This window comes from Marivivens niveibacter, from assembly GCF_002150005.2.
In the GTDB taxonomy this organism is placed as follows: Bacteria; Pseudomonadota; Alphaproteobacteria; order Rhodobacterales; family Rhodobacteraceae; genus Marivivens; species Marivivens niveibacter.
Window position 1 is genome coordinate 1 of the sequence record NZ_MSPP01000007.1, and the last position, 83,847, is coordinate 83,847.

General features: G+C 53.9%; 88 protein-coding genes and 4 tRNA genes. 53 read left to right on the forward strand and 39 right to left on the reverse strand.

Annotated elements, in window-relative coordinates:
• Positions 1-335: 335 nt before the first annotated feature.
• Entirely contained in the window at positions 336-878 is a 543-nt protein-coding gene (locus tag BVC71_RS15300; protein WP_133064552.1) for a PepSY domain-containing protein, read from the reverse strand.
• A 157-nt stretch (positions 879-1,035) separates the two neighbouring features.
• Here BVC71_RS15300 and BVC71_RS14400 point away from each other — a divergent pair, with 157 nt between their 5' ends.
• Positions 1,036-1,617 carry a helix-turn-helix transcriptional regulator gene (locus BVC71_RS14400; protein ID WP_086452404.1) on the forward strand — a complete coding sequence of 194 codons (582 nt, stop codon included), beginning with the start codon at positions 1,036-1,038 and terminating at the stop codon, positions 1,615-1,617.
• A 15-nt stretch (positions 1,618-1,632) separates the two neighbouring features.
• Positions 1,633-2,685 (forward strand): NAD(P)-dependent alcohol dehydrogenase, encoded by a 1,053-nt coding sequence (locus tag BVC71_RS14405; protein ID WP_086452405.1) that lies wholly within the window; start codon positions 1,633-1,635, stop codon positions 2,683-2,685.
• 52 nt (positions 2,686-2,737) lie between these two features.
• Here BVC71_RS14405 and BVC71_RS14410 read toward each other — a convergent pair whose 3' ends face one another.
• The gene (locus BVC71_RS14410) at positions 2,738-3,064 is read right to left on the reverse strand and encodes a phage holin family protein (RefSeq protein ID WP_086452406.1); all 327 of its coding nucleotides are present in this window, start codon (positions 3,062-3,064) and stop codon (positions 2,738-2,740) included.
• Positions 3,065-3,069: 5 nt separating this feature from the next.
• Entirely contained in the window at positions 3,070-3,393 is a 324-nt protein-coding gene (locus BVC71_RS14415) for an ElaB/YgaM/YqjD family protein (protein ID WP_165767790.1), read from the reverse strand.
• 165 nt (positions 3,394-3,558) lie between these two features.
• On the opposite strand from BVC71_RS14415, the gene BVC71_RS14420 reads away from it, so the two are divergent.
• Together BVC71_RS14420 and BVC71_RS14425 are read left to right on the forward strand one after the other, a co-directional pair.
• Positions 3,559-3,732, forward strand: a complete 174-nt coding sequence (locus BVC71_RS14420) for a DUF1328 domain-containing protein (RefSeq protein WP_086452408.1) — start codon at positions 3,559-3,561, stop codon at positions 3,730-3,732.
• Positions 3,733-3,776: 44 nt separating this feature from the next.
• Entirely contained in the window at positions 3,777-4,259 is a 483-nt protein-coding gene (locus BVC71_RS14425; protein WP_086452409.1) for a Dps family protein, read from the forward strand.
• Positions 4,260-4,313: 54 nt separating this feature from the next.
• Here BVC71_RS14425 and BVC71_RS14430 read toward each other — a convergent pair whose 3' ends face one another.
• The gene (locus BVC71_RS14430) at positions 4,314-5,126 is read right to left on the reverse strand and encodes a response regulator (protein ID WP_086452410.1); all 813 of its coding nucleotides are present in this window, start codon (positions 5,124-5,126) and stop codon (positions 4,314-4,316) included.
• Positions 5,127-5,229: 103 nt separating this feature from the next.
• On the opposite strand from BVC71_RS14430, the gene BVC71_RS14435 reads away from it, so the two are divergent.
• The 4 genes from BVC71_RS14435 to BVC71_RS14450 are packed head-to-tail and all read left to right on the forward strand — an operon-like array spanning position 5,230 to position 9,211.
• Positions 5,230-5,382: a NepR family anti-sigma factor gene (locus tag BVC71_RS14435; RefSeq protein WP_095531952.1), complete on the forward strand. Its 153-nt coding sequence runs from the start codon at positions 5,230-5,232 to the stop codon at positions 5,380-5,382.
• Between the two features lies 1 nt (position 5,383).
• Complete coding sequence (locus tag BVC71_RS14440; RefSeq protein WP_086452476.1) at positions 5,384-5,950, forward strand: RNA polymerase sigma factor; 567 nt, start codon at positions 5,384-5,386, stop codon at positions 5,948-5,950.
• Positions 5,947-7,689, forward strand: coding sequence for a sensor histidine kinase (locus BVC71_RS14445; protein ID WP_086452411.1), 1,743 nt, complete (start codon positions 5,947-5,949; stop codon positions 7,687-7,689). Before BVC71_RS14440 ends, BVC71_RS14445 begins: the two co-directional genes overlap by 4 nt.
• The gene (locus tag BVC71_RS14450) at positions 7,658-9,211 is read left to right on the forward strand and encodes a phospholipase D family protein (protein WP_086452412.1); all 1,554 of its coding nucleotides are present in this window, start codon (positions 7,658-7,660) and stop codon (positions 9,209-9,211) included. The genes BVC71_RS14445 and BVC71_RS14450 overlap by 32 nt, the downstream gene beginning before the upstream one ends.
• Positions 9,212-9,214: 3 nt before the next feature.
• Here the strand turns inward: BVC71_RS14450 and BVC71_RS14455 are convergent, their stop codons facing one another.
• The 3 genes from BVC71_RS14455 to mepK all read right to left on the reverse strand — a co-directional run bounded on the left by BVC71_RS14455 (position 9,215) and on the right by mepK (position 11,611).
• Entirely contained in the window at positions 9,215-10,321 is a 1,107-nt protein-coding gene (locus tag BVC71_RS14455) for a methyl-accepting chemotaxis protein (RefSeq protein ID WP_133064554.1), read from the reverse strand.
• A gap of 93 nt (positions 10,322-10,414) precedes the next feature.
• On the reverse strand, positions 10,415-10,792 hold the full coding sequence (locus BVC71_RS14460; protein WP_086452414.1) for a helix-turn-helix domain-containing protein: 378 nt from the start codon (positions 10,790-10,792) through the stop codon (positions 10,415-10,417).
• Positions 10,793-11,044: 252 nt separating this feature from the next.
• Positions 11,045-11,611: a peptidoglycan L,D-endopeptidase MepK gene (gene mepK / locus BVC71_RS14465; protein ID WP_086452415.1), complete on the reverse strand. Its 567-nt coding sequence runs from the start codon at positions 11,609-11,611 to the stop codon at positions 11,045-11,047.
• Positions 11,612-11,933: 322 nt separating this feature from the next.
• On the opposite strand from mepK, the gene BVC71_RS14470 reads away from it, so the two are divergent.
• From BVC71_RS14470 to BVC71_RS14485, 4 genes are read left to right on the forward strand one after another with little or no spacing between them, the layout of a single operon-like run.
• Positions 11,934-13,532 carry a L,D-transpeptidase family protein gene (locus BVC71_RS14470; protein ID WP_240516875.1) on the forward strand — a complete coding sequence of 533 codons (1,599 nt, stop codon included), beginning with the start codon at positions 11,934-11,936 and terminating at the stop codon, positions 13,530-13,532.
• Between the two features lie 29 nt (positions 13,533-13,561).
• Positions 13,562-14,659 carry a UDP-3-O-(3-hydroxymyristoyl)glucosamine N-acyltransferase gene (locus BVC71_RS14475; RefSeq protein WP_086452416.1) on the forward strand — a complete coding sequence of 366 codons (1,098 nt, stop codon included), beginning with the start codon at positions 13,562-13,564 and terminating at the stop codon, positions 14,657-14,659.
• 53 nt (positions 14,660-14,712) lie between these two features.
• Entirely contained in the window at positions 14,713-14,970 is a 258-nt protein-coding gene (locus BVC71_RS14480) for an acyl carrier protein (protein ID WP_086452417.1), read from the forward strand.
• 6 nt (positions 14,971-14,976) lie between these two features.
• Positions 14,977-16,188: a beta-ketoacyl-[acyl-carrier-protein] synthase family protein gene (locus BVC71_RS14485; RefSeq protein ID WP_086452418.1), complete on the forward strand. Its 1,212-nt coding sequence runs from the start codon at positions 14,977-14,979 to the stop codon at positions 16,186-16,188.
• A gap of 33 nt (positions 16,189-16,221) precedes the next feature.
• Here the strand turns inward: BVC71_RS14485 and BVC71_RS14490 are convergent, their stop codons facing one another.
• Positions 16,222-16,794, reverse strand: a complete 573-nt coding sequence (locus BVC71_RS14490) for an invasion associated locus B family protein (protein ID WP_165767791.1) — start codon at positions 16,792-16,794, stop codon at positions 16,222-16,224.
• Positions 16,795-17,206: 412 nt separating this feature from the next.
• Here BVC71_RS14490 and BVC71_RS14495 point away from each other — a divergent pair, with 412 nt between their 5' ends.
• The gene (locus BVC71_RS14495; RefSeq protein ID WP_086452420.1) at positions 17,207-18,754 is read left to right on the forward strand and encodes a helicase HerA-like domain-containing protein; all 1,548 of its coding nucleotides are present in this window, start codon (positions 17,207-17,209) and stop codon (positions 18,752-18,754) included.
• Here BVC71_RS14495 and BVC71_RS14500 read toward each other — a convergent pair whose 3' ends face one another.
• Genes BVC71_RS14500 through BVC71_RS15480 form a run of 4 tightly spaced genes read right to left on the reverse strand, consistent with a single transcriptional unit; the run spans position 18,755 to position 22,703 of the window.
• A complete protein-coding gene (locus BVC71_RS14500) occupies positions 18,755-20,047 on the reverse strand; it encodes an HlyC/CorC family transporter (RefSeq protein ID WP_086452421.1) in 1,293 nt (430 codons plus the stop codon). It abuts the gene before it with no gap.
• A gap of 23 nt (positions 20,048-20,070) precedes the next feature.
• Positions 20,071-20,985 carry a site-specific tyrosine recombinase XerD gene (locus BVC71_RS14505; protein ID WP_086452478.1) on the reverse strand — a complete coding sequence of 305 codons (915 nt, stop codon included), beginning with the start codon at positions 20,983-20,985 and terminating at the stop codon, positions 20,071-20,073.
• Between the two features lie 14 nt (positions 20,986-20,999).
• Positions 21,000-22,544, reverse strand: coding sequence for a hypothetical protein (locus BVC71_RS14510; RefSeq protein ID WP_086452422.1), 1,545 nt, complete (start codon positions 22,542-22,544; stop codon positions 21,000-21,002).
• A 3-nt stretch (positions 22,545-22,547) separates the two neighbouring features.
• On the reverse strand, positions 22,548-22,703 hold the full coding sequence (locus BVC71_RS15480) for a hypothetical protein (protein ID WP_165767789.1): 156 nt from the start codon (positions 22,701-22,703) through the stop codon (positions 22,548-22,550).
• Positions 22,704-22,802: 99 nt separating this feature from the next.
• On the opposite strand from BVC71_RS15480, the gene BVC71_RS14520 reads away from it, so the two are divergent.
• Both BVC71_RS14520 and aroB read left to right on the forward strand, forming a co-directional pair.
• The gene (locus BVC71_RS14520; protein ID WP_086452423.1) at positions 22,803-23,405 is read left to right on the forward strand and encodes a shikimate kinase; all 603 of its coding nucleotides are present in this window, start codon (positions 22,803-22,805) and stop codon (positions 23,403-23,405) included.
• Positions 23,402-24,508 carry a 3-dehydroquinate synthase gene (gene aroB / locus BVC71_RS14525; RefSeq protein WP_086452424.1) on the forward strand — a complete coding sequence of 369 codons (1,107 nt, stop codon included), beginning with the start codon at positions 23,402-23,404 and terminating at the stop codon, positions 24,506-24,508. Before BVC71_RS14520 ends, aroB begins: the two co-directional genes overlap by 4 nt.
• A 51-nt stretch (positions 24,509-24,559) precedes the next feature.
• Here the strand turns inward: aroB and ssb are convergent, their stop codons facing one another.
• Positions 24,560-25,072 (reverse strand): single-stranded DNA-binding protein, encoded by a 513-nt coding sequence (gene ssb / locus BVC71_RS14530; protein WP_086452425.1) that lies wholly within the window; start codon positions 25,070-25,072, stop codon positions 24,560-24,562.
• Positions 25,073-25,272: 200 nt separating this feature from the next.
• Here ssb and BVC71_RS14535 point away from each other — a divergent pair, with 200 nt between their 5' ends.
• Positions 25,273-25,860 carry a lytic transglycosylase domain-containing protein gene (locus BVC71_RS14535; RefSeq protein WP_086452426.1) on the forward strand — a complete coding sequence of 196 codons (588 nt, stop codon included), beginning with the start codon at positions 25,273-25,275 and terminating at the stop codon, positions 25,858-25,860.
• Here the strand turns inward: BVC71_RS14535 and BVC71_RS14540 are convergent.
• Both BVC71_RS14540 and miaA read right to left on the reverse strand, forming a co-directional pair.
• Entirely contained in the window at positions 25,857-26,669 is an 813-nt protein-coding gene (locus BVC71_RS14540; RefSeq protein WP_086452427.1) for an AraC family transcriptional regulator, read from the reverse strand. The two genes, BVC71_RS14535 and BVC71_RS14540, sit on opposite strands and share 4 nt — an antisense overlap.
• Positions 26,670-26,738: 69 nt before the next feature.
• Positions 26,739-27,602 (reverse strand): tRNA (adenosine(37)-N6)-dimethylallyltransferase MiaA, encoded by an 864-nt coding sequence (gene miaA / locus BVC71_RS14545; protein ID WP_240516876.1) that lies wholly within the window; start codon positions 27,600-27,602, stop codon positions 26,739-26,741.
• 116 nt (positions 27,603-27,718) lie between these two features.
• Here miaA and pyrH point away from each other — a divergent pair, with 116 nt between their 5' ends.
• From pyrH to lpxB, 13 genes are all read left to right on the forward strand, one after another.
• Positions 27,719-28,444 (forward strand): UMP kinase, encoded by a 726-nt coding sequence (pyrH, locus tag BVC71_RS14550; RefSeq protein ID WP_086452429.1) that lies wholly within the window; start codon positions 27,719-27,721, stop codon positions 28,442-28,444.
• Between the two features lie 115 nt (positions 28,445-28,559).
• Complete coding sequence (gene frr / locus BVC71_RS14555; RefSeq protein WP_086452430.1) at positions 28,560-29,123, forward strand: ribosome recycling factor; 564 nt, start codon at positions 28,560-28,562, stop codon at positions 29,121-29,123.
• A 28-nt stretch (positions 29,124-29,151) separates the two neighbouring features.
• Complete coding sequence (gene uppS, locus BVC71_RS14560; RefSeq protein WP_086452431.1) at positions 29,152-29,883, forward strand: polyprenyl diphosphate synthase; 732 nt, start codon at positions 29,152-29,154, stop codon at positions 29,881-29,883.
• Between the two features lies 1 nt (position 29,884).
• Positions 29,885-30,688 (forward strand): phosphatidate cytidylyltransferase, encoded by an 804-nt coding sequence (locus BVC71_RS14565; protein WP_240516877.1) that lies wholly within the window; start codon positions 29,885-29,887, stop codon positions 30,686-30,688.
• On the forward strand, positions 30,688-31,857 hold the full coding sequence (gene dxr / locus BVC71_RS14570) for a 1-deoxy-D-xylulose-5-phosphate reductoisomerase (RefSeq protein WP_086452432.1): 1,170 nt from the start codon (positions 30,688-30,690) through the stop codon (positions 31,855-31,857). Before BVC71_RS14565 ends, dxr begins: the two co-directional genes overlap by 1 nt.
• Before the next feature lies 1 nt (position 31,858).
• A complete protein-coding gene (gene rseP, locus BVC71_RS14575; protein WP_086452433.1) occupies positions 31,859-33,172 on the forward strand; it encodes an RIP metalloprotease RseP in 1,314 nt (437 codons plus the stop codon).
• 70 nt (positions 33,173-33,242) lie between these two features.
• Positions 33,243-33,374: a hypothetical protein gene (locus tag BVC71_RS15615; RefSeq protein WP_276268490.1), complete on the forward strand. Its 132-nt coding sequence runs from the start codon at positions 33,243-33,245 to the stop codon at positions 33,372-33,374.
• Between the two features lie 101 nt (positions 33,375-33,475).
• Complete coding sequence (gene bamA / locus BVC71_RS14580) at positions 33,476-35,842, forward strand: outer membrane protein assembly factor BamA (RefSeq protein ID WP_240516878.1); 2,367 nt, start codon at positions 33,476-33,478, stop codon at positions 35,840-35,842.
• Positions 35,842-36,396, forward strand: coding sequence for an OmpH/Skp family outer membrane protein (locus BVC71_RS14585; RefSeq protein WP_086452434.1), 555 nt, complete (start codon positions 35,842-35,844; stop codon positions 36,394-36,396). The genes bamA and BVC71_RS14585 overlap by 1 nt, the downstream gene beginning before the upstream one ends.
• Before the next feature lie 66 nt (positions 36,397-36,462).
• Entirely contained in the window at positions 36,463-36,930 is a 468-nt protein-coding gene (gene fabZ, locus BVC71_RS14590) for a 3-hydroxyacyl-ACP dehydratase FabZ (RefSeq protein WP_086452435.1), read from the forward strand.
• The gene (lpxA, locus tag BVC71_RS14595) at positions 36,927-37,712 is read left to right on the forward strand and encodes an acyl-ACP--UDP-N-acetylglucosamine O-acyltransferase (RefSeq protein ID WP_086452436.1); all 786 of its coding nucleotides are present in this window, start codon (positions 36,927-36,929) and stop codon (positions 37,710-37,712) included. Before fabZ ends, lpxA begins: the two co-directional genes overlap by 4 nt.
• Positions 37,712-38,593: an LpxI family protein gene (locus tag BVC71_RS14600; RefSeq protein ID WP_086452437.1), complete on the forward strand. Its 882-nt coding sequence runs from the start codon at positions 37,712-37,714 to the stop codon at positions 38,591-38,593. Before lpxA ends, BVC71_RS14600 begins: the two co-directional genes overlap by 1 nt.
• A complete protein-coding gene (gene lpxB, locus BVC71_RS14605; protein ID WP_240516879.1) occupies positions 38,590-39,729 on the forward strand; it encodes a lipid-A-disaccharide synthase in 1,140 nt (379 codons plus the stop codon). The genes BVC71_RS14600 and lpxB overlap by 4 nt, the downstream gene beginning before the upstream one ends.
• Here the strand turns inward: lpxB and hisI are convergent.
• Positions 39,726-40,085, reverse strand: a complete 360-nt coding sequence (hisI, locus tag BVC71_RS14610; protein ID WP_086452439.1) for a phosphoribosyl-AMP cyclohydrolase — start codon at positions 40,083-40,085, stop codon at positions 39,726-39,728. The two genes, lpxB and hisI, sit on opposite strands and share 4 nt — an antisense overlap.
• 68 nt (positions 40,086-40,153) lie before the next feature.
• On the opposite strand from hisI, the gene BVC71_RS14615 reads away from it, so the two are divergent.
• Positions 40,154-40,594: an iron-sulfur cluster assembly scaffold protein gene (locus BVC71_RS14615; protein ID WP_086452482.1), complete on the forward strand. Its 441-nt coding sequence runs from the start codon at positions 40,154-40,156 to the stop codon at positions 40,592-40,594.
• 57 nt (positions 40,595-40,651) lie between these two features.
• Positions 40,652-42,082, forward strand: a complete 1,431-nt coding sequence (locus BVC71_RS14620) for a methyl-accepting chemotaxis protein (RefSeq protein ID WP_086452440.1) — start codon at positions 40,652-40,654, stop codon at positions 42,080-42,082.
• A gap of 180 nt (positions 42,083-42,262) precedes the next feature.
• Here the strand turns inward: BVC71_RS14620 and BVC71_RS15620 are convergent, their stop codons facing one another.
• The 5 genes from BVC71_RS15620 to sciP form a co-directional block, all read right to left on the reverse strand.
• Positions 42,263-42,385, reverse strand: a complete 123-nt coding sequence (locus tag BVC71_RS15620) for a hypothetical protein (RefSeq protein ID WP_276268497.1) — start codon at positions 42,383-42,385, stop codon at positions 42,263-42,265.
• A 108-nt stretch (positions 42,386-42,493) separates the two neighbouring features.
• Entirely contained in the window at positions 42,494-44,584 is a 2,091-nt protein-coding gene (recG, locus tag BVC71_RS14625; RefSeq protein ID WP_086452441.1) for an ATP-dependent DNA helicase RecG, read from the reverse strand.
• Positions 44,581-46,845 (reverse strand): NAD-dependent DNA ligase LigA, encoded by a 2,265-nt coding sequence (gene ligA, locus BVC71_RS14630; RefSeq protein WP_086452483.1) that lies wholly within the window; start codon positions 46,843-46,845, stop codon positions 44,581-44,583. The genes recG and ligA overlap by 4 nt, the downstream gene beginning before the upstream one ends.
• Before the next feature lie 87 nt (positions 46,846-46,932).
• Positions 46,933-47,646, reverse strand: coding sequence for a response regulator transcription factor CtrA (gene ctrA, locus BVC71_RS14635; protein ID WP_086452442.1), 714 nt, complete (start codon positions 47,644-47,646; stop codon positions 46,933-46,935).
• Between the two features lie 90 nt (positions 47,647-47,736).
• Positions 47,737-48,015 (reverse strand): CtrA inhibitor SciP, encoded by a 279-nt coding sequence (sciP, locus tag BVC71_RS14640; protein ID WP_086452443.1) that lies wholly within the window; start codon positions 48,013-48,015, stop codon positions 47,737-47,739.
• A gap of 136 nt (positions 48,016-48,151) precedes the next feature.
• On the opposite strand from sciP, the gene mnmA reads away from it, so the two are divergent.
• The gene (gene mnmA / locus BVC71_RS14645; RefSeq protein WP_086452444.1) at positions 48,152-49,291 is read left to right on the forward strand and encodes a tRNA 2-thiouridine(34) synthase MnmA; all 1,140 of its coding nucleotides are present in this window, start codon (positions 48,152-48,154) and stop codon (positions 49,289-49,291) included.
• On the opposite strand, the gene gluQRS is transcribed toward mnmA, so the two are convergent.
• From gluQRS to gyrA, 5 genes are all read right to left on the reverse strand, one after another.
• Positions 49,288-50,169, reverse strand: a complete 882-nt coding sequence (gluQRS, locus tag BVC71_RS14650; RefSeq protein WP_086452445.1) for a tRNA glutamyl-Q(34) synthetase GluQRS — start codon at positions 50,167-50,169, stop codon at positions 49,288-49,290. The two genes, mnmA and gluQRS, sit on opposite strands and share 4 nt — an antisense overlap.
• Positions 50,169-51,512: a methylenetetrahydrofolate--tRNA-(uracil(54)-C(5))-methyltransferase (FADH(2)-oxidizing) TrmFO gene (gene trmFO, locus BVC71_RS14655; protein WP_086452446.1), complete on the reverse strand. Its 1,344-nt coding sequence runs from the start codon at positions 51,510-51,512 to the stop codon at positions 50,169-50,171. The genes gluQRS and trmFO overlap by 1 nt, the downstream gene beginning before the upstream one ends.
• A 132-nt stretch (positions 51,513-51,644) precedes the next feature.
• On the reverse strand, positions 51,645-51,869 hold the full coding sequence (locus BVC71_RS14660; protein ID WP_133064555.1) for a hypothetical protein: 225 nt from the start codon (positions 51,867-51,869) through the stop codon (positions 51,645-51,647).
• A gap of 262 nt (positions 51,870-52,131) precedes the next feature.
• Entirely contained in the window at positions 52,132-52,962 is an 831-nt protein-coding gene (locus tag BVC71_RS14665; protein ID WP_086452448.1) for a LysR family transcriptional regulator, read from the reverse strand.
• Between the two features lie 213 nt (positions 52,963-53,175).
• On the reverse strand, positions 53,176-55,917 hold the full coding sequence (gene gyrA / locus BVC71_RS14670) for a DNA gyrase subunit A (protein WP_086452449.1): 2,742 nt from the start codon (positions 55,915-55,917) through the stop codon (positions 53,176-53,178).
• A gap of 199 nt (positions 55,918-56,116) precedes the next feature.
• On the opposite strand from gyrA, the gene BVC71_RS14675 reads away from it, so the two are divergent.
• On the forward strand, positions 56,117-56,863 hold the full coding sequence (locus tag BVC71_RS14675) for a helix-turn-helix transcriptional regulator (RefSeq protein WP_086452450.1): 747 nt from the start codon (positions 56,117-56,119) through the stop codon (positions 56,861-56,863).
• Between the two features lie 61 nt (positions 56,864-56,924).
• Here BVC71_RS14675 and BVC71_RS15390 read toward each other — a convergent pair whose 3' ends face one another.
• Positions 56,925-57,125 carry a hypothetical protein gene (locus BVC71_RS15390; protein WP_133064556.1) on the reverse strand — a complete coding sequence of 67 codons (201 nt, stop codon included), beginning with the start codon at positions 57,123-57,125 and terminating at the stop codon, positions 56,925-56,927.
• A 56-nt stretch (positions 57,126-57,181) separates the two neighbouring features.
• Between BVC71_RS15390 and kdsA the strand changes: the two genes are divergently transcribed.
• Positions 57,182-58,000, forward strand: a complete 819-nt coding sequence (gene kdsA, locus BVC71_RS14680; RefSeq protein ID WP_086452451.1) for a 3-deoxy-8-phosphooctulonate synthase — start codon at positions 57,182-57,184, stop codon at positions 57,998-58,000.
• Between the two features lie 79 nt (positions 58,001-58,079).
• On the opposite strand, the gene BVC71_RS14685 is transcribed toward kdsA, so the two are convergent.
• The 6 genes from BVC71_RS14685 to cysG are packed head-to-tail and all read right to left on the reverse strand — an operon-like array spanning position 58,080 to position 63,480.
• Entirely contained in the window at positions 58,080-58,919 is an 840-nt protein-coding gene (locus BVC71_RS14685; protein WP_086452452.1) for a ferredoxin--NADP reductase, read from the reverse strand.
• Between the two features lie 55 nt (positions 58,920-58,974).
• Positions 58,975-59,376, reverse strand: coding sequence for a DUF934 domain-containing protein (locus BVC71_RS14690; RefSeq protein ID WP_086452453.1), 402 nt, complete (start codon positions 59,374-59,376; stop codon positions 58,975-58,977).
• A 12-nt stretch (positions 59,377-59,388) separates the two neighbouring features.
• Positions 59,389-60,120, reverse strand: coding sequence for a phosphoadenylyl-sulfate reductase (locus BVC71_RS14695; RefSeq protein ID WP_086452454.1), 732 nt, complete (start codon positions 60,118-60,120; stop codon positions 59,389-59,391).
• Positions 60,107-61,780 carry a nitrite/sulfite reductase gene (locus tag BVC71_RS14700; RefSeq protein WP_086452455.1) on the reverse strand — a complete coding sequence of 558 codons (1,674 nt, stop codon included), beginning with the start codon at positions 61,778-61,780 and terminating at the stop codon, positions 60,107-60,109. The genes BVC71_RS14695 and BVC71_RS14700 overlap by 14 nt, the downstream gene beginning before the upstream one ends.
• A 3-nt stretch (positions 61,781-61,783) precedes the next feature.
• On the reverse strand, positions 61,784-62,083 hold the full coding sequence (locus BVC71_RS14705; RefSeq protein ID WP_086452456.1) for a DUF2849 domain-containing protein: 300 nt from the start codon (positions 62,081-62,083) through the stop codon (positions 61,784-61,786).
• Positions 62,080-63,480, reverse strand: coding sequence for a siroheme synthase CysG (cysG, locus tag BVC71_RS14710; RefSeq protein ID WP_086452457.1), 1,401 nt, complete (start codon positions 63,478-63,480; stop codon positions 62,080-62,082). The genes BVC71_RS14705 and cysG overlap by 4 nt, the downstream gene beginning before the upstream one ends.
• 134 nt (positions 63,481-63,614) lie before the next feature.
• Between cysG and BVC71_RS14715 the strand changes: the two genes are divergently transcribed.
• Positions 63,615-64,076, forward strand: coding sequence for an Lrp/AsnC family transcriptional regulator (locus BVC71_RS14715; RefSeq protein ID WP_086452484.1), 462 nt, complete (start codon positions 63,615-63,617; stop codon positions 64,074-64,076).
• 2 nt (positions 64,077-64,078) lie between these two features.
• On the opposite strand, the gene BVC71_RS14720 is transcribed toward BVC71_RS14715, so the two are convergent.
• A complete protein-coding gene (locus BVC71_RS14720; protein WP_086452458.1) occupies positions 64,079-65,245 on the reverse strand; it encodes a cytochrome P450 in 1,167 nt (388 codons plus the stop codon).
• A 57-nt stretch (positions 65,246-65,302) separates the two neighbouring features.
• On the opposite strand from BVC71_RS14720, the gene BVC71_RS14725 reads away from it, so the two are divergent.
• The 5 genes from BVC71_RS14725 (at position 65,303) to BVC71_RS14745 (ending at position 71,723) form a co-directional block, all read left to right on the forward strand.
• The gene (locus tag BVC71_RS14725; protein WP_086452485.1) at positions 65,303-67,039 is read left to right on the forward strand and encodes a sensor histidine kinase; all 1,737 of its coding nucleotides are present in this window, start codon (positions 65,303-65,305) and stop codon (positions 67,037-67,039) included.
• Entirely contained in the window at positions 67,036-68,268 is a 1,233-nt protein-coding gene (locus tag BVC71_RS14730) for a sigma-54-dependent transcriptional regulator (RefSeq protein WP_086452459.1), read from the forward strand. The genes BVC71_RS14725 and BVC71_RS14730 overlap by 4 nt, the downstream gene beginning before the upstream one ends.
• Before the next feature lie 228 nt (positions 68,269-68,496).
• On the forward strand, positions 68,497-69,513 hold the full coding sequence (locus tag BVC71_RS14735; RefSeq protein ID WP_086452460.1) for a DctP family TRAP transporter solute-binding subunit: 1,017 nt from the start codon (positions 68,497-68,499) through the stop codon (positions 69,511-69,513).
• A gap of 94 nt (positions 69,514-69,607) precedes the next feature.
• Entirely contained in the window at positions 69,608-70,288 is a 681-nt protein-coding gene (locus tag BVC71_RS14740) for a TRAP transporter small permease (RefSeq protein WP_086452461.1), read from the forward strand.
• A 4-nt stretch (positions 70,289-70,292) separates the two neighbouring features.
• Positions 70,293-71,723, forward strand: coding sequence for a TRAP transporter large permease (locus BVC71_RS14745; protein WP_086452462.1), 1,431 nt, complete (start codon positions 70,293-70,295; stop codon positions 71,721-71,723).
• A 70-nt stretch (positions 71,724-71,793) separates the two neighbouring features.
• On the opposite strand, the gene tpiA is transcribed toward BVC71_RS14745, so the two are convergent.
• From tpiA to BVC71_RS14765, 4 genes are all read right to left on the reverse strand, one after another.
• Entirely contained in the window at positions 71,794-72,540 is a 747-nt protein-coding gene (gene tpiA / locus BVC71_RS14750; RefSeq protein WP_086452463.1) for a triose-phosphate isomerase, read from the reverse strand.
• 88 nt (positions 72,541-72,628) lie between these two features.
• Positions 72,629-72,946, reverse strand: coding sequence for a TfoX/Sxy family protein (locus BVC71_RS14755; RefSeq protein ID WP_086452464.1), 318 nt, complete (start codon positions 72,944-72,946; stop codon positions 72,629-72,631).
• Complete coding sequence (locus BVC71_RS14760) at positions 72,943-73,308, reverse strand: HesB/IscA family protein (RefSeq protein WP_086452465.1); 366 nt, start codon at positions 73,306-73,308, stop codon at positions 72,943-72,945. Before BVC71_RS14760 ends, BVC71_RS14755 begins: the two co-directional genes overlap by 4 nt.
• A 55-nt stretch (positions 73,309-73,363) precedes the next feature.
• Positions 73,364-73,726: an SUF system Fe-S cluster assembly protein gene (locus BVC71_RS14765; protein ID WP_086452466.1), complete on the reverse strand. Its 363-nt coding sequence runs from the start codon at positions 73,724-73,726 to the stop codon at positions 73,364-73,366.
• Positions 73,727-73,903: 177 nt separating this feature from the next.
• On the opposite strand from BVC71_RS14765, the gene BVC71_RS14770 reads away from it, so the two are divergent.
• The 11 genes from BVC71_RS14770 to BVC71_RS14820 all read left to right on the forward strand — a co-directional run bounded on the left by BVC71_RS14770 (position 73,904) and on the right by BVC71_RS14820 (position 81,506).
• Complete coding sequence (locus tag BVC71_RS14770; protein ID WP_086452467.1) at positions 73,904-74,431, forward strand: hypothetical protein; 528 nt, start codon at positions 73,904-73,906, stop codon at positions 74,429-74,431.
• Positions 74,428-74,931, forward strand: coding sequence for a hypothetical protein (locus BVC71_RS14775; RefSeq protein ID WP_086452468.1), 504 nt, complete (start codon positions 74,428-74,430; stop codon positions 74,929-74,931). The genes BVC71_RS14770 and BVC71_RS14775 overlap by 4 nt, the downstream gene beginning before the upstream one ends.
• 59 nt (positions 74,932-74,990) lie before the next feature.
• Positions 74,991-76,118 (forward strand): tRNA guanosine(34) transglycosylase Tgt, encoded by a 1,128-nt coding sequence (tgt, locus tag BVC71_RS14780; protein ID WP_086452469.1) that lies wholly within the window; start codon positions 74,991-74,993, stop codon positions 76,116-76,118.
• A gap of 190 nt (positions 76,119-76,308) precedes the next feature.
• Positions 76,309-78,717, forward strand: a complete 2,409-nt coding sequence (gene lon, locus BVC71_RS14785) for an endopeptidase La (RefSeq protein ID WP_086452470.1) — start codon at positions 76,309-76,311, stop codon at positions 78,715-78,717.
• A 151-nt stretch (positions 78,718-78,868) separates the two neighbouring features.
• Positions 78,869-79,261, forward strand: coding sequence for an HU family DNA-binding protein (locus BVC71_RS14790; protein ID WP_086452471.1), 393 nt, complete (start codon positions 78,869-78,871; stop codon positions 79,259-79,261).
• Positions 79,262-79,279: 18 nt separating this feature from the next.
• Positions 79,280-79,355 (forward strand) — tRNA-Val (locus BVC71_RS14795).
• Between the two features lie 55 nt (positions 79,356-79,410).
• Entirely contained in the window at positions 79,411-79,980 is a 570-nt protein-coding gene (locus tag BVC71_RS14800) for a histidine phosphatase family protein (protein WP_240516881.1), read from the forward strand.
• 57 nt (positions 79,981-80,037) lie between these two features.
• Positions 80,038-80,113 (forward strand) — tRNA-Val (locus tag BVC71_RS14805).
• 104 nt (positions 80,114-80,217) lie between these two features.
• Positions 80,218-81,111, forward strand: a complete 894-nt coding sequence (locus tag BVC71_RS14810; protein WP_086452472.1) for an SPFH domain-containing protein — start codon at positions 80,218-80,220, stop codon at positions 81,109-81,111.
• Positions 81,108-81,377 (forward strand): NfeD family protein, encoded by a 270-nt coding sequence (locus BVC71_RS14815; protein ID WP_086452473.1) that lies wholly within the window; start codon positions 81,108-81,110, stop codon positions 81,375-81,377. Before BVC71_RS14810 ends, BVC71_RS14815 begins: the two co-directional genes overlap by 4 nt.
• Before the next feature lie 53 nt (positions 81,378-81,430).
• Positions 81,431-81,506: transfer RNA gene (locus BVC71_RS14820), tRNA-Ile, on the forward strand.
• Positions 81,507-81,518: 12 nt separating this feature from the next.
• Here the strand turns inward: BVC71_RS14820 and BVC71_RS14825 are convergent.
• Complete coding sequence (locus BVC71_RS14825; RefSeq protein ID WP_086452474.1) at positions 81,519-82,817, reverse strand: ATP-binding protein; 1,299 nt, start codon at positions 82,815-82,817, stop codon at positions 81,519-81,521.
• A gap of 43 nt (positions 82,818-82,860) precedes the next feature.
• On the opposite strand from BVC71_RS14825, the gene BVC71_RS14830 reads away from it, so the two are divergent.
• Entirely contained in the window at positions 82,861-83,712 is an 852-nt protein-coding gene (locus tag BVC71_RS14830; protein ID WP_086452475.1) for an MBL fold metallo-hydrolase, read from the forward strand.
• A 59-nt stretch (positions 83,713-83,771) separates the two neighbouring features.
• A tRNA-Asn gene (locus BVC71_RS14835) sits at positions 83,772-83,846 on the forward strand.
• Position 83,847: the final 1 nt, after the last annotated feature.

Here is an 83,847-nt window from a genome sequence, read left to right on the forward strand (position 1 = left end):
GTGGGAGAGTAAGTCACCGCCAGACCTAGTAAAAACCAATAAATCTCTCTAAAACGATGAAAAATACCCCAGCCAGTGATAATGCAACTCTCGTTCACGCTTGTAGTGTTAATTTGCTGTCGCGGTTTTTCATGACACGGCCCTTCTGCTAGCGTGCGCCCGGTATGCGTGAGCCGGGTACTACCGTTCCTAACAACTGACTTAGTCACAACTATAACTTTGTGCCGCTGTGGTGATAAAAGCACCGCTACGGAAATCGAAGCGGTGCCTTTTTGGGGTGTGTTTATTAAGTCATACGATCCAGGTTTGCGCAGCTTGACGCCTGATACTGCCTATCAATCATCGTCATCGTCATCGTCATCGTCATCGTCATCGTCATCGTCATCGTCATCGTCATCGTCATCGTCATCGTCGTGGTCAGATGAGCCGTCATGATCATCTTCAATGGCGCTATCGTCGTCCTCTTCGCTATGAGACGTCTCATACAGATCATCATCTAGATCATCTTCATCGTAATCCTCTGAGTGTTCAGTTTCATACAGATCGTCGTCGTCATCATCGTCGGAATCTAGGTAGCCGGTCGCGGTGCTTGTCTGGCTCATCTCTTCGATTTCGTTGATACGGTCGAACGACGATCCATCGTCATCCTGTTCGACACGGGATGATATAACGTTGCCAGCGCTGTCTAAATACAGAGTGATTTCGCTGCCAGTTGGGCTATAGCCCTCGATTTCGGTACGGCCATTAGAGGTGCTGACACTGAAATGTGTATACCCTTGTGCGAAGAGAGTATCGATTTGGCTTTGTACATAGTCCTGCGCATGGGCAAGGCTGGTCGTCATCGACAAAAACAGGGCGGTCGTGGCTATCTTTTTCAACTTACTGGTCCTTTACGCTTTGTGCCGTGTTTTGCGGCATTCTGGTGCGAATGTGCATATTTGGTGCCATTGTTGAAATATGAAAAGGGTATAGGCTGCGGACTGCGAGCCATCTTAACTATGGTTTAGGGGCAATTGGCAGCCATTACGGGGAGCGATGTTCATCGTTAAGGGAGAAGTTATGGGCCGATCTTTGTTTGAAAATGCGCGCTTTGCACGACTTATTTTCTGGGGAATGGTGGTGTCTGCCTTGTTTTTCAGCTGGGACGTGATCGTAGATTTTCGCGCACATTTGGTCGAGCAACGTGCCTACAGTGGTTCGGATTTGGGTCATTTGATCTTTGAATTGGTTGCCGTGATAGTTCTTGTGTTTGGGATGGTTTTACTATCGTTCTATATTAGCGATTTACGTGGACGGAACGCTCAACAGGCCGAAGTCCTGCATAGTTTGCGCCATGACTTCGACAAACATGTGCAGTTGCAGTTCCGAAACTGGGCTTTAACGCCATCAGAATTGGATATTGCGCTACTCTTGATGCGCGGCGTGGCGACCAAAGATATCGCAGAATTGCGAAACAGCAGTGTTGGTACCGTGAAGGTGCATTCCCACAACGTTTTTCGTAAGGCTGGAGTGTCATCGCGTGTTGAACTTATGGCGTATTTTCTAGATGAATTCATGGATGTCGGCATGCAACGCGGTAGCGAAGACGATAACGCGCGCGATGCGGCCAGGGGTTAAATACGGAATAAACCAATGAAATCTCTTGTCCTCGAACGCAAAGGCGAATTGTCTTTGCGGGATTTCCCAGCCATTTCCAAAGCCGAAGAAACACTGGGACCGCGTGATGTGCGGATCAAGCTGCACACGGTCGGGATTTGCGGGTCAGACGTGCATTATTATACTCATGGGCGCATTGGACCCTTTGTTGTCAACGAACCGATGGTTCTAGGGCACGAAGCCGCCGGGACAGTGATCGAAGTTGGGCAAGAGGTAACCCATCTGTCAGTTGGTGATCGTGTTTGTATGGAACCAGGCATTCCTGACCCAAATTCTAAAGCAGCGCGTTTGGGAATGTATAACATTGATCCAGCTGTACGTTTCTGGGCGACGCCGCCCATTCACGGCATTTTGCGCCCTACCTGTGTGCATCCAGCTGATTTCACGTTCAAATTGCCGGACAATGTATCCTTTGCCGAAGGGGCGATGATCGAGCCTTTGGCGGTTGGTGTACATGCGGCGACCAAAGCGCGGGTAAAACCAGGTGATGTTGCTGTTGTTATGGGGGCAGGGCCGATCGGTTTGGTCACGGCTTTGGCTGCGATCGCGGCGGGCTGTGCGCGTGTCTTTGTATCCGACATCGCACAAACGAAATTGGATATTGCAGCGTCGTTGTCGCCTGCAATCGTTCCGGTCAACGTGATGAATGACAATTTGGTCGACACGGTTCACCAGCACACGGAAGGTTGGGGTGCGGATATCGTATTCGAGGCAACAGGTTCCCCCAAAGCCGCCGCGCAGGTTTTTGAACCTTTAGCGCCCGGCGGGTGTGTTGTGATGATTGGCGGTCAGCCTGATCCCATTTCATACGATGCCGGGGCGGCTATGATCCGCGAGGCACGTGTGGAAAATATCTTCCGTTATGCGCATGTGTTCCCACGCTGTGTCGGGATGATCAGCTCTGGTGCAATTGATGTTAAGCCGTTGATCACACGGACCTTTGGGTTCGATGAAAGTATCGCGGCCTTTGATTTGGCGGCTTCTGCGCCGCCGTCTGACGTCAAAATGCAGATCGTGATTGATGAATAAAAAAAGAGCGCTTTGATCGAAATAATCAAAGCGCTCTTGTCTTTTTTGAAAATTACTTGCGATGGCGGACGGTAGACCCAGCCGCAAATCCATTTATGAAACTTTCCACCACGGCGCCGTAATTGGCGGTTTGAGGCGGTGTCGATGGGCGTGCGTGCGGCTTTTTATGAAAGGCAAAAGCTAGAACAATTAGCCCGATGCCTGTGTACACGCTGCCGATGATCAGCGCTGCGGTGAATGGATCAGCCGAGATCGAAATCGCGATCCAAGCGGCTACGGTCAGGAATGCAACGCCGAAAGCCATGATTAATCCACCCAGCAGACCAAGCGCTGAACGCTTGGCTGTTTGGGCCGCCGAATGTTTAAGTGCGCTGATCATAACCGTTACCGGCGGCCTGCGAACATGCCAACCAAGAAGCCAACGCCAGCTGCGATGCCAACGGCTGCTGCCGGGTTTTCACGCACGGTTGTTTCTGCCTGTTCCGCTGCCTTTTTTGCGGTGACTTGGGCATCGTGCATAGCTGCTTGGCCTTTCATTTTTAGGATTTCGGCGCCTGCGGATGCTGCGGCGGACAGGTTGTCCTTTTTCTCAATGCCTAGGTCTTTCACCGTGCTGGTTAGGATAGCGATGTCCGATTTAAGCGTCGCGATTTGTGCATGTAGATCGTCAATGGTTTCGTCTTTGGTTGATGCAGCTGTACGTGCCATTTCAAACTCCAATAATTTGATCACTTGTTGCAGACACAACGTACGACTGTGATTTTGGTTCCAAAGTTTTTGCAATTTTTTCCTGGAACATTTTTTACGCCTATCGCGTTTTAACTCATGAAAGCGCCAGCGCGGCGCATGGTAAAAATTATATAGGAGGCTCATATGTTAGGTTGGGCATTAACATTTCTAGTTGTAGCGTTGATCGCTGCGGTCTTTGGATTCAGTGGTCTGGCTTCGGCATCTGCTGGTATCGCACAAATCCTGTTCGTGATTTTCTTGATCCTGTTTGTTGTGGCAATGATTGCACGTGCCGTACGTGGAAACCCGCCCGTCTAAAACTGGCCTTTCCACAAACAGAAGATCAATAAAGAGGCGTAATCATGAATATTCAAACGAAAAAATCCGATTTACACACAGGCATTAAGGACGAAGAGTCCGTCGCTGGCGCGCTTGCCAGTGTGCTGTCTGATACGTACCGATTGCTTATTAAAACGCATGTGTATCACTGGAACGTCGAAGGTCCGACATTCTATTCAATCCACCAATTGACCGAAGATCAGTACCAAGATCTGTTCGAGGCAACCGACGAAATTGCGGAACGCATTCGCGCTTTGGGCGAAAAAACGCCATCCAAAATTTCTGGCATTACAGATGGTTCTGTGATTGGCGAAACCGTTGATCCAACCGATGCCGAGGCGTTGGTGAGTGACCTTGCGAAAGATCACGAACGTATCGCGCACCGGTTCCACGCTTTGATCAAATTGTCAGGGCATCAGGGCGATCCTGTCACCGAAGATATGGCAACCGCGCGGTCTGCTTTCCACGAAAAGGCCGCTTGGATGTTGCGGGCGATCGTTTCGTAAACGGTCAGTCCCTAGAAATAGCCCCGCCGCATAATCTGCGGCGGGGCTATTATTTTATGCATGCAAAGTTTCAGTGCTGGAGAAGAACATCGCTTGGCTGACTGCCGATCGAACTTGTTCTTCAGAATAGGGTTTGGTGATGACGAACGCGGGTTCGGGACGTTCTCCTGTCAACAGACGCTCTGGGAAGGCGGTGATAAAGATAACTGGAATATCACCTGCCGCTTTCAAGATGTCGTTAACAGCATCGATGCCGGACGACCCATCCGCCAACTGAATATCAGACAAAATCAGATCAGGGCGTTCTGCTCCAGCCAATGCCGTCGCTTCGGAATGGGTACGCGCAACGCCCGTAACGGCGTGGCCCATGTCTGCGATGATATCCTGGATATCCATTGCGATGATCGCTTCGTCTTCGATCACCATGATGCGGCCAGTGATGCTGTCTTCCATTTCGCGGTGGGCGATATCGATCAGGCTGTTGGCCTCTTCGGTGCTGATTTCCATGATTAGCGCGATATCGTCTGCGGAAAAATCTTCTACAGTGTTTAGCAGCAACGCCTCACGTGTGTTCGTTGTCAGTTTTGCCATGTGAGACTGTGCGCGTTTCGCGATGCCTTCTTCGGTATCATCAATTGGCGCGCCAGAGCTGTTCCAAATGGTGTGGAAGGTGCGGAACAAAGCCACTTTGTGATCCAGACCCATTTCGAACACCGAACGATCTGTTAGCAAAGCTTCTAGGGTTGCGGCTGCGTATGCGTCACCGGATTTCTGGCTGCCCGTCAATGCACGAGCGTAGCGGCGTAGATAAGGCAGTAGATTTGCAACAGTAACGGACAGGGAATTTGCGTCAGATGCGATCGTCATTAAATGTGACCCTTTTCATTTTTCTATGGAACAAACGCAGATGTTGCGAGTTGGTTCCATGAGAAGTGTAATTTTTTGGTCCCGATAATAAATAGGAAACAGGATGGATTCCAAAAAGCCAAAGTCCAACCTTGAGCAGCAGATCGACGAAAACCTCAAGAAAGTCTATCGCAAGACAGTCGAGGAAGACGTGCCGGATCGTTTCATGGACTTATTAGCGCAGCTAAAGCAGCAGGAAACGCAAGATGGCAAATGATATGTCGACTGCAGATCCTCGGGACGCGGTGATCGAACATTTGCCCGCAATGCGCGCCTTTGCCATGAGTCTTACCCGCAATTCGGCTCAGGCCGATGATCTGGTTCAAGACTCGATTGTTAAGGCATGGAAGAATTTCGACAAATTCCAAGAGGGCACCAACCTGCGGGCTTGGTTGTTTACCATTCTGCGCAACACATTTTATTCGGGTCGCCGGAAATCCAAACGCGAAGTTGCTGACGTCGATGGCGTCATGGCTGCGACTTTGTCGGAAAAACCTAGCCACGATGGTCGTTTGGCGATGGCGGATTTCGAAAAATGTTTCGCTCAGTTGCCTGACGAACAGCGCGAGGCGTTGATGTTGGTGGGGGCTTCGGGCTTTTCTTATGAGGAAGCCGCAGAGACCTGTAAGGTCGCCGTCGGCACAATCAAAAGCCGTGTTAACCGTGGCCGCGCGCGTTTGGCTGAATTGATGGATATTGGTGAAAACGACAGCTTGGATATGACAGATGCTGCAACGTCAGCAGTCGTATCTTCTAGCCAGATGCCTAGAAAGTCTATTGCTTGATTACCAAACTAAAGACGACCAGTCAGTCGTTGACGTTTCGTATTGCCATTTTGCTGGCGATTACGTTGCTACCGATTGGATTGATTTCCTTAATCCAGACGCACCAATTGTTGGATGCGGCAGATCGGCGTGCGGAAAGTAGCCTTGTCGCGCTGACAGCGGATGCCGCTGCGGGCGAAGAGGCTTATATCAGAACAGCGTTCGGTGCCGCGCAGGCCATTGCGGGTAGCATCCCAACCTATCGCGAAAGCGGTTGGGACTGCCAAGAACCGCTATCTAATTTCTTGCGTCTTTCGAACGCCTTTTCTTTTGCTGGATACATCAGCGCCGAGGGCGTGGTAACTTGCGCATCTGGCGGGCAGGGGATGGATGTATCGACCCTGAAACTGGTCGGCGAAATGCGTGACGATCCCCAAGAGCGCGTGGCGATCGTTATGGAAGCGCCGATCAGCATGACATCGGTGATTGTGGTCGCTGTACCTGTTTTTGTGAACGGCATTTATGACGGCTACGTTGGGGTATCTTTGCCGCACCGGTCCATGTTCAACGCACTACAAGAAGAAGACCCCGAACGCCCAGTCGAGTTGCTGACGTTCAACGCCGCTGGCGAGGTTTTAACCTCTGACGCTGGTTGGGATAACGTCGAAGGTTTTTTGCCCGCTGGTCGTGATCTGGTAGATTTGATTAATCAGGGTGAACAGTCATTTATCGGCTCTAACCAAAACGGTGACTCACGCGTTTTTGCGGTGGTTCCGATTGTGGATGGTACAGTTTACGCATTAGGCAGCTGGGGCCACGCGCGCCGCGCCGCCATTGTCGAAGGTTTGAATGTTACTGGGTCGATCCTGTTTCCGATCGCAATGTGGCTGGCCAGTGTGGGCGTCGCTTTCTTTGCTGTTCAACGAATGGTCATCCGTCCAACCCGTAATTTGCGGGCCCGTATGCTGTATTTCATGCGGTCGCGGAAAATTTCGCCGCCAAGGTACGAAAGCGCGACACCGTTGGAATTGCGCGAAATGGAAGACACTTGGGCGCGGCTTGCCGAAAATGTTCTGCATGACGAAGCCGAATTGCATAACATGATCCATGAAAAAACGGTTCTGCTGCGCGAGGTCCATCACCGCGTTAAAAATAACCTTCAGTTGATCGCGTCGATCCTGAATATGAAGATGCGGAAAACGAAATCGACCGAAGTCCGTAAGGCGCTAAGCAATGTGCAACTACGGGTGATGAATATCGCGCGTGTGCATCAGAAACTGTATGAAACGTCGACCGAAGAACGTGTTCGTGCGGACGAACTACTAAAGACGATTGTTAGTCAAACCATCGGGTCATTCGAACAAGACGTCGAAGGCGTGTCCGTTGAGCAAAGCTATGATCCTATCGTGGTGTACCCCGATCAGGCTGTACCGCTAACTTTGGCCACGTCAGAGTTGGTGACCAATGCCATGAAATATGTGGGTCGTCCTGAGGGCCAGGGTCCATGGCTCGTTGTGAAACTTGAAAAAATTGATGATTCAAACGGATGTATTACGATTTCGAACTCAACAGGTGAAATTGTTTCACCCGATGCTGGGTTGGCGACAACCAATTTGGGCCATCAATTGATCAATGCGTTTGTTATGCAGATGAACGGCAAGATCGAAGAAAATAAAAGTGATGACGAATTTTCTGTGACAATCAGGTTCCCGATTGCGGAATTTGACGATGCAGATCCAATCACTAATTGGGATGCCTGATGTGGTTGCCGAAGTCGAGGTCCTGATCAGCGCCGAAGATGCCTATCCTGCCTTAGAACGGAAATTTCTGCAGGCGCAGTCCGATATCGTGATGGGGTTTCGTGTATTTGATCCCCGCACCAAACTGCGCTCTGCCGAAGCGAGGGCGATTGGTGAAACTTGGGTGGATTTGCTGGTTCATGTTCTGCAGCGCGGTGTGAAAATTACGCTGTACCTGTCAGATTTTGATCCTGTTGCAGCAACTGAACTGCATGGTGCCACGTGGCGATCTGTACGGATTTTATGCGGTGTGCGCGAAATAGCCGGTGATGAGGCTGCCGAACTGATTGTATATCCAGTCATACACCCTGCACGGCTGGGGTGGGTTCCGCGCCTTTTGCTGCGTCCGTTCGTGTCGGCCAAAATTCGCAAACTTCAGCAAAAATTTGCATCAGGCACGGGGCGTAAAAGACGCGCTTTGGCCCGTATTCCAGGGGTGCGAACCGTTGTGAATACTGCCAGCATCGCCCAAGTTCCGAACTATCCCGCGACACATCACCAGAAAACCGCGGTGATTGACGGCCGTTGGGTTTATATCGGTGGGCTGGATTTGGATGAACGGCGGTTCGATAGCTGGTCCCATGATCGTCCATCTCAGCAGACGTGGCATGATGTGCAGGTGATGATCGATGATCCTGCTATTGCTGCGCAGGCAGCCGATCACCTGTCTAGTTTCGTATCTGTCGTCTGCGGGCAATCGGATCCAGTGCAGACACCTGATATTTTGCGCACGCTATCGCGGCGGCGCAGTCGACGGCAATTGTTCGCGATTGGCCCAGAAACTGTTTTGTCGGATATCGCAGATCGTCATATTGCTGAAATCAGCGTCGCAAGTGGTCTGATTTATCTGGAAACTCAGTTTTTTCGGGACAAACGCATCGCGCAGGCTTTGGCCAATCGTGCCGTGGAACAGCCAGATCTAAACCTTGTTCTTGTGTTACCCGCAGCGCCCGAAACCGTAGCTTTCGAAGATGATCCGAAACTGGATGGGCGGTACGGCGATTATTTGCAAATTCAGTGTCTTAGAAAAATACGAAAGGCATTTGGCGAACGGTTACTTGTTGTTTCACCCGTTCAACGCCGGCTGCCTGCGCAATCGGATCATGGCGCGCAGCGTGCGACACTACATGAGGCGCCCGTGATCTATGTGCATTCAAAAGTGTCCGTTTTTGGCGATCGCGCTGCGATTGTGTCGTCGGCCAATTTAAACGGCCGGTCGATGCGGTGGGATACTGAAACAGGTGTGGTTCTGAATGAATCTGCACATCTTAAAACGCTGAAAAATGCGCTGTGGTCGCATTGGTGGCCCAACGATCCGGCATTTGAAAATGGCGATGCGGGGTTTGATGAATGGTGTCGCGCGGTCGAGGAAAACGTGAAAACCCCGCCGAATAAACGACAGGGTTTTCTGGTTCCGTATGATCAGGGCGCCGCGCAAGCGATGGCGATACCGATGCCGGGCATGCCCGAAGAAATGGTTTAACGATTAGGCAAACCGATATTGGCCTAGGCGTTCCAATAGGGCGTCGCTGAACTTTTGCATGTTTGTTGTTGTTTCGGTCAGCTCTTCGGATTGATTGCGATTGTCGCGCATCAATTTTTCGATCGATCCCATCGCATGATTAATCTGGTCAACCGCACGGGTCTGTTCGGTGCTGGCCACGGTGATTTCGTTGATTTTTAGCGCAACTTCACCGATGCCAGTGCTGATCTGTTCAAAGGTTTCTTGGGTCTGTGCGGCTGTGCCCACACCGGTTTCAACCTGCTGACGCGCGGTTTCGATCAGACGCGACGTTTCGCCAGCTGCTTTGGATGAACGGGCGGCTAGGTTGCGAACCTCCTGGGCGACGACGGCGAAGCCGCGACCATGTTGACCTGCGCGGGCAGCCTCTACTGCGGCGTTCAGCGCAAGCAGGTTGGTTTGGAACGCAATTTCGTCAATCACTTTGATGATCTGAATGATTTCGCGGGACGAGCTGTCGATTTCATCCATTGCAGACACCATGTTGGCGACCTGGGCATGGCCGTCGCGCGAAATGTCCGCGGTTTTGCGGGCCATGTCATTTGCAATGCTGGCCGACTGCGCATTGGCGCGAACCATAGTTGCGGTTTCTTCGACGGATGCGGACAGCTCCTCAACTGTCGAAGATTGCATTTCGGTGTTTTCGGATACCTTTTTCACGCCGTAGGATACGGTCGAGGTCGCGCTTTCCACGCATTCAGCATCGTTGCGAATAGCTGCCAGTGTGCGGCCCAGTTCGGACAGGAAAGAACCGGCTGATTGCGATGCCTTGTCTTGCCCTTTGGGGCGCAGCGTCAGGTTTTTAGAATTCGCGACGTCGTTCAGCAGGTTGGATAGCTGCTGTAGTGGGGCCGTTTGATTGCGGTAATAGAACAGCGGGATACCCATTGAAATAATACCCGCAGCCAACAGCGCCAGAAACACTGACACGGTTGATGGGTTTTCAGGGCTAATGCCGGAGATCGTCATTTGGTAGATCGCCGTCAGTGCAACAACCAATACTGCGTTTACGGCTGCGATCACGGCAACGCATTGACGCGCCAAAGTTTGCGAGAGTTTGGTTGGTTTCATAAAATCGCCTTTGCGTTTCCAACGTTTCACCTGAATGTAGAAACGGCAGGGCGAAATTAAATTTAGAGACTGAAAGGATAGCCCGCGAGGTTTTTATTCGCTGTGGTCCGCATGTGACACCGCATCGTCCGATGTTTGCGCGATTGACTGCGCCAAACGGCACAGAGTTTCCTTTACCGTAGGGTCTTCGATTTTCGCCAAAGCGAATAGAATACGCGACGCGGTGGTATCGATTTCTTTGGTTTCGTCATCGTTTTCGATGCCATCAAAGAAGTATCCGGGCGCAACATCCAGTGCCTGAGAGATTTCGTACAGGCGCGAAGCAGACACGCGGTTTTGGCCCGCTTCGTATTTCTGAAGCTGTTGAAAGGAACAGCCAATGTGATCCGCCAATGCCGATTGGGTCAGGCCACGCATCAGGCGCGCGGTACGGATTTTTTGAGCGACAAAATTGTCGATTGGGTGTGCCATTCGGATACCTACCTATCTTATGGGGTAGGTTTCTCTTGGGCGTGACTAATTTTCAATGCTGGAAATGGGATTTTTTTCACAAAATGGTCGTATAGACACGAAAAACACCGCCAATTTTAGCGTGATGTTTTGGGGCGTATAGCACCATAGTTGCGGCGCTAACATAGCTGCAATTTTAAGGAAAGTGGTAACTGACCATACAGAATCAGTTGGTGCCGCGGCGCAGGGACAGATGCACCGCGGCTGTATTAGTTAGCCATTCCAGGTCCGAACAGCGCCACAGTCCATGTGGACAAAGTTGGAACCTGGATAGCGACCGACGCCGCCGGCGCTGCACGATTGTGCCGCGCGCGAGATTTGGTTGACCGAACGGTTGGATAGACGCAGGTCAGCAGCCTGACCGCGCATGTGCAACGAATTGCGTGCAACACCCGATGACCGCGAACGCAGCATGTTGTTGGTTGCAGGCGAACGATAGCCCGACAGCAGCATGTATGGTTCGTTTACATCCAGCAGATTGTGGGTCGCAGCAATGATGTCGATCGTGCGGGTATCAATGTCCACCGTCTGGCCGTTACGCCAGTCACGCATGAAATGATTTACCTGCTGAAGGGATTCACCGATGTATTCGCCTTCGATCCAATAGATCATGTCCAGCTTTTCACCAGTACGACCAGAATACATTTGAATGCGGCGAATGTCGCCTGCACCACGTAGAAAACCTGTCGCGTTCGAAAATGTCGGCGCGGCTGTGACTGCTGTAGCTGCAAAAGCCTTAAGCAATCCGCGGCGCGAAAAAGCGTTGGTCTTGTTCGTCATTTATGCGTCTGTCCCGTCGCATCGTCAGCTTGGCAGTGCCGACTGTGTTGTCATCTCATCCCCAGATGCACGGGTTTTAAAGCACAAACTTTTTTGTGAACCAACCTAAGATTACTGCATTTTTGTTAGACTAGGGGGAAATCGGCGGGATTTTGCGCAAATTTGAACCATCAGGTGACCTAGGGGCATGAAAAAAGGGATGCGGGCAGGCAACAAAGTGGGTGTTAACCGCGTTATACTTCAATATGGCAGTGGAAATCGTGCTGGCAGGCGCGGTAATTTAGCCGAAAAATATGTGTATGATTTATCAAAGGTGACGATTGTGATTCATCGTTCGATTTTCAGGTTGGCTGCGGTATCGTCGATTTGTGTGGCTGGTATGATAGCTACGCCAACCGTTGCCGAAGTGACGGCATTTAAACAGGCGGTCGCTGAAACAGCAGCCTTGGACGATGATCTGGCGGCCTTCTATCGCGCCAATGAATTCCAAAGCATTTGGACGGGGTCGGATGAACTGGCCCAATCGCGCCGCAACGCACTGCTGTCGGCGCTGTCGACGGTCGAAATGCATGGATTGCCAGCGGACCGTTACGATGTCTCGGGCATGATGGCCCGTTTGCAGGCCGCGCAGACAGCATACGATCAAGGCGCGATGGAGGTCGAACTAAGTCGTGCATTGATCAGCTACGCGTCAGATGTTGGGCGGGGCTTGTTAAACCCATCCGCTGTGATTGACGAAATCAAACGCGGCCGCCCTGAATTTGATGGTGCCGCTGTTCTGGCAGAGTTTTCGCAGTCAAACCCAGTTGAATTCTTGCGCGGCCTTGCCCCGCAATCCGCCGAATACGCGCGTCTGATGCGCGCAAAACTGCAGCTAGAGGCGCAAATCGCCGCTGGCGGGTGGGGCGATGTGGTTGCATCGTCGAATACGCTGCGCCCGGGTGATACGGGGAATGCGATTGTTCAACTGCGTAATCGTCTGATCCGCATGGGATATTTGCCGCGCACGATGACGGCTGAATATGACGGTGCGATGCAGGCGGCGGTTCTGCAATTCCAACAAAAGCACGGGCTGAACGCAGATGGCGTTGCTGGGCCCAGTACAATTGAACAGGTCAATGTATCCGCCCGTGATCGTTTGGAATCCGTGATTGTTGCGATGGAACGCGAACGTTGGCTGGGCGTTGATCGTGGGGAACGCCACGTTTGGGTCAATCAGGCGGATTTCACTGCTCAGATCATTGATAATGACATCGTTACTTTTGAAACGCGGTCTGTGATTGGTGCGTTGTCCAGTGATCGGCAATCGCCAGAATTCTCTGACGTCATGGAATTTATGGTGATCAATCCCAGCTGGTACGTCCCGCGTTCGATCATTGTGAACGAATATTTGCCTCAGTTGCAGGCAAACGCGGGGGCTGTAGGGCATTTGCAAGTGATTGCGTCCAACGGTCAAGTTGTGTCGCGCAATCAGGACTTTAGTCAGTACACGTCAAGCAGCTTTCCATATTCGATGAAACAGCCTCCTGGTCCGCGAAACGCGCTGGGATCGGTTAAGTTCATGTTCCCAAATCGCTACAACATCTACCTGCATGACACACCAGCGCAGAACCTGTTCAGCCGCGAAGTTCGTGCATTCAGCCATGGCTGCATCCGTTTGGATGATCCCCATGATTTTGCATATGCGCTGTTGGCGGTTCAGACAGACGATCCCGTAGGGTATTTCCAATCGCGTCTGCGTTCGGGCCAAGAGACCCGCGTTGACCTGCAAACGCCAGTTCCTGTGCATTTGGATTATCGGACCGCGTACAGCAATGCGGATGGCTCAATGGAATACCGACGTGACGTTTACGGGCGTGACGCACGGATTTGGTCCGCTTTGCAACGCGAAGGGGTGGAGATTGCCAGCGTGAGCGGTTAAATCCTTTGGAAACAAAAAGGATTACCCTCATGGGATATTCGGTACGGCAAATTGCCGAGGCTTTGGATGCAGAAGCGTTTGGTGATCTTTCCCTGACAATTACGTCGGCTGCGGAACCTGCAACCGCCAAGGCAACAGATTTAGCTTTGGCGCTGGGCCCAAGCTATGCCGCTGCAATTCCACAAGGCGACGCAAAAGTTGCGGTTGTTTGGCCTGGCTGCGATTGGCAGAGCTATGGTCTAGAGGCCGCAATCGTTGCGCCGCGTGGGCGGCTCGCTATGGCGCATTTGACCCAACTGCTGGATACCGATTTCGACATCTCTAATGGTGTGCATCCGTCTGCTGTGATCGAACCTGGGGCGTCGATCGGTGAAAACGTATCAGTCGGTCCGTTTTCATTTATTGCTGCTGGCGCTGTGATTGGTGACGGGACCCGGATCGCTTCGCATGTCTCTGTCGGTCCTGACACGAAAATTGGCGATGGCTGTGTGTTGTTAGATGGTGTCCGCATTATGCGTCGGTCGCGTTTGGGTGACCGCGTGGTAATCCACCCCAATTCGGTTATCGGCGCAGATGGGTTTAGCTGGGTAACGCGCACGCCGTCGAATTTCGAACGCATGGGCAAAGGCGTCAAAGAAATGCGCCTTGATGCGCCAGAGGACGCAAAACAGCACCGCATTCATTCGCTGGGTGGTGTCGTAATTGGCAATGATGTTGAAATCGGGGCTTTGACGGCTGTTGATGCAGGCACCATCCGCGCCACGCAGGTGGGCGATGGCTGCAAAATGGATAATCTGGTTCAGGTTGGTCATAACGTCATTCTGGGGCGTGACTGCGTTCTGGCGGCAAAGGTCGCAATTGCGGGATCAACCGTTGTTGGGGATCGGGTCATGCTGGGTGGCCGTTCGGCTGTGCGTGACAATCTGACGATCGGTCAAGACGCGGTCATTACGGGCGCATCGGTCGTGCTATCGGACGTTCCAAAAGGCGCCATTATGATGGGTCATCCAGCGCGTGAACGTCACGAAGAGTTCCAGACAATGAAGGAACTACGCCGTTTGCCGCGTTTGCGCCAAATGATTTCAGACCTTCAAAAATCGGTTTCAAAAACCAGTCATAATGACTAAATCTTTGGCACAGTCGTTTGGGGTTGGGCCGATCGGAATAGGCGGGACGCAGTATGGATATCAAAGAAAAAGTCATTGAAATCATTGCAGAGCAGGCGGTTCTGGAACCGTCCGATGTGTCGATGGACAACACGCTAGAGGATTTGGGCATTGATAGCATGGCATTGGTCGAAAGCATTTTCGCAATTGAAGAAGCCTTTGATATTTCTGTACCGTTCAATGCCAATGACCCGACTGAAAGTGATTTTGATATTTCATCAGTGGCGTCGATTGTGGATGCGGTCGAAAACTTGGTTAAGGCCAAGGTATAATTTCAGATGTATCGCGTCGTAATCACAGGTGCCGGCACGATTAACGCGCTGGGCCATGACGTCCCGCAAACCTTTGAAGCGTTCCGCGAAGGTCGCTGCGGGATTGGACCGCTGGATATTCGCGATGTTGATCGTCTGGCCGTAAAAATCGGCGGGCAGGTCCGCGGATATGACGAAGCTGATCATTTCAATCGCCAGCAGATTTCGCTCTACGACCGCTTTACCCAATTTACGCTATTGGCGGCTCGTCAGGCGATGGCACAATCGGGCATCGAATTTAGCGGCGAGCTTGCCGATCGGTCTGGCGTTGTTCTGGGAACATCTGGCGGTGGTCTGACGACGCAGGATGAAAATTACCGCGCCGTCTATGAAGAAGGTAAAAACCGTGTTCACCCGTTTATCGTACCCAAACTGATGAACAACGCGGCAACCAGCCATGTGTCGATGGAATTTAACCTACGTGGCCCATCATTCACTGTGGCGACGGCCTGTGCATCATCGAACCACGCGATGGGCATGGCTTTCCAGATGATCCGGTCGGGCATGGCGCGGGCCATGTTAACGGGCGGGTCGGAATCCATGCTGGTTTTCGGGGGCGTCAAAGCATGGGAAGGACTGCGCGTCATGTCCAAAGACGCCTGCCGCCCATTCAGTGCCACACGTAACGGTATGGTGCAGGGCGAAGGTGCAGGTGTATTCGTGTTCGAAGAATACGAACACGCCAAAGCGCGCGGCGCGAATATTCTGGCCGAAGTTATCGGGTTTTCGATGTCCTCTGACGCGTCAGATATCGTCATGCCGTCGAAACAGGGGGCAAATCGGGCCATCGTCGGTGCAATGCGCGATGCGCAGATCAATCCATCCGAGGTTGGTTATATCAACGCTCATGGCACAGGTACGGCTGCAAATGACAAAACGGAATCGGCGGCGGTTGCTGATGCCTTTGGCAGTCACGCCGACAAACTGATGATGTCGTCGACGAAATCCATGCACGGGCATTTGATTGGTGGTACGGGTGCTGTCGAATTGTTGGCCTGTATCATGGCGCTAAAGGATGGGGTGATTGCCCCGACAATCGGATACGAAGAACCCGATCCTGAATGTGCGCTGGATGTCGTGCCGAACGAAGCGCGAGAGGCGGATGTCGATGTCGTGCTTTCTAACGCCTTTGCGTTTGGTGGGTTAAACGCGGTTTTGGCCCTACGCAAAGTCCCATAAAAAAGCCGCCCAATGGGCGGCTTTCTTTTTTGATCATTCGGTGGGCGGGTCAGCTTGTTCAAAGCTGCGGGTAAAACCGCTTAGTGACATATCCAGCATGACTTCGGCGCCTTCGGACACTTCGGCCTGAACAATGCGCACTTTGGCAACAGAACCAGCCTTGAATGCGGCCAGATCTTCGTCGGTGAAACCCATGCGGCTGATACAGCCCTCGGGGCCGCAGAATTCAATTGGGTAACGGCGGGTTTGACCATCATCGACGGTGATGCTGATGCCTTCGGCCAATAGGGTCATCAATGGCACCATGACAGTCGCCGCTGCGGCCGCTGGATGCTCTTCTGGCATTGGGAATAGGTTGACCTCTGCCACCGCTTGACCTGTTTCATCGGTCAGCAGTTGGTACATCTGGCACGGGTCGTCGCCGCCTTCGGTTTTCAGGCACCGTAGGTCCCAATCGCCGATGGTTTCAGCCTGATAGACCTGACCAACGGCTGGGCCTTCGGTGCTGCCCATGTTGACCTCGGGCGCAGAGGTATCTTGTGCGTAGCTGGCACCAGCGGATAGGACCAGCGCGGCTACCGCGTAGGGTTTCAAAGTCTGGAACATTAGGTTTCCTGTCTTCATTTCTTTGGCAATCGGCCTATCACAATTCGCATGGGACTGTCAGGTCGCATTTATGTGACTGTCGGCGGGATTGTGCCCATATCCGTTACATTAACAATGCTGCCTAAAAGTATACGTTGAAAGAGAAAAGGGACCGCAAAGCGATCCCTTTTCCCATCTCTCCCTGTCGGACTTGGCCGACTATTTGGCCAGACGCTACGAAATGGTTCGGGGGTCGTCAACAGGGAAAATACATCTTTTGTGAGACAGGCAAAAAAAACCGCACCCGAAGGCGCGGCAAGTCAAACAGGGAGGAAAAAATATCAAGCATTCAGCACTTTACGCCCGACAAATTCACACTAGCGGGAAACGGTTAAGAATGTATTTTAGCGGCGTGACTAGTCAGGGGGCCTCTATGTCGGACGGAATTTTTATCGGTGGTGGTGGGACTGGGTATGCAGAGCCGCAGACCCTATTATTTGAATACGCAAACCGCCACGGATTGATCGCAGGTGCGACGGGCACTGGTAAAACTGTGACCTTGCAAATCCTGGCCGAAGGGTTCGCCGCAGCGGGCGTTCCTGTGTTTTTGTCTGACGTCAAAGGCGACCTGTCTGGCCTTGCCGCCAGCGGATCGGTCGATTTCAAATTGCATGACGCGTTTATGAAACGCGCTGAAACCATCGGGCTGGATCTGCAGTACGACAAATTCCCTGTGACGTTCTGGGACCTGTACGGCGAACAGGGCCACCCTGTGCGCACCACGGTCGCGGAAATGGGGCCGCTGCTGTTGGCCCGCATGTTGGAATTGACCGACGTTCAAGAGGGCGTTTTGAACATCGCGTTTCGCGTCGCAGACGAAGACGGGCTGCCGCTGCTGGATCTAAAAGACCTGCAAGCGTTGTTGGTCTGGGTTGGTAAAAACGCGGGCGATCTGTCGCTGCGCTATGGCAACATCGCGTCGTCGTCTATTGGTGCGATCCAGCGTCAGTTGCTGGTGCTGGAAAATCAGGGCGCGGCGCAGTTCTTTGGCGAACCAGCGCTGGCCTTGTCTGATATGATGGCGGTTGATGCGGACGGGCGCGGACAGATCAACATTCTGGCGGCTGACAAACTGATGCATTCGCCGCGCCTGTATGCGGTTTTTCTGCTCTGGCTGCTGTCTGAATTGTTCGAAGAACTGTCCGAAGTCGGCAACCCCGATAAACCGAAATTCGTATTCTTCTTTGACGAAGCGCACCTGCTATTCGACGATGCGCCAAAGGCGTTGGTGGACAAGGTAGAACAGGTTGCCCGTTTGATCCGTTCCAAGGGCGTGGGCGTCTATTTCATCACCCAAAACCCCGCCGACGTCCCGGAGGATGTTCTGGGCCAATTAGGTAACCGTGTGCAACATGCGCTACGTGCCTTTACCGCCAAAGATCAAAAGGCATTGCGCCAAGCCGCGGAAAACTATCGCCTGAACCCCGATTTTGATATCGCTGATGCCATTACCGAGGTTGGCACAGGCGAAGCGGTCACATCCATGCTGGAACGCAAGGGTATCCCAGGGATCGCGCAGCGCACGTTAATCCGTCCGCCTGCGTCGCAGCTGGGCCCGATCACGGTGGCCGAACGTCAGGCGCTAATGGATGCGTCGCCGCTGGGGGCGAAATACGACACGACCGTAGATCGTGAATCTGCCTTTGAAATGCTGCGCGCGCGCGCCGATAAGGCCGCGAAAGAAGCTGAAGAAGCCGAAGCCAAAGCAGAAGCCGCAGAAGAAGAAGCACCACGCGAATTCCAGAATGCGCGCCGTTGGGATGGTGGCTCTACCAAACGTAGGACATCCAAGCGCGTAACCTCCAGCCGTCAAAAGACAGTGGGGCAAGCAATGACCCAAGCGCTGGTCAAAGAATTAGGCGGCACCACAGGGCGCCGCATCGTGCGCGGCATCTTGGGCGGTTTGTTCAAATCCCGCTGATTAGGCCAGCGGGCGCACCTTGATCTTGGTCAGGCGGTTTTGTTCCTTGCCGGTCACTTCGAACCGGAACCCATGGAAACTGAACACCTGACCTTCGACCGGGATCATCTGCGCTTCGTGAATGACAAGGCCGGCTAACGTGTTGGCCTCGTCATCGGGCATTTGCCAATCGCGCGCGCGGTTCAGGTCGCGGATCGTCATGGCGCCGTCTACGATATAAGCTCCATCGCCGGTCGGCTGGATCATATCGTCTTCGGGTTCATCGAATTCGTCGGAGATTTCGCCGACGATTTCTTCAAGAATGTCCTCTAGGGTAATCAGACCTTGCAGCCCGCCATATTCATCGACCACCAGTGCGAAATGCGTTTTGCGATGCAAGAATTTGCGCATCTGATCGTCCAGAGTGGTAGTTTCTGGGATGAAATACGGCTCCATCGCGACGGACAGAATATCAAACCGCGCCATTTCGGCGGTATCCATCTGGCCGTCTTCTAGCATTTTGTGCATGGCACGCAGCAGATCTTTGGAATGCAGGACGCCGACGATGTTTTCCTGATCGTCTTTGTATAGGGGTAGGCGGGTATGTGCGCTGTCCAGAACACGAGTCAGCAGTTCGCCAACGGGCAATGACGCATCCAGCATTTCAATACCGGAGCGGTGGGTCATGACTTCTTCTACAAAACGGTCAGATAGGTCCAGTGCCCCCAAAATACGGTCGCGGTCTTCTTTTTCGACAACACCTTCGGAATGGCCTAGTTGTAGCGCGCCTGCGATTTCTTCGCGGACGGCCAAAACGTTGCTGTCTGGATCGATCGGTACGCCACAGATGCGCAACACCAATCGTACCAATACCTGCACGGCAGCAACGACAGGCGAAAAGATTAGAATGACCACCTTAATCGGGGCGGCTACGCGGGCTGCGACCGTTTCCGAATTGGTGATGGCATAGGTTTTCGGCAGAACCTCTGCAAAGATCAAAACCAACAGCGTCATTGCCAAGGTCGCGAGAGCAACACCGTTTTGTCCGAAAACTTTGGTCAGCAGCGCTGTGGCCAGCGATGTCGCGAGAATGTTGACAACGTTATTGCCCAGTAGGATCGACCCGATCAGGCGTTCGTTGTCTTCGGTCACGTCCAGCGCGGTTTCAGCGCCTTTCGATCCTTTGTCAGCGGCAGAACGCAATTTGCCGCGGCTGGCAGCCGTCAAAGCCGTTTCAGACCCTGAAAAGAAAGCAGAAAAAACCAGCAAAAATGCAATCGCAGCAGCGGTCATCCAAAAGGCGGCGTCAATCATCAGTGTCGTCCAAAGGGTCGTTATTATTCGTTTTCGGCCAACGGGTGGTGGGTTAGCACCAGCTCTTTTAGCCGTTCATCAAGGATATGGGTATAAATTTCGGTCGTTGCCAGATCAGCGTGGCCCAACATCGTCTGAATGGCACGTAAATCGGCCCCGCCAGCCAATAGGTGCGTTGCAAAGGCGTGGCGCATCGTGTGCGGGGTAACAGCATCAGGCGATACGCCAGCCGCCACAGCGATTTCTTTGATCAGGCCGAAAAAACGGTGACGGGTGAGGTGGCCCAGTTTTCCCCGCGATGGAAACAGGAATTTCGATGGCGGTATGCCTTTGCGTTTGGCTAACTCTTCGGCGCTGTCGCGTTCTGCCAGCCAATCGATCAGCGCGATACGCGCAGCATCAGATAGGGGCACCATGCGTTCTTTACCGCCCTTGCCGCGTACCAAAATCATCTGGGGGTTTCCACGCGCGGCAGCCACGGGCAAGCTGACCAATTCGGTCACGCGCATGCCTGTCGCGTATAAGATTTCCATCAGGCAGGTGTTGCGCGTTGTATCCCGCCCCGTGGTGCGTGCCGCAGAGAGCAGCCTGTCCACATCATCAACATGCAGTGATTTCGGCAATTTTTTCGCTTTGCCGGGGCCTTTGATCTGAACAGCGGGATTGTCGGTGCGCCAGCCTTCTTCGAATGCGAAACGATACAATTGTTTGATGGCCGAAAGGCGACGTGCGCGGGTCGAAATGGCCAGACCTTCGGCTTCGCAATCGATCAAATAGCCTTCGATTTGATCGCGCTGGGCTGTTGCAAAATGAAGGTCGCGATAGGCGAGCCATCCAATGAAATCGTTCAGATCGCGGGCATAAGCCAATTGCGTATTGGTCGCGGCATCCAATTCGGCGGCCTGAGCTTCCAGAAAACTTTGAACCCAATAGGTCATTGGACGGTCTGCGGTCACAGCGCTCTCTCTAACAGAATATACTGGATCGCGGCACGTCTGGCTGTGTCTTCTAATCCAACGGCGCGCAGAGTGATCAGTGCATCGGTTATCTGGCTGCTGTCGCCATCAATGCCGCGATCGATCAACTGGATTGCGTTTAGCAAGGCTTCGCCCAGTTTCTGATCCGACAGAAGGTTTGTGATTTTATCGGGGATCGCCGCGTTGCCAGCGAAGGCATTATAAACAACCGTTTCGCGTACCGTTTCTGCCAAAACATCCGACACATCACCGCGCGCAACGGCGATCAGGAACGCATCGTTGGTCGTGGTGGGGATGTAGTCAATCGCGGCTTGTTCATATTGGGATGATAGCAGCGCGATGTGAAATGCCGTTTGTCCTATTTCACCAGTTAATGGCAGCGCCATGAGGTCATCTGCAAAGAGCCGCGCGAATGGCACTTCGATCCGTGCAAATTGCGCAGCGGCCCACGCGGCGGGCAGTGTGGCAGCAACCGATGTCGGGTCTTTGGCGCGTATCGCCGTGTCGAACCGCTGGAATGCCTCGGCACGGTCCCAGATCCCGCCGGATGCAGCAGGGCGACGTGCGTTATATTGGGACCGCAGAACGTTATCATCCACGGCTCCATATCGCGCCAACCGTTCGGCGGCTTCTAATTGGCTGCGCCAGCTTGCAACATCACGCAAATCGGCATGGGCAAAGGCTCGGGGCAATTGAGCAGTTGTTAATGGTTCACCGATGGCTTCGAACAGGCGGAATTTCAGCGGGGTGACAGGATCAGGGATCGGCAATGCCGTGGCGCTATCGTCCATGTCGACATCAAGGAACCGCAAAAGCAGGTTCACCTCGTCTGCATCCAGATCGCCCAAAGCCATACCGGTATTCAGGATCAAAGCCGCTGTGTCCCAATCTCTGCCACGTGCGATGCAGAATACACGGACGGCATAGGTGGCCGATAGATCGGGCGCCTCTTGCAGCATTTTACATGCTGGGGCTTCGGTGCCTGTCAGTAGGGAAATGTCGAACCAACGGCGAAACAGCGCAGGCTCTACAGGGTCGGCAGCCTCTAACAGCGCTTGGGCCTGCTCCAACGCACCGATGTCCAACAGTTTGTCGACGCGCGCCATAAACAGCGCGCCATCATTGCCGGCGTCCAGCGGTGGTTTGGCTTCGGCTAGGGCCAGCATGATCAAAAGTTCCTGCACCGCAGGGAGCGATTCCGTCGGCGCACCCGCCATCAGCGTCGTGAGATCCGATTCGTGGCTGTAAGACCAAAGCGTCTGCGGCAACCCAGTGACCGAAGAGGGCAATAAACCGACCACGTCAGGGGATGCGCTATCTAATGGACTAACGGTCACTTCGGCAGCGGCCGCGCCGTTGGGTTGGTTCGGGTCAGTGACGCCGTTATCCAGTGGAATACCAACCTGAATTGGGTTCACAGATTGCGACAGCCAATCAATGGCTGAAAGTGGCGCATTCGTTTGCGCAGCGGCCTGACCAGCCAATAAAACAAAGGAAATCGCGTACCTAACAGGCGTCATGGATCACTCGATACTAAAGGTCACTGGCGCTGTTACAGTTTCGGAAGGCGCTGCAAAATCGGCAGGGAAAATAATGGGGCCGACATAGGCGTAAACAACCAATGCAATGGCTGCCAAGACCGCAAGGACGATTAGGATTTTTAGAATTCGCCACAACATTATTTTGCCTTTCTTGCCTCAGACGCCTCATGGGCTTTGCACCCTTGGCTGTCTTTATATATGCCCTTGCTGGCAATATCACGCCATTCGGGACGAAAAATGACAACTCGGCAACCGACAGCCGATTTCGAGGCAAGTTCAGAGAGCCTACCGAAATTCCAACTAAAGCGCACGGTTGTGTTGGTTGGAATGATGGGGTCGGGCAAAAGCGCCATCGGCAAAGCCTTGGCCGAACGTCTGGACGTGCCGTTTCTGGATTCGGATGCCGAAATCGAACGGGCCGCCAACACAACCATTCCAGAAATCTTTGCCCGTGACGGCGAGGATTTTTTCCGCCGTCGTGAAAGTGAAGTGATCAAACGTCTATTGTCTGGTCCAGCATGTATTTTGTCGACCGGCGGCGGGGCATTTATGGCTGAACGGAACCGTTCCGCAATCACCAACCAAGGCGTGTCTGTTTGGTTAAAGGCGTCGTTGGATACGCTGTGGGAGCGTGTGCGTCATAAAAATTCGCGTCCGTTGCTACGGACCGCTAATCCCAAACAAACTTTGTCCGATTTGCTGGACCAACGGACGCCTGTGTATTCGTTGGCAAACCTGACGGTCGAAACGCAGTTGAAAAACAGCATCGACAAAACGACAGACGGCGTGATCGAGGCACTGCTAACGCGTCCCGACGTGCTAGAGGAAATTACAGAATGAATACCGTCCATGTAGGCCTAGAAGGCCGCGAATACGATGTCGTTATTGGCCCCGATCTGTTGCAGTCGGCTGGGGCGCGTATCGCGCCAATGCTGCGCGTGCCGCGCGTGGCGATCGTTACCGATGACAACGTATCTGGCATTCATCTGGCAACATTACAGGCGTCACTGGATGCTGCTGGCATCGCGCATGATGCGCTGGTGCTACCTGCGGGTGAGTCCACCAAACGTTGGCCCGAATTGATCCGCACGGTTGAATGGTTGCTGGAACAAAAGGTTGAACGCACGGGGCTGGTTATTGCGCTGGGCGGCGGCGTTATCGGTGATTTGGTCGGCTTTGCCGCAGCCATTTTGCGCCGCGGCGTTCGGTTTGTGCAAATTCCGACCTCTTTGCTGGCTCAGGTAGACAGCTCTGTCGGCGGGAAGACCGGAATTAACACGGACCACGGCAAAAATTTGGTGGGATCGTTCCATCAGCCGTCGCTGGTTTTGGCCGATACGTCTGTATTATCCACGCTGACCAAACGCGATTTTCTGGCAGGTTACGGCGAGGTCGTGAAATATGGCCTGCTGGGTGATGCAGAATTTTTCGACTGGTTGGAAACCAACGCGCCGCGCATGGCTGCAGGGGATATGGACGCCCGCGTGCACGCCGTGACCCGTTCGGTTCAGATGAAGGCCGAAATCGTGCTGCGCGATGAAACCGAACAGGGGGATCGCGCGCTGCTCAACCTAGGCCACACGTTCTGTCACGCGCTGGAAAAGGCGACGGGCTATTCCGACCGTTTGCTCCACGGCGAAGGCGTTGCGATCGGCTGCGCGCTGGCGTTCGAAACTTCGGCCCGTTTGGGGCTATGTTCGCAAGAGGACCCAAGCCGCGTTCGCGCCCACCTGCGCGATATTGGCATGAAAACGGATGTGACCGATATTCCGGGGGATCTGCCTGACGCCGATGCACTGCTGGACCTTATGGGGCAAGATAAAAAGGTGATTGACGGTAAACTGCGGTTCATTCTGGCCCGCGGGATTGGTCAGTCCTTTGTCACCTCTGATGTGCCGCGCGATGTCGTGCATGGCGTATTGGTCGACGCGCTGCGCGGCTAAGCCGATCAGATAGGCAAAAAGAAAGGGCAGCGTTTGCTGCCCTTATTTGTTTTAGAACGGGATTTCGTCGTCCATGTTCGAACCGCCGCCCGATGGCGCGCCGCCACCCGATGGGCCGTTGTCATAGCCGCCGCCATAACCGCCGCCCGATGGACCGTTGTCGTAACCACCACCGTAGTTACCGCCGCCGCCACCTTGGCCGCCGCCGTCACCACGACCGCCCAGCAGGGTCAGGTTGCCTGTGTATGGGCGTAGAACGACTTCGGTGCTGTAACGATCTTGGCCGTTCTGGTCCTGCCATTTGCGGGTTTCCAGCTGGCCTTCGATGTACACGGTCGAACCTTTGCGCAGGTATTGTTCTGCGATGCGGCCGACGGCTTCGTTAAAGATGGCGACCGAATGCCATTCGGTACGTTCACGGCGTTCGCCTGTGTTGCGGTCTTTCCATGTTTCGGATGTCGCAATGCGCAGGTTTACAACCTTGCCGCCGTTGCTAAAGCTGCGGACCTCTGGATCGCGGCCCAAATTGCCGATCAGAATGACTTTGTTCACGGATCCGGCCATGCGGCATCTCCCTCGAATCTGAATGTTATTTGCAGGAGGTTACATCACCCTGCGTTTCGTATTGAAACCCAAATATCGGCTTTCGGATAGGAATCCAATGCATAGGGGCGGCAAACCTTTGCCTATCCACAGGTATTGTTTGGTGATTTGGTAAAGTCGGTTGTAGATTCCGCCCGTTATAACAAATCGCGGTATATTGGATGCTGAACCCACGAATTTGGATCATCGCATTGGCAGGGATGACTGTCGGCGCATTGCCAGTTGCAGCGGATACCGTTTCAACGTCGTCTCGCATGGCGTTGTTCCAAAGTCAGCTAAACGTTCTAGATGGCCGTGCGTCCGAACAGTATTCAAGCTCCACGCGGTTAAATCCGGAACGCGATACTGCAAGCGGAGCCTCTGCGCCGCAATACATCGGCAATTATAACGGACCCTATCTAGCGACGGCCAAGCAAATGGCGCGTAGATACGCAATTCCCGAAGGTTTGTTTTTGCGTCTAGTTCAGCAAGAAAGCGGTTGGAACCCATCGGCCCGTAGCCATAAAGGCGCGATTGGTTTGGCCCAGTTGATGCCAGGAACTGCTGCTTTGTTGGGGGTGAACCCCAATAATCCGACCGAAAACCTAGAAGGCGGGGCGCGATATTTGCGCCAGCAGTTCGACCGATTTGGGCGTTGGGATTTGGCGCTGGCGGCCTATAACGCAGGACCAGAGGCTGTAAGCCGCTACAACGGTATCCCGCCGTATCGCGAAACCCAGAACTATGTACGGGTGATCTGGGGTAGTTAAACGGCGTACATCTTGCGGAATGCAGATGGGGTTTGCCCCGTTTCCGATTGAAAGCTACGCGTAAAATAAGCCGCCGAAGAAAACCCTAAATCCTGAGCGATTGTTTTCACAGGCGTTTTGGTGCTGCGCAGGCGTTCACGGGCATCAAATAGGATGCGGTCATGTAAAATGGCTAATGCAGAACGTCCGCAGGTTTGATTGCAGCAGCGGGTTAGGTGTGTTGGTGTGACACCCAATTCCGCTGCAAATTCTGCAACGCCTTTGCCCGATGCGAAATCACGTTCCACTAAATCGGTATAAGCGGCGACCAACCGCGCTTGTGATGTACGCGCACGGGCGTGCGTTTCGACGGGGGGGTGTTCTTCGATCTGGCGTTCAAAAAAGACAGACAGAATACCCAGCATATATAGCGCAGCACGATTGTGCCCGCCGCGAGTAGAGTTCAATTCGCGTTCCAGCGCATCAAATTGGCCAGCAATTTCATTTTGCGCATGAACGTCCCGTAGGCGCAGGTGAACGGGCATATCAGGCCAATCCGACTGAACAGCGCTGGGGATCGATAGCATGTGACCGAACACCATGGGGCCGACTTCATATCCGTACATCGTGTTCGGCGGAATATAGACCAAATTGTTTGGGCCATAGCCGCTGGTTAACCCAGCCACTGTGATCCGTCCCTGACCTTTGGTGAAATAGATCAAGCGAGCAGTCGAATGGCTCCGCATGGCTTCGGTCTGCCAACGGTTCTGTGCGTTCTTTGCCTGTATAGAGGACAGGGCCAAACGGTTTTGATCTGATGGTACGTCCATAATATGCCTATCGATGTTCGATAAGTGAAAGACGTTAGCCTATTTGCGATTCGAATCAAGTCTCAGGACTTAGGGGCGGTGAACTGGCGTCCAGTCGCGCATGCTTTTGCGGAACCAAGTGCGCTGCCGTTTGGCATACTGACGGCTTGCAATCACGGCGGCCTCGATCGCGTCTGGTAGTTCCATGCGGCCCTGAAGATAAGCGATCATTTCAGGTGCGCCGATCGCTTTGGATGACAGGCGGGCAGGGTCCCAATCATCTAACATGCTGCGCGCCTCATCCAGCGCACCCGCATCGATCATCAGGTCAAAGCGCTGGGCGATCCGGCTATTCAGCCAATCCACATCTGTATGCATCACCAATGGCACAGCGTCAGCAATTGGCAACAATGGGGGCGGGGTGTCGTCTTGCCAATCGGCAATGGATCGGCCCGTGGCGCGTAAAACCTCCCATGCGCGTTGAACGCGGGCGCGGTTTTGCACATCAATGCGGGCGCGGGTTTTGTCGTCTAGATCCTCTAACAGATGGTCCAGCTCTATCTGATCGGCTTCTTCGCGGATTTCTGGCGGGGTCAAAGGAATGTCAGCCAACCCTTCGGTCAACGCTTTGAAATACAATCCCGTGCCGCCAACAATGATCGGGCGCTGGGCACCCGTGAGGTAGGGCGCAACATCGCGCAGCCAGTTCCCAGTGGAATAATATGCATCATATGGCACATGTCCGTATAACGCATGATCTGCGCGTCCTAGGTCATGATCATCGGGGCGGGCGGTTAAGATTCGCCATCCGTCAAACACCTGTAGCGCGTCCGCATTGACGATTATGCCGCCCCGCGCCTCGGCGATTTGCAAAGCCAATTCCGATTTGCCGGACGCTGTGGGGCCAGCGATCAATACAGGGCGGTCATCAGGGATAGCGCTAAAATCGATCACAGTTGCTTTCTTTCTTTTTGCGTCTTGGGGCAAAAATTCCGGTTTCCCACCATTGCACATTTGCCCCTTTTGGCGCATTTTCTCGGAAATTTACAGACCAATGCGAGGACGCCCCCATGAGCGAGACCAAAGACGTAAAGTTTAACCGGGTCATGCTCAAGATATCAGGCGAGGCGCTGATGGGTGACACCCAATTCGGTCTGCATCCGCCCACCGTTGAACGTATCGCCAAAGAGGTGAAAGCTGTTCACGACATGGGCGTTGAAATCTGTCTGGTGATCGGTGGCGGCAACATTTTCCGCGGTCTGTCCGGATCGGCGCAGGGTATGGAACGTACCACTGCCGACTACATGGGTATGTTGGCGACAGTGATGAATGCGCTGGCTATGCAGGGCGCGTTGGAATCGCTGGGCGTTTACACCCGCGTTATTTCGGCGATCCCAATGGATCAGGTTTGTGAACCATACATCCGCCGCCGCGCTGTACGCCATTTGGAAAAGAAACGCGTTTGTATCTTTGCGGCGGGTACGGGTAACCCGTATTTCACTACCGACACCGCTGCTGCGCTGCGTGCGACCGAAATGCAATGCGAAGCGATCTTTATGGGCAAACAAGTTGATGGCATCTACGACAGCGATCCGAAAACCAACCCAGACGCAAAACGCTATGAAGACATTTCCTATGACGAAGTGCTGCGCGCGAACCTCAAAGTCGCCGATGCATCCGCGATTGCATTGTGCCGTGATAACAAAATGCCGCTGATTGTGTTCAACCTGAATGATCCCGGCGGTTTCAAGGGCGTCATGGCCGGTCAAGGCACCTACACCACCGTTCACACCTAACGTATGGGCTGGGCCTGAAAAGGCACAGCTTTGCGCATTCGACCAAACATGAGTTGTGGCGCTGGGCGCCATGGCTTAAGTAGTCATCCAAACTTGCAAGCGACGAGACTGACACATGTCCGATGAATTCGAACTGGATACCGACGACCTGACACGCCGTATGGAAGGCGCAATTGCCGCACTACGCTCTGAATTCGCATCTTTGCGGACCGGCCGTGGCTCTGCCTCTATGCTGGATCCGATCATGGTTGATGCATATGGCCAACCAACCCCACTGAACCAAGTCGGCACTGTTAACGTGCCTGAGCCGCGCATGGTTACCGTAAACGTGTGGGACAAAAGCATGGTCGGCAAAGTGGAAAAAGCGATCCGCGAATCCGGTCTGGGTATTAACCCACAGCTGAACGGCACAATTATCATGCTGCCGATCCCGGAGCTGAACGAAGAGCGCCGCCGCGAACTGGGCAAAGTAGCTGGCCAATACGCGGAACACGCCCGCGTTGCGATCCGCAACTTGCGCCGCGACGGCATGGATCAGGTGAAAAAAGCCAAAGGTGACGGCCTGTCCGAAGACGATCAAAAATTCTGGGAAGGCGAAGTTCAATTGCTGACCGACCAATTTATTAAAAAGATCGATGATCAGCTTGAGACAAAACAAGCTGAAATCATGCAGGTCTAAGTACCGAGTATTGCCATTGGGGGCGTGTATGACTGACAAAAAATCTGAAGACGCGCCCTCTGGCCCCAGACATGTGGCCATCATCATGGATGGGAATGGCCGCTGGGCCCAGAAACGCGGTCGCCCGCGTTTGTTCGGCCATCAGGCGGGTGCCCGCCGTGTCCGCGAAATCGTTGAGGCTTGCCCCGAAAACGGGGTGAAATATCTGACGATTTTTGCCTTTTCCACGGAAAACTGGAAACGGACCCAGACCGAAGTTGCTGGTCTGATGACGTTGTTCCGTCGTTACATCCAGAAAGAGGCGCACGACCTGCACAAAGCAGGCGTTCGCGTGCGTTTCATTGGTGACCGGATCAAATTAGACGACAAACTGGTGTGTCTGATGGATGATCTGGAACTGCTGACGTCGGGCAATGACAAATGTCACCTGACCATCGCGATCAACTATGGTGGTCGTGATGAGGTCACCCGCGCGGCAAAACGTATGGCCTATGAGGTTGAGCAGGGCCGTCTGCGTCACGAAGATGTGGATGCGGAAACCCTGTCCAAATTCTTAGACACCCATGTGTTGCCTGACCCCGATCTAGTGATCCGCACCAGCGGCGAGGCCCGCATTTCTAATTTCCTGCTGTGGCAGTCGGCTTATTCCGAATACGAATTTGTAGATACGCTATGGCCTGATTTCACCGCCGAAGAATTCGGCAAGGTGGTCGGAAAATACGGAACACGTGACCGCCGCTTTGGCGGAGTGAAAGCATAACGTGCGCGAAAAGATTAAAGACAAATGGCGTGACCTTGGGCCGCGCGTGGTATCGGGTTTGGCGCTTGCGGCGATTGGCGGCACAGCGTTCGTGCTGGGCGGCTTGGTCTTTTTGCTGTTCATTGCCATCTGTGCAGGTCTGATGGTGTGGGAAACGTCCCGCATGGCAGCGCCAGAAAAAACAAACCAAAACAAAATCTTGGGCGTCATAGCTGGCGTTGCTGTTTTCGCGGCAATCGTGCTGCCGATGTCCGCCGAAGGTCTGGTTTTTATCGCGGTTGCTGCCGCGGTTTACCTTAACGCAACGCGCGATCGTGTTTGGCTGTCGCTATATGCTTTGCTGGTGATGGTCGCTTGGGGCACCATGTGGTTCCTTCGCGAAGTGTCATTCGCCTATTCGGTTTGGCTGATTTGTGTTGTCGTCGCATCGGACGTTTTGGGCTATTTTGCGGGTCGCACGCTGGGCGGGCCGAAATTTTGGCCAGCGATCAGCCCCAAAAAGACATGGAGCGGCACAGTCGCAGGTTGGATCGGTGCAGCCCTTATCGGGTTTTGGTTTGCCAAAGGCGGCGTAGATAACGCATTGGCGCTAGCGATCACGTCGGTCTTTATGGCCTTTGCCGGCCAGATGGGTGACATCGTGGAAAGTGCGCTAAAGCGTCGGGCAGGGGTCAAAGACAGCTCTAACCTAATCCCTGGTCATGGTGGGCTTTTGGACCGCTTTGACGCGTTGATGTTTGCAGCTATCATCATGGGCGGATTTTTGGCGGCCGTTGCGCCGTTCGTATCGGCCAAAGGGCACTGATGAAACGGATTTCGATTTTCGGCGCGACTGGCAGCATTGGCCAAAGCACGATTGACCTGATTAAACGCGATCAGGCGAATTACGACGTTGTGGCGTTGACCGGTGGTCGCAATATCGCGCAGCTGGCCGATGATGCGAAATGTCTAAATGCGCAGATCGCCGTTACTTGTTACGATGATGAACTGCCCGCATTGCGCGATGCATTAGCGGGCACTGGCATTGAATGTGCCGCAGGTACGCAGGCTGTCATTGATGCCGCAGATCGTCCTGTTGATTGGGTGATGTCATCGATTGTTGGTGCGGCAGGTCTGACCCCTGGTTTGAACGCGCTGAAACAGGGTGCGACCTTGGCGCTGGCAAACAAAGAATCTTTGGTCACCGCTGGTCCGCTGCTGATGCAAACAGCGCGCGATCATAACGCTACAATCCTACCCGTCGACAGTGAACACTCTGCCGTTTTTCAGGGCCTTGTAGGCGAAGATCAAGCTGCCGTTGAACGCGTGATTATCACAGCATCAGGCGGGGCGTTCCGTGATTGGCCGTTGGCCGATCTGGCAGGGGCAACGGTTGAACAAGCTAGTGCGCACCCCAATTGGGACATGGGCCAACGGATTACCATTGATAGTGCGTCGATGTTTAATAAAGCGTTGGAAGTTATTGAGGCAAAAGAATTCTTTGGCTTCATCCCTTCGCAGATCGAAGTTGTCATTCACCCCGAAAGCCTGATCCACGCGATGGTTGGTTTTCACGACGGCGCGCTGATGGCTCATGTTGGTGCGCCTGACATGCGGCACGCGATTGGCTATGCGCTGCATTGGCCCGATCGCAAACACCTGCCTGTCGACCGTTTGGATTTCAGCAAAATCAGTCAGATGACGTTCCGTGCGCCGGACGCAGACCGTTACCCTGCGCTGCCGTTAGCGTGGCGCGTGATGGAAACAGGTGGTTTGTCTGGTGCGGTATTCAACGCCGCCAAAGAACGCGCGCTTGACGGGTTTATTGATAGCCAGATCGGTTTTTTGGATATGGCGCGGGTTGTTGAAAAAACGCTGGACCGTGTCGATATCGGAACAGACGGGCGTAATGCGCCTGCGGATTTGGATACCATCATGGCAGCGGACGCAGAAGCGCGCGCCAAAGCGACAGAAATAATGAAGGCAGTGGTCTAAGATGTCAGAATTTTTGCCCTTTTTCGGCAGCGCAGGTTTCACCATTCTGGCATTCGTGATCGCCCTGTCGATCATCGTCGCGATCCATGAATACGGGCATTACATCGTCGGGCGTTGGTGCGGAATCGGCGCCGAGGTGTTTTCGCTGGGCTTTGGTCCTGTACTGATTTCGCGAACCGATAAACGCGGCACCCGTTGGCAGATCGCTGCGATCCCGTTGGGCGGCTACGTCAAATTTCTGGGCGATGCCAATGCTGCATCGGTGGGCGGCACCGCTGGTGGGCGCAACACGATGCTGGGCGCACCCGTTTGGGCACGCGCGGCAACTGTGGCCGCTGGACCATTTTTCAATTTCATCCTGACTTTGGTGATTTTCACCGGCCTTGGTCTATGGGCGGGTAAAGCGACCGACCCTTTGACATTGCGCAGCGTTCCTGACCTGCCGCCATCTTATGTGCAGGAATTGGAAGTCGGCGATCAGATCATCGCGGTAGAAGATATCGACGCACGCTCTGTGGCGCAATTTGCGGCGGCATTGGATCAACTGCCCATCCAGCAATCGCTGACCTACACGGTTGTGCGCGCTGACGTTCAAATGCAGGTGCAGGGGCCTTATCCGAACACGACCGCCGTTCTGTCCGTCACTCATGATAGCGCCGCCGATAAAGCGGGCGTGCAAGAAGGAGACGTGATCACCGCGATCAATGGTCAGAATGTGTATGCATTTCCGCAAATGGTGGACATCGTAAGCGCATCAAACGGTGATACGCTGGCGTTGGATATCTGGCGGAACGGCGAAATCGTTCAGTTGGAAGTCACCCCCCGCCGTACAGATTTGCCAACTGCCGATGGTGGATTTGAAACCCGCTGGTTGATTGGCGTATCGGGCGGCATTTTCTTTGATCCCGAAACCGTGACCCCATCGATTTTCGAAGCGATCAGCGACGCATTTGCGCAGCTGTGGTACGTTTTGGAAACATCCGTATCTGCGATCTACCACATGATCGCGGGCCAGATTTCCACCTGTAACCTGTCCAGCCCTGTGGGCATCGCGCAGGCGTCGGGTGCGATGGCTGCGGCGGGGCTAACTGATTTCATCAGCTTTATCGGGTTCTTGTCCGCGGCCGTTGGATTGCTGAACCTATTCCCGATCCCTGTTTTGGATGGCGGCCATTTGGTGTTCCACGCCTACGAGGCGATCACAGGTCGCAAACCCAGCGATGGCGCGATGCGTATTTTGATCGCGATTGGTTTGTCGTTGATCCTGACCATGACGCTGTTCGGGCTGATGAACGATCTGTTCCTTTGCCCCTGACATTCCCTGATGCTGCCCAGATGTTGCCACAATTGCGCGGCACATTTGGACCCAGATTAGGGAGTGCATCATGCAAACGATTTCTGCTGGATATCAAAGTCTGTCTTTGCTGATCAATTTGAACTGGGACCGCATCATGTATGTCGCTGCGATTGGCGGGGCACTATGGCTTGGGTCTGTGGTCACTCAGATCGTCCTGTAACGGGTTTTTCGCCACATCTATCGGCAAACCGACGCACGCACCCTAAATGGGTGCGTTCTTGTTTTTGACAACGCGCATTATTGTGTTTAGGCAAGTTCCCAATGGGGACGTCTGAATTGGTTGGATTAATGCGCCTGAATACTTTGTTTGACAAAATGCCTTCGGGCAAAGCGATTTTGAAAATGACCGCGGTTGCGGGGATCGCCGCACTGACGGTTCAGCCGCTACCGTCGCTGGCGCAAAACTTTGCCTTCAATTCCGTTTCGATCGAAGGGAATGCCCGTATCGAAGACGAAACGATCCTAAGCTATTTGGGCGTGGCCCAAGGCGAAGCTGTCACCGCCGCCCAATTGAACGACGCAGGGCAGCGTATTCGCGCAACGGGCCTGTTTGAAAACGTAGAGATCATTCCGCAAGGTAGCCAATTGGTGATCCGCGTTACGGAATTTCCAACCGTTTTTCGCATCAATTTCGAAGGTAACTCGCGTCTAAAAGATGATGATTTGTTTGCGACCATCCGATCGACCGAGCGCCGTATTTATAGCCCGACCGACGTAGAACAAGACGTTGCCGATATCACCGCTGCCTATGCCGCGTCTGGCCGTATCAACGCAGTTGTCACCCCGCGTATCATTCGTCTGCCCGATAACCGCGTTAACCTTGTATTTGAAATTTCGGAAAACGGCGTCACCGAAATCGAACGCATCGGTTTTGCTGGCAACCGTACCTTTTCGGATCGTCGTTTGCGGAACGTTTTGACCACCAAACAGGCGGGTGCGCTGCGTACCTTTATCGGTCGTGACACCTATTCGCCCGAACGTTTGGAATTCGACAAACAGGTTCTGACGGATTTTTATCAATCCCGCGGTTTCCCTGATTTTATCGTACAAGACGTAGCGGTTCAGCTGACAAGTGAACGTGACGCATTCGTTGTCACCTATAACGTCGAAGAAGGTCAGCGCTATTCCATTGGTGGTGTTTCGGTCACATCTGAATTGAACGATGTGGTTGATCTGGCAGCGTTCAACGATGTTATCCGTACCCGCAATGGTGATACCTATTCGCCTGTCAGCATCGAAAACGACATTTCCCGACTAGAGGATTTGGCAACCCGTCTGGGGATGCAGTTTGTTCAGGTTGAACCACGCATCGTCCGCAACGAGGCGAACCAAACGCTCGATCTGACCTTTGCGCTGGTACGTGGCGAACGCATTTTTGTGGAACGCATCGATATCGAAGGTAACAACACCACATTAGACCGCGTTGTGCGTCAACAGTTCCGCGTTGTCGAAGGTGACCCATTCAACCCGCGCGCCATCCGTCAGGCGGCCGAACGTATCCGTTCGCTGGGCTTCTTTGCTAATGCGGCTGTGAATACCCGCCAAGGTTCAGCACCTGATCAGGTGGTTGTGGATGTTGACGTTGTCGAAGCGCCCACCGGATCGCTGTCGTTCGGTGCAAACTACAACACTGATGATGGTTTTGGTTTGCTTGCCTCTTTCCGCCAGTCCAATTTCTTGGGCCGTGGCCAGTCGCTGAACCTGTCTTTCTCGACCGCGGAAAGCAATAAATATTTCCAGCTTAGCTTTGCTGAACCTTACCTGTTGGGCCGTAACCTGCGCTTTGGTTTGGATACCAACTATGTGATTACCAACAACGAAGGTGCGGATTACGATACCGAAACCTTTACGTTCAAACCGTCACTGGGCTTTGCTGTTAGCGAACGCGGCAATTTGCAGACCTATGTGCAAACGCGTTACAGCGACATTACCAATGCTGTGAATGGCGAAGTCGCTCCTGAAACCTTTGCCGATAGCGAAGAAGACGGACGTTGGACGCAATCCGTAGGCTACACCTATTCCTTCGACAGCCGCCGTGACGGTCTAGACGAAGAAACAGGGTATAAACTACGGTTTGGTCAAGAGTTTGGTTTTGGCGATACTCAGTTCGTTAAAACAACTGCCAGCGCGGGTGCAACGACATCGGTCCTGAACGACGCACTGACGCTGACGGCGACGGTCGAAGGTGGTTATCTACACTACAACAAAGGCGACAGTTCCATTGTCGACCGGTTCTTCTTGCGTGGCAGCCAGATGCGCGGCTTTAGCCTGTATGGTATGGGCCCCCGTTATTACGACGATAGCGGTGCGACGACGGTAAACGATAGCTTGGGTGGCAACGCATACGCCGTTGCCCGTCTAGAGGCTGAATTCCCACTTGGCTTGCCAGAAGAATACGGCATTTCGGGTGGTGCGTTTGTCGATTACGGATCGCTGTGGGATCCAGGCTTTGATTGTTCGGGTGCGAATTATTACTATTGTGATTTCACACCGCGTACGATTGCGGGTGTATCGATCTTTTGGGATACGCCAATCGGGCCGCTGCGTTTCAACTTTACCGAAGCTTTGGACGTTCAGGAATTTGACGAAACCAAAGGCTTTGATGTGACGATCTCGACCAGCTTCTGATGCGGGGCTTTCGTGCATTGATTTTGGGTGCATGCCTTGCCATTGGGGCAGGGCATGTATCTGCGCAAACCCAACCCGTACAGTTGCCGTCTTCGGTGTTGATCATCGACACAGAGCAGGTGTTTTCGGGCACAGCATATGGGCAGCGCATCATCGCCGAAGTACAGGTCAAAACCGAAGCCCAAAATGAAGAAAACCGCCAGATTGCTGACGCTCTGATTGAAGAAGAGCAAAGCATCGCAGCGCGGCGCGCCACCATGACCCCCGAAGCCTTTCGTGCAGAGGCAGATGCCTTTGACGAAAAGGTGGTCGCAATCCGTCAGGCGCAAGATGCGAAAGAGGCTGACATTCAGGCCGAGCTAGACGCCCTGCGCCGTGCCTTTGACGATGATGTGCGCCCCATTTTGGGACAGATCATGCGTGAACGTGGTGCGACGGTCTTGATGGGGCGGCGCGATGTGATCCTGTATTTCGGGGCAATTGATATTACCGATATCGCCATTGCGACAGTAGACGCGCAATTAGGTGACGGAACTGAAACGTCTGGTGAATGACCCTATCTTGCCCACTGGGCATTGAATTGTTAGTCACCACCAAAGGCCGCATTAAAGGACTATAGAATGACCGAAGCTGTAACCATCGCCGACATTGATCTGATCCAGCGTATTATCCCCCACCGCTATCCGTTCTTGTTGGTGGACAAAGTCGTCGACATCAACGGCACACAGTCCGGCAAAGGCATCAAAAACGTCACGATGAATGAACCGCATTTCACAGGCCATTTCCCTGGCAACCCTGTGATGCCTGGCGTTCTGATCATCGAAGCGATGGCACAAACTGCAGGTGTTATGGTTGGCGCAGGCATGGGCATGGAAGACAAGAACCTTCAGGTCTATTTCATGGCGATCGACGGCGTGAAATTCCGCCGTATGGTCAAACCGGGCGACGTTCTGGAAATGCAGGTTGAAACGACCCGCGGTAAACCAGGTGCCAAGGTTTGGAAATTCAAAGGCGTTGCAACCGTTGATGGCGAAATGGCTGCCGAAGCTGAATTCACAGCAATGATGGACATGAGCAAATCCGAATGACCGCAAACATTCACCCCAGTGCCATCATCGAAGACGGCGCAGTCATCGGACCCGACTGCGTCATTGGGCCTTTTTGTATTGTAGGCCCAGAGGTGAAACTAGGCCGTGGGGTTGTGTTGAAATCCCACGTGGTCGTTAATGGCGATACGACTATTGACGATGAAACGACCGTCTTTTCTTTTGCTGTAATCGGTGAAATCCCGCAGGATTTGAAATTCGGCGGTGAAAAGACGTCTTTGGTCATCGGCAAACGCAACCGGATCCGCGAACATGTGACGGTGAATACCGGCACAGCAGGCGGCGGTAGCGTGACCAAGATTGGCGATGATTGTCTGCTGATGGCAGGGTGCCACGTGGCCCATGACGCCCATCTGGGCGATCGCGTGATTATCGTGAACAGCACTGCCGTCGCGGGGCACGTCATTATCGAAGACGACGTTATCGTGGGCGGTCTGTGTGGTATTCACCAATTCGTTCGCATCGGTCGCGGTGCGATCATTGGTGCGCTGACGATGGTGACGAATGACGTGATCCCTTATGCCTTGGTGCAGGGCGCGCGCGGCAAATTGGACGGTCTGAACTTGGTCGGTCTAAAACGCCGCGGCGTGGACCGTGCGGACATCACCGCCATGCGGGCTGCGTTTCAAACGCTCAAGGATGGTGAAGGCGCGTTTCTGGATCGCGCCCGCCGTCTGAACGAAGAAACTGACAGCGACTATGTGCGCGAAATGGTCGATTTTATCCTAGGCGATAGCGACCGTAGTTTTCTGACGCCGTCCTGATGATTGCTCTGATCGCAGGCACGGGTGACTTGCCCAAAGCATTGGTCGCGGAGCTGCCCGCCCGCGACCTAATTGTCTGCGAATTATTAGGGTTTACGCCTGATCTGCCAGACGACTTTCCACGTTTGCAGTTTCGGTTGGAAACCTTGGGCACTTTGATCCAGACTCTACGTGATAAGGGCGTGGAACAGGTCTGTATGGCGGGCACTATCCGCCGTCCTGGCGTAGATCCGACATTGATCGATGACCTGACGAAACCTTTGGTGCCTGCAATTATGGCAGCCCTATCAAAGGGCGATGATGGTGCGTTGCGGATCGTTTTTGAACTGTTTGAAAACGCAGGGATTTCGGTGGTTGCTGCCCACGACATCGCACCTAGCCTGATCCCGCCTCATGGCGTGTTAACGCGCCATGGACCAACAGATCAGCATATCGCTGACGCTGAAGTCGGTGACCAGATCATCGTTGAAATGGGCCGCAAAGACAGCGGTCAGGCCTGTATCATTCAGGGCCGTAAGTTGATCGTCGAAGAAGGTGTCGACGGCACCGACGCGATGATCGCTTCTGTATGTGCGGACCCGTCTGACACGCCCGAAAGCGCATTTGAATGGTTTGTCGGCGGTGTTTTGGATTACATCAAAGGCAAAGGTGACGCCCATCTGCCTGCCGAAAACGGTATCCTATTCAAAGCGCCAAAACCTAATCAGGATCGCCGCGCAGATTTGCCCGTCATTGGCCCTAAAACAGCCATGCGCGCGGCCGAAGCGGGACTGGCCGGCATTGTGATCGAAGCGGATGGCGTGATGGTATTAGACCTGCCACCCGTACGCGGCATTCTGGATGCTCAGGGCATGTTTTTATGGGTAAGGCCCCGCACATGAAAATCTTTGTTCTAGCTGGCGAACCTTCGGGCGATCGTTTGGGCGGCGCGTTGATGGCGGGGCTGCGTGAATTGCGGCCTGACGTCGAATTCATCGGGGTGGGCGGCCCGATTATGCAATCGCATGGGTTGGACAGCCTATTCCCGATGGAGGAACTGTCGATCATGGGGCTGGCCGAAATCCTACCGAAGTATTTTCACTTGAAACGTCGAATTGGGCAGACAGCTGGATTCATCGCCGCGGAAAAACCTGATGTTGTTATCACGATTGATGCCCCCGATTTTTCGCTGCGCGTTGCAAAATTGGTCAAGGATCTGACCAATATTCGCACTATTCACTATGTGGCGCCATCGGTTTGGGCTTGGCGCCCAAAGCGCGCGGAACGCATGGCGCATATGATTGACCACGTGCTGGCGCTGCTGCCGTTTGAGCCGCCATTGATGACGGCACATGGAATGGACTGTGATTTTGTCGGACATCCCGTTGTCGGCGAACGTCAGGCGACCGCAGAGGAAGCAGCAGCCTTTCGCGCGGCCTATGGCATTGATGATGCGCCGTTGATCCTCGCTTTGCCTGGATCGCGCAAAGGCGAGGTAAATCGACTGTCTGATCGGTTTGGTGCAGCGCTGGCTGGCGTTCTGCAGGCGCGACCTGACGCACGGGTAGTTTTGCCCTGCGCGGCGTCTGTGGTGGACCTGGTCAAAGAAAAAACAGCCCAGTGGTCGTTTGACCCGATCCTGATAGATCCTGCGACTGCAGGACCCATGGATAAACTCGCTGCGTTTCGTGCGGCTGATGTGGCCTTGGCCGCGTCTGGGACTGTGTCATTAGAATTGGCCGCAGCGCAGACACCGATGGTGATTGCCTATGATTTCACATGGATCACATGGCAGATCATGAAACGGATGGCGCTGATCGACACAGTGACTTTGGTCAATCTGGTGTCTGACACGCGCGTTGTGCCCGAATTTTTGGGCCCCGATTGCCTGCCCGACAAAATGACGCCCGCGATTTTAGACGTGCTGGATCATCCTGAACGCCAGCTAGAGGCGTTGAACCTGACAATGGAACGCCTGGGCAAGGGCGGCGAGGCACCAGGCCTGCGGGCCGCCCGTGCGGTGTTGGATCGTCTTTAGACCATCGGTTTCGACAGTTCGACCAATTCGCCATCCCGAACTGCGGTGTAAAAACACGATCGGCGGTTGGTGTGGCACGCGGGGCCGACCTGACGAACCTTGACCAGAATGCAGTCGGAATCGCAGTCGAATGTGAAATCCACCAATTCCTGCGTGTGGCCCGATGTTTCGCCTTTGACCCAGAACGATTGGCGCGAACGCGACCAATAGGTGACCTTGCCGCTGTCCAATGTGCGCTGAACCGCATCTGCGTTCATCCAAGCCATCATCAGAACTTCGCCCGTGTCGGCGTCTTGGGCAATGGCGGGGATCAAACCACGGTCGTCGTATTTTAATTGGGCGGGATCAAATTTCATTGTTTTGGCCTGTTGTCATAAACGCTCGCGGCCTATGTATGACAGAACGCCGCCGAAAGGAACGCCAAGTGTCTGACACCGCTGATCTGGTAAAACTGTATTCAAACCGCATTTTGGCGCTGACTGCCGATATGCCGCTGACGGACCGTTTGGAAAACCCTGATGCGACCGTAAAAAAACGTGCGCCTTTGTGCGGGTCTACGGTGACAGTGGACATAAAAATGCGTGATGGCGTTATAACAAACTACGGACAGGACGTTAAAGCATGTGCATTGGGTCAAGCATCCGCTGCAATCATGGGTGGGACCGTGATTGGACGCAATGCAGAGGAGATCGCAAAAGCGCGGGATGAGCTCCGCGCAATGCTAAAGGACGAAGGGCCGGCGCCAGCGCCACCCTTTGACGGGTTAGAGGTATTGATCCCCGCCCGTGAATATAAAAACCGCCATGCGTCGATCATGTTAGTGTTCGATGCCTTGGCAGAGGCAATGGCCGAGGCTAGCGCCTAGAGGAACGGTTGGTCGTCTGTGGTTATCACCCCTGCGTTTCGCAGGCGAGGAGGACGTATGACGATCGTAACCAAAACCCCTTGGGAAAATGGGGAACCTGCTGCGGGCGCTGTAAATGCACCGTCTGTACTGAACGACATTACGACGATCAGCACAAAAATGGCGTCGGATATCGTCGATGTCGCTGGTTTTTTGGATGTTGTCGGGGAACAGGCCGATAAACAGACCTCTGAAATGTCGGGCCTTCGCCAGCGCGTTGATGACATCGTTGATGCAAATCGCGCAGTACAGGATTCGATTGCGATCGTGACGGACGCATCTGAAAACAATCTAACGGCGCTGAATGAAAGCATCGAAGTTTTCCATTCTAGCAGCGAATCCAGCAAACAAATGGCGAATTGGGTGCAATCGGTCGAAAACCGGATCGGTGCGGTTGTTGAAACCCTAAAAAATGTCGAACGCCTTAACGAAGAGATTTCGTCGATCGCGCGTCAGGTCAATATTCTGGCCATCAACGCGAAAATCGAAGCCGTCCGCGCGGGCACACACGGGCGCGGGTTCGCTGTGGTGGCCGAGGCGATCAATGATTTGTCGCGCAACACAGGCGAGGCAGCAGAGGCCGTCAGTGAAGGCGTCGAAAGCCTCGCGAAAAACTTTTCTGAACTGCGCGAAGAGGCGTCAGGTATTCAGGGTGTCGCTGCAAAGGTCATCAGTGAGGTCAGCCAAACGAACGATAAAATGGCAGACATGGAAAACCAGTTGCAATCGACCGTCTCCACGACCGTTTCAATGCGTCAGCATGCAGATCGTATATCGACCGCCGTCGAAAGCTTTGGTCCAGTTTTTGATACAATCGCGGGCTATGCCGACGAAACCGGCAAAGGTGTTCTGAAATCGCGCGACCGTATTCATGCGTTGGTTGATGATAGTGAAACAGTCGTTCGGCAAAGCATTCTAGGGGGCGGTGCGTCCGAAGATAAACGGTTCATCGACTATGTGACCGAAACGGCCGCTGCGATTGGTCGCGAATTTGAACAGGCCGTGAGCCACGGGCAAATTTCCGAGGTGGAACTGTTTGACTACACCTACACGCCCATTCCAAACACTGACCCGCAGCAAGTTTTGGCGCGCTTTACCCGATTTACCGATGGTGTCTTGCCGCGGCTTCAGGAACCAGCGCTGCAGCTAGATCCGCGCGTTGTGTTCTGTGCCGCAGTAGACGTGAACGGGTATCTGCCGACTCACAACATGAAATTTTCGCATCCTCAGGGCGCAGACCCAGTGTGGAACATGGCCAACAGCCGCAACAGGCGCGTATTTGATGACCGCGTTGGTTTAAAAGCAGGCCAAAGCACCGAGTCGTTCCTGATGCAGGTCTATCGCCGCGATATGGGCGGCGGCAATTTCGTGATGATGAAAGATTTGTCCGCGCCAATCCACGTTAATGGCCGCCATTGGGGCGGTCTGCGGTTGGCCTATAAAATCTAAAAGAAACCGCCGCGCATCCGGGACAGGATGGCGGCGGGAAAAACGCGATTTATGTGGGACCCACTGGAAAAACGGGGATAGGCAGGGATCCGTTTTCTGTCAGGCAGTAACAGGGGCGGCGTCATAGTTGGGACAGGTGACGCTGCTAAATCCCAGTGGCACAAATCACGAGGGCAAGGGTTACAGGATCGCGGGCAGGGATAAGCTCACGTAGAAAATCACAACGATCGACGCTGCGCCAACTAGGTCCGACAGGACAGAGGCAGGGGATCGTGTCAGCACTGCTTTGATGTCTTTCGCCATAATGTGTTCCAGCTCTTGTTAACCTTCGTTGCTAATTTGTTCTCATACGTTAATGAGTCGTTCAAGAACTTTTTGAGAACATTTGTGAACATTTTAGAACGTTTTGGGTTAACCCACTGAAATTAAACGAATAGCTTTGTCCTGTTCCATTAACCAAAGCAGATGCCGCGCGGCTTTTCCGCGGGCAGAGGTCAGGGTCGGATCGTCATTCAATAGCTTTCTGGCGTCGGATTGCGCCGTTTGCATCAGCCCTGTCTGCCGTTCCAAATCAGCGATTCTGAAACGGGGTAGGCCGGACTGTGCGGTGCCGATCATGTCGCCCGCGCCGCGCATAGCTAGATCTTCTTCGGAAATGCGGAACCCGTCTTCGGTTTCGCGCAGGATTTCCAATCTGCGCTTGCCGCCTTCGGTTAGGGGCGGTTGATACATCAGCAAACAGGTGGATGCGGCAGAACCACGTCCGACCCGTCCACGGAGCTGGTGTAATTGTGCCAGACCGAAATTTTCGGCCCTTTCGATGACCATGATTGATGCGTTAGGGACGTTGACACCCACCTCGATCACAGTTGTTGCGACGAGTACAGCCGTTTCGCCTGCTACGAACTTGGCCATGGCGGCGTCTTTGTCCGCTGGCGGCATCTGTCCATGGACCAACCCGACTTTATCATCGCCCAAGGCTGCGCGTAGACGCTTGAAACGTTCCTCGGCGGCGGTCATGTCGCTGACTTCGCTTTCTTCCACCAAAGGGCAGACCCAATAGGCCTGACGGCCTTCTGCCACGGCTGCGTGCAGCCGCGCCACGACATCGTCCATGCGTTCGGTGCTGATCAATGCGGTTTTGACCGGGGTCCGACCGGGTGGTTTTTCGTCCAGAATGGAAACGTCCATATCGCCATATTGCGCCAAAGCCAGGCTGCGTGGGATGGGCGTTGCTGTCATGACCAAAACATCAACGGCGCGGCCTTTGGCGCCCAGCTCCATCCTTTGAGCAACACCAAAACGGTGCTGTTCGTCGATAATCGCCAATCGCAGATCGTGAAATTCCACATCCTTTTGGAACACGGCATGCGTTCCGACCAAGATCTGAATTTCGCCCGATGCCAACGCGGCTAATTTTTCGCGGCGAGCGGCTGATTTATCGCGGCCTGTCAGCAACTCTAACCGGACGCCCGCCGCTGCGACCAACGGTTGCAAACCTTCTAAATGCTGGCGCGCAAGGATTTCGGTCGGGGCCATCATAACGCCTTGGCCGCCTGCTTCTACCGCGTTTAGCAACGCCATTAACGCGACCAGAGTTTTCCCCGCACCAACGTCCCCCTGCAACAGACGGTTCATACGGTGATCACCAGCCATGTCTGCCGTGATTTCCGCGATTGCACGGCTTTGCGCATTCGTAGGTGAATAAGGAAGCGATTTCAGGACCTTGCCCTGTAACGCACCTGTGCCTTTGTTTGCTAACCCTTTGGATTTACGAACCTGCGCTCGCGCCAAAGCCAATGTAATCTGGTGCGCTAAAAATTCATCATAGGCCAGCCGCTGGCGGGCCGTGTCAAACGGCGACAAATCGGTTGTCGACTGTGGGTTATGTGCGATTGTAACGGCGTCTTTCCAACTGGGCCATTCCTCTTTCGCGATCTGGCTGGGATCAATCCATTCGTCCAAATCAGGTCCAAGCCCCATGGCCGAGCGCGTCGCGCGCCACATCACTTTTTGGGTGACGCCCGATGTCAGGGGGTAAACGGGTTCAAAGGCGGGGATATCTTCGCCGTCTTCAATCGGTAGAATGTGATCAGGATGAACCATTTGCCCGACCCCGTCGAACAATTCGATTTTCCCCGAAACGACGCGCCGTGCACCAATCGGCAGAACCTTGTTTAGATAATCACCGCGCGCGTGGAAAAAGACGATCTGGAACGTTGTTTGATTATCTTGAACCGTAACGCGATAGGGGCGTCCGCGCTGGCGGTTGGGCGTGTGTCCGATGACCTCAACCTCGACCGTGACGACAGCGGGCGCGACAACATCCAATATGGAGCCGCGACGACGGCGATCTACACCCGAATGCGGCAGCGTAAACAGCACATCACGTGGTTTTTCGATACCGATATGTTCCAGATTGGCAGCCGTTTTCGGCCCGACGCCATCTAGGCTGGTCAGGTCGCCGAATAAGGGCCACAGAACCTCCGGCCGGCCGCTCATGCGTCCCCAATCAGCGCGATCCAGCCATCTTCGTCGATGGTTTCAATGCCCAAATCTGCGGCCTTTTTCGCTTTGGACCCTGCGCCTGGTCCTGCAACCAGTAGGTCGGTTTTGGCGCTGACCGAACCGGCTACTTTCGCCCCCAGTGCTTCGGCACGGGCTTTCGCCTCGGCGCGGGTCATTTTTTCTAATGTGCCGGTAAAGACGACGGTTTTGCCGGCTACAGGGCTGTCGTTGGTTTGTGTTTTCGGCGATTGGATGTCCAGCTCAGCCACCAGTCGATCGATGGCTGCACGTTCTTCGGTTTGGGTCAGCGCTGTTATCAGCGATGCCGCCAAAACGGCCCCAATGCCATCAATTGCGATAAATTCATTCCATGCTGCCAGCGCGCTAGGGTCCACTTCGGCCCACGCGCTGTCGCGTGTTTTCTTGATCTCTGCGCGGCGTCCTTCGGCCATAGCTTTGGCGCGTTCGGTGGCTTCGGCTGCGTCTGCGGCAACATGTGCTTCTGCGGCAATCGTGGCTTTATCTGCAGTTTCCGCAAGCGCGGGCCAAGTGATAAAGTGACGAGCTAAATCTTTGCCAGCAACTTCGCCCAAGTGGCGAATGCCCAAAGCAAACAGAAAACGGCCAAAGTCTATTTTCCGTTTTTCGTCAATGGCATCAAATAGCTTGTTCGCGCTTTTTTCGCCAAAACCGTCACGATTTTTTAGCCGTGCCAGATTTTGAGCATCACGCGAACGTAGCGTGAAAATATCTGCGGGTTCACGAATGGGCAGCGTGGGGTCATCGTAAAACATTTCAATCTGTTTGGTCCCCAGACCTTCGATATCAAACGCCCCGCGAGAGACAAAATGTTTGAGTTTCTCGACGGCCTGCGCGGGGCATGCGAGCCCGCCTGTGCAGCGCCGCACGCTGTCGCCTTCTTCGCGGATCGCTTCTGATCCGCATTCGGGGCAGACATGCGGAAATTCATAAGGTTCTGCAGTGTCGTTCCGTTTGGTCAAATCCACATCGGCGACCTTTGGAATGACGTCGCCAGCGCGATAAACTTGGACCCAGTCGCCAACACGGATGTCTTTGCCATCGCGGATCGGGCTACCTTTGCTATCGCGTCCGGCGATGTAATCTTCGTTGTGCAGAGTCGCGTTGGAGACGACAACGCCGCCCACAGTCACAGGGGTTAGTCGCGCAACAGGCGACAACGCGCCCGTCCGGCCGACTTGAATTTCAATCGCCTCTAGTCGGGTCCACGCCAATTCGGCAGGGAATTTATGCGCAATCGCCCAACGGGGTGTCGTTGACCGGAAACCCAATCTGCGCTGCAGTCCCAGATCGTTCACTTTGTAAACGACGCCGTCGATATCATATCCCAAATCGGCGCGTTGGTTTTCGATCATGTGGTAATGATCAATCAGATCATTGGTTGTTTCGCACAATTTGGTCAGAGGGTTGATTTGAAACCCTAGGTCTTTGAACCGTTGGATCGCGTTCCATTGGGTGTCCGCGATATCGCCCGATACCTCGCCCCAAGCGTAAGCGAAAAATTTTAGCGGGCGTGAACGTGTAATTTCGGCGTCCAACTGGCGCAGACTGCCCGCGGCTGCGTTACGTGGGTTGGCAAATGTCTTTCCGCCGCGTTCAGCTTGCCGTTCATTCAGCGCGGCAAAATCAGCGTGGCTCATATACACTTCGCCGCGGATTTCGATCACGTCAGGTGCTCCCGTGATCTTGTGCGGGATGTCTGCAATGGTTTTGGCGTTTTCGGTGACGTTTTCGCCAACCTCGCCGTCACCGCGTGTCGCGGCCTGAACCAAGATCCCGTTTTCGTATCGCAACGATAGGGACAGGCCGTCAATTTTCGGTTCTGCGGTGAATGAAATCGGTTCGTTGGTGCCCAGATATTTACGAACCTGATCCGCAAAGTCGGTCACGTCGCTATCTTCGAACGCATTCGATAGCGACAACATGCGCACAGCGTGAGTGATTTTACCAAACCCGTCCGCAACGGCACCGCCCACTTGTTCGCTGGGGCTATCTGCGCGTTTAAGATCAGGAAAGCGAGTTTCGATTTCTTGGTTGCGGCGTTTTAAGCCATCATAGGCGCCGTCAGAAATTTCTGGGGCATCGTTGGTATGGTATGCCGTGTTCGCCCTAGAAATGGCTAGGGCAAGCCGTTCTAACTCGGCCTTTGCCTGTTCGATTGTTAGATCATTAACCGATACATCTGCAAAATTGGCGTTCGTCACAGCGTCCCCCATGGTCGTCATGGCCCACTTTGGGCCTGCCCTTGTTCTAGGGGGGCATAGGGCGATCGTCCATAGTGATCCGGACGATCGCGTGGTCAATCATGCACCAATGGCCAAATCGTTATGGACCTCTGCCGGATCTGGGTCGCGCAAGACATAGCCGCGGCCCCAAACGGTTTCGATATAATTTTCGCCGCCCGTCGCCTTTTGCAGTTTCTTGCGCAGTTTGCAGATGAATACGTCGATGATCTTTAGTTCGGGTTCATCCATGCCGCCATACAAATGGTTCAGGAACATTTCCTTGGTCAGGGTTGTGCCTTTGCGAAGGGACAGCAATTCCAGCATTTGGTATTCTTTGCCCGTCAAATGCACGGTTACACCGCCGACATCGACAGTTTTGGCATCCAGATTGACGCAAATCGCACCTGTGCGGATCACCGATTGAGCGTGGCCTTTGGACCGGCGAATGATCGCATGGATTCGTGCAACCAGTTCTTCGCGGTGGAAGGGTTTGGTTAAATAATCATCGGCGCCAAAACCAAAGCCTTTGATTTTGCTTTCTGTGCCATCATCGCCCGACAAAATAAGAATCGGTGTTTCGATCCGGGCAAGGCGCAATTGGCGCAGAACTTCGTGCCCGTTCATATCGGGTAAGTTCAAATCCAGTAGGATGAGATCGTAATCATATAGTTTCGCAAGGTCGACGCCTTCTTCGCCCAGATCTGTCGCGTACACGTTCAGATTGGCGTGGGTCAGCATCATTTCGATGCTCTTCGAAGTTGTGGGGTCATCCTCCACCAATAGCACACGCATATCAGGTCTCCGCTTAGGTTATCTGGCGTTAACTCTGAAACCGAATGGTTAATTACATATTACCAGCGTTGTAATAACTGCATATTCCCCTCAGGGTTGTCTATATTTTTGGATTGCAGTCGTGCGCAGCGCGGTTTCACCATGATTTGCAACGGCGCTGACCCATGCGTCGAATTCTTCTTGGGAAATGTCATAGATACGCAGCGCCGTTTCGCGGGTGATCAGGCCTGCAGCGACAGCGCGAACAACTGCAGCCTTGCGTGACGCGACCCAACGGCGCGTCGTGGCAGGGGGCAGATCGGCTCGCGTCATGAATGAACCATCTGGCAATTGAACCGCGCGCGGTCCATCAATTTTCTTGAGAAACATCACTTCACCTATTTGTGTCGTCCTTTGGGGGCATTAGTGAGGGCGCAACTTAACGACAGGTGAAACCAGCACTTGAGAGTAGTTAGCATTTTCATATATTCCCACTGACTTCACCGAGTATTCGCCGGAGGCTGTCATGCCACTCGAACATCCGCTCAATTCTTTGGGCTTTGCCAAACCGCCATCAGAAACCCGCGTGGTCGTCGCCATGTCGGGCGGTGTGGATTCATCCGTTGTGGCAGCACAATTGGCCGAAGAGGGGTACGACGTCGTCGGCGTGACGCTGCAGCTGTATGACCACGGCGCGGCGCTGGCGAAAAAAGGTGCGTGTTGCGCAGGTCGTGACATCCACGATGCCCGCCGTGTCGCCGAAGAAATGGGGTTCCCGCATTACGTTTTGGATTATGAAAACATTTTCCAAGAGGCCGTGATCGACGAATTCGCCGATAGCTATCTGGCGGGCGCAACCCCTGTGCCGTGCATCCGTTGCAACGAACGCGTTAAATTCAAGGATTTGCTTGCCACTGCCAAAGATCTGGACGCCGATTGCATGGCCACAGGGCATTACATTCAGCGCAAGATGGGTGACAACGGTGCCGAACTGCATTGCGCCGCTGATGCGAACCGCGACCAAAGCTATTTCCTGTTTTCGACCACGCCCGAACAGTTGGATTACCTACGTTTCCCGCTGGGCCATTTGCCGTCCAAGGATGAAACCCGCAAACTGGCGCAGAAATACGGCCTGATCGTTGCGGATAAACCCGATAGCCAAGACATCTGTTTCGTGCCAAACGGCAACTACGCCCAAGTCATCGAAAAACTTCGCCCAGGCGCGGCTGAACCTGGTGATATCGTTGATACCGAAGGCAATGTTCTGGGCACCCACCGCGGCGTGATCCACTACACCATCGGTCAGCGCCGTGGTTTGGGGATCGGCGGTCTAGCTGACCCGCTATATGTCGTAAAACTGGACGTGGATAACCGTCAGGTCGTCGTCGGACCCAAGGAATTGCTTGCAACCCGCAAGGTGCCTGTACGCGAAATCAACTGGCTGGGCGATGATAATTTCATGGACGTGCCTGAACGCGAAATTGCTGTCAAAGTCCGTTCAACCCGTCCACCAGCCCCCGCGATCCTGCGCGCGATTTCCGAAACAGAAGCTGAGGTCGAATTGCTAACCGCAGAAGAGGGCGTGAGCCCCGGTCAGGCGTGTGTGTTCTATGATCCTGACAGCAGCCGCATCTTTGGCGGTGGATGGATCTGGCGCGGCTACTAAAGACCGACCATCGCCCGTATATCGGCGGGCGATGCGCCTTCTTCGCGGAATTTACGGATCGCTTTGGCGTCATCACGTTTGGCTAACCGTTTGCCGTTTTCATCGCGGATCAGGCGGTGATGATGGTATTCAGGCGTCGGTAGGCCCAGCAAATTTTGTAGCAGAACGTGGATTTGCGTGGCGTCAAATAGGTCCAGGCCTCGCACAACATGGGTGACGCCTTGGGCCGCATCGTCCAGCATAACAGATAAGTGATACGATCCCAGAAAATCTTTTCTAGACAGTACTATATCGCCAACTTCTAATGCGATTTGATCGGTCGATTTTTCGATCAAACCTGTTTCGCCATCACCGGTTTCCGTGAACGATAGAACCCGGCCCATGCCAACGCGTGGGGTGCCCGCGATGCCTGCCGCCATCGCCATGCGCAGTCGTAGCGCGACGCCTTCGGGAAGGTCTGTCATAGACCCGGGCATCATAGTCTTAACGCTGCAAGTGCCGGGGTAAATGATGCCGTCAGGCCCGTATTGCACGCCTTCTTGGGGGGCGGATGCAGCGTCTATGATATCGCGGCGTGTACACGTGCAAGGGTATAGTAAATCGCGTTCCCATAGGGATTTCAGCGCGTTACGGTACTCAGGTAAACGATCCGATTGGCGCATCACCGGCGTTTCCCACGACAGGCCTAACCATTCTAGGTCGTCATATATTTGCTGTTCCCATTCGGGTTTGGATCGGTCGCGATCAATGTCTTCGATCCGCAGCAAAAACCGGCCGCCGTTTTCCAGCGCCCGGTCATGGGCTAATATGGCCGAATAGGCGTGACCCAAATGCAGCGGCCCTGTCGGGCTGGGTGCAAATCGGGTCACGTATGACATTAGGATTGACCGTCAAGCCATTGTTGAAAATCAATTTTAGCGCGGTCGGTGTAACCTTTGTAACGCTCTTTGCGGCCCTTGCGACCACCGCGCATACCGTCCAGCGGCGGGAACAAACCAAAGTTCACATTCATCGGCTGGAACGTTTTAGCGTCCGCGCCGCCCGTGATATGCGTGATCAGCGCCCCCATAGCGGTGGTGTTCGGGATGCCGTCAATTGTGCGTCCTTGCATTTCGGCGGCGGCCAAGCGACCCGCCAGCAGGCCCATCGCCGCGCTTTCGACATAGCCTTCGACGCCTGTAATCTGACCGGCAAAGCGGACATTCGGGCGCGATTTCAGGCGCATTTCTGCATCCAACAGGGTCGGCGAATTGATGAATGTGTTGCGGTGAATGCCGCCTAGACGCGCGAATTCTGCGTCCTCTAGACCAGGGATCATGCGGAACACTTCTTTTTGTGCGCCGTATTTCATCTTGGTCTGGAAACCCACGATGTTGAACAATGTCCCCAGCGCGTTATCGCGGCGCAGCTGCACCACGGCGTAGGGTTTGTTGTCGGGGTCATTCGCATTTGTCAGGCCAATGGGTTTCATCGGACCAAAGCGCAGCGTCTCACGCCCGCGTTCCGCCATGACTTCGATCGGTAGGCAGCCGTCGAAATAGCCCGCGGTTTCGCCTTCGTGGAATTCGGTTTTGTCAGCGGCCAGCAGAGCGTCGATGAACGCTTCATACTGGTCCTTGGTCATTGGACAGTTCAGATAGGCGGTGCGTTCTTCTTCGGTTTCGCCTTTGTCATAGCGCGACTGCATCCACGCTTTGTCCATGTTGACGCTGTCGAAATAGACGATGGGCGCGATGGCGTCGAAAAATGCCAATGCCTCTGCACCTGTTTCGGCCTGAATGGCGCGGCCCAATCCTTCGGAGGTTAGGGGGCCCGTCGCGATGATCCAGTGACCTTCGGTCGGCAGTTCGGTGATTTCTTCGTAGGACACGGACACATTTTCATGTGCCATTAGCGCGGCTGTGACGCTTTCGGAAAATGGATCACGGTCAACGGCCAGCGCGCCGCCAGCGGGCAGGCGGTGTTTTTGGGCCATCTGCATGATCAGGCCGTTTGCCTGACGCATTTCCCAATGCAGCAATCCCACGGCGTTCTGTTCGTGATCGTCCGAACGGAACGAATTCGAACACACCATTTCGCCCAAGTTCCCCGTACGGTGAGCAAAGGTTTCGACCTTTGGGCGCATTTCGTGGATGACCACTTTGACGCCTGCGTTCGCAGCTTGCCAAGCAGCCTCTGATCCGGCCATTCCGCCGCCGATGATATGGAGTTCCTGTGTCATAGCGCGGAAATAGCCCTGAGCCGCACAAAAGAAAAGAGGGACCGCGTAAAGTGGATCGCGATTATCGGGTACAAGAATAAAAAATTGGCCGCGCAATGGCGGCCAGTCAGGGACATGATTTTAGGGACTTGATTATGCGCTCATTGCACCGCGTTTGGTCAGGCAATGTGCACCGCCACCGAACATCATCAGCGGAGTAGCTAGGAATAGGGCCAAGCCAGGTGCGTAAACGATTGTTGGGTCTACGATGTTTTGTGACATCACCAGCACGACGTAGACGCCCAAATAGGCAACCGAAAATGCGGCCATGATGCGGGTATGAAGGCCAAAGACCAGCCAGATTGCCGAAATTGACAATAGGGCATCGAAAATTGCGTGGGAAATATCGAACGGAAAAAAGAGTAGGGAAAGTCTGGTACCAAACCCGTTCACGATCGAACAGGTAACAACATAAAATAGCAATAAAGCGATTAGCGCTCTGCAAGCTAATAGGACATTTGACATGAAGGTCTGCCTCGGACGTTTTGTTTTTATACGTCCAGTGGGCCATGCAAAACCGTACAGCGCAATTCGCTAAAACTGCAAAGGAGCCTTTGCATTGCCTGATGCAGATACAAAACTAGGGCAGGGCTTTGGCCTTTTGAAAGGCGTAATTGATCCATTCAAGAGTTGCATCAATGACCGGGTCGCCTTTGCGCGTTTCATGATAAAGCACGTATAAATCATAGGATAAAACGTCGTCTTCGGTCCCGACCGGATCCCAGTTTTCGTGTTTTTGCGCAAGCGTTTCGGGCAAAACAGCCGCGAGTCCACTTTGCTGTGCAAGTTCGAAAATTTGCATAAAGGTTGACGCGCGGGCCACTGGTTCGGTGTTGAACACCTTGCGGCCCAATTCGGTTGGGCCTGTGTAACCCGACGCTTCGGGCAGGGATATCCATTCGTCGCCATTGTACCCTTTGGGGGCAAAAACACGGAAATTCATTTTGCCCGCTTTGCGCGATAGCAGACGGCCGGTGTCTGGCAACCTGTCTTGAATAACGATGTCATGGTCGCCCAATCCACCAGGTACCAAACGATCGCTGAACTCTGGCGCAATCGTTTTCATTTTGCCTTCGGTGCCGATCAGGGCGGGAAACAGGATTTGACTATTTACGATGGGCGGGGCGCCGATGCGCACAGGGCTACGTCCTGTCGGCGATGACACCTGATGGATTTCTTTATCCAAATTGCCTTCGAACGTTTGGGCCGCCTCGATCAAACCTTGGACCATTGGGTTGGTTTCCCAACCTTTTCGGGTCTTTTGAAAAGGATTCGTTCCCAACTGTTCGCTTAACCGTTCAATACGGCGCGATACAGTTGCCACATTGGTGTTCAGCATACGTGCAGCACCCGACATGGTGCCAGATTTGCTGACTGCCAACAAAAATCGTAGATCGTCCCAGTTTTCCATGCGGGGGCCTTTGCCAACTGTTAATGGTCTTGTCAAACAATCGACACGTACAACTTAATAGTATCCCTAAAATGCAAGATTTATAAGCCGCATTCAAGCAGAAGTGGTTCCTACTTTGATACCATCCAAGAGTGACCTGTTTTTTATCTATAACATCAAAAAACGCGCCCGAAATCGGACGCGTTTTTCGTTATTTTGGGATCGAACGAATGATTATTCGTCAGATTGTTCGGTTGCGTCGTCTTCGCTAGCTTCTTCGATACGTGCCACCGAAACGACGATTTCATCGGTCGCGGTGTTGAACACCTTCACACCACCAGCGCTACGCGAACGGAAGCTGATGCCGTCGACAGGCACGCGGATCGACTGACCCTTGGAGGTGACAAGCATGATCTGGTTGTCGAGGTCGATCGGGAAACAGGACACGATATCACCACCGCGCATTTGTTTTTCAAACGCAGTCACGCCCATGCCGCCACGACCACGCACAGGGTAATCGTGCGAAGAGGTGACTTTACCGATGCCTTTGGCGGTGATCGTCAGGATCAGGTTTTCCGCCGCAGACATTTCCGCATAGCGTTCTGGCGACAGTTCGCCTGCTGGTGCGTCGTCTTCGTCTGTTGCGTCGTCTTCGGTCACGCCCGCCATTGCGCGGCGCATTTTCAGATATGCAGCGCGTTCTTGTGGATCAGCCTCAAAGTGGCGGATTACGGACATGGATACGACCGTATCGTCACCGTTCAGTTTGATACCACGCACACCGGTCGAATTGCGGCTGTTGAATACGCGCACGTCAGTCGATGGGAAACGGATCGCACGCCCCGAATTGGTGACCAGCATAACGTCGTCGTCTTCGGAACAGATGCGGGCGTTCACAAGGCTGACCGACCCATCGTCTGGCAGCTTCATCGCGATTTTACCGTTGCGCATGACGTTGGTGAAATCCGACAGACGGTTGCGGCGTACATCACCGGCAGAGGTCGCAAAGACGATCTGCAAGTTGTCCCATTCGTCCTCATCTCTGTCCACTGGCATGATCGCAGCGATGGAGACGCCCTGCGGGATAGGCAGGATGTTGATGATCGCTTTGCCTTTGGCGGTGCGGCCACCTGAAGGCAGGCGCCAGGTTTTCAGTTTGTACACCATGCCGTCCGTGGTGAAGAACAGCAGCTGGGTATGCGTGTTGGCCACAAAGAGGGTGGTGATCACGTCCTCTTCTTTGGTTTGCATACCAGACAGACCTTTGCCACCACGACGCTGCGCGCGGTAATCGGCCAGCGGAGTGCGTTTGATGTAACCGCCCGAGGTCACGGTCACGACCATGTCTTCGCGTTCGATCAGATCTTCGTCGTCCATATCGGCGGCCCATTCGACGATCTCTGTGCGGCGAGGCACTGCGAACAGTTCCTTCACTTCGCGCAGTTCGTCGGAAATGATGCCCATTATACGTTCACGGGATGCCAGAATTTCCAGATACTCTTTGATCTTCTTGGCCAGCTCTTGCAGTTCGTCTGTGACCTCTTGAACACCGATCTGGGTCAGACGCTGAAGGCGCAGTTCTAGAATGGCGCGCGCCTGCGTTTCCGACAGGTTATAGGTGCCATCGTCGTTCACTGGGTGCAGCGGATCGTCGATCAATTTCAGGTATTCAATGATCGAAGCGGCTGGCCAACGGCGGGTCATCAGTTTTTCGCGGGCATCTGCGGCGTCGCGCGATGCACGGATCGTGGCAACGACTTCGTCCACATTGGTGACGGCCACGGCCAGACCACACAAAATGTGCGAACGGTCACGTGCCTTGCGCAGTTCAAACGCGGTACGGCGTGCAACGACCTCTTCGCGGAAAGTGATAAAGTTCGACAGGAACCCGTATAGCGTCAGGGTTTCAGGGCGGCCGCCGTTCAGTGCCAGCATGTTACAGCCAAAGCTGACCTGCATCGGTGTAAAGCGGAACAGCTGGTTCAGAACAACCTCGGCCGTGGCGTCGCGTTTCAGTTCGACGACAACGCGCACGCCGCTACGGTCGGATTCGTCCTGAACGTGGGCGATGCCTTCGATCTTTTTGTCGCGAGCGCATTCGGCGATTTTTTCGATCATCACCGATTTGTTTACCTGATACGGGATTTCGTCGACGACGATAGCCCAACGGTCTTTGCGGATTTCCTCGGTATGCGTTTTTGCGCGCAGAACGACCGAACCGCGGCCCTCTAGGTAAGCTTTGCGCGCGCCAGAACGGCCCATCATCACGCCGCCCGTCGGGAAATCGGGGCCAGGGATGTACTGGATCAGTTCGGACGAATCCAGATCAGGATTGTCGATCAACGCGAGCGTTGCATCGATCACTTCGCCCAAGTTATGTGGCGGAATGTTCGTCGCCATACCAACCGCGATACCACCCGCGCCGTTGACCAGCATATTCGGGAAACGCGCGGGCAGAACTGTGGGTTCTTTGTCTTTGCCGTCGTAGTTATCAACGAAATCAACGGTATCTTTGTCGATATCAGCCAGCATGTAGGCCGCTGGTTTGTCCATGCGTACCTCGGTGTAACGCATAGCTGCGGCGCGGTCGCCGTCCATCGAACCAAAGTTACCCTGACCATCCAGCAACGGCAGCGACATCGAAAAATCTTGCGCCATACGGACCAAAGCGTCGTAAATCGCGCTGTCGCCGTGAGGGTGGTATTTACCCATCACATCGCCAACAGGACGCGCCGATTTACGGTAGGGTTTGTCATGGCCGTTGCCGGTTTCGTTCATCGCGAACAAAATGCGGCGGTGCACAGGTTTCAAACCATCACGCAGGTCAGGAATCGCACGCGAAACGATCACGCTCATTGCGTAATCGAGATACGAATTCTTCATCTCGTCGACGATCGACACCTGTGGGCCATCGTGATGCATCCGCACGATCGGCTGTTCGTCTTCGTTTTCAGGGGTTTCCGGAGTATCGGTCACGTTGTCCGCCTGTCTGCCTGTGGCTGCTATATTTTGGTTGTGAACTTATACCGCAGGCAGGATGTGGGGTGCAATGGTTAGGTCAGAAAAAGACGATTTCCGAACATAGGTCTGGTTTTCCGTACTCTAAACGTGTGGGCGATTGTATCGACACAACCGTTCCATATGCTAAGCCGGGAAAAAAAAAGGGGATAGACGAATGACCGATGGATCGGTGATCAAACCGTACTCGGTTTCGGATTTCGCAATGGACGTATCTGATGGTGCCGATCCATTTGAAACGTTTCAGACGTTTATCGAATGCCTTGGTGCGCGTGGGTATTTCTACGGCTTTGTCGGCATGAAATCTGATTTGGATGAATTCGATTATTCTCAGGTTTTGTTTTCGCACCATACCTATGGCGCCAAATGGAACGCGATCTGTTCAGGCCAGCCGATTGATCAAGATATCACTATCCAATTGCTACTGGGTGGCAGGTCCGTAGTTTTCTGGGAATCCGATGAAGTCCGCGATGCAATTCATACCGAAGAGCAGAAACGTATTTATGACGCAGAAATCGAATTGGGTATGCTTCACGGCTGTTCGGTCATGATCGAGAAAAGCGATTTTGGCGCTTCTGGGCTTGGGCTTTGGGTTGATACCGTATCGACCGAGGCTGAAATGGTTCAATATTGGAACAGGCACGGCGATCAAATTCGACAGGCCGCGCAAATTCTGGATGCAAGGGCCAGACGTGACCGCGCAAACTCGCTCATCTGTCTAACACCGAGAGAGTTGGAAAGCATCACTTGGCTCGTAAAAGGCTTGCGCCCGCAAGAAGCTTGTTTCCGCATGTCGATTTCAGAAAAGACGTTCGAAAAACATATCGCCAGCGTCAAACGCAAGCTAAAGGCGCGCACCCGCGACAGTGCGATTGCAAAGGCGGTCATGTTGCGGCTGGTTTAAACGGCGTGATGCTTTGACCACATGGGGGATTTTCCCCACTTTATGCGATCAGGTCGTGTGTTTAGAAAACCCCTGCATGATGCGTTTGCATCAGGTTTTCGGGGGCTTTTTTAGTACGTAATTTTAGTTCTCCCTGCTGATCTGCTTGTTTTGAGTGAGTGGTCAAAGGTAAAGGCAGAGCAATGAACCTCGCATTGTTTTCAGCAGGGAATTTACGTCTTCTTCCAAATTCGTAACGCATAGGCTTTGATTGCTTTGTCATAGACCCGACACTGCTGCCGCGATATACGCACCCTCGTATTACCTAAAGGAGCTATCATGACCCGCGTCACTGTTGGAAACGTCGATATCGCAAATGATCTACCTTTTGCGCTGATCGCAGGTCCGTGCCAGTTAGAAAGCCTAGATCACGCACGTATGCTGGCAGAAAAAATTGCCGAAGCTTGCGCTGCGACAGGAACAGGGTTCATTTTCAAAGGCTCCTACGACAAAGCCAACCGTTCGTCGTTGGGCGGTAAACGTGGGCTGGGCGCTGAAAAAGGTCTGGAAATTCTTGGCGCGATCAAATCCGAATTCGGCTGCCCAGTGATCACAGACGTCCATGAAACCCACCATTGCGCCATGGCGGCAGAGGTTGTGGACATTCTGCAAATCCCTGCATTCCTGTGCCGTCAGACTGACCTTTTGTTAGCCGCTGGTGAAACGGGCAAAGCGATCAACGTGAAAAAGGGTCAGTTCCTAGCGCCGTGGGATATGGCGAACGTAGCCGCTAAAATCGAAAGCACCGGCAACACCAACATTATGCTGTGCGAACGTGGCACATCGTTTGGCTACAACACTCTGGTCAGCGATTTCCGCGGCCTGCCAACAATGGCCGAAACGGGCTATCCGGTGGTGTTTGACGCGACGCACTCGGTCCAACAACCGGGCGGAAACGGCAATTCGTCGGGCGGGGATCGCCGCATGGTACCGCCGCTGGCCCGCGCTGCGGTGGCTGTAGGCTGTGCCGCACTGTTCATCGAAACGCACGAAGACCCTGACAATGCTCCATCGGATGGTCCAAACATGGTGCCAATCGAACAGCTGCAACCGCTGCTGGCTAAACTGCGGGCACTGGATAACGTGATGAAATCCTAATCTGCGCCCACCGCCGCAGGCATAAAACGAATAAAGCCCGCCAATTTGGCGGGCTTTGCATTTGAATAACTGGGCCTGATTAGTCCAGAAACGCTTTTTCTACGACGTAATGCGCAGGTTTCGAATTCGCGCCTTCTTCTAGGCCATAGTTTTCGAACATCTCTTTCAGTTCCAGATTGAACGCCAGATTGCCGCAGATCATCGCGCGGTCGGTTTCTGGGTTCAAAGGCTCTACGCCCAGATCAGCAAAAGCTTCGCCCGATTTCATCAGATCCGTGATGCGGCCCATCTTTGGGCTCTCTTCGCGGGTGGTGGTCGGGTAGTATTTGATCTTTTTCCAGAACCCTTCGCCCATCAGCTCGTTCAGCAGCTCATCGGTTTTCAGGCTTTCGATCAGATCACGGCCATAGGTCAGTTCGCCCACTTCGCGGCAGGTGTGGGTGATGATGATCTCGTCGTAGTCTTCGTATGTTTGTGGTTCGCGCAGCAGCGATGCGAACGGCGCAAAACCGGTGCCGGTGGCAAAGAACCAGATGCGTTTGCCTGGGATTAGCGCGTCGTGTACCAGCGTACCCACTGGTTTCGGACGCAGGATGATTTCATCGCCTTCTTTGATGTGCTGCAATTTCGATGTCAGAGGGCCGTCTTGTACCTTGATCGAATAGAACTCCAGCTCTTCGTCCCACGATGGGGACGCGATGGAATAGGCGCGCAGCAGTGGTTTTACCTTGCCGGTTTTTTCATCTGGATCGCCCATCAGGCCGATCATGACGAATTCGCCGGAACGGAAACGCATGGACGCAGGGCGCGTGCAGCGGAACGAAAACAGGCGGTCGGTGTAATGTTTAACTTCGGTTACGGTCTGCGCGTCGGGCAGGTGCGGCTTTGCGGGGGCGTCTTTTACGGTTGCTTCGGTCATCGTATCCTCGGGCGGCAGGGAGGGCTGCCTAGTTTAAATCGTCTTTTGGTTCGGATCAGCCGCGTACGCGCGCCTGATAATCGTTGGCTTTCCAATCCGACCGTGTCTGCCAGAGGTTCTCTGGCTGGCGAGCAGCGAGGTCATCGCTGATGGCTACTTCGTCAAAGCCCGAACGTCGGGCCATTGTGTATTGTTCGCAAATCACATGGCCCTGCGCGCGCAGGCGTCCCTGATACCCTAACTTGCGCAGCTGGGATGCCAATGTAAATCCGCGTCCATCGGCAAAAGATGGGAAATCAATCGCAACAATGCTCGCTTTTAAGGCTGCCGTAAGGTCAGCAGGATTGGTGTCCGATGGGATAAACACCGCATCTTGGCCGTCTAGGTCGGGCAGGGCGGTGAATTCCACGTTCAGATCATCAGCGGCAAAGCCGGTATCGGTGACAATTACAGTCATTTCTTTCTCTCCTTACGCGGCGCCTGCACGGACAATTTTGCCGTCGACAATGTGAATGCCACATTCGGTTTTATTGGAATTGCGCCAGCGGCCGGCGCGTGGATCTTCGCCCTCTTTCACGGGGCTGGTGCATGGCGCACAGCCGATCGAAGGGTACCCTTGGGCCACCAATGGGTGACGCGGCAGGCGGTTTTCGTTCATGTAATCCTGAACGTCCTGCACGTCCCAATGGGCCAGCGGGTTGATTTTGATCCGCTTGTCATCTTCGTTTTCAAAAAACTCTAGCGCAGCGCGGGTCGAGCTTTGGAAACGTTTACGGCCTGTGATCCATGCGTCGAACCCTTCTAGCGCGTTTTGCAGCGGAATGGTTTTACGCAAGGCGCAGCACGCATCGGTGTTGAACTGATGCAAGGTGCCATCGGGGTCTTCGATCCGTTTGGCGCTGTCTGCGGCGCGGATGATGCGCAGGTTTTTCAGATGCAGGCGCTCGGTCAGCTCTTGCTGGTAGGCAATCGTTTCTGGAAACAGCATTTCAGTATCGATGAACAACACAGGCGTTGTGTTGTCGATCACCGAAACCAAATGCAGAAGCGCCACGGATTCTGCCCCGAAAGACGACACCATGGCGATTTCGCCAACTTGATCGTCTTTCAATGCACCTTCTAGCACCGCAGTCGCACTGTGGTGTTTATAGCGTGCATTCAGGGCTTCGACCCGTTGTTGTACGGGTTCACTCAGCGGCATGTGCCTTTGCCTCCGTTTCGTATAGCGCGGCTTTGAACGGGTCCATGCCCAGACGGCGGTAGGCCTGTAGGAATGTTTCCTCGGCGTTTAGGCGCAGGTCCAGATAGGCGCGGACGATGCGTTCGATTGCGTCTGTGATGTCCTCGGCTGCAAAGCCAGGGCCGGTGCGGTCGCCAACTACAGCATCTTCGGTACCATCACCACCCAAAGTGATCTGGTAATTTTCAACGCCAGCGCGATCCAGACCCAGAATGCCGATGTGACCCACGTGGTGGTGACCACAGGCGTTGATGCAGCCAGAGATTTTGATCTTTAGCGGGCCGACTTCGTGTTCCAGTTTCAGTTCGTCGAAACGGACAGCGATTTCCTGTGCGATCGGGATCGAACGGGCGGTTGCCAGTGCGCAGTAATCCATACCAGGGCAAGCGATGATATCGGAAATCAGGCCGATGTTCGCCGTTGCCAGACCTGCAGGTTTCAGCGCGTCATAGATCGCTGGCAGGTCCGATTTGTGGACGTGCGGGATGATGACGTTCTGTTCGTGGCTGATGCGCAGTTCGTCGTGGCCGTATTGTTCAGCCAGATCTGCCATCAGGCGCATTTGATCTGCGGTCGCATCACCAGGTGTTTCGCCGTGCTTTTTGATCGAGATCGTCAAAATGCCATAGCTGTCGACCTTGTGCGCGGCGACGTTGGTATCCACCCAGCTGCGGAAAACTGGATCGCTGTTCAGGCGGTCGTCAAACGCATCCAAAGGCGCGTTTTTATATGCAGGCGCTGCGAAATGCGTTTCGATGTCGCGCAGCATAGCCTGATCGACACCGCTGAATGTCGGGCGGATCAGGGCAAAGCGTTCGTCGACAAGACGTTTGATTTCGTCCAGACCGTTTTCATGCACGGTGATTTTGATACGCGCCTTGTATTTGTTGTCGCGGCGGCCCAGCAGGTTCCACACCGAAACGACAGCTTCGACGTAAGGCAGCAGGTCAGCCTTTGGCAGGAATTCAACGATGGTTTTGCCGATCATCGGCGTACGGCCCAAACCGCCACCCACGATGACGCGGTAACCTGTTTCGCCTGCATCGTTGCGAACAACCTGAATGCCTATATCGTGCGCTTTGACCACTGCGCGGTCCGCAGCGCCTGCCGACACAGCAATTTTGAATTTGCGCGGCAGGAACTGGAATTCAGGGTGATCGGTCGACCACTGACGCAGCAATTCTGCGGTTGGACGTGGGTCCTCAACCTCGTCCGCGGCGGCGCCTGCGAAATGGTCGGCGGTCACGTTACGGATGGTGTTACCCGAGGTTTGCAGCGCGTGCATTTCCACATCTGCCAGAGCAGACAGGATTTCAGGCACGTCCTGCAGTTTCGGCCAGTTGTACTGGATGTTCTGACGAGTGGTAAAGTGACCATACCCTTTGTCGAACTTTTCAGCGATGATCGCCAATTGGTTCATCTGGCGGCTGTTCAGCGTGCCATAAGGGATCGCCACACGCAGCATATAGGCGTGCAGCTGCAGGTACAGACCGTTCATCAGACGCAGAGGGCGGAATTCTTCCTCGGTCAGTTCGCCTGCGATACGGCGGTTTACCTGATTGCGGAACTGTTCAACGCGGCTGCGAACAAAGGCTTCGTCAAAGTCGTTGTACTTATACATGGCTTATAGCTCCACCTGTTTGCCGTGGGCATAGTTCGACGGGCCACGGGTGCGGAAAGTTTCGCGGAAATGGGTTGGCTCTGGACCGTTTTCGCCCAGTTTTGCGTCGGCCAGATAGGCGCCGACAGTGATGTCAGCCTGCGACGCGGCAAAGGCCAGACGTTCGTTGGCGCGGTCTGCGTCGTCGATGTATTCGGCCTCGGACATGGTGCGGGTCCACTGGTTGTCAGCGGTCAGCCAGATGGCATCGCCGTCCAGTAGGTGATTTGCGGTAACGACTTTGGGTGTGAACCGGCGGCTCATTGTGCGGCCTCCTTCGCGGGCAATGTGCTGGCAGCCTGAACCGCATCGCGCGGGGACAGGCCATATAGGGTAAGGGCAGGGCCGTTCAGGCCTGCGTCGGTCATGGTGGGTTCCAGATCTTGCAGAGTGGTCGCGATCACGCGGGTATCTGCACGGCTGGCGTTTTCAATAATGGTGACGGCCGTTAGCGGGTCAGCGCCATGCATCAGCAAACGGCCCTGAACGAAACGGGCGGCTTTTTTGCCCATATAGATTGCGGCGACTTCACCAGTCTGGGCCAAAGCCCGCCAATCATGATCGGCAAAGCCTTTCATGTCGTGGCCCGTGACCAGACGCACCGACGAATTGCGGTCGCGTTTGGTCAGGCTCTGGCCGATTTGTGCAACAGCGGCGGATGCGGCGGTGATGCCGGGCACGATACGGTATTCAATGCCTGCGGCGGTGATCGCGTCAATCTCTTCGTCCAGACGGCCGAACACGGTTGGGTCGCCCGATTTCAGGCGCACAACATGGTGGCCGTCTTTGGCGTGCTGAACGATCAGGTCGTTGATGCGGTCCTGCGACATGGATTTGCCGAAACCCTCTTTGCCTGCGTTGACCATGATGGCTTCGCGGCGGGCAAGTTCCAGAATTTCAGGCGATACCAGACGGTCATAGATTACGACGTCAGCGGCATCCAACGCCTTGCGTGCCTTAAGCGTCAGCAGTTCAGGATCACCGGGGCCTGCGCCGACCAGATCAACGTGACCTTTGCGGCCATCGGTGAATAGGTGACGGTCCAGCGTGGTTTCCAGCGCGTTCTGAACGCCCTGTTTGCCAGCGGTTTCAAATGCGCGTGGGCCAGATTTGAAATAGTAATCCGCCCAGAATTCACGGCGTTTGCGGCCCATCGGCAGGATGTCGGCGGCGGCGCGGAACGCTTTGCCCATGCGGGCCAGAAGGCCCAGATTGGAAGGTAGGCGCTGTTCCAGATCGGCTTTGATCGCGCGGGCCAGTACGGGCGCTGCGCCTTCGGTGCCGATGGCAACGGTCACAGGATCACGGTCCACGATTGCTGGCGTGATAAAGTCAGAGTTGTGCAGGTCATCAACCACATTGACCAACGCGCCTTCGTCATGGGCGATGGCGATTACGCGCGCATCCTCTAACGCGTCTTCGTTTGCGGCATAAACCAAACGGGCACACATCGCATCACCGTAGTCAAAATGACGCTGAACAAGACGTAGGCGTTTCTGCGCGGCCAATTCCAACAGGTCTGCATGTGGATCAGCTGCGAATACGGTGATGTTCGCCTCGGTCTTGAGCAGCAGACGCAATTTCGCAAGCGCAGCTTCGCCGCCGCCCGAAAGGACGATCCGGCGGCCTGCGACCGAAAGAAAGACTGGAAAGTGCTGCATGTGTAAGCTCCGATTTCTGCACTTTATATAGGATAAAATTCCCCATTCTGCCTATTGCGTCGGGCAAATAAGGACGTATGTTTCAGCTGCGTTGCCATCGGTAACGGGTGTTCCAAATGAACGGAGAAATCGGGATGGCGTTTCGAATTGACGATATGGATCGGAAAATTCTCAAACAATTGCAGGCCGACGCGGCACAGTCGTTGGACGATATCGCCCGTGAAGTAGGCTCTTCCAAGACGCCAGTTTGGAATCGCATCCGTAAAATGAAAGAGGCAGGCATCATCGGTCGGCAGACCGTTTTTCTGGATGCCGAAGCGTTAGGGTTCGAGGCTTGTTTCTTTGTCTTGATCCGCACCAGCGCCCATGAAAAAGACTGGCAAGACCGGTTTCTTGCGGCGCTAAAGGCACGTCCTGAGGTGCAAGAGGCGCACCGACTGGCAGGGGACATTGATTACATCCTCAAGGTGCGTGTGAAAAACGCGCGGGCCTATGACGAATTTTACCAAGCCCTGATTTCTGAGGTGCGGATTCACAACGTGACAGCACTGCTATCGATGGAAGAAATCAAATCGACCTTAGATTTGCCGCTGTAGAACTAGGCCTTCTTGACGGTCAGCTGTTCCAATCCGTGGAAATGAAAAACATCAGCATATTGGGGTTGCCCATCTAAACGCAGATTGGGGAACCGTTGTTGCAACGTGCGTAAGGCAATCAACAGTTCTAATCTTGCAAGGGGCGCACCAACGCAGAAATGGATGCCTCCGCCAAAACTGGTGTTCTTTGGACCAGAGCGATCGGGTTTAAACTGATCAGGGTCCTCATAGGCCAGTGGGTCACGGTTCGCGGCTGCCAATAGGCACCCGATCTGATCGCCCCGTTTGAATGGATGACCAAAGAGTTCGACGTCTTCGTATACCCAGCGTGTGAACATATGCAGCGGCGGATCAAAGCGAATGACTTCTTCGACTGTGGCGGGGGTAATTGGTGGGTAACCGTTTTGTAGAAGGGTATAAACCCCGTTGCCCAGCGTATGAACCGTCGCTTCGTGGCCAGCGTTCAATAGTAAGATAACCGTTGTGATCAGTTCATCGGTAGAAAGCTTTTCGCCTTCCTCTTCTGCGCGGATCAGTTCGGAAATAAGATCGTCTGCTGGGGCAAGTCGCTTTTCATCGATAAAGCTGCGAATGAAATCAGCAAACTCTTGTGCGGCTTTTGCGGCAGCCAATTCGATGTCTTTAGTGCGGCGGGCCTGATAAATCGCGACCATATCGTTTGACCACGCCAGTAATTGGTCTGCATAGGACGCAGGAACGCCCAGTAGGTGACAGATCACTATAACTGGCAAAGGGCGGGCATAGAGATCCAATAGATCAAACGGTCCGTCAGGGAATTGATCCATCAAATCATGGCACAGCGTTTCGATCATCGGTTCTAACGCTGCGATGCGCCGAGATGTAAATGCGCGCATGACCAATGACCGAAGGCGTGTATGACGGGGCGGTTCCAGTTCCAACATCGAATGGTTTTCGATCGCATAAAACGGACGCAGATGTTCGGGGATATTAGGTGCTTTTTCTGGCGGCGCTTCGCGTCCTAGCCGTCGATCTTTTAGCAATGCAGATACAGCGCGGTGCGATACGGCACAGGGTAGGTCATAATCATCCCAATAGAAAATATCACCAGCCGCACGGGCGCGGTCGTAAAACGCATAAGGGGATTGAACAAAGTCGGTATCAGTCGGCGACTGCTGAAATTTTTTCATATGGTCAAAATGCCGATCCCACTGGTCAAGGCAAGTGCGGTTTTCTATCTTACGGCCATGAAGTCATTATTTCCCAACAGATTGATTGCGCCTTTGGCATTCAGCACCTTTGTTGCGCTGTTGTCATGGGGCGTTTGGGAATTGGGCTATCGGTCCTCTTTGGAACAACTGGCGCGCCGCGGCGAATCTGATCTGGCATTGGCAGCCGACCGCCTGACAGGGGAATTGCAGGGATTTCGCGAACTTGCTGCATTGATGTCCGATCATCCGGTTGTCGCCAGCGCATTGGGCGGTGCCTATGTCCAAGATACTTTGGCTGAAATCGCTGATAAAACGGGCGCGCTGAACCTGTCGGTTATCGATACCTCGGGTCTAGAGATCGCAAGCGCGCGCGGCGATTATCATTTCGTCGGTGATCGCACGGGGTTTGAACGTGCGATGGACGGTGCGCTGGGCGTCGAACATATGCGCAGTGATCGGTTTAATCGACGGGTGTTTGTCTTTTACGCGCCGATTTTCGGTGTGCGAGGGCCAGTTACGGGCGTGGTGTCGGTCACGGTTGATGTCGAAGCAATTGAATCGTCATGGCGTGGTGATCAGCAGGCGATTTATTTCACAGACAGTGACAGGTTGATCTTTATATCTAACCGCTCTGAACTGGTGCTGTTGTCAAAGTCGGAAAATCTGACCTCGCAGGATCAAGTCGAGCCGTTTTTTGAATACCAAACTCAGTCGCGCTATGGGCACGAAGTTTGGTTGATTGACGGTGGTCGATATTTGCCCACCACGGCACTGCACCTTCAGTTAGAGATGCCGACCGTTGATTTGCTGGGCGAGGCATTACTGGACGTGGCTCCGGCGCGCCAACTTGCTGGATTGCAGGTGGCGGTTGCGGCGGCGTTGTGCCTTGCATTCGGTGCGATGCTGTTTTGGGCGACAGAACGTAGGCGAACATTGGCGATCGCCAATCGCCAGCTAGAAGCCCGCGTTCAAAAACGCACTGCGGAGCTGGAGGAAACAGCGGTTGAACTGCGCCGCGAGGTCGTTGAACGTGCCGCAGCCGAGGCGCGATTGAAGAAGGCGCAGGATGATTTGGTGCAGGCTGGTAAACTGTCTGCATTGGGGCAAATGTCAGCGGGCATTAGCCACGAGCTGAACCAGCCATTGATGGCCATTCGTTCCTTTGCCGAAAATGCCGAAGCGTTTTTGGAACGTGGAAAACCCGAACGCACCGCGGAAAACCTTAGTCGAATTTCGGAACTTGTTCGTAGAATGGGACGCATTATCAAAAACTTGCGTGCCTTTTCTAAACAAGAAAGCGAACCGCTGACAGATGTAGAATTGGGCGCCGCCATCGATGCAACATTAGAAATGGCTGCCGCTAAAGCACGCCAAGAAAATGCTGTGATAAGATGGGACGGTATGTCTGCGCCGCTGTGGGTTCGCGCGGGCGAAGTCCGGCTACAGCAGGTGCTGTTGAACCTGATCTCCAACGCGATTGATGCAATGGAAGGCCAAGATGAAAAAACGGTGCGCGTCGCAGTGGCCTCTGGTGACCGCGTCACGGTCGCTGTGCGCGACCACGGACCAGGTATTGCCGAACCAGAGAAAATATTCGATCCGTTTTATTCGACAAAACAGGTTGGCGCAGCCGAAGGTATGGGGCTGGGGTTGTCGATTTCCTATGGTTTGGTCCAAAGCTTTGGCGGGGCGATCCGCGGGCGTAACCATCCCGATGGCGGCGCAATTTTCACCATTGAATTAGATGCCGCAAAACGGCGCGAGGACGCATGACAAAACACGTTCTATTGGTCGACGACGACCGCGAAGTCCGCGAAGCATTGGGTCAAACTCTAGAATTGGCGGATTTAGAGCCCATTTTGGCGGGGTCATTCGTTGAGGCGAAGGATCATATCCTAAAATCCTTTGATGGGGTCATCGTCTCGGATGTTCGTATGCCAGGCAAAGATGGTTTTGAGCTGTTGGAATTTGCCCAAGCGCAAGACAAAGAACTGCCGGTAATTCTGCTGACTGGCGAAGGTGATGTGCCAATGGCGGTTCGGGGCATTAGCGGCGGGGCGTTTAGTTTTCTGGAAAAGCCCTGTTCGCCCAAAGACCTGATTGCCACTGTTGAACGCGCGTTGAAAACCCGCACGTTGGTTATGGAAAACAGACGGCTACGACGCGAAGTGGAAACGGGCGATGCGGCTGCGCGATTACTGCGCGGTACGTCCCAGCAAGCCGCCCGCCAGCGTGATCAGGCACGTGCCGTTGCCCGAACATCTGCAGATGTGTTGATAACGGGCGAACCGGGGGTGCTGACACCCAAAATGGCCGAGGTTGTTCACATGCTGTCGGCGCGGGCAAACGCGCCTTTCCTGAAATTTCCGGCGGCCTCTATGACGCCAGAAAACCTAGCTGCGGCGCTACGCGATGCCGTGGATGGGTCGATATTCTTGGACGAAATTGCGAATCTTTCGGCGTCGGCTCAGTTCGCGCTGCTTGACGCGATGGAGGATCATGACCGTGCGCGGATTATGGCGGGGACATATGCCGACCTAAGCAAAGCAGCGGAGGAAGGTCGGTTTTCACCTGACCTGTATTACCGGCTACAGGCAGCGACGATACGGATTGCGCCTTTGCGTGAGCGCCCCGAAGATATTCCTGTATTGTTTCGCCATTACGTAGATATCGCCTGTGAACAGTCTGGTCTGCCCATTCCAGTCATTACGCCAGAAATCGTGGCAAGGCTTATGGCGCAAGATTGGCCGGGAAATGCACGGTCGCTGATGACGGCGGCGATGCGGTTTGCCATGGGGCTTTCTGATGGCGAAGATTCTCGGGTTGCTGATTTAGGGCTGAACGAACAATTGGCCCAAGTTGAAAGGTCGTTGTTGATAGCCGCGCTGACGCGCCATCAGGGAAACGCAACCGAAGCAGCAAAGAGCCTGAAGCTACCGCGCAAGACCTTTTATGACAAATTGACCAAGCACGAGATTCGAGCAGACGATTATCGAGTATGAGCGTGTGCGGTTTTCCACACACCCCGCCGCAAATGAGTGTGTGGAAATCCGCCACAGTGCATATGCAGCATTTGATTTGATGTTCAATTTATCAATTAAATAATTGTTTTTAATAAATAAAAAGTAACCGTTGTTGTTTTTGCAATATGGGCTTGCGCCAGTTGCATGTGTGCCGTTTTTTTACGCCATCGTCGTAAACGGACGACAAACCCTTTGGGAGGACAACAAATGAAATTCATGAAATTCGCGGTATCGGCCGCTGCTCTGTCTGTCGCTGCAAACGCTGCTTACGCTGACACCATGGGCTGTGACGACGGTGAGATGGTCGTTAAATTCGCGCACGTGACCAACACCGACCGCCACCCTAAAGGCTTGGCTGCGAGCCTGCTGCAGGAACGCGTCAACGCTGAGATGGACGGCGTTATGTGCATGGAAGTTTACCCGAACTCCACCCTGTACAACGATGACCAAGTTCTAGAAGCAATGCTGCAGGGCGACGTTCAGCTGGCTGCGCCTTCGCTGTCGAAGTTCGAAACCTTCACCAAGCAATTCCGCATTTTCGACCTGCCATTCATGTTCGTAAACATGGACGCTGTTGATGCATTCCAAGCATCCGAAACCGGTCAGGCAATGCTGGATTCGATGCAGCGCCGCGGCCTGCAAGGTCTGGGTTTCTGGCACAACGGCATGAAGCAGTTCTCGGCTAACGTTCCTCTGGAATCGCCATCGGACGCTGAAGGCCTGAAATTCCGTGTTCAGACTTCGGACGTTCTGGTTGCACAGATGGAAGCACTGGGCGCATCGCCACAGCCAATGGCATTCTCGGAAGTTTACGGCGCGCTGCAAACCGGCGTTGTTGACGGTCAGGAAAACACCTGGTCGAACATCTACGGCCAGAAATTCTTTGAGGTACAGGACGGTACCACCGAAACCAACCACGGTGTTCTGGACTACCTGGTTGTGACCTCGGTTGACTGGCTGGACAGCCTGGACGCAGACGTTCGTGACCAGTTCCTGACCATCTTCGGCGAAGTTTCGGCAGAGCGTAACGCAGCTGTTGGCGAAGTTGACGCAGACAACCGTCAGGCTGTTCTGGATGCAGGCGGCGTGATCCGCGAACTGACCGCTGAACAGCGTGCAGAGTGGGTCGAAACCATGCAGCCAGTATGGGCTCAATTCCTAGAAGATGTTGGTCAAGAGAACATCGACGCAGCCCAAGCAATCAACGCTTCGGTCGCAAACTAAGACAAACAAGGCCGGATCCGGCTGGCCTTGTTGATTTTTCGGCGGGCGCCATATGTGCCCGCCGATTTTACATCCGGGGATGTAGGGGACAAACATGGCGTACAAATATCAGCCCACTGGGCCCGTTTCACGCATGATCCACGAAGTCGAAGAAACAGTTATTGCTGTACTTCTGGGGCTCATGACACTGGTTACGTTTACCAATGTTATCTTACGCTACGCATTTAATTCACAGTTGATCTGGGGTTTGGAACTGACCCTGATCCTGTTTGCGTGGTTGGTGCTATTTGGCATCTCATACGGTTTCAAAGTCACCATGCACTTGGGCGTAGACGCCGTCGTAGCATTGGTGAGCAAACCGATCAAATTCACAATGGTTTTGATCGCGGCTGCTGTAACGCTGGCCTATGTGCTGCTCCTCCTCAAAGGCGCATGGGATTACTGGGCACCATTCGCGGGATTTGACGCGACAACGGGACGTTGGTTCCCTACCGGTTTTGCAAACAGCCGCGATCAGGGGTGGTATGAAACCGAACAAATTCCAATCCCGTTCCTGCAAGGCTGGTTGGAAGCCACGTTCAACATGGGCGAAGCCTATGAAAAAATGCCGCGCCTTGTTCCGTATTTCATCCTGCCTTTTGGTGTTTTGCTGATGGTGATCCGCGTTGTTGAAACAACCGCTCGTATCGTCAAAGCCCGTGAAGGTTCGTTGATTGTCAGCCACGAAGCTGAAGATGCCGTCGAAGAAGCGGCAGCCCTAAACAAGGAAGACTAAGATAATGGACGTCGTACTTCTCTTTGTTATGATCGTTGGCCTGCTGCTGGTGGGCGTTCCGATCGCAGTGAGCTTGGGCTTTTCGTCCATTCTGTTCCTGCTGTTGTTCTCGGAGACCTCTTTGGCTTCGGTGGCGCAGTCGCTCTATCAGGCGATGGCTGGTCACTACACGCTGCTGGCTATTCCGTTCTTCATCCTTGCGTCGTCGTTCATGTCGACGGGCGGTGTTGCGAAACGCATCATTCGTTTCTCGATCGCATGTGTGGGGCACCTTCAGGGTGGTCTGGCAATTGCGGGCGTGTTCGCATGTATGATGTTCGCGGCGTTGTCGGGTTCGTCGCCTGCAACCGTGGTTGCAATCGGTACGATCGTGATCGCAGCGATGCGCCAGGTTGGCTACACCAAAGAATTCGCAGCGGGCGTTATCTGTAACGCTGGTACGCTGGGTATTCTGATCCCGCCGTCGATCGTGATGGTTGTGTACGCATCCGCAACTGACGTATCCGTTGGTCGTATGTTCCTAGCCGGTGTTATCCCGGGTCTGTTGGCTGGTCTGTTCCTGATGGTCACCATCTATGTGATGGCGCGCATCAAAAACATGCCCAAAGGCGAATGGGCTGGTTGGGCTGAAATCGGACGCGCATTCAAAGATGCGGTTTGGGGCCTGCTGCTGATCGTCATCATCATGGGCGGCATCTATGGTCACCCTTGGATCCGTTTTGAAACCGGCGAAAGCCTGTTCTACTGGAAAGGTGGCGCGTTCACACCGACCGAAGCTGCTGCTGTGGCTGCTGTCTATGCGTTCATCGTTGCGTCGTTCATCTATCGTGACATGGGCCCACTGGCTGCGAAAGAAGAAGGCCAAGCGCCAACGCCGCTGTGGAAAAAACCGCAGGCATTGGTTACCGCTTTTGTTCACAAAGATACACGCAACACATTGCTGGACGCTGGTAAACTGACCGTCACCCTGATGTTCATCATTGCCAACGCTTTGATCCTGAAACACGTTCTGACCGACGAACAAATCCCGCAGCACATCGCTGGTGCTATGCTGGATGCAGGTTTCGGCCCGATCATGTTCCTGATCATGGTTAACGTGATCCTGCTGATCGGTGGCCAGTTCATGGAACCATCGGGTCTGTTGGTGATCGTTGCACCGCTGGTGTTCCCAATCGCAATGGAGCTGGGCATTGACCCGATCCATCTGGGTATCATCATGGTTGTGAACATGGAAATCGGTATGATCACCCCGCCAGTAGGTCTGAACTTGTTCGTGACCTCGGGCGTGGCAGGGATGCCAATGATGAAAGTGGTGAAAGCCGCGCTTCCATTCCTGGCTGTTCTGTTCGTGTTCCTGATCTTGGTTACCTACGTGCCGTTCATCTCGACATGGCTACCAACCACGCTGATGGGGCCAGAGATTGTAACTAGATAAGTTGGCCACTCACCAACAAAAAACGGCGCCCTGCGGGGCGCCGTTTTCGTTTTTAGGGTAGGGGATAAAGTTAAGCGTTTTCTAGCGCAGTGATAATCCCGCTGAAATCATCAGCCTTTAGGGATGCGCCGCCGACCAACGCGCCATCGACGTTATCAATCGCGAAAATTTCTGCGGCATTCGATGGTTTGACTGACCCGCCGTACAGTACGCGGAACGCTTTGCCGTCTTCGCCGAACCGTTTTTCCAGCTCTGCGCGGATGAAATTGTGCACTTCTGCAATTTGTTCCAGCGTTGGGATTTTGCCGGTGCCGATCGCCCAAACAGGTTCGTAAGCGATCACGGTGTTGCCGCCATTTGCGATGTCAGGGGTCGAACCAGCCAGTTGTTCGCCGACCACGTCCAGCGTTTTACCGCTTTCCCGTTCTTCCAGCGTTTCGCCAATGCAGATCACCGCCGTTAAACCGATTTCCAACGCAGCAACCGATTTCGACGCGACCACTGCATCGGTTTCCCCGTGGTCCGCACGGCGTTCCGAATGGCCCAAAATGACAGCGCGCGCGCCAGCATCATCCAGCATCACGGCAGAAATATCGCCGGTATGTGCACCTTTTTCGTTGGTGTGGCAGTCTTGGCCGCCGATATGGATCGGGTGTTCCGATGTTTTCGCTGCCATTGGGTGGATTAACGTTGCCGGAGGGCATATCATCAAATCTACGGTTGGGTTTGGATGTAGTTCCATCAGGCGATCGAGCTGTTCCAGATCAATCCCGATGCCGTTCATTTTCCAGTTACCTGCGGCTAGCTTGCGGCGCATTGGGGCCCCCTCATGTCAAATTTGGCATATGGGTATCAACGGACCTGTATTTGTAAAAGAGGCTTTGACGCGAAAGTTTCAATCTACATCATTTGCCAAGCGCCAAAATGGCGTCGCGACCCCACCCACTGGCCGTTTCTGGGTCATCCAATGCGTCATCGGGTAACGTCCAGTAATTCATACTGCGTCCATCGCCCGTTTCGAATTTGGTACTGCCAACTTGTTCTAACCGCTTGGCAAAATCGCCCGAGGCTTTGATGTAGTAAACGCCGTCTGCCGATAAGATCGCGAAAATCTGGCCGTCGGCATAAATCGACAGGCCGCCCATCATTTTGCGATGTGAAATTGTCCCGACGCCAGAAAAAAGTTCGTAGGCGAACTCTAGATCTTCGTCGGTGATGGTCATTTCGTGGCGGAAATGTTTTCGTCAAATTTGATCGACTCACCACAGCCGCAGGCGTCGACCACGTTGGGGTTTTTGAATTTAAACCCCGACTCCAGCAGCGATGTTTCATAGTCGATTTCGGTGCCGAACAAGAACATTTGCGCCATTGGGGCGATCATGATCCGTGCGCCTGCTTGTTCAACGACTTCGTCCATCGGATCCACGGTATCGACATATTCCATGGTGTATTCCATGCCTGCGCAGCCGCCTTTTTTGACGCCAATGCGCAGTCCCTGATGCCCATCTTTCGCCATCAGTTTTGCAATTTGCGCTGCAGCTCGATCAGTCATGCTGACCGCCTGTTTTCCTGGAATGCCGAACATTGTGGTCTCCTTTGTCTATGAATATGGGCAACGTTGCCCCGTCAGACAAGGCCGATTACATAAAGCCGAGTTCGAGCCGCGCTTCGTCGCTCATCATGTCCATGCCCCATTGGGGTTCCCATGTCAGTTCGACATCAACGGATTTTACGCCAGCAACCGGACCAACAGCATCTGCAACCCAGCCAGGCATTTCGCCCGCCACAGGGCAGCCAGGGGCGGTCAGGGTCATGATCACGTTAACGTCGTTTTCGTCATTGATTTTGATCGTGTAAACCAGACCCAAATCATAAATGTTTACCGGAATTTCAGGGTCGAAAACGGTGCGGATCGCATCGACAATCGTCTCGTGCAAAGGGTGATCCGTCGACGAAGGTTCGATCAGTGGCGTACCTTCGATTTTATCCTGCGTGTCGGTCATAGGTTTTTCCTGTCAATTCCTGAGTGTTCATATAGGATTTGAGAGCGCGATGGTAAAGATGTCAGTTGAAATCAGATTTTCGTGAACATTAGAAAAATTCTAACTTACTGTCGCAAGGGCGCAGATTTTCCGATTTATTGCCGTTAGGGTTGTATTGGCAACGAAAGGCTCCCTCCATTGCACGTACCAACATTCACACAGTTTCTAGAGCGCCACGGCGTAACAGCAGCGCTGCGCGAACTACAGCTTGACGAATTTTTTGAATTTGATGATCTGCTGCGCGTTTTGTGCGATGCCACAGGTCGTGAAATCGGGTCTGTGTCCCTGATTTCAGGTAACGAAGTACATTTGATCGGCACCTACCGATTGCAGAAACAGGTCGCCGTTCGTAGTTTTCCGCTGCCCAAAGAAAATGAAAATTACTTGCATTTCAAAGATGCTGGAAAAACCTTTCCGAACAGCCCCTTGTTGAATGGTGTTGATGCCCGAATTCGGTCGGTTTCAGCACAATGGATGCGTATAAATGGTGTTCCAATTGGTGCGGTTTCGATCATGTCCACGCTCAACCTTGAACCATTGGACGCGGTTCATCGTGTGTTGCTAGCTGAATTTGCCTCCTTATGTACTGATTTGATCGAAAGACGGGCCAGGCTAAAGCTAATGACCTATCAAATTGACCTTACTGAACAGGGGCTGACGCAATGACTATTGTTATGACATCAGAACAGCCTCATGCGGATGAATTCTGGTCAGGTCAGACTGAATTGGGTGATCGTTTGGCAAAAATTTCGGCCTTGATGTTTCGGGCGCAGTACGCGGGCATCTGGGTGCAGGATCGAGAAGCCAAAAGTGATGTTTTGATTGGAAGTTTTAATATTCCGGCTAATTCCGACATGGGCGGATTCCAGGCACCTAAGAAATTCGACGATTTTTTTCTGTTCAACGTCACACCTCAAATCTTGCCTGATCACCCGTTGGTGAATGGTAAAATCGGGGACGTCCGCACTGTTATTTTTGTGCCAATCAATTTGGGACACGGACACGTGGCAACTATGTCGATCGGCTGCGAAGACGAATTTTCATCTTTGACGACCACACAGACTGCGCAGCTACGTCGCTGGATCAATTGTGTCGAAGGATTGTACGCTAAACAAATATCGATCGTTGATATGTTACGACGCACGATTGAACTGTTAACGCGGTAAACGGGGTTTTCTAAATCCAAAGATTTGCGTATCAGCGAGCGATCTGATTAGAGGCCGCTATGACACGTTTTTCGTTTGATCTGCACAACACCGATGGCAAAGCACGTACAGGCGTGATCCATACGCCGCGCGGTGACATCCGCACGCCTGCGTTTATGCCCGTGGGCACAGCGGCAACGGTCAAGGCTATGATGCCAGAAAGCGTCGCGGCCACGGGCGCAGATATTCTGCTGGGCAACACGTATCACCTGATGCTGCGGCCAACGGCGGAACGAGTGGACCGTATGGGCGGCCTGCACAAATTCATGAACTGGGACAAACCGATCCTGACGGATTCGGGGGGATTTCAGGTGATGTCTTTGGCGGACCTGCGCAAACTGACCGAAGATGGCGTAACGTTTAAATCCCACGTGGACGGGTCGAAACATTTCCTGTCGCCAGAACGGTCGATGGAAATCCAGAAACTTCTGGGGTCGGACATCGTCATGTGTTTCGACGAATGCCCTGCGCTGCCCGCAGATGAACAAACGGTCGCTGAATCGATGCGTTTGTCGATGCGGTGGGCTCAGCGTAGCCGCGATGCATTTGGTGATCGTCCGGGGCACGCGCTGTTCGGCATTATGCAAGGCGGCGTGACCCCACACCTGCGCGAAGAATCTGCCAAAGCGTTGGTCGATATCGGCTTCGAAGGGTACGCGATTGGCGGTTTGGCCGTTGGCGAAGGCCAAGAGGCGATGTTCGGCGTTCTGGAATACGCGCCTGATTTTCTACCGACGGACAAACCGCGTTACCTGATGGGCGTTGGTAAACCTGACGATATCGTCGGCGCGGTCAAACGCGGGGTGGACATGATGGACTGCGTTTTGCCGTCGCGGTCGGGCCGCACGGGGCAGGCGTGGACGCATCGCGGACAAGTGAACATCAAAAACGCACGCCACCAGGACGATCCGCGGCCTCTGGACGAAAATTGCACATGCCCGTGCTGCCGTAACTACAGCCGCGCGTATTTGCATCATGTGTTCCGCGCCAAAGAGATGATCTCGGGCATGCTGCTGACGTGGCACAACCTGCATTACTATCAGGAGATCATGGCAGGCATGCGCGGCGCTATCGCAAAAGGCGAATTTGCTGCATGGGAAGCCGATTTTCACGCGAAACGGGCCATGGGTGATATCGAACCCGTCTGAGTTTCGACACGTTCGAACTCGTCATATTTTAGTGACAATCGACTTGCCCCCGTCTGCGGGCGCGGGCACAGTGTTCGTAACGAACATGGTTGAAATGGGCGGGGTACGGCCCCATCTGTTTATTCCAAGTGGGAATGTGAATGGCTGCCGCTACGGGGCCTTTGCGTTCTGCCAATAAAAGGACAAGAGCATGGAAGATACCAATAGCACCACTTTTCCGGTCCTGCCGCTGCGCGATATCGTGGTTTTCCCACATATGATCGTGCCGCTGTTCGTAGGCCGCGAAAAATCGGTTCGCGCATTGGAAGAGGTGATGCAGGACGACAAACAAATCCTGCTATCCAGCCAAATCGACCCGAGTCAGGACGACCCGACCACCGACGACATCTATAAAACTGGTGTGTTGGCCAATGTGCTTCAGCTGCTGAAACTGCCTGATGGGACTGTCAAAGTCTTGGTCGAAGGCAAAAGCCGTGTAACGATTTCTGAATTCGTCGAAAACGATAGCTTCTTTGAGGCGCGCGCCGAAGACCTGCCTGAGGTCGACGGTAACGTCGACGAACAGGCCGCATTGGTCCGTTCGGTTGGCGAAGAGTTTGAACGTTACACCAAGGTCAAAAAGAACATTCCAGAAGAGGCTGTTGCCGCCGTCAGTGAAACCACTGATGCTGCGAAGCTGGCTGATCTGGTTGCTGGTCACCTGGGCATCGATGTTGCTCAGAAACAGGAACTGCTGGAAACCGTTTCGATTTCTGAACGTCTGGAGAAGGTCTATGGCCTGATGCAGGGCGAAATGTCTGTTCTGCAGGTTGAGAAAAAGATCAAAACTCGCGTCAAAACCCAGATGGAGCGCACTCAGCGCGAATATTATTTGAATGAGCAAATGAAGGCCATTCAGAAGGAACTGGGCGACGGCGAAGACGGTGCAAACGAAATCGCCGAACTAGAAGAGCGTATTTCGAAAACCAAACTGTCGAAAGAGGCCAAAGAAAAGGTCGATGCCGAGGTTAAAAAGCTAAAGTCGATGTCCCCGATGTCGGCCGAGGCGACGGTCGTGCGCAATTATCTGGATTGGATCCTGTCGATCCCGTGGGGCGTCAAATCCCGCGTGAAAAAGGATTTGGGCCGCGCCGAGACTATTCTGGATGACGAACACTATGGTCTGGAAAAGGTCAAAGAACGCATTGTGGAATATCTGGCCGTTCAGTCGCGTAGCGCGAAACTGAAGGGTCCGATCATGTGCCTTGTTGGCCCTCCAGGTGTTGGTAAAACATCGCTAGGCAAATCGATTGCCAAGGCAACAGGCCGCGAATTTATCCGTATTTCGCTAGGCGGCGTGCGTGACGAATCCGAAATCCGAGGCCACCGCCGGACGTACATCGGTTCGATGCCGGGTAAGATCATTCAGGCGCTGAAAAAGGCGAAAACCACGAACCCTCTGATCCTTTTGGATGAGATCGATAAGATGGGTCAGGATTTCCGCGGTGACCCTGCTTCGGCCATGCTAGAGGTGTTGGACCCAGAACAGAACGGCACATTCGTCGATCACTACCTAGAGGTAGAATATGATCTGTCGAACGTCATGTTCCTGACCACATCGAACAGCTACAACATGCCTGGCCCGTTGCTGGACCGTATGGAAATTATTCCGCTGTCTGGCTACACCGAGGACGAAAAACGCGAAATCGCGCGTCAGCATTTGCTGCCTAAGCAATTGAAAAACCACGGCCTAAAAGCCAAAGAGTTTGAAATTGACGACGCAGGCCTGACCACGATCATCCAGACCTACACCCGCGAAGCGGGCGTTCGTAATCTGGAACGCGAAATCGCCAAAGTCTGCCGCAAGGCCGTGACCAAGATCGTCAAGAAAGAAGTGACTACCGTTTCGGTAACCGCTGATAATATGGACGATTTCTTGGGCGTTCCGCGCTACCGTCACGGACTGGCCGAAAAAGAGGATCAGGTCGGTGTCGTCACCGGTCTCGCCTATACCTCGGTCGGTGGTGAGCTGTTGTCGATCGAAGCCTTGCGCCTACCAGGTAAGGGCCGGATGAAAACGACCGGTAAACTGGGCGACGTGATGAAGGAGTCGATCGAGGCGGCATCGTCCTATGTTCGTTCGATTTCGCCAGAGCTGGGCGTGAAGCCTCCTCAGTTCGACCGCATGGACATCCACGTGCACGTGCCTGATGGCGCAACGCCCAAAGATGGCCCATCGGCTGGTTTGGCAATGGTCACGGCGATCGTGTCGGTTCTGACGCAAATCCCAGTGCGCAAAGACATCGCCATGACAGGCGAGGTAACCTTGCGCGGTAACGCGTCTGCCATTGGCGGTCTGAAGGAAAAACTGTTGGCGGCCCTGCGCGGCGGGATCAAAACCGTTCTTATCCCAGAAGAGAACGTAAAAGATCTGCCCGATATTCCGGACAACGTGAAAGAGGGGCTGGAAATTATCCCCGTCACCCACGTGTCCGAGGTGTTGAAGCACGCTCTTATTTCGCAGCCAGAACCGGTTGAATGGGACCAAGAGGCCGAAGACGAGGCCGCAGCCGCCCGTGCGCTTTCCTCAAATGACGGGGCAGGGGCTTTGGCTCATTAATTAAACAAAAGGCGCCTTCGGGCGCCTTTTTCTATTAAAATCGGCGGAAAATCCCCTGAAAACCTGATGTTGCGTGTTTCGTACTTGCAACCAATGCGGGGTTCCTGTGATGCTGGAATCGTAAATTCATACAAACCCATTGAGGCTATTTATGGCTACTCGCACCACGAAAACGACGACCCGCAAAAAAACCGCTACGGCAAGCGCGGTCACCAAACCCGTGACGGTCGAGCCTGTGGTTGCTGCGCCTGAAACCCCAGACGAAGTAACCCGCAAGAAAGATTTTATTGATAGTGTTGTTGAACGTTCCGGCCTGAAAAAGAAAGATGTCAAACCCGCTGTCGAAGCGGCGCTGGCGCAATTGGCCGAAGAACTGACCGAAGGTCACGAATTGGTTGTTCCGCCGCTTGGCAAAATCAAAATTAACCGTGTCAAAGATACTCCGAACGGTAAGGTTGTGATTACCCGCATTCGTTTGACTACGCCGACGATCACGATTGATGAAAATTCTGTCGATTCCCCTCTTGCGGAACCGGCAGAGTAAGGATAGATCACGCGGACCGGGTCGTTAGCTCAGTTGGTAGAGCGCTTCGTTTACACCGAAGATGTCGGGAGTTCGAGCCTCTCACGACCCACCAGAATTTCAGGCGCATCCCTTACCGGATGCGCCTTTTTCGTTATAAGGCCGATATGATGTTGCCCGACCTATATGTCATTCGCCACGGTGAAACCGAATTCAACGCAATCGGCCGTATGCAAGGCGGGTTGGATTCGCGGCTGACGAACAAAGGCCGCGAACAGGCTGATGTGATGGCGGACAAATTGCGCGGCATCGTCGGCCCCAATACGCATGACCTGATCTGCAGCCCCCAAGGTCGTGCTTTGGCAACGGCCGATCCGATCAGCGTCGCCACAGGGTGCCCAATTGCGCCTGTCGCCGATCTACGGGAAATCAGTATGGGCGATTGGACGGGATTACCGCGTTCGGAAATTGATCGCCGCTGGCCAGCGCCCAACCCGAATGAACATTTTATTGAATTCTATGCCCGTGCCCCAAAGGGTGAATCCTTTGAAAATCTGTGGGATCGCGTGGGCCGCGTGTTGGATGGTTTGACGCGCCCGACTGTGATTGTGACGCATGGGTTTACCTCGCGGTTTCTGCGGACGCGTGCGATGGGTTGGGGAATGGATCGCATTGCGGACCTACCAGGCAAACAGGGCGCGATTTTTCAGATAAGCAACGGGCAACACAAAGAATTTTAAAAAAATGCAAAAGGGGCCTTGCGCCCGCCGTGCGCTTTGTCTAAATCCCGCGCCAACGGGTCGTTAGCTCAGTTGGTAGAGCGCTTCGTTTACACCGAAGATGTCGGGAGTTCGAGCCTCTCACGACCCACCATTTCCCCTACAATCGAACAAATGTTCTGCCAGAATCGTCGGCGGTGTTATTCAAAATTCACATGATCGTGACTACATATTGGTTATGTGAGTGAGGGAAGGTTTATGAATCAACAAGCGATTTTAAGTAGCGGCGATGGTAGCAGCATTTTCTTGCTGGCTCTCGCTGCGTTTATTTTTGTCTGCATCATCAAATCGGTGCGTATCGTGCCGCAGTCAGAAAAATACGTTGTTGAACGGTTGGGACGTTTGCGTTCTGTTTTAGGGCCGGGGATCAATTTAATTGTCCCGTTTCTGGACCGCGTAAAACACAAAGTATCGGTTCTGGAACGCCAGTTGCCCACCATGACCCAAGATGCGATCACCAGCGACAACGTGTTGGTGCAGGTGGATACCAGCGTGTTTTACCGCATCACAGAACCGGAAAAGACGGTGTACCGTATCCGCGACGTGGATGGCGCCATTCAGACGACCGTCGCGGGTATTATCCGTTCAGAAATTGGCCGCATGGAGCTGGATCAGGTACAGTCCAACCGCGCGCAGTTGATCGAAGCGACCCGAAGCCAATTGGCAAGTCAAGTGGACGATTGGGGCATAGATGTGACCCGCGCCGAGGTGTTGGACGTCAATCTGGATGAAGCAACGCGCGCCGCGATGCTGCAGCAGCTGAATGCCGAACGTGCCCGCCGCGCACAAGTGACAGAGGCCGAAGGTAAAAAGCGTGCTGTCGAGCTACAGGCCGAAGCCGAACTCTATGCCGCACAACAAGAAGCGCAGGCCCGCCGCGTTGAAGCCGAAGCCGAAGCCTATGCGACCGAAGTTGTCGCCGCTGCCATCGCGAAAAACGGGATTGAAGCAGCGCAGTATCAGGTCGCGCTGAAACAGGTCGAAGCATTGACTGCGTTGGGGCAGGGCGAAGGAAAACAAACCATCGTTGTGCCATCGCAGGCGCTAGAGGCCTTTGGCGATGCGTTCAAAATGTTGAAAGGATCGAAATGACGGACTGGTGGACACTTTGGTGGATCTGGGGCGCTGCGTCGCTGACCTTGGGCGTGGCAGAGGTGATCGTGCCCGGATACATCTTTCTGGGCTTTGCGATCGGGGCGATGGTTATGGCATTGGTTGTCTTTGTCGCCGCGCTATCGCTGCCTGCCGCATTGGTCGCTTTTGCGATCCTATCGCTGATCAGTTTTCTGGTTTTACGCAAGTATTTTAGCCTGCCCAAAAGTCAGATAACGATTTGGGATCGCGATATTAATGATTAACTTGGACGGGGCGGATTGACGCCCCGTTCTACCTTTTGTAGCTAGTTGCGCGGGGGCCTGTAGCTCAACGGTTAGAGCAGAGCGCTCATAACGCTTTGGTTGCGGGTTCAAATCCTGCCGGGCCTACCAATTCCCCTGACATCACCGTGCAATAACGATATCTGCCTTTAGGCCGCCCAGGCGTTCACTGTCTTGCAGTCGCAAGGTGCCGCCATGCAATCGCGCGATATCAGCAACGATCGCAAGTCCAAGGCCAACTCCCGTACCGGTGTTCTGGTTTCGCGCTGGATCTAGGCGGGTAAAGGGGCGAATGGCCTCTTCGCGCAGATCGGCGGGGATGCCAGGGCCGTTATCTTCGGCTGTGATGCGCAATGTGCGGTCGGTCAGGATGATAGAAACGTCCACCTGCGTTCCGCCATAGCGCAGCGAATTGCCGATTAGGTTTTCCAACGCGCGGCGGATCGCCATGGGGCGTAGGGGGACCAACACCGTGCCATCCAGCGCAGGGTCAATATCGTATAGGACGACGTTCTGCCCGCTGCGGTTTGCGTCATCCACGACTCGTTCGACCAAATCGACGGGATCTTCTGGGGTAGGAGAGTCGCCAGCCTCGGCACGGCCATATTCCAAAAACGCCGCAATCAGTCGTTCCATATCTTCGACGTCTTTGATCATGGGGGCGGCTTCGTCTTCGTTCATCAACGACAAGCCCAGTCGTAGACGGGTCAGCGGCGTGCGGAGGTCGTGACTAATCCCCGACAACATCATTGTTCGGCTTTGTGTTTGGCGTTCGATCCGTGATCGCATCGACAAAAATGCAGCGCCTGCTGCGCGCACTTCGGTTGCGCCGCCGGGGGTATAAGGGACGATACGCCCTTTGCCATATTCCGCAGATGCACGTGCCAGACGCAAGATTGGGCGCAATTGATTACGCAAAAAGAAATAGGCGATCAGGGTCATGAAACTACCCAAAACCACCATGATCACAATCAACTGGTGAGGGTTGGATGCAGTGACGCGCCATCTGGGGAACGAAAGGCCGTTTATGCCGTCGCGGTCAAACCAGATTGTGACCGTGCGCCGATCCGACAAATCGACAGCGAGAATGTTGTCATATCGTCGGGACAAGGTTTCGATCATCGCACGTCCGGAAAAATCGAAAATGCTGCGTTCGGTCGCGGTTGGCGGGGTGTCGGACGTTAGCAACTGAAATTCCAACGCCTCGGCCAGTTCAGATTGCACGGTCGGTTCACTGTCTAGGATCAACGCTATCTCAGACATGACCGACGTCGTCATGCGGCGTGTCACACCATCGTAATGACGTTGGATGAAAACGACAGAAACCAACAGCTGTAGAAAAATCACCGGCAGCAGCAGGATCATCGCGGCGCGACCGTATAGGCTGCGTGGTAGATAGGATTTGATTGGCTTGTCAGTCATGGAGAAAACCCTATCGTGAGGGCATAGAATAGGAAAGCGCCCGATGCATCGTTTTGAAACCGGTATTTGTTGTGTAACCGCGCCAAATCCTTCGCCGCTGACCTATCGCGGGACCAACACCTTTATCATTGGCACATCTCATGTTGCGATTGTCGATCCTGGGCCAATTATAGACAGTCATTTCAGTGCGTTGCTGGCTGCGATTGATGGACGCCCTGTTGACGCGGTGATCGTCACGCATAGCCATTTGGATCATTCGCCTATGGCGCGGCCCTTGGCCGATCGGGTTGGGGCGCCTGTGATTGCTTTTGGCCCGTCAGATGCAGGGCGCAGCGCAGTTATGCGGTCGATCGTTGATGACATTGGCGGCGGAGAGGGCGTTGATGCCGATTTTGAACCTGATCAGACCGTCGGTCATCTGGACGTGGTCTGCGGCATGACGGTTCTGCATACGCCCGGGCATATGGGGAATCATATCTGTCTGGAAAAGGGCGACATTTTATTGTGCGGCGATCACATCATGGGGTGGTCGACGTCACTTGTTTCGCCACCAGACGGTGACCTGACAGATTTTATGGCGTCCTGTGCGATGTTGCTGGACAGGCCGTCGCGCCGATATTTTCCTGCCCATGGTGACCCGATAGATCGCCCACATGATCGGGTACGTGAAATCATGGCACACCGCAAATCGCGCGAGGCACAGATACTGGACGCGTTGAAAAACGGTACAAATACTGCTGCTGCTTTGGTTCAGGCGATATATCATGATATCGATCCAAAACTATGGCCCGCCGCCGAACGAAATATTATCGCGCATCTTATTGATCTTGTGGGGCAAAACAGAGTTCGGCCCGTTTCGGATATGTCTGTTTCGGGCTTGTTTGAACTCTGTTAAAAAATCTTCCGAATTCCTCTTGCGCCCCCGAAATACCATGGCTATACACCGCCGCATGTTCCGGCGTAGCTCAGCGGTAGAGCAGTTGACTGTTAATCAATTGGTCGTAGGTTCGATCCCTACCGCCGGAGCCAA

What these genes read in the sequence shown, in the direction of transcription:
- BVC71_RS14700 (WP_086452455.1), bottom strand. Translation starts at nt 61,780, where the DNA reads ATGTATAAGTACAACGACTTTGACGAAGCCTTTGTTCGCAGCCGCGTT.
- BVC71_RS14585 (WP_086452434.1), top strand. Translation starts at nt 35,842, where the DNA reads ATGCGGGGCTTTCGTGCATTGATTTTGGGTGCATGCCTTGCCATTGGG.
- BVC71_RS14455 (WP_133064554.1), bottom strand. Translation starts at nt 10,321, where the DNA reads ATGAAACCAACCAAACTCTCGCAAACTTTGGCGCGTCAATGCGTTGCC.
- BVC71_RS14430 (WP_086452410.1), bottom strand. Translation starts at nt 5,126, where the DNA reads ATGACGATCGCATCTGACGCAAATTCCCTGTCCGTTACTGTTGCAAAT.
- lon (WP_086452470.1), top strand. Translation starts at nt 76,309, where the DNA reads ATGGAAGATACCAATAGCACCACTTTTCCGGTCCTGCCGCTGCGCGAT.
- BVC71_RS14695 (WP_086452454.1), bottom strand. Translation starts at nt 60,120, where the DNA reads ATGCCGCTGAGTGAACCCGTACAACAACGGGTCGAAGCCCTGAATGCA.
- mepK (WP_086452415.1), bottom strand. Translation starts at nt 11,611, where the DNA reads ATGACGAACAAGACCAACGCTTTTTCGCGCCGCGGATTGCTTAAGGCT.
- BVC71_RS14460 (WP_086452414.1), bottom strand. Translation starts at nt 10,792, where the DNA reads ATGGCACACCCAATCGACAATTTTGTCGCTCAAAAAATCCGTACCGCG.
- BVC71_RS14810 (WP_086452472.1), top strand. Translation starts at nt 80,218, where the DNA reads ATGAATCAACAAGCGATTTTAAGTAGCGGCGATGGTAGCAGCATTTTC.
- bamA (WP_240516878.1), top strand. Translation starts at nt 33,476, where the DNA reads ATGGGGACGTCTGAATTGGTTGGATTAATGCGCCTGAATACTTTGTTT.
- BVC71_RS15620 (WP_276268497.1), bottom strand. Translation starts at nt 42,385, where the DNA reads ATGGCGAAAGACATCAAAGCAGTGCTGACACGATCCCCTGCCTCTGTC.
- BVC71_RS15390 (WP_133064556.1), bottom strand. Translation starts at nt 57,125, where the DNA reads ATGACAAAGCAATCAAAGCCTATGCGTTACGAATTTGGAAGAAGACGT.
- BVC71_RS14725 (WP_086452485.1), top strand. Translation starts at nt 65,303, where the DNA reads ATGAAGTCATTATTTCCCAACAGATTGATTGCGCCTTTGGCATTCAGC.
- trmFO (WP_086452446.1), bottom strand. Translation starts at nt 51,512, where the DNA reads ATGACACAGGAACTCCATATCATCGGCGGCGGAATGGCCGGATCAGAG.
- BVC71_RS14720 (WP_086452458.1), bottom strand. Translation starts at nt 65,245, where the DNA reads ATGAAAAAATTTCAGCAGTCGCCGACTGATACCGACTTTGTTCAATCC.
- BVC71_RS14405 (WP_086452405.1), top strand. Translation starts at nt 1,633, where the DNA reads ATGAAATCTCTTGTCCTCGAACGCAAAGGCGAATTGTCTTTGCGGGAT.
- BVC71_RS14740 (WP_086452461.1), top strand. Translation starts at nt 69,608, where the DNA reads ATGGCGTACAAATATCAGCCCACTGGGCCCGTTTCACGCATGATCCAC.
- BVC71_RS14435 (WP_095531952.1), top strand. Translation starts at nt 5,230, where the DNA reads ATGGATTCCAAAAAGCCAAAGTCCAACCTTGAGCAGCAGATCGACGAA.
- BVC71_RS14600 (WP_086452437.1), top strand. Translation starts at nt 37,712, where the DNA reads ATGATTGCTCTGATCGCAGGCACGGGTGACTTGCCCAAAGCATTGGTC.
- BVC71_RS14665 (WP_086452448.1), bottom strand. Translation starts at nt 52,962, where the DNA reads ATGGAAAACTGGGACGATCTACGATTTTTGTTGGCAGTCAGCAAATCT.
- BVC71_RS14400 (WP_086452404.1), top strand. Translation starts at nt 1,036, where the DNA reads ATGTTCATCGTTAAGGGAGAAGTTATGGGCCGATCTTTGTTTGAAAAT.
- BVC71_RS14755 (WP_086452464.1), bottom strand. Translation starts at nt 72,946, where the DNA reads ATGACCATCACCGACGAAGATCTAGAGTTCGCCTACGAACTTTTTTCT.
- BVC71_RS14675 (WP_086452450.1), top strand. Translation starts at nt 56,117, where the DNA reads ATGACCGATGGATCGGTGATCAAACCGTACTCGGTTTCGGATTTCGCA.
- cysG (WP_086452457.1), bottom strand. Translation starts at nt 63,480, where the DNA reads ATGCAGCACTTTCCAGTCTTTCTTTCGGTCGCAGGCCGCCGGATCGTC.
- ssb (WP_086452425.1), bottom strand. Translation starts at nt 25,072, where the DNA reads ATGGCCGGATCCGTGAACAAAGTCATTCTGATCGGCAATTTGGGCCGC.
- BVC71_RS15615 (WP_276268490.1), top strand. Translation starts at nt 33,243, where the DNA reads ATGCAAACGATTTCTGCTGGATATCAAAGTCTGTCTTTGCTGATCAAT.
- BVC71_RS14510 (WP_086452422.1), bottom strand. Translation starts at nt 22,544, where the DNA reads ATGACGCCTGTTAGGTACGCGATTTCCTTTGTTTTATTGGCTGGTCAG.
- BVC71_RS14745 (WP_086452462.1), top strand. Translation starts at nt 70,293, where the DNA reads ATGGACGTCGTACTTCTCTTTGTTATGATCGTTGGCCTGCTGCTGGTG.
- recG (WP_086452441.1), bottom strand. Translation starts at nt 44,584, where the DNA reads ATGAGCGGCCGGCCGGAGGTTCTGTGGCCCTTATTCGGCGACCTGACC.
- frr (WP_086452430.1), top strand. Translation starts at nt 28,560, where the DNA reads ATGTCCGATGAATTCGAACTGGATACCGACGACCTGACACGCCGTATG.
- BVC71_RS14730 (WP_086452459.1), top strand. Translation starts at nt 67,036, where the DNA reads ATGACAAAACACGTTCTATTGGTCGACGACGACCGCGAAGTCCGCGAA.
- BVC71_RS14490 (WP_165767791.1), bottom strand. Translation starts at nt 16,794, where the DNA reads ATGTTCCAGACTTTGAAACCCTACGCGGTAGCCGCGCTGGTCCTATCC.
- aroB (WP_086452424.1), top strand. Translation starts at nt 23,402, where the DNA reads ATGAATACCGTCCATGTAGGCCTAGAAGGCCGCGAATACGATGTCGTT.
- kdsA (WP_086452451.1), top strand. Translation starts at nt 57,182, where the DNA reads ATGACCCGCGTCACTGTTGGAAACGTCGATATCGCAAATGATCTACCT.
- lpxB (WP_240516879.1), top strand. Translation starts at nt 38,590, where the DNA reads ATGAAAATCTTTGTTCTAGCTGGCGAACCTTCGGGCGATCGTTTGGGC.
- ctrA (WP_086452442.1), bottom strand. Translation starts at nt 47,646, where the DNA reads ATGCGTGTGCTATTGGTGGAGGATGACCCCACAACTTCGAAGAGCATC.
- BVC71_RS14760 (WP_086452465.1), bottom strand. Translation starts at nt 73,308, where the DNA reads ATGTTCGGCATTCCAGGAAAACAGGCGGTCAGCATGACTGATCGAGCT.
- BVC71_RS14790 (WP_086452471.1), top strand. Translation starts at nt 78,869, where the DNA reads ATGGCTACTCGCACCACGAAAACGACGACCCGCAAAAAAACCGCTACG.
- tgt (WP_086452469.1), top strand. Translation starts at nt 74,991, where the DNA reads ATGACACGTTTTTCGTTTGATCTGCACAACACCGATGGCAAAGCACGT.
- BVC71_RS14410 (WP_086452406.1), bottom strand. Translation starts at nt 3,064, where the DNA reads ATGATCAGCGCACTTAAACATTCGGCGGCCCAAACAGCCAAGCGTTCA.
- ligA (WP_086452483.1), bottom strand. Translation starts at nt 46,845, where the DNA reads ATGGGGGACGCTGTGACGAACGCCAATTTTGCAGATGTATCGGTTAAT.
- tpiA (WP_086452463.1), bottom strand. Translation starts at nt 72,540, where the DNA reads ATGCGCCGCAAGCTAGCCGCAGGTAACTGGAAAATGAACGGCATCGGG.
- BVC71_RS14485 (WP_086452418.1), top strand. Translation starts at nt 14,977, where the DNA reads ATGTATCGCGTCGTAATCACAGGTGCCGGCACGATTAACGCGCTGGGC.
- BVC71_RS14685 (WP_086452452.1), bottom strand. Translation starts at nt 58,919, where the DNA reads ATGACCGAAGCAACCGTAAAAGACGCCCCCGCAAAGCCGCACCTGCCC.
- hisI (WP_086452439.1), bottom strand. Translation starts at nt 40,085, where the DNA reads ATGAAATTTGATCCCGCCCAATTAAAATACGACGACCGTGGTTTGATC.
- uppS (WP_086452431.1), top strand. Translation starts at nt 29,152, where the DNA reads ATGACTGACAAAAAATCTGAAGACGCGCCCTCTGGCCCCAGACATGTG.
- BVC71_RS14815 (WP_086452473.1), top strand. Translation starts at nt 81,108, where the DNA reads ATGACGGACTGGTGGACACTTTGGTGGATCTGGGGCGCTGCGTCGCTG.
- dxr (WP_086452432.1), top strand. Translation starts at nt 30,688, where the DNA reads ATGAAACGGATTTCGATTTTCGGCGCGACTGGCAGCATTGGCCAAAGC.
- BVC71_RS14520 (WP_086452423.1), top strand. Translation starts at nt 22,803, where the DNA reads ATGACAACTCGGCAACCGACAGCCGATTTCGAGGCAAGTTCAGAGAGC.
- pyrH (WP_086452429.1), top strand. Translation starts at nt 27,719, where the DNA reads ATGAGCGAGACCAAAGACGTAAAGTTTAACCGGGTCATGCTCAAGATA.
- BVC71_RS14450 (WP_086452412.1), top strand. Translation starts at nt 7,658, where the DNA reads ATGCAGATCCAATCACTAATTGGGATGCCTGATGTGGTTGCCGAAGTC.
- BVC71_RS14505 (WP_086452478.1), bottom strand. Translation starts at nt 20,985, where the DNA reads ATGACCTATTGGGTTCAAAGTTTTCTGGAAGCTCAGGCCGCCGAATTG.
- BVC71_RS14690 (WP_086452453.1), bottom strand. Translation starts at nt 59,376, where the DNA reads ATGACTGTAATTGTCACCGATACCGGCTTTGCCGCTGATGATCTGAAC.
- BVC71_RS14535 (WP_086452426.1), top strand. Translation starts at nt 25,273, where the DNA reads ATGCTGAACCCACGAATTTGGATCATCGCATTGGCAGGGATGACTGTC.
- fabZ (WP_086452435.1), top strand. Translation starts at nt 36,463, where the DNA reads ATGACCGAAGCTGTAACCATCGCCGACATTGATCTGATCCAGCGTATT.
- BVC71_RS14480 (WP_086452417.1), top strand. Translation starts at nt 14,713, where the DNA reads ATGGATATCAAAGAAAAAGTCATTGAAATCATTGCAGAGCAGGCGGTT.
- BVC71_RS14765 (WP_086452466.1), bottom strand. Translation starts at nt 73,726, where the DNA reads ATGACCGACACGCAGGATAAAATCGAAGGTACGCCACTGATCGAACCT.
- BVC71_RS14620 (WP_086452440.1), top strand. Translation starts at nt 40,652, where the DNA reads ATGACGATCGTAACCAAAACCCCTTGGGAAAATGGGGAACCTGCTGCG.
- BVC71_RS14475 (WP_086452416.1), top strand. Translation starts at nt 13,562, where the DNA reads ATGGGATATTCGGTACGGCAAATTGCCGAGGCTTTGGATGCAGAAGCG.
- BVC71_RS14705 (WP_086452456.1), bottom strand. Translation starts at nt 62,083, where the DNA reads ATGAGCCGCCGGTTCACACCCAAAGTCGTTACCGCAAATCACCTACTG.
- BVC71_RS14800 (WP_240516881.1), top strand. Translation starts at nt 79,411, where the DNA reads ATGTTGCCCGACCTATATGTCATTCGCCACGGTGAAACCGAATTCAAC.
- BVC71_RS14495 (WP_086452420.1), top strand. Translation starts at nt 17,207, where the DNA reads ATGTCGGACGGAATTTTTATCGGTGGTGGTGGGACTGGGTATGCAGAG.
- rseP (WP_086452433.1), top strand. Translation starts at nt 31,859, where the DNA reads ATGTCAGAATTTTTGCCCTTTTTCGGCAGCGCAGGTTTCACCATTCTG.
- BVC71_RS14415 (WP_165767790.1), bottom strand. Translation starts at nt 3,393, where the DNA reads ATGGCACGTACAGCTGCATCAACCAAAGACGAAACCATTGACGATCTA.
- BVC71_RS14775 (WP_086452468.1), top strand. Translation starts at nt 74,428, where the DNA reads ATGACTATTGTTATGACATCAGAACAGCCTCATGCGGATGAATTCTGG.
- gluQRS (WP_086452445.1), bottom strand. Translation starts at nt 50,169, where the DNA reads ATGTCATACGTGACCCGATTTGCACCCAGCCCGACAGGGCCGCTGCAT.
- BVC71_RS14715 (WP_086452484.1), top strand. Translation starts at nt 63,615, where the DNA reads ATGGCGTTTCGAATTGACGATATGGATCGGAAAATTCTCAAACAATTG.
- mnmA (WP_086452444.1), top strand. Translation starts at nt 48,152, where the DNA reads ATGCCACTCGAACATCCGCTCAATTCTTTGGGCTTTGCCAAACCGCCA.
- BVC71_RS14420 (WP_086452408.1), top strand. Translation starts at nt 3,559, where the DNA reads ATGTTAGGTTGGGCATTAACATTTCTAGTTGTAGCGTTGATCGCTGCG.
- BVC71_RS14830 (WP_086452475.1), top strand. Translation starts at nt 82,861, where the DNA reads ATGCATCGTTTTGAAACCGGTATTTGTTGTGTAACCGCGCCAAATCCT.
- BVC71_RS14735 (WP_086452460.1), top strand. Translation starts at nt 68,497, where the DNA reads ATGAAATTCATGAAATTCGCGGTATCGGCCGCTGCTCTGTCTGTCGCT.
- BVC71_RS14825 (WP_086452474.1), bottom strand. Translation starts at nt 82,817, where the DNA reads ATGACTGACAAGCCAATCAAATCCTATCTACCACGCAGCCTATACGGT.
- BVC71_RS14440 (WP_086452476.1), top strand. Translation starts at nt 5,384, where the DNA reads ATGTCGACTGCAGATCCTCGGGACGCGGTGATCGAACATTTGCCCGCA.
- sciP (WP_086452443.1), bottom strand. Translation starts at nt 48,015, where the DNA reads ATGTTTCTCAAGAAAATTGATGGACCGCGCGCGGTTCAATTGCCAGAT.
- lpxA (WP_086452436.1), top strand. Translation starts at nt 36,927, where the DNA reads ATGACCGCAAACATTCACCCCAGTGCCATCATCGAAGACGGCGCAGTC.
- BVC71_RS15480 (WP_165767789.1), bottom strand. Translation starts at nt 22,703, where the DNA reads ATGTTGTGGCGAATTCTAAAAATCCTAATCGTCCTTGCGGTCTTGGCA.
- BVC71_RS14540 (WP_086452427.1), bottom strand. Translation starts at nt 26,669, where the DNA reads ATGGACGTACCATCAGATCAAAACCGTTTGGCCCTGTCCTCTATACAG.
- BVC71_RS14425 (WP_086452409.1), top strand. Translation starts at nt 3,777, where the DNA reads ATGAATATTCAAACGAAAAAATCCGATTTACACACAGGCATTAAGGAC.
- BVC71_RS14500 (WP_086452421.1), bottom strand. Translation starts at nt 20,047, where the DNA reads ATGATTGACGCCGCCTTTTGGATGACCGCTGCTGCGATTGCATTTTTG.